Here is a 115,343-nt window from a genome sequence, read left to right on the forward strand (position 1 = left end):
TGGATAAAAGGCGCATCCATAGAAACATGACGGCCGGAATTGTTCAAAGAATCTGCAATCCGGTCTTCGGTAGTTTCCAAATCAACTGCCAATTCGGCCGGTGTTGGTTCACGTTCAAATTCCTGCTCCAAACGGGAGTATGCTTTGCGGATTTTACTTAAAGAACCAACCTGGTTTAGCGGCAAACGCACAATACGGGATTGCTCTGCAACAGCAGATAATATAGATTGACGTATCCACCAAACGGCATAAGAAATAAATTTAAAGCCTTTGGTTTCATCGAAGCGTTTGGCAGCTTTGATCAAACCTAAATTACCTTCATTGATTAAATCACCTAACGTAAGTCCTTGATTTTGATATTGTTTCGCCACGGAAACCACAAAACGTAAATTTGCTTTGGTTAAACGTTCTAAAGCGGCCTGGTCTCCTTCCCTGATTTTTTGTGTTAAAATAACTTCTTCCTGTGCGGTAATCAAATCGACTTTACCGATCTCGGTTAAATATTTGTCCAGCGATTGTGATTCGCGGTTGGTAATGGATTGTGATATTTTGAGTTGTCTCATAATTTATAATAAATGCTTAACAAAATGTTAGCTTTGAAAATAGTTGCCAGGGTTAAAATTTTAAATATACAACAATTTCCTCAACGCTGCTATTCTGCTTTTGTTTTAAAAGGTAAACAAACTGTATGAAATTGATACAATAATTTGTATTAATTTCAGTACAACTTATTAACGTTTGTTTAAACCATAATAGTTTAATTATCACGGTTAAAATAGTCAGTATTACGTCATTATAACCAAAAAAGTTATTTTCTGAATAAGCAAGCAACTTCTTTAAAAAAGATTTAGGATTTTCTTTTGAAGAAGAATATTAAACCTCTTTAAATCGCTACAGATCAAACTTTTCAAGTAGTTTTAGCAAGGTGTCAAAATCTTTAGGGTAAGGCGCATGTACGGTAATTTCCTCGTCTGGGTTTATCTTGAAAGTAACTTCATAAGCATGTAAGGCGAAACGTTTCATTATCGGCAGCTCTTCCTGCTCTTTGCCCAATCGGTAATTTCTTTTTAAAGCTGATAAAAAAACCGGTTTGCCTTTATAGGTTTCATCCCCTGCAATAGAAGCACGCTGTGTAGCCAGGTGAATACGGATTTGATGCATCCTTCCGGTAACAGGTTTGCACTCTGCCAACGTATAATGTTTAAAATATTTGATGGAATTAAACCAGGTTTCGGCGCGTTTGCCTTCCTGCCTGCTGATGGTAACGGTTCCTTTACCGATGTTCAAAATCGGCAGATCGATAAACAGGTTTTCAAAAACATGCGTACCATCGATAACGGCATGATATACTTTTTTTACCTGCCTTTTTTCAAACTGTATAGAAACCGAACGGTAAGCTTCCGGGTTTTTAGCGATGATCAGCGCACCCGATGTTTCCTTGTCCAAACGATGGCAAATCTGGGCATCTTCCCAATATTGTCTGGCTAAACGCAGCAGGTTGATTTCGCCGCCTTCGCGCTCGTCTAAAGAACTTAAAAAAGGTGGTTTGTTTACAACGATCAGGTCTTGGTTTTCAAATAAGATCAAGTCCTGGAATTTTGGAAATTTCATCTGCCGCAAATATCGCAGATTTATGGCGTTTTACAGCAACTCAAATTTGTAACCCACACCTTTTACGGTAGCAACATAATTTTCGCCCAGCTTTTCGCGCAGTTTGCGGATATGTACATCAATGGTACGGTTGGTTACCACAACAGAATCTTCCCAGATATTTTTTAAAATTGCTTCACGCGTATAAACTTTACCGGGCTTGGAAGCCAGTAAATACAATAATTCGAATTCTTTTTTGGCGAGTACAACCTTTTCTCCGGACTGAAAAACCAGGAATGCTTCTCTGTCGATCACCAAATCGCCAATTTCCAATTTGTTGTCGGCACTTTCTTCAGAAGGCTGGTTACGGCGCAAAATCGCATTGATCCGGCTCACCAAAGCCCGCGGCTTGATCGGTTTGGCAATGTAATCGTCGGCACCAACGTTAAAACCGGCAATTTCGGAATACTCCTCACTCCTGGCCGTCAAAAAAACCATGAATGTATTTTTAAATTCCGGCATGGTACGCATCAAACGGCAGGCTTCAATCCCGTCCATTTTCGGCATCATTACGTCCAAAATAATCAAATCGGGCAAAACTTTTTTCGCTTCGGCCACAGCTTCCTGTCCGTTATGCGCCAAAAAAACCTGATAACCTTCCTTGTTCAGGTTGTATTCAATCAGTTCCAGGATATCCGGCTCATCGTCAACAATCAGGATTTTTTGTTTAGGGTTACTCATTTTCTTAATTTTCTGTAAATGTAGCGGCAAAAAAAGAAGGCTATTGTTAAGTTTTGATTAAAAAATTGTAAATGTAACGTGTTTTAATTTTACCCGGAAAAATATCTGTGCTTCTTTTATGCGTATAAATTTTGTTTTTGTATTTTATACTGATAAAAGAAGCATTGATATTTCCTGTTTTTTAGATGATAAAATAAGCATCTAAATAAATCGGATAAAATTTAAACAGGCCCTAAATGTAACGTGTGTTAACCTATTTAACTGAAGTAAACGTTTTAGCAAAAAATGCAGCCAAATCGCTTCCGGTAATGTTTTTAGCAATGATTTTTCCATCCGGATCGATAATAAAATTTGACGGGATGGCCTGTACGCCATATTTTTCTACGGTTGGCCCGTTAAAATTTTGCAGTTCGCTGCCATGCGCCCAAACTAATTTGTCATCAGTGATCGCTTTTTGCCAGGCATCTTTTTTCTCATCCAAGGAAATGCCCACAATATTTAACCCTTTTGGGTGATATTGCTGGTATAGTTTCACTACGTTCGGGTTTTCTTTACGGCAAGGCACGCACCAGGAAGCCCAAAAATCCAGCATTACGTATTTACCTTTATAATCTGAAAGTTTGATTGTTTTTCCATCGAGGCCTGGAATTGAAAAATCCGGAGCTGCGTGGCCAACAGAAACCGGTTTTATCGTTTCCATGTGTTTGATAAACTGGGAAACTGCCGGGTTGCCCTTAAATTTACCTTGAATATCATCTGCATAAGCAACCAGTTGCTGTTCGTATTTCATCTGATCCAAAGCCATTGCCGCATAAAAACCAGCCAAAGAGCTTTTGTTTTGATTCACAAATTTCAAAATCTCGTTGGACAAACCGGCCATGTTCTGCTCAAAAGAAGGCAGAAATTTTTTCAAGACCGAATCCTGATTCACGCCTTTTGCAGCTGCAGCTTCCTGATATTCATTGGCCAATTTAGTGTTTTTAGCCGTGTAAATATTGCTAATGCGGTTATACTCACGGATTTTTTCCGAATCTTCCGAACCGCTTGTGGTATAATTATGTTCCGGATCGGCAAGGTCTGTTTTGAAATCGATCGTATTTCCGTTTTCTGCAATCAGATCAAACTCCTGATCGCCGTTTTTAATTTTGTACAGATTGGCAAACGGTGCCGCTTTTTTAAATACAAACGTGTTTTGTTCAGTCAGTTGGGCAGAATCAACCACGCGCAAATTGGTAGAATCTGCTTCCAGCAAATATACTTTTTGCTGCGCCGGATGCTCGATCTTACCTTCAATTTTAAATAAATTTTTGTCTTTGCAGGAGGCCAGTGCGGCCAGCAGCACAACCGGAACGATCAACTTTTTCATTTTATTTCTCTAATTTTTCGGCTAAAACCCGGTTAGCTGTTTTCGGGTCTATTTTTCCTTTAGACAGCTTCATCACTTCGCCCATAAACATACCAATAATCCCTTTTTTACCTTTTTTATATTCAGAAACTTTTTGCGGGTGCAGCTGCAAAACCTGATCGATCAGCAAATCCAGTTTTTCTACGCTTTGATCTATAAACAGGTTTAATGCCGATGCTGTTTTTACCGCTGTTTTTTCAGGATGATTGATCAACTCCGGAAAAAGCTGCTGCGTGGCGGCGGTATGGCTGATTTTTCCGTCGTCAATCATTGCAATAATTTCGGCAACCGTTTTCGGCTTCACCCAAAAATCACCGATAAAAACAGCATGGTTGTTTAAGTAGGATTTGATGCTGCCCATCAGCCAGTGCGCGGCAGCTTTATAGTTGGCCGTTTCATTGATCAGTTCTTCAAAATACAAAACCAAATCCTGATCTGCGGTAATCACGCTGGCTTCATAATCGCTTAAACCCAAATTTGTAGTGTATTTTTCGTACAATTCTTCGGGCAAAGCGGGCAATGATTTTTTTATCTCTGCAATATAAGCGTCGCTCAAAACCAGTGGCGGCAAATCCGGCTCCGGGAAATAACGGTAATCATTGGCCATTTCTTTACTGCGGAGGACGGACGTTTCGCCGCTGTCGGCATCAAAATTTAAAGTATTTTGTTCGATTTTTTTTCCCTGCTCCAGCAATCCGATCTGTCTTTCGGCTTCAAACTCAATCGCTTTTTGTACGTTTTTGATCGAGTTGAGGTTTTTTACCTCGCAGCGCGTGCCGTACTCGGTTTCACCTTTTTTACGTACCGAAATATTAGCATCACAACGCAAACTTCCTTCTTCCATGTTGCCATCGCAAATCCCCAGAAAGCGGACTAATTTTCGTATTTCCGACAGAAAAACATGTGCTTCTTCACCGCTGCGCAAATCCGGTTCGGATACAATTTCCAGCAGAGGCACACCGGCGCGGTTCAGGTCGATCAGCGTGTTTTCATCGTCCAGGTTATGGATGCTTTTGCCTGCATCTTCTTCCATGTGGATGCGGTTCAGGCGGATATTTTTTTGGCCAGATGCTGTTTTTATCCGTATAAATCCGTCGTAACAAATAGCGGCCGCATCCTGCGTAATCTGGTAACCTTTGGGCAAATCAGCATAAAAATAATTTTTCCGGTCGAAAAAATTGTGTTTTCTGATCTGGCAATTGGTGGCCAAGCCCAGTTTTACCGCAAATTCAACATGTTTTTTATTGATGAACGGCAGCGTGCCCGGATGGCCCAGCGAAACCGGACTGACATGGCGGTTTGGGTTTGCCCCGAACGCGGCCGAATCAGAACAAAAAGCTTTACTTGCCGTAGCCATTTGTGCGTGTACTTCCAGGCCGATAACTACTTCATAATCCAAGGCCTGCGCGGTTTGTATCGTCATTTAAGAATGTAAGCACTGATGGTAAAGCTGCAAAACTATTAATTATTTTGAATTACGCCACGCTATAAACCAACATGGAATTTGCCTTTAAACACCAATATTTGCCTTTCCGTAGTAAGCCAAAGTCAAAATAACCCCGGATTTTCGGACGGGTTATAATTGTTAATGGCCAAAATTTACCCTGTAAAAGTAGCATTGGCTGCTTCGGTAATGCTTTTTTTATGCCTGTTTTTTCAGAGTTGTGCCGGGATGAAAGTTTTGGCTTTCTCGATAGCCGCTTTTAAACCAGCTGCATTTTTACCACCAGCTGTTGCGTAAAAAGGCTGACCGCCGCCGCCGCCTTGTATTTCTTTAGCCAGTTCTTTAATGAAAACCCGCGCATCCAAACCTTTTTCTTTAATCAGGTTTTCGGAAATCATCACCGTTAAATTTGGTTTTCCATCGATGATCGCACCTAAAATCAAAACCAAATTTGCAACAATATCTTTGGTTTGATAAGCCAGACTTTTCAAAGCTTCTGCATTTGGCAGTTCCACTTCTTCGGAAATAAAATTTATGCCGTTAAAAGAAGTATGCTTTGCAGCCAGTTCTTTTTTCATGCCGGAAACCTTATCCAGAACTGCTTTTTCTGCTTCTTTTTTGAGAGAAGCATTTTCTTCCAGCAATTGCTCCAGGCTTTTGGTTAAATCTTTCGGATTTTTCAGCAGTTCTTTTAAAGCTTTAATTTCTTCGTTTTGCTGATGAATAAATTCTTCTGATTTAATTCCCGTTATCGCTTCAATCCGACGAACGCCAGCAGCAACTGCACTTTCGGAAACGATTTTAAAGAAACCAATTTGTCCGGTTGCCTGCACATGTGTTCCGCCGCAAAGCTCGATGGAAAACTTTTCGTCCATCGTTACTACACGAACCACATCGCCATATTTCTCTCCAAATAAAGCCATTGCGCCGGTTTGTGACGCTTCTGCAAAAGACATAGATTGAATGGTTACACCAACATTTTCCCGAATTTTTCGGTTGACTACTGTTTCTATCCTACTAATTTCTTCGTCGCTTACTTTAGCGAAATGCGAAAAATCAAAACGTAAAGCATCGGCACTAACCAATGAACCTTTCTGGTTGACGTGTGATCCTAAAACTTCTTTCAAAGCGGCATGAAGCAAATGTGTTGCGGAGTGGTTGTTTTCGATATTCAATCTTCTTTCGGGATCAACATAAGCCGTTAAAACATCAGAAGGATCTTCCGGCATTTGATCTACAAAATGCACAATCAAACCGTTTTCTTTTTTGGTATCCGTAACCGCAATAATTTCGCCGTCTGGGAAAATCAGATCGCCGGTATCGCCAACTTGTCCGCCGCTTTCTGCATAAAAAGGCGTTTTGTCCAGCACTAATTGAAACTGCTCTTTTCCTTTAGCTTTAACTTTTCGGTATTTAATGATGTGCGCAATGGTTTCTGTTTCGGTATAACCGGTAAATTCTACGGTATCATCTTCTTTTAAAATGATCCAATCTCCGGTATCAATTGCGGTTGCCGTGCGGGAACGGTTTTTTTGTTCTTGGAGACGTTTATTGAAATATTCCATATTAACAGAAAATCCTCTTTCTTTAGCCATCAATTCTGTTAAATCTACAGGAAAACCAAAGGTATCATACTGCAAAAATGCAAAAGCACCTGAAACTTTACCACTGAGAACATTTTCAACCCCGTCTCCGTAATCGAAATCATGCCGTTCTTCATCATCTTTATCCAACCCAATAAAATAGCTTTCGAAGTACTGAATTCCTCTCTCCAACGTTCTCAAAAACGAAATCTCCTCCTCCAAAACCACTTTCTGCACAAACTCTCTCTGCTTATACAAATTCGGAAACACATCTTTAAATTGTTCCGATAAAAGAAGCACTAAATGATTCAAAAAAGGTTCTTTTAAATTGAGATATTGATAAGCGTAACGAACTGCTCTTCTTAAAATCCGGCGGATAACATAACCAGCTTTGTTATTAGAAGGCAACTGCCCATCAGCAATAGCAAATGCAATAGCACGGATATGATCTGCCATTACGCGCATTGCCACAGCATCATTCCAGCCTTCTCCGTTTGGAACTGCATTGCTAACGTAAGTTTTCCCGCTTTTCTCTGCAATAAACTGGATCAGCGGCTGGAAAACATCCGTATCGTAATTAGAACTTTTACCTTGTAAAACACGCACCAAACGCTCGAAACCCATGCCAGTATCTACATGTTTGTTGGGCAGTGGCTGCAGCGAACCGTCTTTTAATCGGTTAAACTGCATAAACACAATGTTCCAGATTTCAATTACCTGCGGATCATCGGCGTTAACCAGTTCCGCTCCGCTCCTCGCGCTCCTTTCTTCCTCGCTCCTGTTATCATAATGAATTTCCGAGCAAGGTCCGCAAGGGCCGGTTTCGCCCATCTCCCAAAAGTTATCTTTTTTATTTCCGGGAAGGATATTACTTTCAGGAAAATACTGTTTCCACAGATCGTAAGCTTCCTGGTCTTTTTCCAAACCTTCTTTTTCATCGCCCTGAAAATAAGTTACATATAAGCGGTTTGGATCGATTTTATAAACATCAACCAGCAATTCCCAGCTCCATTCAATCGCTTCTTTTTTAAAATAATCGCCAAAACTCCAGTTGCCCAGCATCTCAAACATCGTATGGTGATACGTATCGATGCCAACTTCCTCCAGATCATTGTGCTTGCCAGATACGCGCAAACAACGCTGTGTATCTGCCACGCGCGGGAATTTCGGGTTTTCTTCACCCAAAAAAATGCTTTTAAACTGGTTCATGCCGGCGTTGGTAAACATCAAGGTCGGGTCATTCTTCACCACAATCGGCGCGGATGGAACGATCTGATGTTGTTTCGAGGCAAAAAAATCTAAAAATTGCTGGCGTATTTGGGAGGCGGTTAACATGCTTTGATGCTGTTTTTATCGGTATAAATTATGCGGCAAAGATAGGGTTTTGAGGAAATTTTTGAAAAGGCACTGTACAGTCATTTCGGCTGAAAAGAGAAATCTTCTTTAAAGTTTTTTTTTGCACGAACACAGTTTTTTTCTGCAGCATAGTATCCGATCGGAACTTCGTTCCTCTTCTATTTCTTTTTCCTTGATCAAAAAGAAACAAAAAATCAAGGCAAACCCGATCGCCTCCGGGCGTTTTGCCGGGCAGCCGCACCTGGGTGGTTACCTGTCCTGCGCCTTTGCTAACTTCATAATTGCAAAAGGTAAAAAAATAGGTGATAAAAGAAGCATTCAACAAAAGGGAGTAACCGCTATAAATAACCATCGTTAAGAGCCTTTTGCAAGATAGCCATCCAGGAGCGTGGGGCTGAATGCCGCCCGGAGGCGATCCGGCATTCTTGAATTTTTGGTTCTTTTTGTTCAAGCAAAAAGAACGTAAGAAAAAAATGGGTTAACAAACTCAACATAACAAAACTCAGATTAACTGGCAACACCAATTTTTACCCGATAAAAACAGTATCACTTCCAAATCAACCCAAACTATTAACTTTACCCCATGCCTTATAAAGAAAGAGACATCAACAAAATGTATTATACCATGGGCGAAGTTTCGGCCATGTTTGAGGTGAACCAATCGATGATCCGGTTTTATGAGAAGGAGTTCGACATCCTTCAGCCTAAAAAAAACAAAAAAGGAAACCGGCTTTTTACACCCGAAGACGTGGAAAACCTCAAAATTATTTTCAACCTGATCAACGAACGCGGCTTTACCTTGCAGGGCGCGCGCGATTACCTGAAACAAAACGGCAGTGAAGCCAAAGAAAGCAGGCAGGTGATCACTGCTTTGGAAAACCTGAAAAGTTTTTTGATTGAGGTACGGGAACAATTATGATAAAGGCCGCTTTCAAATCTGTTCTGGTGATTTATAATGCGCGTTCCGGTCCGCAACAGGACAAGCAATTCTATCAGGTTTTAGAACAGAAAAGCAGTCAGTATCAGTTTGATTTTCAGGTTTTTGAATTGGACAGGCCAGATTGTGAAGGCTTGATCCGGACAAAAATCGAAACCTGCCGCCCGGATTTGTTGATGGCGGCCGGCGGCGATGGCACCCTGAATATTGTGGCTAAAATAGCACCGGATTTTGAGTTGCCGGTGATGATTTTGCCCTACGGATCGGCCAATGGCATGGCGCGCGAACTGGCTATTCCGGGTGATGTTGCCATGGCCTACGATGTGCTTGGCAGTTACAAAATCAAAGCCATCGATCTGCTGAAAATCAATGATCATATCTGTGTACATTTATCGGATGTTGGCCTGAACGCGCGCATTGTGAAGCGTTTTGAGCAGGACGGTCAGCGCGGCCTGATCACTTATGCCAAGCATTTGTTCAATGAGGTTTTTTTGATCCGCAGCAAACGTTTTGAGATCATTTATGACGGGAAACCGATCCGCCGGAAAGCCGTTTCCATCACTTTTGCCAATGCTTCAAAATACGGGACCGGTGCCGTGATCAACCCGGCCGGAAAAATCGACGACGGAAAGTTTGAGTTGTGTATTGTACGGCCTTTTCCGCGTTTGAAAATATTTTCGCTGGCCTGGAAAATGTTCCGCGGCACGTTGCAAACCAGTGAATATTTTGAAGTGATTTCCTGCACCGAAGCACAGATCAAACAAAAAAAAGGCGTTGTTTTACAGGTTGACGGCGAAGTGCTCGGCAAAGTAAAACAAATCGACATCAGTATCCGGCCAAATATCCTGAAACTTCTTTTACCGGCGGTTTCTTAAAGGTTGTTTTAGTTTAAAAGGTTTTACGTGCTTCTTTTATCACCTAAAATCTGGTGGTTTTTTACGGTTTTTCATCTGCCGGTGAAAAACCAAATTTACCTGCATAAAAGAAGCATGGTCATCTTATCAACAAAAATTTAAACCGGTTTTTAGTCTAATTCGGTTTGATAAACTAATTTTCCGTTCGCGTTTTCTTCATCAACAATCCAGCTTTCGGCAATTGTTTTTTGGGTTGAAGAGAACTTCAGTTTAAAAAAACCTTTGGCCGCCAAAGCAAATTTGCCATACTTGCCACTGCGCACATAGGTGGATTTGGAAGCCGCCCCGCTTACAATATAATTAACTTTATTTTTATAAATATGCTGCAGGTTATGCTCGTGCCCGGCCGCATAAACCAGGTTTGGATGATTGCCAAAAAGCACTTTTAACCGGTTTTTGAGTTCCCGGAAGCGCTGGTTGGAAAGATCTTCCGGTGCGCCAACATATTTGCGGTACAAAGGCAGCAGCGAGCCAAACAACGGCATCGGCACGAAAGCCTTTTTTTTATAAATCGTGAGTGGAAATAAATGATGTTTCAGCTTAAACTTCCCGCCGTGCAGCGAATAACTGTAAATTGGATAATGCCCGATCACGAGCACTTTTTTGTTTTTGTTCCGTTCGAGGATTTCTTCCAGCAGCACAAAAAAATCTTCTTCTGAATTGGCGGCACAACCATCTTTTGTGCCGATTGGCCGGAAACCTCGCTGGATCCACCATTGCGTATTGATGGCCACAATCGTAAAATTATCGTTTATGGAAACTTCTTTGGGCCCGGGGCAACCGTTGGACGGCAGGTAAATATTAGTACCGCCGAACAATTTTTCCAGGTATTTTTCCTGCCGGACCACATAATCAAAACCGTCATCCTTGCCCTTGTTCCAATCATGGTTTCCGGAGATGAAAATCACTTTTCCGGTATAATCCTGCACCGCTTCATGATGTTTTTTCAGCACCAGTTCGGCATCTTCCCGCAGGCGGTCTCCTTTTTCCGGCAAACCGTGCGGATAAACGTTATCACCCAAAAAAATAACTGCCGATGGATTTGGCGTTTGCAAATGTGCAGTCAGCAAACTCAAAACCGGATCAGGTTTGTAGCGCGCAATGTTCCCGGAATCACCAATCAATATAACTTCAAAAACGGAACTGTCCATTTGATACTGTTTTTACAAGGTAAATTTTAACTTAATTATTAACTATTAATTAATTTTAATATTATTGGGTTAAATTTAACTCAATTCAATGTGTAATATTTAATATATGCAGATCAAAATTCTGCTGTTGATGCTGTTTTTACTGCTCTCAAAAAATACATTTTCGCAAACCGCCCAGGAACGGGAAATCGAAATTATCGTTGAAGCCGCTGCCGAAAACCTGCCTGACGATTATGATTATTCTGACCTGATCAGTCAGTTACAAAACTACCGTCAGCATCCGCTCAACCTCAATAACGCTACAACAGCGCAACTGCAAGACTTGTTGTTTTTATCGTACCTGCAAATTACCGCTTTGCAAACGCATATCCGCAACAACGGAAAACTGATTGATTTGCTTGAACTGCAAAGCATTGATCTTTTTGATCTGCAAACGATCAGAAAATTACTGCCGTTTGTAACGATCAGCAACACGCTGGATTTCAATAAACTCAACCTGAAAAACTTATTCAGGTACGGCAAAAATGATTTTATTTTTTGGTTTGGCGAAGTTTTGCAGGATCAGAAAGGCTTCCTGATCCCGAAAGATTCCAAGCTTTCACACTATTCCGGCAATCCGCAGAAACTATTGGGCCGCTATCGTTTTGATTTTCAAAACCGGATACAACTGGCTTTTAACATGGAAAAAGATGCAGGAGAACCATTTTTTGCCGGTAAAAACAGCATGGGTTTTGATTTTTATACGGCAAGCCTGGCTTTCAAAAACTTTGGCATAGTCAATAAATTAGTTGTTGGCGATTATTCGCTGCAATTTGGACAGGGTTTGGGTTTATACACCGGTTTCAGTTTTGGCAAAAATGCCGATGCCACACTGCTACCGAAAGTCAGCCGCGGTTTAACGCCTTATTCTTCCACCAACGAAATCAGTTATTTCAGAGGTGTTGCGGCAACTTTACAGTGGAAATCCGTTTTTTTTACGCCTTTTATTTCCGATCAGCCAGTGGATGCCACCGTTCAAACTAAAGCAAATCCGGAGTATATTTCTTCATTGGGCACCACTGGCTATCATCGCACCGCAACAGAGCTGACCAATAAAAATTCGGCCGGGCAATTAACTTACGGTTTCGATTTAAACTATGCCAAACGCAGTTTTAAAACAGGTATTACGGCTTATGGCACGCAATTTCAGTTTCCGGTTTTACGCAAAAAAAACGCTTACAATCAATACATTTTTGCGGGAAAAGAACTGGATAATTTCTCGTTTTATTATGATTACAGCTTCCGCAATTTTTATTTCTTCGGCGAAACGGCCAAAAGCCTGGGCGGCGGTTTGGCCACGGTAAATGGTTTGCTTAGTTCGCTTTCTTCCAATATTTCGGTGGTTTTAATGTACCGGAACTACAGTCGCGATTATCATTCTTTATTCAATGAGGCCATTGCAGAAAACACCGAAGCCGTCAACGAAAAAGGGATTTACAGCGGCATCAACTTCAAAATTTCCAAACAGTTTACGTTTTCTGCTTATGCTGATTTTTTTAAGTTTCCGTGGTTAAAATATCAGGTTTATCAGCCAAACAGCAGCGGCCGCGAGTTTTTGGGGCGATTGACTTTCCAGCCCAGTCAGCGTTTTGTGGCTTACCTCAATTATCGCCAGAAGCAAAAACAGCAGAACAACGACAACGCCAAGATCACCGCTTTGGATCAGGTTGATTATCAGGATTTTCGTTTTGATGTTTCCTACCCTTTCAGCCCTAAACTTTCGTTCAGAAACCGGGCAGAAATTGTAAAATATCAAAAAGGCGCGTCTGCTGCCGAATATGGTTTGATGGTTTACCACGATGTGATTTTCAAACCAAAAACCGGTAAGTTTTCTGCAAATGGCAGGTTGGCCTGGTTCCGTACCGCCAGTTATGATTCGCGGATTTACTCCTTTGAGAACGATGTGTTGTACAGTTATACCATTTTGCCGTTGCAGCATACTGGTTTCCGCACGTATTTTAATGCGCAATACAATTTCCGGAAAGGTTTGGATGCCTGGTTTCGTTACAGCGCATACCTGTATCGGGGCGAAAAAACGGTTGGCTCAGGTTTGGATTTGATTGAAGGCAACAAAAAAGCAGAAGTTAAACTGCAAATGCGCTATCGTTTTTAAGGATGAAAAACAGCTATTTTTTACCCGAAAACCCGTTTTTAGTTTTGCTGATGCCTCTTTTGGCAGGTATTTTTTTAGGTGTGGTCTTTCCTTTTGATGGTTTGCTGATTGCGCTCAAAATTATTATTTACGCAAACGTTCTGGTTTTTTTCCTGCTGAACCTAACTTACCAAAAATGGAAAATCTACCGTAAACCCTGGCTGGGCAGCGTGATCATTCATGTGTTTTTGTTTTGTTGCGGAATTTTATTTGCGGAACAAAACAAGGAAATCAACCAAAACAATCATTTTTCAAAGCAAAAAGCAGATGCACTGCTGCTCATCATCAAGCAGGAACCAAGGCAAAACGGTGATTTATTGCGCTTTAACGCCAGGGTTGCGCATACTGTTTTTAGGGGTAAAATTTCAGCGGCTTCCGGTAGTTTGCTGGTCACATTAAAACTTAATCCAAATCAAAAAACACAATTAAGTTATGGCGATGAACTGCTCGTTTCAAACCAATACAAACCGGTGGATGCGCCCTTTAATCCGGCAGAATTTAACTACAAAATGTGGCTGCAACACCAGAATATTTATTTTCAAACTTATCTCAACCCAAACCAGTACCAATTTATCGCAGCTGATAAAGGCAATCCGGTTATTGCCAATTCCTTGAAGATCAGGAAATTGATGGTTGACAAATTTCAGCATTACCTCCATAATCAAAATGCCATTGCTGTTGCCTCTACGTTGATTTTAGGTTACCGGGCAGATCTGAGTCAAGATGTTTTACAGGCATATTCCAAAACCGGCACCATGCACGTTTTGTCGGTTTCCGGAATGCATGTGGCCTTGGTTTACCTAATTATTGAGTTGTTGCTGCGATTTTTGACCCATAAAAGAAGCACGGTTTTGCTCAAAGCTTTCATCTCGATTGCACTGATCTGGTTTTATGCGCTTTTGTCCGGTTTCTCGCCCGCCGTTTGCCGTGCCGCCGTCATGATTTCGTTTGTGATTTGCGGAAAAACCTACAATCGGCACATCAGTATGCTCAATATTTTGCTGGTTTCGGCTTTTATGCTGCTGCTTTATAACCCTAATTTTATTACAGATGTCGGGTTTCAGTTATCCTATCTGGCCGTTTTTGGCTTGATCTTGTTGCAGCCGGTTATTAAAAATAGCCTCAATATAAAGCAAAAATACCTGCGGAAACTATGGTCGCTTTTGTCGGTTTCGCTAACGGCGCAAATCATTACGTTTCCGCTGAGCGTGTTTTATTTCCATCAGTTTCCGGTTTATTTTTTGCTGAGCAACCTTTTTATCGTGCTTCCTTCGATGCTGATTATGTATATCGGTATTACTTTTCTGGCGTTTTCACATGTCCCGATCATTGCCAAACCGCTTGCTTTTCTGCTCGAAAAAACCATCATCGGCATGAACAGCGGTTTGTTTTGGATAGAAAACATACGGTTTGGCAGTTGGGATAAATTATGGATCAGTACGGCAGAATATCTGTTGCTTTATGCCATCATCGCTTGTGTTTTTTGCTGGACCGTTTACCGGAAAAACCTGCTGCTTAAACTGAATGCTGTTTTTATCATACTTTTTTTGGCGGGTTTTTCTTACAAACGTTTTCGTTCGGCCAATCAGCAGGAAATCGTTATTTTAAATTTGCGGAAAAATTTCGGCCTGATCTGTAAAAACGGAAACGAGGCTTTTGTGATAACGGATTTGCAAACTTCCGACAAAAGTTTTCGATATTCTGTTCAGCCGTTTCTGGATAGTTGCCGTGCCGAAAATATCCATCTGCTTAAACCTGGCCAGGATTTCAGTAATGCTGTTTTTAGCAGGCAAAAATCATTACTTCAGTTTAAAAACAAACTTATTTTTATAGTCGATCGGCAGTTTGAACAGCAGCATTTTCTACAAAAAATAAAAGCTGATGTGGTTTTGATCACCGGAAACCCGAAAATCAGCCTGAACCAGATCACCCGAAACCTGATTTTTGATTTGCTGGTGGTGGATGCAACCAATCCGGACTATCGCGTTAAAAAACTAACTGAAGAAGCTTTTTTGGATGGCCGAAAAATATTTATTTTAAAACGTAACAATTGCCTGCGCATCAACTCTAACTAAAAATAATTAATGTTTTGATTTTCGGATTAAGCTTGCATCTTTACATATCTAAATAAACTTTAAAAATAAAACCATGAACAATTTTAAAAAAGCTGCTTTAAGTTTGGCTTTTATTGCGGCAGGATTTGCTGCCCAGGCGCAAAAAAGTTTTACTGAAGGCGTTGCAAACTATACAGTTAACGTAAGCGGACAAGTACAAGAAGCAAAAGTGTATTTCAAAGGTGATTCTTCTTCTTATCAGTTTCAAGCTGGCCCGGCCGATATAAAACTGATTTCTGATGACAAAGCCGGATTTATGGTTGTTTTGGTTGATGTTCCGGTTGCGTCAATTAAAAAAGCAGCTGTTTATACTCCTGCCGATATTGAACAAATGAAGGATAAAGAACCATCTTTTACGGCAATTACTCCAACTGCAGAAAAACAAACGATTTCTGGTTATCAATGTACAAAATACACAGCAAAAGATAGCAAAACCGGTACAACGGTAGATATATGGGCAACAACCGATATAACCGCCCCAAGTAATAACCTGAATAAATATTTTGCCGGCGTTAAGGGTTTCCCGATTAAATTTTCAACTTTGGTTAGAGGGCAAAAAGCAGATGTTTTGTTAAAATCTATCGTAGCAGAAAAAGTAAAAGAAGGAACTTTTGCTATCCCAAAAGATTTTGACAGAATAAGCGTAGAAGATTTGATGGCAATGGGCGGCGGTAGATAATATTATTTTTTAGCCATAAAAAAAGCCTGGTTGCAATTAGCAGTCAGGCTTTTTTTGTGGTTGATTTTTTTATGGTTACAAAATCAAGATCAAAACTAAAATGATGATGATAATCGCACCAACAGAAAGATAAATACCGCCGCCCAACGCACGTGCCTGGGTTTTCATGGTTTTCAATTCTGCTTTCAGTTCTTGTTTCTGTCCTTTACTTAACTGCGATTTGTCCATCGCTTTAATTTCTTCTACACGCTCTTTAATGGCTTGCAGTTTTACTTCTTTTTGCGCGTCGGTCATCGTAATTTCTTTTGCGGCCGGCTCCGGGATTATGGATGCCGCTTTTAAATTACTTGCAGAAAAAGTAAGCATTAAAGCAGTTGAAAGTAGATAGATTTTCTTTTTCATAAATAAACGTTTTGTATAAAAGTGAATGGAATAAATTAAAAATAGCAAATATTTGTTTTTACTACAGATCAAAAATTAAAGTTACAATCAAATTCTGTAAAATAGGGAACAAAGTTTCTTATTTGGCAAGTTATCAAACTTTAAATATATCTTCCTGTTTTCAACCAAAAGCAAAAATAAATTATGGAAAATCAGGAAATAAAAACCACAACCGGCAAAAGCTACTTTGAAGTTGCGCCCGGTATTTGGGGGATGAAAATTGTATTTGTCAACATTTATATGATTGCTTCCGGCGATGCAGACAGTAAAAAATGGGTTTTGGTAGATGCAGGTTTGCCACATTCCGCACACAAAATCAAAGCTATGGCCGAAGATATTTTTGGGGAAGGAACAAAACCGGAGAACATTATTTTAACACACGGACATTTTGACCACACCGGCAGTTTACAGGATTTGCTGAAAATCTGGGACGTGCCGGTTTATGCACATCATCTGGAGTTGCCCTATCTCACCGGAAAATCTGCTTATCCGCCTGCCGATCCTTTTGTTGGTGGCGGTTTGATGAGTTTGACCTCCTGGATGTTCCCGAATAAACCGCTTGATTTGGGCAATAAAATACATGAATTTCCGGCTGAAGGGACACCTGGCTTACCGGGCTGGCGCATCATCCCAACTCCCGGGCACGCGCCCGGACATGTTTCCTTGTTTCGGGAAAGTGATCATGTGCTGATTGCCGGTGATGCTTTTGTAACAACTGTTCAGGAATCTGCCTTGTCCGTAATCCTGCAGCAAAAAGTAATCAGCGGACCACCAAAATATTTCACCTGTGACTGGAAAGCAGCAGGGACTTCAGTAAGAAAACTAATTGGTTTACACCCGCAGATTGTGGCAACCGGGCACGGCAAACCAATGGCAGGCAAAGAATTTAAAAAAGCATTGCAAAATTTGGGCAGAAACTTTGCCTCAGAAGCCGTTCCAACTCATGGCCGGTACGTAAAAGAAGCTGCGCAAACCGATATGGAGGGTGTGAAATATGTGCCTCCTGCAAAAAATAACCCGGCTTTGATGGCAACTTTAATTGGTACGGCAGCTGTGGTTGCTTTCGCGGTCGTGATCAATTACCGCAAAAAATAAATTGAAATTTAGGTCGATAAAAGAAGCATCTGCAATAATGAATACTTCTTTTATCGACCTATTTTTGGTTTAAGCAGATAAAGAAATGATAAAATCAGCTTCAAAAACGTGGCCGTGCCCTAAGGATTTTATGCCTTCCTTATCTTTAAATTCCATAGTTGTTCCTGCAAAATCCGAATGACCCAGCCAGGGTTCGATGCAAACAAATGCTGCGCCCGGTTTTGCCCAAATGCCTAAATCTTTAAAGTCCTGAAAACTTACCGATAAGCTTTGCTGGTGGTTTTTGCTGCGGACAACAACATTTTTTGAAGTGATGTTTTTGAAAATCAACGCGTCCCGGTCAAACAGGTTTTTAGTCAGCCAAAGTTTTTGGCCATCCATCGGCACCATTTCTGTTTCGCCGCTTAACAAACCGTTGTTTAATAAATGTGTTAGCAATGGTTCAGAAGTTTCAAATTCGAGGTAATAATCTTCATAATTTTCACCCGGAAAAAACGGAACATTAAAAGCCGGATGCGCGCCCACTGAAAAATAAACTGTTTCCTCATCCTGGTTGATTACCTTGTAAGTAACGCGCAAATCCCGATCTTTCAGATCATACAAAACCTGGAATTCAAATTTATAGGGATAAACGGCTAAAGTTGATTCGCTGAAAGGCAATGAAAATTTAGCGTGCGTTTCGCTTGAATCCAGCAAAGAAAACATGGATTCCCTGCCAAAACCATGACGGTTTAAGTGATATTTTTGTCCTTTGACCTGCAATTCGTTATTGTTCAACGCACCCACAATCGGGAACAGATTTGGCGCGTGCCAAGGCCAGATTGCCGGATCGCCCTGCCATAAATGCTCGGTTTGCGTTTGTTTGTTGAAGATGGAAACCATTTCTGCACCTTGCGGCCGGATGGTAACTTTTAAAAATTCGTTTTCTATGCTGGTCATAATGGATAAAGTTTTGTGTTTCCTAAACCTGAAAATTAGTTGCTTTGTTTCCGGTTGAGGATTTTAGGTAGATAAAAGAAGCATCAGTTCGGGTCCACATCAACCCGAAGCAAACTCCCTTTACTTAGTTTTTCCATTTGAAATTGCAGGATTGTTTCCTTCAATATATTTTTCACCCGGACTATTGAAGTGCCTTCTTTTTCAATTTTGATGGTGATGGTTTTGATATAATAATTGCGGATACGGTTGATGAGCGGATATTCCGGGCCTAAAACCCGGTCGCCAAACTGTTTTTTAAGCGCGTTTCCCAAAAACTCGGCCTGATGAAACAAGGCTTCTGCATCCTTGTGCTTCACATCCAACCGGATCATACGGTAAAAGGGCGGATATTTAAACTGCAGGCGTTCATTCATTTCCATTTGGTACATTTCGGCATAATCATTCCGGATCACCTGGCTGATAACTCGGTGATGCGGATCGTAAGTTTGGATGACAACTTTGCCTTTTTTACCGCGCCGGCCTGCCCTGCCGCTCACCTGGGCCAGCATTTGGAAGCTTCGTTCATTTGCCCGGAAATCCGGAAATTTCAACAAAGAATCTGCATTAACAATTCCAATCACGGTCACGTCCGAAAAATCCAGCCCTTTGGCCACCATTTGTGTACCTACCAGAATATCGGTTTTTTTATCCTCCAGATCACTCAATATACTTTGAAAAGCCATTTTAGAGCGCGTAGTGTCCAAATCCATGCGGGCAATACGGGCATCGGGCAAAAGTATAGACAGCTCATCTTCAATCTTTTCTGTACCATAACCTTTCTGCTCCAAATGAGCGGAACCACAGGCCGGACAAACATTATACACATCTTCGCGGTAGCCGCAATAATGGCAGTGCAGCTTGCCCGTACTTTTGTGCATGGTGAGGCTGACATCACAGTTGATACATTTCGGACTAAAACCACAAACTTTACAAATCAGCAGCGGTACATAACCACGGCGGTTCTGAAATAAGATCGCCTGCTCTTTTTTCTCCAGCGCAGCTTGAATATTTTCCATCAGTGTTTTGGAAAAATGAGATTGCATGGTTTTATTTTTCGTTTCCTCGGGAATGCTGATCACCTCGATTTCCGGCAAAACGGCTTCCCCAAAACGCAAACTTAATTTTACCAAACCATATTTTTGCTGTTGCGCGTTGTAGTATGATTCTAAAGATGGCGTAGCAGAACCAAGCAAAACTTTGGCCTTGTATAAAGTGCTCAAATAAATGGCAGCATCGCGTGCGTGGTATCGCGGTGCCGGATCAAACTGTTTATAAGAGCTTTCATGTTCCTCATCAACCACAACTAAACCCAGGTTTTTAAAAGGCAAAAACACGGAAGAGCGCGCACCCAGCACTACTTTATAGTCCCCGCTTAAAACTTTGTTCCAAACTTCTACGCGCTCGTTATCATTAAAGCGAGAATGATAAACACCAATCTGGTTGCCAAAATATTGGCGCAAACGCTCGATGATATGTGTTGTCAGCGCAATTTCAGGCAGTAAAAACAGCACCTGCTTGCCGCTGGCTATTATTTCTTCGATCAACCGGACATAAATTTGGGTTTTGCCGGATGAAGTTACGCCGTGCAGCAAAACCACGTCTTTTTGCTCAAACAGTTGCTTGATTTGCTCAAATGCTTTTGCCTGATGTTCGTTCAATTCAAATGTACTTTCAGCCGCTTCTCCCTCATCATTAAAACGACTGATCACTCTTTCTTCCAGCAGAAAAACCTCTTTTTCCACCAAAGCTTTCAACGCAGAAGCACTAACCTGTCCGGCAGCTTCCAGTTCTGCTTTGGTAACCTGCTCTTTTTGTTTGATCAATTTCAGCAAAGTCAGTACGGCATCCAGTTGTTTTGGCGCACGTTTTTCCAGCAGTACAAACAACTCTTTTAACTGTTCCGGCTGCCGGTAAACAGGGTTTAAGCTGTAAAAAGAACGTTTTCGCGGTTTGTATTTTTCCTGGATTTCCTCGGCAATGTAAATGATGTTTTTGTTGAAAAGAGCCTTTAAAACCGGCATTACCGTTTTCTGATCCAGCAATTTACTGACTTCACTTACAGTCAGTTCGCCTTGTATTTCCAGTGCATCAATAATCAAAAATTCTTTATCGTTCAGTTCACTTTTATCAAAAGTAAAATCAGTGTTCAGGGTGATTTTTGTTTCACTGGCCAATTTTAAAGCCGCAGGCAAAGCAGCGTTCATCACATCGCCGGGGTTGCACAAGTAATAACCCGCAATCCAATCCCAAAAAGCCAGTTGCTGCGGAATAATCAGCGGTTCATCATCCAGCACATCCATTAGGTATTTGGCTTCGTATTTTTCGGGGGCTTTTTCGCTGATCGCTAAAATTACGCCAGTATAAATTTTACTCCGGCCAAACTGCACCACCACCCTTTTGCCGATCGCCACATCTTTTGCACGGTCAAACGGCACCCGGTACGTATAATTTCTGGCAATAGGGATTGGCAAAACAACTTCAGCAAAAAGTGTTTTTCGTTCTACATAAACAGAATCCGACAGATCCAGCATCATGGTTTTTTCAATACCCCCAACCCGAGCGTAACCCATCCTGCAATAAAAAACAAACCGCCCAAAGGTGTAATCGGACCCAAAAACCGAAGCCATGGCCAGCCCAAAACCTGCCGTGCAGAAAGCAGATAAAGCGAGCCCGAGAACAGCACTATACCAAAACTAAAAAGATAATAACTCCAGGCTAACAAGTTGTTGTTCAGCGGGTTTAAGGTTGATAAAAACAGCAAAGCCAGCACATGGTAAAACTGGTACTGCACGGCTGTATGCCACACTTCCAATTGGGCCGGTTCGAGTTTATTTTTTAAAGCGTGCGCACCAAATGCGCCGGTAATTACGGCCAATGCGCCGTAAATCGCAGCAGTTAAAATAATTTGTCTGTTCATAATCATTGTAAATCTAATATAAAAAACCTCCTGGTTATAACCCGAAATCAGCCCTAATATTCCGGTTTTGTTACAAATAAATGAGATGTTGAAATCCTCGTTCAAAACGTTTTGACCCGATGCTTCTTTTATCGTATAAAAATCAAGAACTGTAATTCGTCAGTTCATTCTTTCAATCCTGATTTTGTGCTGTAACTATTTCTTTCTTTTGCAGAATGAAGTTTTTGTTTTCCCTGGTACTGCTTCTTGTTTTTACAATGGCCAACGCGCAGCAATTTGCCCAGTACAACACCGGAACGCTGTTTGACAGTTTTGAAAACCCGGCCCAGCGCGCATTTACGCCCGATTCGAGCAGGCAATTCGCGTTCAACTTCTTTGTCCCAACCATTTCTGCCAGTTCGGAATTCAAAGGCAACGGCAGGCAATCGCTGTTATCGCTCCTGAACAACGGGACTTACAACAGCAGTACGTTAACTAACCGATTCGGAGCGCTGAATTCCATCCAAATCAACAGCAATAATTATTGGTTTATGCTGAAAGTTTATACCCGTTTGGATGGTGATCAGGAACTGGGCATTTCGGCGCAAACCCAGGCAAGCGGAAGCGGAAATTTTACCGATGAAACGCTGCTGCTGCTGGATTCTTATAAAAATTTTGACAACGGTTTGCCCAATACCAATCTGTTCAACGGCAATTTGCAGGCACAGGCTTATCATCAGTTCAGCTTAACTTACCGGCAGAAAATTTCTCCGTCTGTTGCTTTTGGGGCGAAACTGAGTGCGCTGCTCGGCGTTTATTACACGCAGTTCAACATCAATAATTCCGGTTTTTATGTGGATAAAAACAGCACCGCGGCCAGCATCATGTTGCAGGGAAATTATACCACTACCAACAATCATGAGTATGCCAAACGGGATTTACTGGGATTGAAGAACCCCGGTGCGGCCGTCAGTTTCGGGCTACAGGCACAGCTGGACAACGGAATTTTAGTTCAGGGCAACGTTAAAGATTTAGGCGTGATCCGCTGGCATAAAACTTCGGTTATTGATTTTAACGGAACGGAAACCATCGACCGCATTTCCAAGACCCGCAATAATTCCGACCGGATTTTAACAGAAGTAGATTCGCTGGTAGCGCAAAACGGCAGTTTAAAAGCGGTTTACAAACCTACCAACAGCCGTGCAGATATATCGATAAGTAAAAAATTTGCGCCCGGGCTGCCGGATGTTTACATTATGCCAAATTTAGTCATTTCAAAAAACCTGTTTTACAAGGGTTACAATGCTGCTTTTATCAATCATTTTAATTATAAAAGCTTGTGGTTTACCGCTTTGGCCGCTTATAGTAATCTGGATATCTGGAACGCAGGTGCACAACTGATGATCAAATCGCCAAATGCCGAGTTTTTTATTGGTACAGAACAACTATTCAGATCAGCCCGGTTTTTTGATCAGAATTATACCGCCGAACGTTCGGGCATCAGTGCATTTATTGGGTTTTCGGCAAAATTTGGTCGGTTTATCGAACATCCGGCCAACGCAAGTTATATACCGATGGGCAACGAAAGAGGGTTTTTCAACCGGATGTGGCTGAAGATTTTTAAGCGCGGAAATTATTGAAGGATACTTTAAAAAACAGGTTATCCAATTTTGCTGCCGATAAAATCCTTCAAATAAAACGGTTCAAAATAAGCCACATCTTCAAATTGTTTTTGGCTGAATTTTGCTTCGGCAAGCAAAGTCATGTCTGTTGCTTCGTTCAAAAAAGTATCGATAAAAACAGCATTGGCATGGTTTCCTAAAACCGCTTTGCACTTTGCCGCACCATCACCAAAAAAAATTATTTTATGCTGATTCAGGTTTTCCCCGAAGCTTTCTTCCGTAATTATTGCTGCGGAAGTTTCCTGTATCCTGTTCAAATCCTGGTCAAACAAAGCCGTAAAAACTTCCATCCGGCGCGCATCGATCATCGGACACAACAAAAATTTTTCTTTGGTCTGATTTGGAAAACGCGATAAAAAACCGGCAGCCATCGAAAGCAAAGTTTCTACGGCAATCAAAGGTTTATCCAACGAAAAACACAAACCTTTTGCGGTAGAAACGCCAATGCGCAAACCCGTGTATGAACCTGGACCGCAGCTTACGGCAACGGCATCCAACTCGTTGATCCTTAGATTTTTTTCCGCAAAAATTTCATCGATAAAAACAGTAATCACTTCTGCATGGATATTACGCTGGTTGATGCTTTTATGCGATAAAACTTTTGCGTTTTGCGCCAAGGCAACCGAGCAGGAAGTGGTAGAAGTTTCAATTTGCAGGATCAAACTCATGGTTTAAGGAACAGGGTCATGGCCGTGTTTGCCCCAGGGATGGCAGCGGCCAATGCGTTTTAAAGTAAGCCAGCCGCCTTTAAACGGACCATATTTTTGGATGGCTTCCATTCCGTATTGCGAACAGGTGGGCGTGAAACGACAGGAAGCGCCTAAAATCGGTGAAAGCAAAAACTGGTATAAACGGATGATCAGGATAAAAAGATAGCCAATTAATTTGCGTATAAAGTTGAAGATCAACTGCATTGTTAAACCAATTTTTCGGCCAATTGCTGCAAAACTTTTTGCATTTTTTTCATCATCAAACCAGCCTCGCTAATTTCTTTTCCGATGTAAGTTACCGAAAAATTAATTGATTTTGCCGGTTTTTCTGCCTGTAAAAACAGTATTTCCTGTTTTTGCAGCCGGTAGCTTTCGCGCATTTGCCGCTTGATTAGGTTGCGGTCAACCGCTTTTTTAAAGCGTTTTTTTGAAACCGAAAACAGCACTTTTGCCTGCGGCTTTTCGGCATTTGACAAAAATTGCCAGTTTATTTTATACGGATAACGCAAAAAGGAAGAACTATTTTGGTATAAATCCGAAATCGGTTTTATACCGCACAACCGTTCTTCTTTTGGCAAAGTGTGCATGAAATATCAAAACCCGGTTTATGACGAAAAAAACCGGCGGGCCCGATTATGCTTTGTGGCGTGGTTCTGAAGATACAGACAGCTTGTGGCGGCCTTTTGCTCTTCTGGCAGCTAAAACCCTTCTGCCGTTTGCGGTTGACATCCGCTCGCGGAAGCCATGCTTATTTCTTCTCTTACGCTGGGAAGGTTGGAACGTTCTTTTCATATCTTTATCGGTATTGTACGCTTTTTAAAACAAGAGCGCAAATATAGAGTTGTTTTTTCAAAAACCCAACGTTAATTTGGTTTTATTCTGAACCATAACCGCGACCAATCTATGATAATTTTACCTTATAAAAGAAGCATTTACACCTTGCTCCTGCTGCTGATGGTTTCGTTTGCTGATGCTCAAAACGTCAACTCTTATAAAATTTACGATTCTGCTTCACACAAAATTATTTCTGTAGATGAACTGGTGAAAGACCTGGAAAATACCGATGCTGTTTTTTATGGTGAAGAACATAACGATTCAATCGGACATTTGCTGGAAGCCACAATTTTGCAAAAACTTTATGAAAAACATCCGCTAAAAACAGCATTGTCCATGGAGATGTTTGAAAGCGATTGCCAGCAGGTTTTGAACGAATATCTATCGGGCTTGATCCGCGAAAAAAACTTTATTACTGATGCCCGTTGCTGGCCGAACTATGCAGATTACAGGCCAATGATCGAGTTTTCAAAAGCAAATAAAATACCGGTTGTGGCCGCCAATGCGCCCGGCCGATACACCAATATGGTTAGCCGCGGAGGTTTAAATGCATTAAATCAACTGGATAAAACCGGAAAATCCTACCTTCCGCCGTTGCCCATTGATACTGCAACCGGTGCATACCTGCAAAAATTTGAAGCAATCATGGGCGGACACAGTGCCATGGGCGGAATGCAGATTTATCAGGCGCAAAATTTATGGGACGCAACGATGGGCTGGTCGGTCGCTTCATTTTTAAAAACGCATCCCGGTTTTACGGTTTTTCAGATCAACGGTGGTTTTCACAGCGAAGAAAAACTTGGCGCGGTTGCACAGTTTAAAAAATATCTGCCTAATGCTTCGGTCAAAAATGTTGCTGCTTTTGCCAAAGAGGATTTTGCCAAACCGGATTGGGAAAAACTGGTTAAACTGGCGGATTTTGTGGTGATAACGGCTGCAGTTACCAAGCAGGAATGATGCTTCTTTTACAGGGTAAATTTAGGCGAAAAAAGTTTGCTATTTAAAATTCATGAAAAAACCAGCTCAAACCGTTTGATCCAAGCCTGATTTGTATCAATATCAAATAAAAACACTGTTTTTACAAGCTGTTTTTTTGTGCCAGCAAATCCCGGATTTCGCCCAATAATACCTCTTCTTTCGAGGCAACAATCACAACCGGTGCAGCCACAACAGGTTCTTTTCTTTGCATCTTGTTGATCGCCTGGATCACTAAAAACAAAGCGATCGCAATAATTAAAAAAGCGATTACGGCCGATAAAAAGTTGCCGTATTTAATGGCAGTGCCCGGAACAACAAGCTGGCTAAGGTTTTCTAACCGTGCTGCTTTTAGGGCAGGAGTTAAAATTGCCGGAGTGATAATATCTTCAACCAAAGAAGTAACAATCTTGCTGAAAGCAGCACCAATTACGATACCAACGGCCAGGTCAATCACATTCCCTTTTAATGCAAATGCTTTAAATTCGCCTATAAATCCCATATTTTCTTAAAATTAAGTTCCGATAAAGATAATATTTTAGTCAGAAAACAAAAATTTGCGTATAAAACCTGCTGAACGGATTGTAAAAATACAATCCTGATGAAGCGATCTTGTATTTTAATGTATTTTTGAGACTTTATATGTTAAGACAAAATCTACAACAAAAATTACTTCAAAAGCTATCACCGCAGCAAATCCAATTTATCAAATTGCTGCAGGTGCCAACTGTTTCGCTTGATGCCCGCATTAAGGAAGAACTGGAGGACAACCCGGCTTTGGAGGATTTGAGTTTGACCAACATGAACGATCCCGTGGAGGAATATCCCGACCATGACCCGGACGAAGATAACTTCAACAAAGAAGAAACCGGCAGCGAAGAGTTTGACGAGTTTAACATCGATGAATATCTGCAGGACGACAATCTGAACGATTACGGCAGCCGTTATGAACAGAACGGAGACGACGAGGAAGAACGCAAAGAAATGCCGATTGCGGTACAAAGTTCGTTTTTTGAGAACCTGCAAAACCAGCTGGATTTACTGCCTTTATCAGACAAAGATTTCAGGATTTGCCAGCAGATTATAGGCAGTCTGGACGATGACGGTTATCTGCGGAGGCCGATCATGTCGATCACTGATGATCTGGCTTTCTCTCAAAATCTGATGGCGGAAGATGAGGAAGTGGAAGAAATGCTGAAAGTGATCCAGCATTTTGACCCGGCCGGTGTTGGCGCGCGCGATCTGCAGGAATGTTTGCTGATCCAGCTCCGGCGTAAAGACACGCAAATCCCGGTGATCAAAAAAGCCATCCAGGTGGTAGAACATTACCTGGATGAATTTACACGGAAGCATTACGATAAACTCGAAAAATCCCTGAACCTGCACGATGACGAGCTGAAGGAAATCGTAGCCGAAATATTGAAACTAAACCCAAAGCCCGGTGATTCTAACGAGTTGAACACCAAACAGATGCAGGTGATCCCGGATTTTCATATCCGCAATAATGATGGCACATTGATTTTAACTTTGAACGCCAAAAATGCGCCTGAACTGCGGGTGAGCCGCTCTTATCAGGATATGTTTCAGCATTATGATAAAACGTCCCAGCGCGATAAAAAAATGAAAGAGGCCGTGCAGTTTGTAAAGCAAAAACTGGATTCGGCCAAATGGTTTATCGATGCTATCAAACAACGTCAGCAAACGCTGCTCAAAACGATGAATTCGATTATGCATTATCAATATGATTTCTTTTTAACGGGAAACGACAAAAATCTGCGCCCGATGATTTTGAAAGATATTGCAGATAAAATCGGGATGGATATTTCTACTGTTTCGCGCGTGGCCAATTCCAAATATGTGCAAACCGAGCATGGTACTTTTCTGCTGAAATCTTTCTTTTCCGAAGCCATCCAAACCGAAAGCGGCGAAGAGGTTTCTAACAAAGAAGTGAAAAAGATTTTGGAGGAAAATATTGCCGGTGAAGACAAATTGCATCCTCTGGCAGATGAAAAACTGACCGAAATTTTGAAAGATGCCGGATACAACATTGCCCGCAGAACCGTTGCCAAATACCGTGAACAACTAAATATTCCGGTAGCCAGGTTGCGGAAAGAACTTTAATCATCTGCCGGTTTTTTTCTGATCGATACTTCTTTTATCGGTATAAATTCAGGCAGACACCAGACTAAAAAATAGGTGGTAAAAGAAGCATCTGACAAATGTTAATAACCGTCCTAAAGGCCGTTTGCAAGATCAGCACCTTTAAGGTAGCCACCCAGGCGCGCTGGCCTGAATGCCGCCCGGAGGCGATCCGGCATTCTTGAATTTTTGGTTCTTTTGTTTCAAGACAAAAGAACGAAAGCTCAAGCAACCGTAGGTTTGCTTTTGTAAAACATGCTTCTTTTACCATACGGTTTTTGATCAGGAACTGCGTTCCCTTTTCTCTTTCTTTTTGCTTGATCAAAAAGAAACAAAAAATCAAGGCAAACCCGATCGCCTCCGGGCGCTTTGCCAGCCCAGCGCACCTGGGTGGTTACCTGTCCTGCGGCTTTGCAAATTTCAAAACTTTAAAAAGTAAAAAAATGGGTTATAAAAGAAGCATCTGACAAATGTTGATAACCGTCCTAAAAACCGCTTGCAAGATCGGCACCTTTAAGATAGCCACCCAGGCGTGCCGGGCCGAATGCCGCCAGGAGGTGATCCGGCATTCTTGAATTTTTGGTTCTTTTTGTTCAAGCAAAAAGAACGTAAAGCCAAGCAACCGCAGGTTTGCTTAATCAACCATGCTTCTTTTATCAACTAATTTTTTGTATTTGATCAGGAACTGCGTTCCCTCTTCTCTTTCTTTTTCCTTGATGAAAAAGAAACAAAAAACCAAGGCAAACCCAATCGCCTCCGGGCGTTTTGCCGGGCAGCCGCACCTGGGTGGTTACCTGTCCTGCGGCCCTGCAAACTTCAAAACTGCAAAAGCTAAAAAATGTGCGATAAAAGAAGCATCCGGTTTAAAATGCGAATAAACGAAAAATTATGTTTAGCATTTCTGTTACCAAAATCTCCGCGGACAAATTACCTTATAAGCATTGTTCAGCATAATGCCTAAAATAATTTCGTGCGTTCCGTTGCTTACCGTATTCAGGTTGGAAGTGGTGAAATCATACGCATAACCCAGGTTTAAAAAACTGCCCACATTAATCCCGGCCATTGCTGCAATCGCATCATTGCGGCGATAAGAACCGCCAATCCAGAATTTATCCTGGAAAGCCATTTTAAGGTTCAGATCAAAAGTAGAAGGCACTGGTTTTACGTATTTAAGCATCACCGAAGGCAGCAAAGTAACATCTTCGGCCAAAAACAATTTTACACCGGCTGTAAAAAAATAGTGCGGTACGGTTTTGCTTTGGTTGTATGTAGAGTTTGAAGAAAAATACAACGTTTGCGGCAACACCTGCTGGGCAGAAACGCCCACAAAATAAGTTGCAGAATATGCCCAGATGCCTAAGCCCAGGTCCGGCTTAAACTGATTGGTTGTACCGTTGGCAATTGCCGGGTCCAAAGCGTTTTCTAAAGTAATTTGACTGGTGTTTAAATTAATGTTTGCCAAGCCGGCCGCCACGCCAACAGACAAGTTTAAATTGCTGCTGAGGCCAAGATGGTAAGCGTAGGTAATATCATAATTGCTTTGTGTAATTGGCCCGGCTTTATCCGAAACCACTGTAAAACCGATGCCATGGTGTGCCGGTGCCGCCTGATAATCCTGCACGTAAGAACGGCTCATCGGATCTTCACCGTTTGCGGGCTGGCTCATTGGGTCTCCCTGTATAAATTTATTACCGATTGGCGTGTGCGCGGTAAAATACATCGTTACCGGTGCGCCGTCCAAACCTGTCCACTGGTTGCGGTAACCGGCTTTAATATCAGTATAATTTTCTATCCCGGTAATGGCAGGGTTTATTAAATAATTGTTAAAAATGTACTGCGTATATTGTGGTTTTTGCTGTGCCCAACTACTTGTTGCAACCAAAAAAAATAAAATCCCTGAGTATAATTTTTTCATATTCTATCTGATAATCGTAACCGGCCCCGCTGTTTTACTTCTGCCATTGCCCGGCGTAATGATGTAATAATAAGTGCCTACCGGCAATTCTGCACCTTTATACCTGCCGTCCCATGGCGCACTATAACCCACAGAGTAGTAAACTCTTTCCCCATAACGGTTAAACACTTCCACTATTACGTTAGGATAGCTGTCTATATATTTTATGTTCCAAATATCGTTTATACCGTCGTTATTTGGGGTAAAAGTATTTGGGATAACCGGTGTTTTTAAAACTGTAATTGTAATTTCATCGGCATTGCTGCAACTGTCCGCAGAAGTTACCGTAAGTTTATAAGTTGTATTTACATGCGGCGCAGCAACCGGATTGAGGATATTGTCTGCACTCAAACCTAATGCCGGGGTCCATTTATAAGTCAGGTTTTTGCCCGAAACCGTCGGACTAAGCGTTACACTGCTGCCCTCCAGCAGATTAATTGCTTTGCCGGCCATAACTTTTGGGCTTGGGTTGACGGTAACTTGCTTGCTAACAGTATCGGAACAACCATTTTGGGCCGTGTAAATATACGTGATGGTTTGTGTGCCGATACCTGCGGATGCCGGGTCAAACAACCCAGAAGAACTAACGCCTTTGCCTGAAAAAATCCCTGATATTGGGTAATTGTTCAGTTCTTTTGCCTGGATTTGAAAGGCCGGGATTTCGGCACAAACCTGGGTTGCCAACGTAATTGCTACCTGCGGATCAGCTTTTAAGGTGATGACCTGCATTTTTTCATCCACACAGCTTTCTCCGGAATAAGTACGCATTAAAACAGTATAATTAGTTGTGGCCGGAGCATGGAAAACCGGAAACTGATGGCTGTACAATTTATCAGGCGTTGGGTTGTCATCTGTTTCAAACTGATCCGGGTGATTGGTATAATCGTAAAACATAACCACTTTAGTCAGATTTCCAAAATCCAGCGTAGAAGTATTGCGGATCAAAACCGGATTTTTACTGCACAGATCTGCCGGGTTTAAAACCGTAAAATCAGCTTTCGGCACGGCACCGTTCACCGTAAAGCTGAACGTCGTATCGGCAGCACAACCGTTTTTTGAGGTTACCGTTAATTTTACCTGATAAGTAGCCGCATTGGTGTATTGATGCCGAGGGTTTTTTTGGGTTGAAGTATTTGGGTTTGCAGGATTTGAAGCGGCATCCCCGAAATCCCAGGCGTAGGTAAATCCGCTTTCAGTATGATCATTGATACTGCTTTTATCGGTAAAAATTGCAAAAGCATCCGAAATGCAAACTTTTGGCAGCGTAAAATCAGGCATTGGCAACGGATGGACAATCAATGGCATCGTAAGCGTATCACTACGGCATCCTAAATCTGTTGTAGTTACCAACTTCAAATTATAATTCCCGGCTAATTTGTAAATGTGTTGAAATGGAGCGTTGTTTGTTGCTGTTTGTGTTGACCCGTCTCCAAAAAACCAGTTCCATTGAACAATTTTTCCTTCGGAAGAAACAGACTGATCAGTAATGGTAACTGCTTTGGTGGCACAATCCGGATCAGAAATTATAAATTTTGCAACCGGTTTGGCATAGATATGTATTTTCTGAGAATCCAATGCCGATGTACATCCGTTGGAATTGGTAACCAGCAGCGTGGCAATAAAATCTCCGGATTTTGCATAATTATGTGTAGGGTTTTGTACCGAAGAAGTTGTTCCGTCGCCAAAATCCCAAGCCCAGGTTTTGATTATTGCACCACTGCTTTTATCGGTAAAAAGTAAAGTATCAGATTGGCAGGTTAAATTTTTAACGGTAAAAGAAGCATTGGGGTTATCATAAACGGTAAGCGCAATGTCCAAATCCTCGTACGATCCGCAGGCATCTGCAATTGCGTTAAAAACCTTCAACTTAACGCCATAATTGCCGACAGTTTTATAAATTAGGTTTTTGGGGTAAGCATAAGTATATAGAGGTTTGTTTTCCTTGACCGTTTGGCTGATCAAGGTTGGCTGGTTGTCTGTATAAGTTGAATCACCGTTTTGCGGCGACCAGATAATCCGGGTTGTTTTATACGGAATGGTTACCTGCAGTTTCAAATCCTGGCCAATGCAGGCACTGGCAACAGAATCGCCGGCTGTGTTTTTGATCTGTACAAATTCATTCAGGTTTTTTAGGTTTGTCCCGGCTGAGTAGCCATAAGATTCTGCGTTGCCAAAGCCATAAGCAATGGCGTTAAAACCATCAGAAGCATTGATGTTGTGCGTGCCGGAAGCAACCGGAAACTGGCCGTACATATAGGCCGTATTGCCCGGGACTGATTTAAAACCCTTTGTCGGTACTGCCCCGTCAATGGTAAAACTTGAGGCTGCGGCTGCAGAAATTATAACGTTAATGTAACTCTGTAAAATTTTATAAGCTGTTGGCGAGTAGAGTGTTACATTATTAATAATCTGCTCGATCGGGTTAAGGTAGATCATCTCCGGGTCGCCCAAATCTTTGCCACCGTTGAGCGAAAGCTGCGTGATGGCATATTGCGCTACCTGAATGGGTTTATCAGACGTAATTACGTTGGGCACAGTGCTGTTAAATTCGTAATAAAAATTATTGATTAAAGTTGCAGTGCTCAAAACCGCACCGTTCATCGTTACTTTGGTTGCCGGGTCGCTCACTATGATCCGGAAAGTATCGTAAGGCCGGTTGCTTAGCGGTGCAGTGATGTAGTTTTTCCCCCATGATGCGGTTGGATAGCATTGTTGAAACAAATTGTCTGCAGAATTATTTGGCCCGTTACCAATGTAAATTTTACTGCTTCCGCTAAAAACAGCAATTTTTTTACACACATTTAAACCGGAACTTACCGACCGGATGCGGGTTCCTGTTAAATCCGTTGCTGATAATCCCTGGTAAACTTCTCCTTTTTGCATCGTGATGGTAAAAGGCGTATTTGCGGCATGTCCGCTGTTTAAAGTTGCCGAAGGTGTAATTTCAACGGTAGTGGTATCTTCTGTGGCCACAACCGCAAAAGATGAATAACAACTGCCTTCATTTGATCGCTGCGTGTAATTGATTGAATAATAATCTTTTGCCAAAGTTGCAACGGGCAAAAGCAGCGTTGCACCAGAAACAGCCGAAGCATAAATATGGGCGTAAACTACAATTGGTAAAGCAGAAGTAATATGTATCCCTTTTAAAAACTGTCCTTCTGAACCTAAAAAAGCACTTTGCGGCATCGTAACCGTGGTAACCTGATTAGCCGTGACCGTAAAACCTTGCGAAAAACTGCCATCTGCAACCGTTATTGATCCGGAAGTGCTTACATCCGAAGTAATGTATAAACTCATTTGGCAGGAGTTTGAAGTAAATACTCCCCGGATGTTGGCCATATAAGCGGTGTAAAATTCGGTGCCTTTATTGGTTTGCGCAAGTGCCGGACGGGCGAAAGCAATGATCAGCAACAGCAAAAAAATACGACAGGTAAAACTTTTTGTCATGCGGTGCAAATTGGTTTCCTGGTGCTGTTGGCCATAATTTTTTTGAAACACATACTTCTTTTAGACGTATAAAATCCAAAATTTAAAAATACCCGTAATTTTTACAGGTTGCAAAAAACCATGCGCGCAAATCCTTAAAAAAGCGTTCTAATGTACTAACTTCTAATGGTTTTTGCTTAAAATTTTTCCACTAATAAATTATAAATCAAAGTCATTTTTCTATTAAAAAGCTTTCTTTTCAGTATTAAGATTTAAACATTTGGTTAATTGAAACCCTGAATTATTTTTGAGTTCAGATCCACCCAAACCTTAAGCTCCTGATTATTTATCTAGGGGTTTTCCATTGTTTTTCTATCGGTAGTAATTGCAAAAGCAAAAATGACCGGCATAAAAGAAGCATTGCAAATTTATCTGCAAAATCTGAACTTCCCAGATTTCCACTTGCATCAAATCTGATTTTAACAAATAATATAAATCACCAAAATTTAGGCGATAAAAGAAGCATTGCGATCCTGCCCGAATTAGCTATAAACAGCTTTTCATTTAATACCGATATTTTAAACAATTTATGCTTGCAATAATTAACTTTACAAACCATTTTTTAAACAAAAACATTTTATTAAACAGCTTTTTGTTGTGATTTACTCGATCAAACATCAAATAGTTTTACAATAACACACCGATTAAACTGGTTTTATAAACCTACAAATGAAAAAGATTAACCTATCCTGGCTGGTCGCTGCCCTGCTTTTTTCCCTGATGCCTTACCAGATTTTTGCGCAAACTTCGGGCGGCTGGCACACGCTTTTTAACGGTAAAAATTTGGCCGGATGGGAACCGCTGGCCGGCAAAGCGGATTACAAAGCCGAAAACGGACAAATTGTTGGCACTACGGTTATCAATTCGGGCAATAGTTTTTTAGCGACAAAAGAAGTATATCGTGATTTTGTGCTGGAACTGGACGTCAAAATAGAAAGCACCGAAAGTAATTCGGGCATCCAGATTAGAAGCCATTTTAATACCGATGGACATACCGGAAAAGTTTACGGACGCCAGGTAGAAATTGACCCTTCAGCAAGAAGCTGGTCGGGCGGTATTTATGATGAAGACCGCCGCCAATGGCTTTATCCGCTGGATTTGAACCCAAAGGCGAAAATGGCATTCAAAGTTGGCCAGTATAATCATATCAAAATCGAATGTATCGGCAATGAAACAAAAACCTTGATCAATCAAATTCCGGTTGCTTATGTGGTAGATACCCTGGATCGGGAAGGTTTTATTGCTTTACAGGTGCACGCCGTTACCACAAAAGAGCAGGCCGGCAAAAAGGTGTATTTTAAAAACATCCGCATCCAAACTTCCAACCTTAAACCCAGTGCTTTTCCTGCCGGTATTTATGTGGTAAACAACGTGCCCAACTTTTTAACCGCTTACGAAAAACAGCATGGCTGGAACCTGCTGTTTGACGGAAAAACGGTAAACGGCTGGATCAGTGCAAAAGGCAGCACCTTCCCCACCAAAGGCTGGCAGGTAGAAAACGGCAACATAACGGTTTCATCTTCCGAAGGAAAAGAAGCTGCAAACGGCGGCGATATCGTTACTAAAAAATTGTTCAGTGCTTTTGATGTCTCTTTCGATTTTAAACTTACGCCCGGTGCCAACAGCGGTTTAAAGTATTTTGTAACGCTGGATGAAAAATCACAAGGTTCGGCTATTGGTCTGGAGTATCAGGTTTTGGATGATGAACGCCACCCCGACGCCAAACTTGGCCGTGATGGCGACCGTACGCTGGCTTCTTTATATGATCTGATCCCGGCAAAAAAACAAGCGCGGTTCATCCATCCGATCGGCAGCTGGAACAATGGCCGCGTAGTTGTTTATCCGAACAATCATGTTGAACATTATTTAAACGGTGTAAAAGTGCTTGAATATGATCGTGGTTCAAAAGAATTTGAACATTTGGTCAGCCTAAGCAAATATAAAATCTGGCCAAATTTTGGTTTGGCAAAAGCCGGGCATCTGCTGTTGCAGGATCATGGCAACCGGGTTTCTTTCCGGAGTATTAAAATCAAGGAACTGAAATAAACCGAAAGCAGGTTTTGATTTCTCTTTACAGAACAAAAAAAGTCCGGCTCTTAATTTAATAAGAGCCGGACTTAAAAAGGCTTTTTATTGTGCGCTTAAAATGCTTTTGGCAATCTGCGTATGTTTTTCGTCAGCTTTTTTTGCTTCATCCAAACAGGCTTTCATTTCCTGTTCGGCCTGATTTAAGCCAGCCGCCGCTGCATAACTTGCCTGAGTGCCAAATGCGGCAATCCAGTAATGTATAGCTAATTGTCCGCTGGCAATGATGCCTAAATCACGGGTATCATCATCTTTTGCCTGCTGCCTGATTTTTTGGCTGACGCTATAGTTTGCTTTCAGGATTTCGTTGTCCTGGTCTGCATTGCCGCCTGCTTCCTGCAAACCACGGTCAATACGCTGTACCCAAACTTTTGATTGTTCATTGCCTTCTTTCAAAGCACTTTTAAGCTCCGGGTTTTTCGCATCGTTTTGAATCTCATCTGTTGCCTCTGCGGCTACTTTGCTTCCCGCCTTCATCGCTGCAAAGCCTTGCTTAATCAGCTCTTTTAATGCCTGGTTTTCCATACTGTTTTTAACTGTAAATTTTTTTTGTAATTGAATTATTGGTAAGTTGCCTTACCAAGGGTTTGTGCAGTAATAACAGTGTATTTGCAGTTAAGTTTTTTTCAAAAAAATATAAAATAAAAACTGTAAATCAATACAGCCATAAATAAAATGCCGTGCAATTTGCAGGAAAGAAGCAATGTATTTGTTCAGATTTACAGGCGCGCAAAGTTTGTAAGTAGATTGACGTGCTTCTTTTATCACCCAAAAATTGCTTAATATTTAAAATGCTAAACCGGCATCAACACAAAAACAAAATTTACCCTCATAAAAGAAGCATGTAATTTTTGAGGCAGGAATTTAGGATAATCGCCAAATTTATTTTAGAAAGAAAACCAATCAGGCATACTGTTTTTATCGGTATAAATTTGGTTTTTAAATAATTTGCTTAATAATTGCAGTTGTTTCAAACCCAGCTGACAAGCTATTTCGCTAACAGAAAGGCGGCTTTGCTTTTTTTGGAAGCAACAACTTAATGAGATTTTGCTTCACCATTTTGGTAAACAGCGGCAAAATCTTTTGCAAAATCCTCCAGTTTCGTTTTGCCTAAAGCTGTCGGTTTATGTGTTTCGTAATCTTCCCAAAATTTGCCGCTGCGCGCACTGGCATACATTTGTACCAAACCGGCGGCAATACTTGGCTGCATACCGGCAACCTCTAAACCGGCTTGTACCTGCTCATCTGCAACAACTGTCCACTGCAGTTCCGGTTTCCCGATGGCGGCACCTAAAACGGCCGCAGTTTCCGGTCCGGTACGCTCATCACTTGCCACATACCGGACATTTTTGCCGGAAGGTGTTTTTTCCAGTTCTTCTGCAATGGCAGCGGCAATATCTTTTGGCGATACCCAGATGATTTTCTCTTCGCCATAATTTGCGGTAATCACATTTTTGTTTTTGATGCCTGGCAGATAACCCAGCAAATTGTAATAAAAAGAAGTTGGGCGCATAAAAGTAACAGACACGTTTTCTAACCGGCCGATAATCGCTTCAACTTCATGATATACCGAGATGATGCCATTGCCTTCTGCCAGATGTGCACCAATACTACTTAAAAAAACCACCCGTTGCACACCGGAAGTTTGTATAGCTTGTGCATAATTTTGGGCAATTTTTCTGGTATAGCCGGGCAGGTCAAGGTTGTGATCAAAATAATTGGCCGGGGGGATCATGCAATAAACGGCATCGGCATCTTTAAACGTAGTAGTCAAAAAGTCAACATCCTCTACAGAACCTATTGCTGCCCTTGCATTTAAAGCCTCAATTGTCTGTTGTTTGTCTGCACTGCTGCTGATTACACTTACGGTATGTCCTTTTTTCACCAATTCTTCTGTCAGCGGTTTGCTGATGTTCCCTAAAGAACCTGTTACAATAATTTTCATGTTTTTTGCTTTATGTTGATAACAAAGATGAGGAAAAACAAACTGCTGATTGTAGCTTAATCTGGTATTATAGTAACCTTTTCTCAGGTTTCGTGATCTTTTACCGGCACCTCGTTTCAGCTTCACCTGCTTGACAAATACTTCATGCTTCTTTTATGCCGGTAAATTTTGCTTTTATGTTTGTTGCAGATCAATATTCAACCCAAACCCACCAAATTTCAGGTGATAAAAGAAGCATTTAAAGAAATGTTAAATATAAAACAAGCGTTGGCAACACTGTTTTTTAAGCAGATAAAAACAGCATCAGAAACTAAACATGTCCGTCATAGAAAATTTTTTTCAAGCAAAACTGCTTCGTGTTACTATAACCAACCGAAGATCAAAATAAGTTTTGCAGCAGATCGGAAGTTTTACAATTTTAAGCCCTAATTTACCGGCATAAAAGAAGCATTCCCCAAAATTGTATGACAGAAACCGAAACCACCGTTTTTAAGCCCTCTTTACGTTTGATCGATGCCACGATGCTGGTGGCCGGCAGCATGATCGGCTCCGGGATTTTTATTGTAAGTGCCGATATATCCCGCAATGTGGGCAGTGCAGGCTGGCTGATTGTTGTTTGGCTGATCACCGGTTTTATGACGCTGACCGCCGCTTTAAGTTATGGCGAACTGAGCGCAATGTTCCCGAAAGCGGGCGGCCAATATGTGTACCTAAAAGAAGCATACAACCCGCTGGTGGGTTTTTTGTACGGATGGAGTTTTTTTACGGTGATCCAAACGGCAACAATTGCGGCCGTGGGCGTGGCTTTTGCCAAGTTTACGGCTTACTTAGTTCCGCAAATCAGTGAAGATTTAGTGGCCGTGAACCTGGGTTTCCTAAAAATCTCACCGGCGCAGCTGCTTTCCATTGTACTGATCGTGTTTCTTACTTTCATCAACAACCGCGGTATAAACAGCGGTAAAATCATCCAAACCGTTTTTACCCTGGCAAAATTGCTGAGTTTGTTCGGACTGATTGTTTTTGGTTTTTATGCTTTTAATGTTAAAATCTGGCAGTCAAACTGGCACACATCAGGCGTTTGGGATTTGCACCACATTAATAAAGATGGCACGGCAAGCAGTTTAACCACCGTTGCTGCTTTTGGGGCCATTGCCGCGGCCATGGTCGGTTCAATTTTCAGCAGTGATGCCTGGAACAATGTTACTTTTATCGCCGGGGAAATCAAAAACCCGAAACGCAACATTGGTTTGGCTTTAGCTTTAGGGACGCTGATCGTGACCGCCATTTATATTGCCACTAACGTAATGTACACCAGCATTTTATCAATACATGAAATTGCTTTTTCAGAAAAAGACCGTGTGGCCGTAACCGCTTCGGCACAGATATTTGGCAGCGCGGGCACAATTATTATTGCGCTGCTGATTATGCTTTCCACTTTCGGTTGCAATAACGGGCTGATTATGGCCGGCGCGCGCGTTTATTATTCTATGGCGAAAGACGGTTTGTTTTTAAAAAAAGCGGCCACTTTAAATAAAAATGCCGTGCCCGGTTTCGCCTTGTGGATACAATGCCTGATTGCCAGTTTATGGTGCCTGAGCGGTAAATACGGCGATCTGCTGGACATGATTTCGTTTGTGGTGGTGGCATTTTACATACTTACCATCATCGGCATTTTCATCCTCCGAAAAAAAATGCCCAACATAGAACGGCCATACAAAGCCGTTGGTTACCCGGTTTTACCTGTTTTGTACATTATTATGGGGCTGGCTTTTTGCATTTTGCTGATCAAGTTTAAACCCGGATACACCTGGCCCGGCCTGATTATCACGCTCACTGGCATCCCGGCTTATTACTTACTCCCCCGAAACAAAACCGAAAACAGTTAAAAATTTATTTGTGCTGTTGCATTGATTTAGAGCCTGTTGAAATTTCAACAGAAATTTTTGATGCTTCTTTTATCGACTAAAATTTTATGTGATTTTATAAGTGTTCAATCAGCAGCAAATACAAAAGCAAAATTTATAGGTATAAAAGAAGCATTTTAAATTGATCAGCAGGAATTTAAACAAGATATGAATTGCCGGTTTTTTTCAAAACCCGGAATGTTATCGCAAGTAAATTGAGACTTATTCATTTCAAATGTAGGTCTGGGTAGGAAGAGAATTTGAAAGTATCAAGGCCCGAAAAGATAAATCAAAAGAATGAACAATAACCAACTTGGCACAAAACCGCATTATCAAATATTAGACGGACTTCGGGGCGTAGCAGCTATTATTGTGGTGTTTTTCCACCTCGCCGAGCCGCTTTCCGGCAGCCACCTTGACAATGTTGTAAACCATGGTTATCTGGCAGTTGATTTTTTCTTCCTGTTGTCCGGCTTTGTAATCGGTTATGCGTACGACGACAGATGGGACAAATTGACCATCCGGGGCTTTCTTCGGCGCCGGTTCGAGCGGCTGCAACCGCTTGTGGTGTTGGGCATGACGCTTGGTGCCATCAGTTTTTACTTTACAGATTCAACTATATGGCCGCTTATTCATACCGTTCCTTTCTGGAAGCTGATCGTTGTTTGGCTGATCGGTTGTACGCTGATACCCGTCCCGCTTGCTATGGATATACGCGGCTGGCAGGAAATGCATCCGCTCAATAGTGTTGGCTGGTCGTTGTTTTTTGAGTATATAGCAAATATTCTTTATGCGCTGGGGATCAGGAAATTATCCAACAAAGCACTGGCTTGTTTTGTAATACTGGCAGGTGCAGTGCTTTTGCATTTTGCTGTTACCAACCCAAACGGAGACGTTGCCGGTGGCTGGACACTAAACACCGAACATATGCAAATTGGGATAACACGTACCCTATTTCCGTTTTTTGCCGGTTTGCTTTTATCGCGGGTCGCGCGGCCTGCTTATATCAAAAATGCTTTTTTATGGTGCAGCCTGCTGGTTGCGGCTGTTTTGTTTATGCCCAGAATTGGCGGCGCAGCACATCTTTGGATGAATGGTTTGTACGAAGCTTTTTGCATCATCATCGTTTTTCCGGTGATTGTGTACACCGGTGCCAGTGGTGTGGTGCATAATCAAACCGAAATGAGAGTTTGTAAGTTCCTCGGCGATCTTTCTTACCCATTATACATGACGCATTATGTGCTTGTCTATTTTTACGTGGCCTGGGTAAGCAACCACAGCGGCATTAAATTAGGGCAGGCGTGGCCGTATGCATTGCTCACATTTTCAGGAGCTATCGTATTGGCTTATGCAAGTTTAAAGTTGTACGATGAACCGGTAAGGGCCTGGCTGCGGAAAAAGCTGAAATAGCGAAAACGGAATTATCCTGTTTTTACCTGATAAAAACAGTATGTCCGGATTAAAACTTTATGCTGAAATTTTAGCTTTTATACTGATAAAAACAGTATTCAACACCAAAATTTAGCCTGTAAAAGAAGCATTGGTTTTTGATTGTTCATTTAATTTTAGTTGCTGTTTTACGGGTTTCGACTTTCGGTTTTCATCAGGTTTTTTGTTGGATGGATGCAGGATACTGTTTTTATCGGGTAAAAATCAGGCTATTTAATAAACTTTACACGGCCTTCTGCAAACTCCAAAGCAGCATCAAACGGGTTGCCTTCTTTCGATTTAAAACCTTTTAACATACCAGTTTTCCCCTTTGTGATCAGCAGTTTGATCTGGTTATCGGTGAGTTTTTTCTCTGCCATTGTCCGCCATATCACAAATTTACAGCCGCTTCGGTACTCGCTGCAACCGGCTGCTTTATCATTAAAACGGACAATCCCTTTGCCACAAGCCGGACAAAGCAACTCGCCTTCTTTTGGTATCGGCGGCGCAGAAACCAACGAAATGGTTTTGCCGCCCGCCAGCAATTCGTTGGTGATAGTGCGCGTATAAGCTTTGATTTCGGCCTTAAAATCCTGCACCGAAGCACCGTTCCTGATTTCTTCCAGGCGTTTTTCCCACAAACCGGTCAGTTCTGCCTGTGCAATCCGTTTGTCTTTTACCACATCATAAACGGCCAGCCCTTTCTCCGTAGGCAACAGGTTTTTCTTTTCGCGGACCACATATTCACGTTTCAGCAGCGTTTCGATAATCCCGGCCCGGGTTGCAGGCGTGCCCAAACCGGTTTCTTTCATGGCCTGGCGTAGTTCATCGTCTTCAATTTCCTTCCCGGCCGTTTCCATGTTCCGCAGCAAACTGGCTTCGTTATACAGCGGTTTTGGCTTGGTTTGCTTCTCCAAAACATTTTTTTCTATAATGGGCAACTCCTCGCCTGTTGTAACTTTTGGCAGCAAACTGTCGGTTTCTTCATCGGCTTTTTCTTCTTTGTCGTTAAAAACAGCGCGCCATCCGGCAGATATGATCACCGTTCCGCTGGCAATAAACTTTGCGCCGGAAACGACGGTGATTTTGGTCAGTTCTTTTAAACACTCTTTGTGGAACGCCTCGAGCATACGGCCGGCAATCAGATCATAAACAGCGCGCTGGTCGGCATTGATGCCCGAAGCGTTGTTTGGGGTGATGAGCAAAGCGTGATGATCGGTCACTTTTTTGGCGTTGACGCTTCTTTTATTGAGTGTTTTTTCGTCCAGGTCTTTTGCGGCACGGCCAAACACCAGATGATGGGTCAGCACTTTTATCAAACCCGGAACGGAGGCAAAAACATCATCGCCAATGTATCGGCTGCCGGTTCGGGGATAGGTAATCAGCTTGGCTTCGTACAGCGTTTGGGCAATGTTCAGCGTTTGTTCGGCCGTAAAACCTTTGCGTTTGTTGGCTTCCTGCTGCAAACTGCTCAAATCATGCAGCAAAGGCGGCTGTTCTTTTTTGGGTTTGATTTCTACACCTGCAATTTCCCCGCCCAGTGCAAAACCGCCCGAAACATCTTTTACTTCATCTGCAACTTGCTGCGCCTGCTCCCTGGTTTTATAGTTTTCTGCGGATAAGGCTTTAAAAACCTGCCCTCCTTTTTGCAACGCAACCGCTACCTGAAAATACGTTTCCGGTTTAAAATTTTTATTCTCCAAAAACCTTGAACTGATCATGCCCAGCGTGGGCGTTTGCACCCTGCCCAGGGATAAAACAGACCGGTTGCCGGCCGCAATGCTCAGTGCCTGTGTAGCATTAAGGCCTACCATCCAATCGGCTTCCGAGCGGCATTGAGCCGAGTAAAACAGGGTATCGTAATCAGTTCCCGGCTTCAGGTTCCGGAAACCATCTTTAATCGCTTCATCCGTTTGCGAAGAAATCCAAAGCCGTTTAAAAGGTTTTTTGCATTTAAGGTGATAATAAATATACCTGAAAATCAGTTCGCCTTCCCGCCCGGCATCTGTGGCCACGATGATTTCCGTAGCTTCGTCAAACAGCGTTTTGATGGTTCTCAGCTGCTTTACCACACCCGGGTCATCTACAAATTTATCTTTTTCTTTCACCTGCCGGATGGCCAGTTTAAAACGTTCGGGCAGCATAGGCAAATTGTCGCGGTTCCAGCCGTTATAGCCATAAGCCTGCGGGCCGGCCAGTTGCACCAAATGCCCGAAAGCCCAGGTAAACGAATACCCTTTGCCTTCAATATAGCCGTCTTTGCGTGTGGTGGCACCAAAAACCCTGGCCAGTTCACGTGCAACACTTGGCTTTTCTGCCAAAATCAATTTCATAATCCGGCAAAGCTATACATTTAGTTTTGTGTGCTGATGGACGAACAAAATTTGCAGGTGTAAACAAATATTTCAGATTACCACCTAAAAAGTACCGATAAAAACAGCATTACAGCATCGTTTTCAAAACCGTCCACACATTGTGCGCCACTATTTTGGCCCCTTTTGCGGTAGGATGAATGCCGTCTTTTTGATTCAGATCACGGATACCGGCCACGTTTTCCAACAAAAAAGGAACCAGTTGCATATCGTTTTTTTGGGCCAGCCGCGGAAAAATCTTTTTAAAATCAGCAGAATATTGCTGGCCCATGTTTGGTGGCACCTGCATTCCGGTCAAGATCATTTTTACCTTCGGATATTTTGCCTTTACCTGATCAATGATGGACTGCAGGTTCACTTCCGTTTCGGCCACCGGAATGCCGCGCAAACCATCGTTCGCCCCAAGTTCCAGCACAAAAACATCAACCGGTTGGCGCAATTGCCAGCTGATCCGGTTCTTGCCGTCGGAAGTTGTTTCTCCGCTCAAACCACCATTAATGGCTTTATATGGCAGTTTCAACGAATCCAGATCGTGCTGGATAACCGAAGGAAAAGATTCTGTGCCCGGATCATCCAAACCGTAACCGGCCGTTAAACTGTTGCCGAAAAACAAAATATTTTTTTGGGTAGAAATCTCGGCCGATGCTTCTTTTACCGTATCTTTTTCGGTGTTGGTTTTGGGTTGAGAGTTATTTCCGCATCCGCAGAAAAAAACCAGAAATATAAGTGCTGAAAAGGGAAATATTTTTTGCATAAAGGCGTAACAAAATTGCTGAAACAGATTCTTAAACATAAGGCTGACATTTAAGTTTAGCTTTAAACGTATCTTTCTACACAATTTAGCTACAATCATCTTGAATAATATCCTTAAAATAGAAAACCTGACCAAAACTTACAAAAGTGCCGGCAATACGCTCACGGTTTTAAACAACATCAATTTTTCGGTGGAGGAAGGTTCCACATTTTCGATCGTTGGCCCATCCGGAAGCGGAAAAACCACGCTGCTTGGCCTTTGCGCCGGTTTGGACCGCTCCACTTCCGGTTTGGTTGAACTGAACAATATTCCCTTAGATAATTTGGGCGAAGATGAGCGCGCGCAAGTCCGCAACCAATATGTCGGTTTTATTTTCCAGAATTTTCAGTTGCTGCCAACTTTAACGGCTTTAGAAAACGTTATGGTCCCGCTGGAGTTGCGCGGCGAAAAAAATACGCGTGCGCGCGCCATGGATTTGCTGGAAAAAGTTGGCCTGGCCAATCGTGGCCACCACTATCCTACCCAGCTTTCCGGCGGCGAGCAGCAGCGCATTTCGCTGGCGCGCGCCTTTTCAAATCAGCCTAAAATATTATTTGCCGATGAACCAACCGGAAACCTGGATGCCGAAACCAGCGAAAAAATGGTGAAACTTTTGTTTGATCTGAACCGTGAAAGCGGCACCACGCTGGTTTTGGTAACGCACGATATGGAGCTGGCTTCCAAAACGCAGCGCATTATCCGCATCAAAGGCGGCAATTTAATTTCTGACGAATTGACTGCCACGGTTTAATTTGATGATGCTTCTTTTATCGGATAAAAAACAAGGTCATCCCCCTAACCCCCTTCAAAAGGGGGAACTCTAAAACGCAAACCTATATGATCGATAATTTAAAAAACTTAAAGGTATGCGGCGTACTTCCCCCTTTTGAAGGGGGTTAGGGGGATGACTTACTAATCAACACCAATAAATACCCGATAAAAACAGCATCCAACAAACAGCTACTTTACCCACAATAACGCAAGATATTTTCTAAATGAACCAAACTCCAAATATTCAAAAACGGCCTATCAACTTTGGCTGGCTGCTGCAAATGGCCTGGCGGGACAGCCGCAAAAACCGCTCGCGCCTGTTCCTTTTTATCTCTTCCATCGTTTTGGGGATTGCCTCGCTGGTGGCTATTTACTCATTTGGTTTTAACCTGAAGCAGGACATCGATCGCCAGGCCGCCGAACTGGTGGGTGCCGATATGGTGATTTCGGGCAACAAACCCGTTTCTCCGCAGATACAAAAACTGATCGATTCGCTGGGCGACCGCAAATCTTCGCAGCGCAGTTTTGTATCGATGGTTGCCTTCACCAAAAACCAGGGCACGCGTTTGGTAGAAGTGCGCGCGCTGGAAGGTGCTTTCCCGTATTATGGCTCGATAGAAACCACGCCCATTTCCGCAGCAACCACCTTCCGCAAAAACAAACAAGTGCTGGCCGACCGCAACCTGATGCTGCAATTTAACGCGCATCCCGGCGATTCGCTTAAAATTGGCAAAGTAACTTTTGCCATCGCTGGAACGCTGGACAAAGCGCCCGGGCAAACCAGTTTGGCCGCTTCTGTGGCACCGGTGGTTTACATGCCGATGGCCTATTTGCAGCAAACAGGTTTGATGGCGCGCGGCAGCCGGATCAATTACAGCTATTACATCAAATATGACAGGAATGAAAATATTGAAAAACTGACACCAAAAATTGAACCGCGACTGGAAAAAGAAGATTTAAACCTCCAAACCGTAGCTTCCCAGAAAGAGCAAACCACGCGTTCTTTTGAAGATTTGACCAAGTTTCTGGCACTGGTTGGTTTTATTGCTTTGCTGCTGGGTTGCATCGGCGTGGCCAGTTCCATCCATATTTATGTGCGCGAAAAGCTCAAAGCCATCGCCATTATGCGTTGTTTAGGGGTGAAATCTTCGGAAGCATTTTTGATTTACCTGATCCAGATTGTGGTGATCGGTTTTATCGGTTCCGTAATTGGTGCAGCTTTAGGAACGGTTATTCAGCAATTGCTGCCCGTTGCTTTTAAAGATTTTCTGCCGATCGATATTACCGTTGAAATTTCCTGGGCTTCTATATTTACCGGGATTATTTTGGGCGTAATTATTTCCCTGCTTTTTGCTCTGTTGCCGCTGGTTTCCGTACGGAATATTTCGCCGTTGAATACTTTGCGCGTTTCAGATGATGCAGTCAATTCCAAACGCGATCCGTTGAAATGGTTGGTTTACGCCTTGATTTTAGCCTTTGTGGTCATATTTACCAAATTGCAATTGGATAGCTGGAAACAAGCCATCGCGTTTACAAGCTTTGTGCTGATTGCATTTCTGGTCCTGACCGGCGTGGCCACTTTAATCATGTGGTTGCTTCGGAAGTTTCTGCCGATGTCCTGGAGTTATCTGCTGCGGCAGGGTTTTGCCAATTTGTACCGGCCAAATAATCAAACCATTATTTTGCTGGTTTCCATTGGCTTAGGTACTGCTTTTATAAGCACTTTATTTTTTATCCAATCGATTTTATTAAGCCGGATCAACCTTTCTTCGGGCGGCAATCAGCCTAATTTAATTTTGTTCGATATCCAAACCAACCAGCAGCAACAGGTAGTTGATTTAACCAAAAGCCAGCATTTGCCCGTTTTTGGCCTGGTGCCGATCGTAACCATCCGTTTGCAGGAACTAAACGGCAAAACAGCCGAAGTTTACAAAAAAGACACGTCGTTAAAAATACCAAAACAGGTTTTCAGTCGCGAATACCGCGTAACTTACCGGGATTCGCTGGTTTCTTCGGAAACGATTGCCGCCGGAAACTGGATCGGAAAATCGGATGCCAATGCAGCCGATATCCCAATTTCGGTAGAAAACAAATTTGCCGAGCACAACCACCTTAAAATAGGCGATAAAATGCTGTTTAACGTGCAGGGCGTTTTTATGACCACCAAAATTGCAAGCCTGCGCAAAGTAAACTGGAACCGCGTTCAAACCAACTTTTTGGTATTGTTTCCGAAAGGTGTTTTAGAGCAGGCGCCACAATACGATGTTTTTACCACACACGTTCCGGATGCAGCGGCCTCTGCCAAATACCAGCAGGCCGTTGTAAAACAGTTTCCAAACGTTTCTATCATTGACCTGGCTTTGATCCTGAAAGCATTGGACGAAATTCTGGACAAAATCAGTTTTGTAATCCGGTTTATGGCCGGGTTCAGTATTTTAACCGGGTTGATTGTGCTGGTTTCATCTGTATTGATCAGCAAATACCAGCGCATTCAGGAAAGCGTTTTGCTGCGGACGTTGGGCGCAAGCAAACGACAAATTTTGATCATTACCGGGCTGGAATATTTTTTTCTGGGGGGAATTGCTGCTTTAACCGGCATATTATTGTCCGTTCCCGGAAGCTGGGCTTTGGCCAAATACAGTTTTGATACCACTTTTTCGCCACCGCTGCTTCCGGTGATTGTCCTGTTTTTTGTAGTGGCACTGATTACTGTTTTGATCGGCCTTTTTAACAGCCGCGGTATTTTAAATAAACCACCGCTGGAAGTTTTACGATCAGATACTTAAAAAACCTCGATAAAAACAGCATGAAATATATTTTCTATAAAAATTAAAAATTGTTGTAACTCTGCTTTTTCCTTACCGTAGAAGTAAGTGGTTTTAGAATTAATTGGTTAATGTTCTGTTTTAGTTAAATCCTCATCTGAAAAGGTGGGGATTTTTTTTGTTTTAAGGGAAATTATTTGTTCAGATTGAACTTGACGAGAATTGAATTATATTTGAAAATAAATTATCATAACCTTTTATTCTTTACATAAAATAAAAGTGTGTATAAATCTATTAATCATCTTTACAATGAATATAAGTAAGTTAAATATTGATTCATACAAACATCTTCAAAACATAAATTTTGATTTTACTTATCCGGAAGGTCATAAAAAAGAAGGACAGTCATTAAATAAAATTTGTATTATAGGTCAAAGTGCAACTGGTAAAACAAGCATTTTAGAATTAATAAAAACTAGTATTTCTTATTTGAATGAAGTAGAAATTATAAACAATAACTTTTTTTTCAATCATTTTAATTCGGATTTTAATGGAGAGATAGAGTTTTTTTCAAAAGATTTAAAAATACAATTAACAAAAAGATCTATAACATATAATGGGCGAAAGATTAATTATGATACAGGAATTGGAGGTTCAGTTACAAAACTAATTAATGATGTAACTAAATTACTATACTTGAGTTCAGACTTAATTTCTACCGAAGCTATTAATATTTTCAACCAAAATCCTCTGAGTATATTAAACGAATTAAGTTTTGAAAAAAATGCTGAGTTAAAGAAAAAATTTGCTGATACAAGTTACATCTATCAATTTGGACAAGAAGTTAATTCAGAAATTTGGTTTTCATTATTATACAAAATTTTAGATTATAGAAAACGATTTACCCAAATGGCTTCCGAATTGATTAATAAAGGAGCAATTGGCGATTTAACTAAATTGAACAAAGAATATAATAAATGGTCGGAAAACAATGAGAATCCGCTCGTATCTTTTGCTAACTATTTTAATCCAATTTTAAAGAAACTAAATTTAGAAGTTGATTTGATTAATACTGAATATACTATTCCAATTAAATCAGGTTATAACGATGAAACAATCCCAATTTCCAATTTAAGTACAGGTACAAAAGGATTGTTGTTGTCGATGTTTCCATTATATGAATTAGACACAACTGATAGTATAATTTTGGTTGATGAACCGGAAAGGTCGTTGTTTCCGGATATGCAAATTGATCTAATATCGCATTATCAAAACTTAGCACCAAATGCTCAATTGATAGTTGCAACTCATTCTCCTTTTATTGCAGCAGCTTTTGAACCGGAAGAACGATTTATATTGTACTTTAACGAGAATGGAAAAGTAGCTGTTCGCAAAGGTGAATCTCCAATTGGTGATGATCCAAACGACATTTTAAGAAATGATTTCAATGTTGAATATTACAACGACTTTGGAAAAAAAGCATACAATAAATATCTTGATTTAAAGAGGAAAGTAACTCTTGAAACCGAACCATATAGAAAAAAGAAGCTTGTTATTGAATTATCAGAATTAGGAGATAAATATAATTTTTAATGAGAAAAGTTATTAAAGATTCTAATTCAAGAATTGTAACTGAGAATTTAAAGTACAAGTCAGGAAATTCAACAAGTAAAGTAATTTCTGAAATTTTATTAACAGAACAAAAAAGCTTTTGTGCTTACACAGATGAATACATCAGCAGAACCGATGCAAGAGATATTGAACATTTTAATCCAACAGTAAAAAACACGCCTCAAGATAATTATTACAATTGGTTTTTAGTAAAGCACCAATGGAATAAGGAAAAAAGTTACAAGTGGGACGATTATCAACCAATATTACATCCAACTGCAGAAGATTTTGAAGAAAGAGTTATTTACATTGATGGCGACTATTTTGCTAATTCAGATTTAGATGTCGAAGCAAAAAATTTAATAAAATTATTAAAATTAGATGATGTAGAATTAGCAAATAAAAGGAAAAGATATATCTCAAGAAAACGTGAAGAAGCAAAAATTTTCGGACAAGACGCATTAACTTTTTTCTCTATTTTATTAGAAGACGATACTTGTCAGGTATCTTATTTAAGAGCTATAAAAGAAGAGTTTGGAATTGATATTTGGAAAATTTTAAATTAATAATATTACCCGATTCATTAGTCCTAATTTATACTCCGTCCTTTTATACTACTGATTTCTAATCTGATTTCAAAACCAACCCACCAACTTTTACCCGATAAAAGAAGCATCAAAGCTTAATATTAATTTAAATTTGAAATTTATAAAATAAGGGACATTGCGTATATTCATATTGTGAAAAACAAAAATGTCAGCTTTTATTGGTCCGGATTTACAGCCGGTCTTTTTAAAACTTTTTGCTTTCTAATCCAACTTATAAAAATTCAAGCGCTATTTTAACCTACACCAATTTTTACCCGATAAAAGAAGCATTCCAAACCACAAACTTTCTTCAATTTGGCTACACCATTCTTCAATCAGGCTACACTTAAAAAATGCGAATAACCAACCTTTGTACTTCAATTTAAAAACAAAAAAATGAAGACAATTTTCATCACCGGAGCCTCAACGGGCATAGGAAAAGCAACGGCAAAATTATTTGCCGAAAATGGCTGGAAAGTTATCGCAACGATGCGCAAACCTGAAAACGAAACAGAATCAAACCAAATCAGCGATATCACTTTGCTGCCGTTGGATGTTACAAACTTGGATCAAATAAAGGAAACCGCACAACAAGCAATTGCGTTGGGGCCTGTTGACGTGGTGTTTAACAATGCAGGTTACGGTTTGGCCGGGCCGATGGAAGGCATGAGCGACGAACAGATTACAAGACAACTCGAAACCAATTTGCTCGGCGTAATCCGGGTTACACAAGCTTTTATACCGCATTTCAGGGAAAAACAAAGCGGACTTTTTATCTCCACAACGTCCATCGGCGGATTGGTTACTTTTCCGTTCTTTTCTATTTATCATGCAAGCAAATGGGCTTTGGAAGGTTGGAGTGAAAGTATGTCTTTCGAATTGAGTAAATTTGGGATTGGCATTAAAACAGTTTCGCCCGGCAGCACAAAAACTGATTTTATCAGCCGTTCATTGGATTTGGCCAAACATCCTGCTTATGATGAGATAATGGACAAAACTTTTTCTGTTTTTGCCAACAACTCCAACATGTCAACCTTGTCATCTTCGGAACATATTGCATCAATTGTTTATGAAGCTGCCACAGATGGCAAAGACCAGATAAGATATGTGGCTGGCGATGATGCAAAATACTTGTACAACGAACGTTTGAAGTTGGGCAATGAGCAATTTAGAAAAAACATTGACCATATGTTTTTTGACAAGTAAAAGCTATTAAATAGGTAAATTCGGCAGGTAAAATCTAAATTGAATTTGCCTGCCTTAAAACTTTAAATATGAAGACTGAAAAAAAAGAAGCACCGGTTATTTTCAATTCAATTTCAGAAGTACATTCTTTTTTAGGTTTGCCGAAACCTTTACATCCTTTGGTCAGTTTGGTTGATTTTGGTGCGGTTGAAACATCTCTGAGAAAACTTCCGCCTGCTTATATCTTCAACTTTTACAAAATATCCTACACCCGAAAGTTTCAGGGGAAAATGAAATACGGCCAGAACTATTATGATTTTGACGAAGGCGGAATGATCTTTATTTCGCCCAACCAATTGCTTGCATGTATCGAAGCTAATTCCAATTTTAAGGGATATACTTTACTCCTCCATCCTGATTTTATCAGAAATTATCCGTTGGGGAAAAAGATCCAGGAGTACGGGTTCTTTTTATATTCGGTAAACGAAGCCTTGCACCTTTCGGAAACTGAACTGCAAACTATTGTTTCTGTTTTTGAAAACATTGAAAAGGAACTCACTACAACAATAGATGATGTTAGTCAGGATGTTATGGTTTCTTACATTGAAGTATTGTTGAATTACAGCAACCGTTTTTACAAGCGGCAATTCATCACCCGAAAGGCAGCAAGTGATGATTTATTGGAACAAATGGAAATGCTTCTATCTAACTATTTCAACAGCAAAACATCACTGATACAAGGATTGCCAACCGTTCAACATCTTGCAGAACAATTGCATGTTTCGCCAAGTTATTTAAGCGATATGCTTCGGTCTTTGACAGGGCAAAACACACAGCAACACATTCACAACAAACTTATTGAAAAGGCAAAAGAAATATTATCGACAAGCAATGTAACCGTTGCAGAAGTAGCTTATCAATTGGGGTTTGAGCATCCGCAATCTTTTAACAAAATATTTAAAAACAAGACAAACGTATCACCTTTGGAGTTCAGGGCTTCGTTCAATTAACTTGTGGGAATAAATTCTTAGTAATTGAGGTTTACAATTCAACCTCTAAACATAGATTTCTAATCCAATTCTTTAAAATTAAAATACTTTGATCCGATGCTTCTTTTACCCTATAAAAATTGGTGTTTGCATTTTATAAATTAAAAAACAAATGACTAAGATTTTTGGCTGATAAAAGAAGCATCAGCATAAAAAAACCCAGTCAGAAAAACCCAAATAATTTCAACTAAAAAAATAATTTCGACACAGTAAAAAATAATTTCAAAAAAGCGTAACCCCTTTAACCAAGTCGTCGTATAAGTAATTGGTTTTAGAATAAATTGGTTAATGTTCTGTTTTAGTTAAATCCCCGCCGGCACAGCGGGGATTTTTTTGTTGCTGTATTTCCATCATTGCAACAATTAAGTGATGCTGTTTTTATCGGTATAAAATTTAAAACATTGAAAATTATGTTGTAAAAGAAGCATCACTTTTCCGTCTCCGTGTCGGCAACATCACCGGGTTTTCTAAACTGGTTTCGCCGCCAGGAAACCCGTGATTTTCGTTCCCGCACGTTGCTGATCAATGATTTATAATGAACGAGGTAGGTGATCAGCAACGCAATCAAACAACCCAAAATCACACCGGCGGCACGTTCTAAAGCAACCTGGTAAAAATATTTCCCGCTTTCGTGGATGCAGATGATGATCACGGAAGCCAAAGCCGACCGTGTGGCAACCTGCAATTTTAGTAATTCACAGATAATCAGCACTATAACTACACCCAGACAAATCATCACCAAAGCCGGAGGATGCAAAAAAAACAGTAATAAACCCGTGCCCGCGCCTACTAAATTAGCTTTGATCCGCACTTCCGCCAGGTTAATGGCATCTTTCCCTTCAGGAGAAATAACAAGTAAAATCGAAACTAAGCTCCAAGCCCCTCCTTCGGGATAAGCCCGGTAAATAACAAACCCAATCACTGTCCCGATCAGGCACTTGGCAACGTACAATAAAAAGTCAATTTGTTTTTGATCCATGCAAATCATTCAGCTTCAAAAGCAACACAAAACCGCAGGCTTGGTTTATGGGCTTGGTTTTATGCTGATTTTTAGGTGGTAAAAGAAGCATTCATTTCAACCCGGACAAACTGTTTGCTTCCCGTAATATTCCTGTATCCATCCGGCGGCAAATACGTAAATTATAACGGAAAAAACGTACTTTTGCGGCAATGATTGCAATTAATGATTTAACTTACGAAATCGGCTCGCGGGCCTTATATGACGAAGCCAACTGGCACATCAAACCAGGCGAAAAAATTGGTTTGATCGGTGCCAACGGAACCGGAAAAACTACTCTGCTGAAGCTGATTGTAGGCGATATAAAAGCAACTTCGGGCACCATTTCCAAATCTAAAGACCTCACTATCGGGTACTTAAACCAGGATTTGCTTTCTTATGCTTCCGATAAAAGCATATTGCATGTGGCGATGGAGGCTTTTGCGCGCCAAAACCAGTTGCATGATGAAATCGAAGAACTGCTGAAAAAACTGGAGACCGATTATTCGGAAGAAATCCTGCATAAATTAAGCGATAAACAAAGCGAATTTGAAGCTTTGGACGGCTACAACATCGAATATAAAGCACACGAAATTTTGGCCGGTTTGGGTTTTAGCGATGCAGATACCGAACGCAAGCTCAGCACTTTTTCTGGTGGCTGGCGGATGCGCGTGATGCTGGCCAAGATCCTGCTGCAAAACCCTGAAATTTTATTGCTGGACGAGCCCACAAACCACCTGGATTTGCCTTCTATCCAATGGCTGGAAGATTACCTGCGCAGTTTTGAAGGCGCGGTTGTTATCGTTTCGCACGATCGCTGGTTTTTGGATAAAGTGATCAACAAAACGGTAGAATCCCGCAAAGGAAAACTTACTTCTTATTCCGGCAACTACTCTTTTTATGTAGAAGAAAAAGACCTGCGCGGCGAAATCCAGAAGAACGAATTTAAAAACCAGCAGGCCAAAATTAAGCAGGAAGAGCGTTTGATCGAGCGTTTCCGGGCCAAAGCATCCAAAGCAAAAATGGCGCAATCCCGCATTAAAGCTTTGGATAAACTGGAGCGCGTGGAAGATGTGGACGACGATAACCCGGCCGTGAATTTCAGTTTTAAGTTCTCCAGGCAATCCGGCCGTCATGTCATCAACATTGAAAACCTTACCAAAAAATATCCTGCCATTGATATTGTGGAAGCTGCCAATGCAGTGATCGAAAAAGGCGATAAAATTGCTTTAATCGGGGCAAATGGCCGCGGAAAATCAACCGTTTTACGCATTATTGCCGGTGCAGACAATCAGTTTGAAGGCAAAAGTGAAACCGGTTATAACGTTACGCAAACGTTTTTTGCTCAGCATCAACTGGAAGCTTTGCATTTGGACAGCGAGATTTTGCAGGAGCTGCAACGCTTCGCCCCAAAACATAATGAAACCGAACTGCGCTCTATTTTAGGTTCGTTTTTATTTACCGGTGATGATGTTTTCAAAAAAATAAAAGTGCTTTCCGGCGGAGAAAAATCCCGCGTGGCGTTGGCAAAAGCATTAACGGCAGATGCAAATTTCCTGATTCTGGATGAGCCGACCAATCACCTGGATATTGCTTCGGTAAACATTTTGATCCAGGCTTTACAGCAGTTTGAAGGAACGTTTATCGCTGTTTCCCACGATCGGTATTTTCTGGACAATGTGGCCAATAAAATCTGGTTTATCGAAGATCAGCAGATCAAAGAATATCCCGGAACGTATGCCGAATACGAAATTTGGCAGGCCAAACGTAAACTTGAAGCCAAAGCTGCACCTGCTCCTCAGCTTAAAAAAGAAGTAAAAAAAGAAACTGCAGCAGTTAAACAGCCTGCAGAGGATAAATCCAAATCTTTGAAAAAACTGAACCAGGACCTATCCGGCATGGAACAGAAAATTGCAGATTTGGAAAAATCCGTCAGGCAGTTGGAAGCAGAACTATCAGACGATAAAATTTATAAGCAGCAAAACCGCTTGCAGGAAGTGAACAGAAATTTGAAGCAAAAACAGCAGGAACTGAAACAGCAACAAGATAATTGGGAAGTTTTGGCTGATCAAATCCTGGAAATGGAAGAAAGATAAATGCTGTTTTTACCGGTATAAATTTGGAAAACAATCCTGCGAAAACATTTGCAGGATTTGTAGTTTTATACCGGCACTATTCAATAGTTGTTTCAGGAATAATGCTAACAATAGAATTTGATGAAATACCTTTTTCTGCTGATACTTCTTTTATCCACCCAAATTATTGCTGCACAAAACAGTTATCAAAATGTTGTTTATCAACCTAATATAAAAACTGTACAATTATATAACGCACAGCAGGAAAGTTCCTTCCCGATTATTGGTTTGCACACCAACGATGTTTTGTTGCTCGGTTTTGATGACTTGAACGCTGGCACCAAAAACTATTATTATACCATCATTCATTGCGATGCGGACTGGAAACCTTCCTCACTTTCGCCTTCAGAATACCTGCAAAGTTTTACGGAAGACAGGATTATGGATTACCGATATTCCTTCAACACCAAACAAAAATACACGCATTATCAGCTCACACTGCCCAATTACAACATCGTCCCAAAGCTTTCGGGCAATTATTTATTAAAGGTTTATCCAGAGGGAAAACCTGCCGAACCAATTTTCACGCAGCAGTTTTATGTGGTTGATCAGCGGGCAGGTTTGGTGGCCGGCATTGTTCCGTCAAACCAGGTGATTGACCGCACTACTAATCAAAAAATTAATTTCAGTGTGGATGTTTCTGCTTTGCCGGTGCAAAATCCGTATGCTGAAATCCGGACGCTGATTATGCAAAACGGCCGTCCGGACGTAAGTTCGATGAACACCAACCCGCAGTTTGTGCAGGGCGGACTGCTGCAATTTAATGATTTTCAGACCAATGATTTTGCGGGCGGAAACGAGTTCAGAAGGTTTGACCTGCGCACCTTATTGTCTGGCGGAGAACATATTGCAAAGATTTACCGCGATACAGTGAATACAGTTATGTTAATGAACGACAGGGTTTTAAATCAGCCTAATTATACTTTTCAGTACGATAACAACGGCAAATTCTTTATCCTGAACTACGATGGCCGTAACCCGCAAACGGACGCCGATTACGCACATGTTTACTTCAACTTAAACTATACGCCGCAAAACCCAAACGATGCTGTTTTTATCACCGGAAAATTCACCAATTACCTTTTGAACGAAAGCGGCAAGATGAATTACGATGCCGCAAGAGGCAATTTTTATAAAGATTTATACCTGAAACAAGGCGTTTATGATTATCATTACGTGTTGAAAACTAAGAACGGAACCGACCAGATAGCAATTGACGGCAGCCATTTTGAAACCGAAAACGATTATCAGTTTCTGGTTTATTTTAAACGGACAGGCAGTAGGTATGAAGAACTGGTTGGTTATCATTTGTTAAATTCGACCAAAAGTTTACGTTGATTTATCCCGAAAAAACATCGATAAAAGAAGTATATGCTGGAGCAGTTTGATTTACAAAACCTGTTGATTATTGATATTGAAACCGTGCCGCAATACCGCAATTTTGCGGAAGTGCCAAAATCTTTTCAGGATTTGTGGGATCAAAAAACCGTCCATCAGCGTAAAGAAGTTTCGGCAGCGGATTTTTATGAACGTGCCGGGATCTGGGCAGAGTTTGGCAAGATCGTTTGTGTTTCTGCCGGGATTTTTACTTCTGGCGAAAGTGTTTCGCTCCGCATCAAATCTTATTGCTGTTTGGAGGAAGCTGATTTGCTGGAAGATTTTGCAGCGATGCTGGGCAAGCGGCCGTCTAACCAAATCCTTTGCGCGCACAATGGCAAGGAGTTTGATTTTCCGTATCTGTGCAGAAGGATGCTGATCAATGGCGTCAATATACCGCCTCAACTGCAAACTTTCGGCAAAAAACCCTGGGAAGTTAACCATTTGGATACGATGGAGTTATGGAAGTTTGGCGATCATAAAAACTATACTTCGCTGAGTTTGCTGGCGGCGATTTTTAATATCCCCACGCCCAAAAACGATATTGATGGCAGCCAGGTGCGTTACGTTTATTGGGAAGAAAACGATCCGGAGCGCATCAAAGTATATTGCCAGAAAGATGTGATCACCACGGCCCAGCTGATCCGAAAATACAGGAACGAGGATTTGATTTCCGAAGAAAATATTACTTATATTGATTGACAGATGAGCCTGACAGTCAGTAATTTAAAAATAACATTTATAGCCGGTGAGACTAATTTTGAGGCGGTAAAAGAAGTATCGTTTAAACTGCTGCCCGGTAAGGTATTGGGGATTGTGGGCGAATCCGGCTCCGGAAAATCAGTAACTTCTTTGGCTTTAATGCGGCTTTTGAATGAAGAAAACACGCAAATCAGCGGCGAGGTTTTTTTGAATAATATTGATCTGCTTAAACTTCCGGAAGCTGAAATGCGCAGTTATCGCGGCAACAAAATCGGGATGATCTTCCAGGAACCGATGACTTCGTTAAACCCGGTTTTAACCTGCGGTCATCAGGTTGCAGAAGCGATACAACTGCACCTGAAAGTTAGTAAAAAGGAGGCCAAAATCCGTACCATTCAGCTTTTTGAAGAAGTACAATTGCCACGGCCGGAAGCGATTTTTGGCAGTTATCCGCACCAAATTTCTGGCGGACAAAAGCAGCGCGTGATGATTGCGATGGCTCTGAGCTGCAACCCGGAAATTTTGATTGCCGATGAACCGACAACCGCGCTGGACGTAACGGTGCAAAAATCTATTTTAGAGCTTCTTTTACGCATCAAAAACGAGCGAAATAGCAGTCTGATTTTTATTTCTCATGATTTGGGGGTGATTAAAGAAATTGCCGATGACGTATTGGTGATGTACAAAGGCCGGATTGTGGAACAGGGAAAAGCCGATCAATTGTTTGCCCATCCGCAGCATCCATATACCAAAGGTTTGCTGGCCTGCCGCCCATCGCCTGATTTCCAGCTAAAAAAGCTGCCCGTTATCAGTGATTTTGTAAAGGTTGATCAGCAGGGCAAAATACAATCTTCCACGTTGAGCATACAGGAAATCCGGGAAAGATATGCTTTGACGGATGATTCAAAAAAAGACCGGCAAAAGAAGTATCAGCAGGAGCCGCTTCTGGAAATTAAAAACCTGAACACCTGGTTCCCGATAAAAAGCGGTTTTTTTCAGCCCGAAAAACAAGTGGTAAAAGCAGTAAACAACGTTAGTTTTAAAATTTTTCCGGGAGAAACGCTCGGTTTGGTTGGCGAATCGGGTTGTGGAAAAACAACTTTAGGCAGAAGCATTATCCGTTTGATCGAACCGACTTCCGGCAGAATCATCTTTAACAATCAAAATATTTTAAACTTTTCTGCAGACGAAATGCGCCGACAGCGTAAAAAAATGCAGCTTGTTTTCCAAGACCCGTATTCCTCCCTCAACCCAAAACTAACTGCTGGTCAGGCAATTACAGAACCGATGGAAGTGCACCGTTTGTATGCCGGTCCGCAGCAACGAAAAAAGAAAGTCTTGGAATTGCTGGACCGCGTGAACTTGCTGCCCGAACATTTTGACCGTTATCCGCACGAGTTTTCCGGCGGACAGCGGCAACGCATTGTAATTGCCCGCGCGCTGGCGTTGCGGCCCGAATTTTTAATTTGTGATGAATCTGTTTCTGCTTTGGATGTATCGGTACAAGCACAGGTATTGAACTTGTTAAAAGAATTGCAGCAGGAATTCAACCTGACTTATTTGTTTATTTCCCATGATTTGGCTGTGGTAAAACATATTGCCGACCGCATTATGGTGATGAACAAAGGCGAAATCATAGAAACCGGCGACCCGGAAGCCATTTATCACCGGCCAAAAGAAGAATACACGCAGAAATTGATTGCCTCAATCCCGAAGCAGTAACAATCCTGTGCTTGCAAACACCTTTTTCTGCCTAAATCCTTGTATCTTTACCAATATTTATGGCATCAAAAAACAAAACCAGCCATTCTGTAAAACAGGTACTTACCCAAATGGTACTTCAGGTTTTTGAAGAAAATGGCAACCAAACTTATAATTACAAACAGGTTTCGGCCAAACTGAATGTAAGCGATTCGGATTCCCGCGAAACAATTTTAGAAATTTTGCTGGAAGAAACCAAAAAAGGTGTGCTAAAAGAAGCATCACGCGGAAACTTTCAACTAATTGAATTAAAGACGTTTGTAGAAGGAAAAGTTGATTTAACGGCAGATGGTTCTGCGTTTATCATTACCGATGATGAAACGGAACAGGATATTTATGTGGCACCGCGCAAGCTGCGGAACGCGCTGCATGGCGACCGGGTGAAGATTTATGTTTACGGCAAATCCAAGGGCAAGCGCAAAGAAGGCGAAGTGATCGAAATTATCCAGCGGGCAAAAATGGAGTTTTCGGGAATTGTGAAACTAAGTGAGCGTTTTGCGTTTTTCATCCCGGACGACCGCAAAATGCTGCGTGATATTTTCATCCCGATTTCCGAATTAAATGGTGCTAAAAACGGCATCAAAGCCATTGCCGAGATTGTGGACTGGCCGCCGGAAGCGAAAAACCCAATCGGCCGCATCAAACAAATTTTGGGCAAACAGGGCGAAAACAATACGGAAATGAACGCGATTTTGGCGGAATACGGTTTCCCATTATCGTTTCCTGCGGATGTGGAACAGGAAGCCGAAGAAATCAGCGATCAGATTTCGGAACAAGAAATTAAAAAACGCCGCGATTTTCGCCCGGTAACTACTTTTACGATCGATCCGGCCGATGCCAAAGATTTTGATGATGCGATTTCTTTTAAATTTTTGGAAAACGGAAATTACGAAATAGGTGTGCACATTGCCGATGTTTCCCATTACGTTACACCCGGAACGCCGCTGGACAAAGAAGCTTATGAGCGCGGAACTTCGGTTTATCTGGTTGACCGCGTGATCCCGATGCTGCCGGAAAGGTTATCCAACGGACTTTGCTCGCTTCGCCCGAATGAAGATAAATTGTGTTTTTCGGCTGTTTTTGAAATGAATGCCGATGCACAGATTATTACGGAATGGTTCGGTAAAACAATTATTCATTCTAACAAGCGGTTTGCTTACGAAGATGTGCAGGAAATTATTGAAGCCAAAACAGGTGATTTTGTAAAAGAAATTTTGTTGCTGAACGAATTGGCCTACAAACTCCGCGACCGCAAATTTAAAAACGGGGCCATCAGTTTTGAAACCACAGAAGTAAAGTTTAAGCTGGACGAAGACGGAAAACCTTTGGGAGTTTATACCAAAGAACGCAAAGACGCGCACAAACTGATTGAAGATTTTATGCTGCTGGCCAATCGCCGTGTGGCAGAATTTATCGGGAAAAAAGGTAAAGGAAAAAATAAACTGACCTTTGTTTACCGTTCGCACGATTCGCCCAAAGAAGACAATTTGCTGTCATTTGCGCAGTTTGCTTCCCGTTTCGGTTATAAAATCAATACCAACTCTGATAAAGAAATCGCCAAATCCTTAAACCATTTAATGGCCGATGTAGAAGGCAAAAAAGAGCAGAACGTGTTGACACAATTGGCAATCCGCTCAATGGCCAAAGCAGTTTATACCACCAAAAAAACAAGTCATTACGGTTTGGCCTTTGATTTTTATACGCATTTTACTTCGCCTATCCGCCGTTATCCGGATGTGATGGTGCACCGTTTGCTGGAGCATTATCTGGAAGGCGGAAAATCTGTCAGTGCAGAAGATTATGAAAAGTTAAGCGTGCATTCATCTCAAATGGAGAAAAAAGCAGCTGATGCAGAGCGTGCTTCTGTTAAGTATAAACAGGCAGAATATTTGCAAAACCAGATCGGTACTGTTTTTACCGGTATAATTTCGGGCGTTACCGAATGGGGCATGTATGTTGAAATTGAAGAAAATAAATGCGAAGGTATGATCCGGCTGCGCGACATTTCAGACGATTTTTATACTTTGGATGAGAAAAACTACGCGATTATTGGTCAGCGGAAAAAGAAAATTTACCAGTTAGGCGATGAAGTGCAGATTAAAGTGAAAAGTGTTGACCTGACCAAAAAACAGATCGACTTTTCATTAGTTCAGTCATAACCGCGATCAAAATTTATGTATTCTATACAGCAACTGCAAAATATTATTGTCGAGGCCATTGACGGCAAAAAGTACCCGGCAGAACCGGCAGAACTTTACCAGCCTATGCAATATATGATGAACCTGGGCGGAAAACGGCTGCGTCCTGCCTTGTTGTTAATGGGTTGTGATGCTTTTGGCGGAGATATTTATCAGGCCATCAATCCTGCCATTGCCATTGAAGTGTTCCATAATTTCACGTTGATGCACGATGACATTATGGACAATGCACCGTTGCGCCGAGGTAAAACCACGGTTCACGAAAAGTGGAATTCCAGTGTTGGTATTCTTTCCGGCGATGCAATGCTGGTGGAAGGCTACAAGCTGATGATGCAGGTGGATGAAAAAGTTTTGCGGCCTGTTCTGGAAATTTTTAACGATACCGCCATTGCCGTTTGCGAAGGCCAGCAATTGGACATGAATTTTGAGCAGTTAAAAGAAGTACGCATTGAATCGTACCTCAACATGATCCGCTTAAAAACGGCCGTGGTTTTGGGCGGTGCTTTAAAAATCGGTGCTTTGATTGCCGGTGCCGAAAAACAGGATGCCGATCTGATTTATGCTTTCGGGGAAGATTTGGGGATTGCTTTCCAGTTGCAAGACGATATTTTGGATGTTTACGGCGATCCGGAAAAATTTGGCAAACAAGTTGGCGGCGACATTTTATCCAACAAAAAAACTTATTTGCTGATCAAAGCTTTGGAAACCGCAAATGAAAACCAGTTACAGGAATTGAATTCCTGGTTGCAGGCCACCAATTTTAACCCGGTAAAAAAAGTATCGGCTGTAAGAAACCTGTTTGATCAGATGGAAATCCGCGAAAAAGCAGAGCAGGAAATGAACCGGTATGCCCAACGGGCTTTGCAAAGCTTAAAAGATTTGCCTTTGGCGGAGATGCAGAAATCGCAGTTGTTTGAGTTTGCGGATATGTTGTTGGTTAGGGAAAATTGATGACTCCTTCTATTTCTTAAGATTAGGCAAACCTGTTTTACTTAAAACTTCATTAGCTTTTTTAAGTTTTTTAGGAAATAGAACTTTCCCTCTGAGCTGTTCTAGTTTTTTATCGAAAACAATAATTGGAACTTTTGATTGATTTAATTCTTCAATTTTCATAACGTAAAATTATTATCTTTTTTTGTTAATAAAAAGGCTTCATAATCCTCACCAACAACAAACTCCTCCCAATTTTCTTTTTTATTGTAACCATAAATTGTAAAGTCTTCTGAAATTTCAGCCAGATTATTTGTTATACCCATTCTATATAATCTTGTTCTTACAGATGTACTTCCTGTTGCTAAAATCCAGGCTTTTGGATACTTTTCTGTAAAAAGCATATACTGTAGAAGCTACTGTTGCTAAAACTTTTAAACTGTCCCCATTATTGGTTACCGTAAGATCGTTAATACTTTTTGTTGTTTCGTCATAATCGCCAAATCCAAGGTTGTAAACATTTTCTGTACTTGTTTCAGTGTATTCTACAACTTTTTTAAATAGTCCCTTTGATCCTTCACTTGTAGATTCATAAAATAAAAATTGCTCTTCTGAACGATACAAATATTTAGGATGCTTCATTAACAAATTATCCTGAATTTAAAATAATATTTCCAAAACTTTTATTACCTGCTCCTGCTGCACACCTTCAAAATCATCTAAAAAACAATCAATTAATTCTCCTGATTCCAAGTAATCAAAGAGGTTTTTAATAGGAACACGAGTTCCGAAAAAAACTGGTGTTCAACCTAATATTTCTGGATGGATATTGATAATGTGGTTTTCCATGGCTTAAATTTTATCTTCTGATTTTTACATTACTAAAAATTAAAAAAGTAGTAGGAAAGTTTATATATGTTCACATTTTATTCATTTAATAAATCTGACAAAGTTTTCCCATTATCAAGAACCCAATCAGAACGAGTACCAAAACCCCAGTCAAATTTTACATTTAAAGACAATTCTTGTGAAATAATTTTTCTTAGATTACTAAAGGAATAAGCCTCATTATCAATCGTTCTTTTTAAACATGTGGTATCAGTATTTATAATTTCTGCAAAAATTTGTGAATCAGTTTTAAGAAATCCTTTATCTAAAGCAGGTTTAAAATACACTTTATCACCAACTTTTAATTTTGACTGGTCAAATAATTCTTTTATAATTGACTTTGCTTTTTTACTTTTTTTGTTTTTGCTCTCTTTTACAATATTTTCTTCAGGCAAAATAAATGCTTGGGCAAAAAACTCTTTACCAGTAGAATCTTTAAAATAATTAAAATTTACTGCATTAATATCTACTGAATATTCATTAGAAAGATAATTAATAATCCTATTAGTTGAATCATCAATTTCAGAACCCACTATCAACATTTTTGGGTTTAATTTGATTTTTAATTCTTCAGCACTTTTATTAAATGTTACAGAAAAAAACTCTTTAATATCTTTTATTTCTGTTTTACTAAAATCACTAAAAATGTTGTTAAGGCCCTCGTAATCTAATTCTTTTACCCAAGTAGCATAATCCAAAACCTGAGCAATAATTTCTCGATATGTCTTGTCTCTTTTCAATTCAATTATAATAACCTCTCCTACAGAATTTATTGCAAGAATATCTATTATTTTTCTATAAGGAGTAACCACCTGCCGACCAATTATTGCCAAATCAGATGATAAAATTGAAATGTCATTAATTAGCCAATCTTCCAACCTTTTTTCGAAGTCCAAAGGTTGTTTATTAACTTGTTTGACTGTGTTTGCTTGAATTTCCCAAAGTTTTATCTGTTCCACCGTAATTTGAATTTCTTAAAAAAGATATACACTTAAATTATTATAACCCAAAAAGCCCTGACTCAATCTCTCAAGTCAGGGCTTTTTTAGGTGGTAAAAGAAGTATTATGCGGAAACCGCTTCTCCTTCGCCTTCCGTTTCTGTGGAGGCAATTACTTCATCAACCAAATTACCTTCCGGTGTTACAACTGTTGGGTTAACCTCAACCGTTTCGTTTAATTCAATTGGTTGTGTTGCTGCAGGCTGTGCAACATCAGCAGTTTCAAAAGGGATTACAGAAACGTAAGAACGGTTATCTGCTTTCTTTTTGAACATTACTTGGCCATCAACCATTGCAAATAATGTGTGATCTCTGCCAATACCTACATTTTTATCAGGGTTGTGTGGCGTACCGCGCTGGCGAACGATGATGTTACCGGCAATTGCCATCTGGCCACCAAATATTTTAATTCCTAAACGTTTGCTATGCGATTCGCGGCCGTTTCTGGAACTGCCCGCGCCTTTTTTATGTGCCATTTTTTTTAGTTTTTAGGGAACTGAAGCCAGTTCAAAGTTTTTAAATCAATTATAAAGTGATTCCGGTGATCTCGATTTTGGTGAATTGCTGGCGGTGGCCGTTTTTCTTTTTGTAGCCTTTACGACGTTTCTTTTTGAAAACGATAACTTTATCACCTTTTAAATGAGACACAATTTTAGCAGAAACACGAGCATTTTCCAAACCGCTGCCGATCGAGAAATTTCCTTCATTTTCTGCCAACAATACCTGGTCAAATTCAATACTAGCGCCTTCTTCTCCCTGCAAACGGTGCACAAAAAGCTTCTGGTCTTTGGCAACTTTAAATTGCTGTCCGGCTATACTTACTATTGCGTACATTGTTAAATAATTTTTTAAATGAGGCGCAAATATAGATAAAAATTTATGTTATAAAAACAGTATCGCCAGCTTATTTTGACCGGTCTTCTGCGTCGGCCAAACGTTGTTCAATTTCTTTGGCCAGCTGCATGGCCGCATCTTTTAAACGGATATCGCCATTATAAGCTTCATCGAATAAAACCTGCTTGGTTTTACGCTGATAATGAAAAGCAAAATAATAATGTGGCGATTTGTGCACGGTATCTTCCGTAGTGTTGGTTATTTCCTTCGGGAAATCCCAAAAGCCCAATCGTGCTGCTTTGCGGTGAAGGTATAGCAAATCATCTTTGTTAAGCAGTACTGTTTTTACCACTATAGAATCATGATCGTTCACGTATTGATATCGGCCCGTCCTGGAATCGTAAGTATTGTTCAGGTTCTGTCCTTCACCATATTTAAATTCCATGTATTGAAATTCTGAAAACTTGAACGGCGCATCACTGATCATCATCCCGTAGTAATAAACGCAGTAGATCATAAACGGAACAATAATGCTGAAAGCAAGGAATATTTTTTTATAACGATCGGTCATTTTTGCAGGATAATATTTCTGTTCAAAATTCGGCTTAAAAACTTGTTATGCAAAATTTTGATCGCTTTGATGCTGTTTTTATCAGGTAAAATCTTGAATTGTTTTTCTGAAAGTATTGTTTAAAGCAGATTTGAATTTCCTTTGGCGCAACATTATATCTATCAGGACCTAAGACAGCCTAAAGTGAAAAGCGGTGTGCGTGGCCAGACTTTTTACACAAAACAAGTTTTTTTTGGATAAAAGAAGCCTTTGATTTTTTTAACGATGCTTCTTTTACCTATCCAAAATCAAGCTTCCAACTCCCCTTCCCATTTGCTTACCACCGCCGTTGCCATGGCGTTTCCCAATACGTTGGTGGCAGAGCGGCCCATATCCAGCAGGGGGTCAATACCAATCAATAAAGCCAAACCTGCCTCGGGGATATTGAAACTGGCTATCGTTCCGGCAATTACAACTAAGGACGCACGCGGCACACCGGCAATGCCTTTACTGGTTAGCATCAGCACCAAAAGCATTGATAATTGCTGCTGAAAAGAAAGGTGAATATTGTAGGATTGCGCCAGAAAGAGCGAGGCAAAAGTCATGTACATCATTGAGCCGTCCAGGTTAAAAGAATAACCCAGCGGCAGCACAAAACTTACAATTTTATCTTTACAGCCAAATCTTTCCAGCTCAATCAAGGTGCGCGGATAAGCGGCCTCGCTGGTAGAAGTGCTAAAGGCAATCAGCATGGCATCTTTCAAATTGTTTACCAGTGTAAAAACGCGCTGTTTTAAAACGGTAAAGCCGGCCAGTACCAGCACCAGCCATAAAACCAGCAGCGCAAAATAAAATTCGCCGATAAAAACAGCATAAGTTGCAATTACGCTTAAACCCTGCTTGGCCACGATTGCGGTCATCGCCCCAAAAACGGCCAGCGGTGCCACATACATCACATAAGTGGTTATTTTGAGGATGACGTGCGCAATTGCATCCATCGCTTTGATAACTATTGCGCCCTTTTCGCCAATGGCGGCCGTTGCCACGCCGAAAAAAAGCGAAAACACCACAATCTGCAAAATCTCGTTATAGGCCATCGCTTCCACAAAACTTTTTGGGAAAACATGCGACAAAAAATCTTTTAAAGACAAAGCCGTTTTTTGGATGCCCGATTGCAAATGTTCGTCTGGTAAAATCAGGTGCATGGATTTTCCGGGCTGAAAAAAGTTGACCAAAATCATCCCCAGCAACAGCGAAACCAGCGTAGCACTGATAAACCAAAGCATTGTTTTGCCGCCAATGCGCCCAACGGCTTTAATATCGCCCACTTTGGCCACGCCAACCACTAAAGTTGTAAATACCAGCGGTGCCACGATCATCTTGATCAGCCTTAAAAAAATATCGCTCAAAACGGTAAAATATTCCAGCTTGCTTTCGCGGATAGCATCGTTTTCTTTGCGGATGGCGTTTTGTGCTGTTTTTTGGGTTTTCAAGTTCTGATAAGTGGCAGAACCGGTATCTTTTACGTCCAGCATTTGCACCTGGATGTTTATAAGCTGCTTTTCGGCCTGGTAAATACGGTTGTTGTAAGAACTGATGCTGGTAACGTTGTAAAAATAACCGGCCAAAACGCCGAAAATCAGTGCTAAAAAAATAAATAAAGTAAGTTTGCTTTTTGCCATTCAAAAAAAATTGTAAAAATCTAAAACTACAATTATTTAATGTTTTGCTGAAATATATTTGTGCCCATGAGCATTGCCTATCCAACAGCTGATTTAAAAAAAGAACTGCAGCATTTAAACGCTGCCGAAATTGCTGCGCTATGTTTGCGGATGGCGCGTTTTAAAAAAGAAAATAAAGAATTGCTAACCTATTTGCTGTTTAAGGCCGATGACCCGGAAGCGTTTGTGCAGCAATACAAGGAAGAAATGGACAAGCAGTTTAAACAACTTCCGGGCAAAAGTTTTCATGCCGTAAAAACACTTCGCAAAATTGCTTTGCTGATGAACAACCAAATTAAATATTCAGGTTTGGAAACGGTAAAGGTAGAACTGCTGCTTCATTTTTGCCATAATTATATTGAGCAGGTTTACTATCATTCTTCTTACAAACCCCTACACAACGTTTTTTACCGTTTTGCCGAAAAAACCAAAGCCGCCATCCAGAAAATGCAGGAAGATTTACAGTACGATTACGGCAATTTATACAACGAAATGCTGCAATATGCCGAAGAAGAAATCCATTGGTTTGAAAAGAAATCATTGCTGCTGTAACAAACCGATACTGTTTTTATCCTACTAAAAACAAGCTGCCACGACCGGTGAAAACTAAAGACAGTGCTTTTAAGGAAATTTACGAAGCGAACTCGAAACGCATCTATCGTTTGTGTTTTACTTACACGGCAGATGAAGCGGCGGCAAACGATTTGTTGCAGGAAACTTTTTTAAAAGTCTGGCAAAACCTGGATAAATTCCGCAACCAGTCCATGATTTCTACCTGGATTTACCGCATCGCCGTGAACACTTGTTTAACTTATTTAAAATCGGAAAAAAGGCAGGCCAAAGATGAGCTTACGCCATTTATTGAAGAGAACGAAAAGGAAGAAATTTCGGGCAAAAAAGAAGAAGTGGATTTGCTTTATAAATGTATTTCTAAACTGGAAGAATCTGAAAGACTGCTGATTACGATGGTTTTGGACGAGTTGCCTTATCCTGAAATTGCAGAAGTTTCGGGTATTTCTGAAGGGAATTTAAGAGTGAAAATCCATCGCATTAAACAAAAACTAACCGAGTTGTACAACCGTTATGAAAAACTTTGAGGAATTAAGCTCGCTGTGGATTGAACAACCCAAAGCCGGGCAAATACCTGTAGATACTTTGTTGAAACAGGTAAAAAAAGGCACAGCAGCCTTGAATCGCAAACTGCTGTGGAGCGTTGTGCTGATGGCCGCCACATTTATGTTTATGATCGTGCTGTTTTTGTTTTTCCTGTTCAATTCCTGGCTTACTTATGCCGGGATATTTATCACGATGAGCACGATTTTAATTTATGCGATCATGATGTTTCGGGATTACCGGCTGATTGCCTCGCATGACCCAACTACGGAAGTGAATGTTTATCTTGAAAACCTGAAAATCTACAAAACCAGCCGCGTAAGGGTTTACGGCAACATGTATTACATCTATACTTTTTTGATGAGTTTGGGCTTGAGCCTGTTTTTGATAGAAATATTAAAACCGGCAAAATTATGGTTTGAAATGTTGGCTTATGCCCTATTTTTCGGATGGATCATTTTCGTTACGTTTTATTGGAGAAAGCGCATCATCAAAACCGAACAGCAAAAAATCAGTGAAATTATTGAGCGATTGGAACGGCTGAAAATGCAGTTCAGGGATTGAACGTTCAAACACGGAAAGTGTATAAAACTTGCCCATGCTTCTTTTACCGGTACTTTTTTGTGATGCAATAATTCATTTTAAAATCAGTAACTGACCAAATTTATACCGGTAAAAACAGCATCAGCCTATCCGAAATTCCAGCGTTTTAAAGTATGTTTTATGTACAGTTGCGTTTCCTGGTAACCTAAAACGTAAATATCCCGAAAGTTGAAATCCAGGTATTTTTTAAGATACCAATATCCAACCAAGGCACCGGTAAGCACCGGAAACAAAGTTGCAACCGCTACGCCATACACGTTTTTAAAAATATAAATCCCGATAAAATCCGTAACGATATTGATGGCCAGCATCACCAAAACCTTTATAAAATTGATTTGCGGCTGATGGATCACATCTAAAGTTAAAGCCAGAAAACGATCTGCCGGATACAGCAAAGCAAACGTGATAAAGATGCGGAAAACGTTGGCCGCTTCGGTTCCGGCATATTGCTTGCCACCAATTATCAGGATGGCAAAATCTGCCAGAAAGTAAGCTGCAATAGCGCAGGGGACAAGCATTAAAGTAAGCGTGCCGGTGTATTTTTTCATCAGATAAATCACTTCACCTTTTTTGTTTTGATTGAACGCGACTGACATCACCGGCATCCCGATAGCGGCATAACTGCGCAACGGGATTTCTACCAGTTCCATCAGCTTTTGTCCCAGATTATAAATGGCCAGAGCAGCTGGCCCAAGCATAAAATTGATAATGAACGTATCAGAACTGCGGAACAAATTAGCACTTAAATTGGTGCCAACGCTGTATTTCCCGAAATGAAAAAGCTCTGAAATACAGCTTTTTGTCCGGTTTTTAAAGCTGCGGATGTTTGTCCAGCCTTTCGCAAAACAAACAAAACTGGCCGCAAGCTGCGTTGCCATATAAACGTAAATAATGGTATTTAAGTTATCGGATTTTAGAACGATGAGCAAAATCACCATCACAATAAACAAACCCTGATTTATCAAACGTAGAAAAAGCAATGCCCCAAAGTTTTGCCTTGCCTGCAATATGCAGTTGGCAATAAACACAGGCAAGGTGAAAATGAAATACAAGCTAAACCATTTGATAGATAGTTTTAATCCGATGTTATCAATATAATCCGTTAAAAACCAAAATGGTATATTGATTATCACAACAATAATTGTAAGTACCAAAGCGATGTACCAAACAGAACCGCAAACCTCCTGGGCACGAGCTGCAGTTGTGCCCGAAAAAAACTTGATAAAAGCAGTAACAATAAATCCGGATCGGATAGTGTCCAGCAAACCAATAACCGCCATAAAAAACACCCACAAACCCAGGCTTTCAAGCGTGAGTGATCGTGATAAAACTGCGTAGGTAACCATCCCCAGAACAGAAACAATGGCACTGCTGGCCAGTGATAAAAAGTAAATATTACTGAGTTTATTTATGATTGCCTGAACACGCATATTGTCTGAATGATTTTAGAATAGCAACTTACTGCTGCTTTTGCACGTATTAATCGGGATAAGTGCGTAATGCTTAAACGAGGCTTAATTTTTATAGTTGCAAACCAAACCGGGATCAAATCAAGTAAACAGCCATCAAAATAATTTAACATGCAGCTATTTAAGCTTCCGGGATGGATTGGCCCTCATCTGTATAAGGCCAAAAAATTTGCCGATCTTTCTGAAATTGAGCTTTCGGATTTGAAATCAAGAATCGCTGTTTTTTCTTCGGAAACGCCTGATGTATCGATAGTTATACCTGCATGGAACGAAGAAAACAACATTTTCAGGGCTGTATCTTCCATTGCGGCAAACCATACTTCTTTTAGGGTAGAAATTTTGGTGATCAACAACAATTCTACCGATGGTACACAAAAAGTTTTGGAAGAATTAGGTATCCGAAATTATTTTCAACCCGAACAGGGAATACCTTTTGCCCGGCAAATGGGACTGGACAAAGCCCGTGGCCAGTATCATCTTTGCGCAGATTGCGATACTTTTTATCCGCAAAACTGGATCAATCTTATGGTGAACCCGATGCAGCAGGATAAAAATATAAAAGGTGTTTATGGCCGTTATCGTTTTATTCCGCCAGAAGGAAAAAGCCGGTTTGGTTTGATGGTTTACGAACTAATAACCGGTATTTTGATCAGGATCAGGAAAAAAAACCAGGAATATCTGAACGTTTTAGGTTTTAATATGGGTTTTGTAACCGAAGCGGGCCGTAATCCAAACGGATTTATAGTGAACAATAGCCGAAAGTTTGACAATGCTGCCGGAAGCGATTATTTTGTGGAAGAAGCAGAAGACGGCCGCATGGCACTGCATTTAAAAAAACAAGGACGTTTAAAACTGATCACCAACGCCAAAGCAAGGGTTTATACATCACCCAGAAGGCTTTTGTATGATGGCGGGATTTTTAAAGCTTTCAAAAACCGCTTTAAATTGCACACCAAATCAATATCAGAATATTTAACCGGAAAAAACAAAACCTCTGCTTTACAAAATTAATTGCTGTACGCACGATGTATAATTTCAGTCAGGTTGCCTTATTGATCACACATTATAACCGAAGCCAGTCTTTAAAAAACTTACTTCAAACATTTAACAATCAAAAAGTTATGTTTGGAGAAATTGTTGTTTCAGACGATGGAAGCGAGCCCGGGCATTATCTTGAACTTGAAAAACTTCAAACTGAATTTAACTTCAGGCTGATTAAATCTTTTCAAAACAAAGGTTTGGGCAATAATATCAATAAAGGTCAGGATGCGGTTACCAAACCTTATACACTTTACATACAGGAAGATTTTGTGCCGAAACCTCCTTTTGCCAGCCATTTGCAAGAGGCTTTACAACTGATGGACAGCAATAATGAACTGGATTTGACCCGGTTTTATGCCTACTTTGCTTATCCTAAACTGCAACCTTACAAAAATGGTTTTTCTGAAATGATCTTCAGCCGGGCAACAGTCAATCACTTAAAATTTTATGTTTACAGTGATCATCCGCATTTGCGGAGAAGTTCGTTTTTTGAAAAATTTGGCCGTTACCCGGAAGGGATCAAAGGTGATTTAACAGAATACCAGATGGCAATCTCGTTTATTAAAAACAATGGTAAAGGCTTGTTTTACAATCAGTTTGATTCGCTTTTTGATCAATGCAATTCCTCCGCAGAACCCAGTACCATGAAACGCAGCCAATGGCGGCAAAGCAAAAATTTTATGGTCCAAACAGTTAGGGCAGTATATCTATATTTTAAATTGTTTAAAGGGCATTTTGATTTGATGTCGGCCAAACGAAATACTTCTTTTACCCGTATAAATTACAGCAATGGCGCAACATTTTCCTCAGGTAACGCTGCTCATAACGCATTATAACCGTAGTCGTTCGTTAATAAACCTGCTGACTGTTTTTCAGCAGCAATCTACTTTCGGCCATATCATTGTTTCTGACGACGGGAGTTTATCAAGCCATATCAAAGCTTTAAATGATTTCAAAAAAGATGTTGATTTTGAGTTGATTACTACCGAAAAAAACAGCGGTTTGGGCAACAATATCAACAAAGGACAGGATGCTGTAAAAACACCTTATACTTTATACGTACAGGAAGATTTTGAGCCGGATGCTTCTTTTAGCACCCATTTTTTGAACGCGCTGCAATTTATGGAGAAGGAGTGCGAGCTGGATATGGTCCGGTTTTACGCTTATCTGAAATATCCTTATTTAAAGCCTTATCAAAAAGGTTTTTCGCGTATGTTGATCAAGCCCTGGTACACTAACTACCGCAAAATTTATTATTACAGTGATCATCCGCATCTGCGCAGAAGTTCGTTTTTTAAAAAATTCGGACGTTATCAAGAAGGTTTAAAAGGCGACCGTACGGAATATAAAATGTGCGTATCTTTCATCAAAAACAACGGAAAAGCCCTATTTTACGATGATTATAAAGCTCTGTTTACACAGGTAAATTCTGCTGATGAACCCAGTACCATGACGCGTAACAGCTTAACCAACAGCAACAATCCGGTTATTGCAGTTACGCGCTACTTTTACCGGCAATTAAAATACAACTTTGATTTATTGTTTTAAACTGATGAAAAAGGTATCAAACAGAAAAAGGCTTTTTAAGAAGCCTTTTTCTGTTTGATAAAACTATGGTTTTGAAGTGCCATTGGTTGTACCGGCCCCAGTTGGCGTGGTGGATCCTGTACCCGTCATGCCCGGGCCGTTGCCGCTGGTGCCCGTGCCATTTGTGCCGGTAGTGCCAGTTGCGGTGCCATTGTTGCCGGTGTTGGACGTGCCATTTCCGGTCCCGGCCCCGTTTGCTACTCCCGTTCCGGTTGTGGCACCTCCAGTGTTGGTTCCGCTGCCACCTGTGCTGGTGCCTGTTCCGCTGGCAGAACCTGTACCTGTTGTAGTGTTGCCCATACCGGTAGAAGTTGTATCGGTGGACATTTGACCAGAAGTTTTTCCGGCAGAATCCTGGTCGCTGCCGGCTTGCTTGTTGGAGTTGCAGGCTGCTACTGAAAATGACACAGTTGCCGCCAGCATAATTAAATTAGTTTTTTTCATCACAATTAAAATTAGTTGATAGCTAAACACCCTGATGTTTTTAAAGTTTAAAAAATATCCGATAAAACAGTATTGCAAAAAAAAGCCTGCACTTTTCAGCGCAAGCCTTTTCATCAAACTAAACCAACTAAAAACTTATCTTTATTAAGCTACAGCAATTGCTCTCGACTGTAGTTTTGCTTCTTCTTTTTTAGCAATAGTAAGTTTTAATATACCATCAAAATAAGCAGCATCAATTTTTTGGTGATCTATGCTCTCCGGCAGGTTAAAAGACCGGGTAAAAGAAGCATAACCAAATTCGCGTTTGCTGAATTTTTTACCTTCTTCGGTTTTCTCGTCTTTGTTTTCTGCGGAAATGATCAGTACGTTTTTCTCTAAGTTGATCTTAAAATCTTCTTTTTTCAAACCCGGTGCGGCAAGTTCAATCTGGAAATCTGCATCGGTTTCGGCAATGTTTACGGCCGGAACATGGCTTGGCATACGGTCTGTTAAATGTTCGTCGTTATAAACTGATTCAAACACATTATTAAACCAGGGGTTTACAAAAGATGGTTTTTGGGCTGGATTAAATTTTACAAGTGTCATATCGTTTTTGCTTTTATTTTTATTTATTTTATGGTTGATTACATTTATACAATCCTTATACCATCAGCATAAAAACTATTTTTTACCGACAAACTGTCACCAATTATATTTTTAATAAGACATATTGACTTAAAATGAACGAAATTCCATCAAATTACAAATTTAAAACGCCGATTTACATCCGTTTTTCGGATCTGGACGGCTTTGGACATGTGAACAATGCCGTTTATCTTACTTATTTTGAAATTGCCCGTACCAACTATTGGAAACAGATTATTGAATGGGATTGGAAAGAAACCAATATTATTTTAGGCCGATCAGAAATAAATTACCTGAAACCTTTAAAACTTTATGATCAGATTTTTTGCTACGTCCGCACCTCGCGCATTGGCAACAGCAGTTTTGATATTGATTACATCATCACCAAAATAGAAGAAAACGGACATGAAGTAATCTGTACCACCGGCCAAACGGTTTGTATCCATTATGATTACAAAGCGTATAAATCAATCCCGATCCCGGAAGTAGAACAAAAAAAGATGATGGGTTTTGAAGGGTTTAAACCCCGCGGCTAAATCATCTTCTGCTACATTTGTACGGGAATGATAATTCTTTCTGTACGAACTTATGATGACATACTGTTTTTATGCCCATAAAAAAGGTAAAGCCTATCGCTGTGTTTTATGGCTGATCGGCTTTACTTTTTTTGTTTCGGGATTTGCCTCGGCACAAAACAAAAAGAAGGTTACTGCCGAAAATGATTCGCTGAAAATGGCCTTGAATTATCAGGATTCCTTGCTGCACCGGGCAAAAAAATCTGATACTTCCATCAACAGTCTTTTAGATAAGATTGAATATTATACCGCTTCCTATAATCAAATCAATGGTGTTTTGTCAAAAGGGATTGACACCAACACCATTAGCGATGGCTTGCCGAGGATGGAACGCGGCATCAGGATTGTGCGCGAAACGGTAAACAACAACGATAAATCAAGCACGCTGCGCTACCTGTATGCAGTTCGCGATATTTTAACCCGTATTGAAGACCGTTTGGAAGATTGGCAGGACAAACTTTCGCAGCGCAATGCCAGATTGGTAAAAACGCAGGCTCGGATTTCAGAATTTAAGCGGGACCCGACGCTTAATTTTATCCCCTCGGAAAGTATCCTGCAAAAACAGTATCTGCAACAGCTAAGTAATTTAAACAGCAAATTTGCAAAGCTCGAATCCATCAACCGGACTAAATTGCTAAACCTGGGTTTGCTGCAAAACCGGGTTGTGCAAAATTATATTCGTGTTAATGATTACAAAAACCAGATCAACGATATCCTGAACAAGTTTGCAGAACGTTCCATCAGCAAAGAATATCCTTACATCTGGCAGGCAAAACCTGCAGATTATCCAAATTCATTTGCCGTTGCCTGGGCTGCAACGGTAGCGATGAACCATCGTTTGCTTAGCTATTTTATCATCAGCAACTGGACTATTCATCTTTCCGGCATACTGTTTTTAGCGGCATTTTTTTATTGGGTTTACAGAAGTCTGAAAAAAATCAGGGAGAGTAATACAGAATCCGGGATAATATTAAAAAAAGCTGATTTTGTCCCGGCTCATCCTTTTATATCTTCCTTACTGGTGGCAAGCATCATTACGCTGTTTTTTTATGATCATCCGCCTGCTATTTTTGTAGAGATCATCATGTTTGTGATGCTGGTTTGTACGGGCATCTTAATTAAAACCTTCTGGCCGAAAAACCTATACCAATACTGGCTGCCGGTTATTGTGTTGACTTCGGTTTACGATGTAAGCAATTTGTTTATCAAAGTAAGTTATGCAGACAGGATCACGGTTTCTATATTAAGTGTTTCGTGCCTGATAATCGGTTTTTCTTTCATGAAATCCCTTAAAAAAAGCGGACTGGTTCTTCCTGGCGCATACTTTTTGTTGCTGCGCGTTTTTATGGCCATGCAATTGATTTCTTTATTGCTGAATTTTGCGGGCAGGTTTAGCATTGCCAAAATGCTGGGTTACACGGCTTTGTCCGGTTTGTGGGAAACCGTTAGTTTATACGTTTTTGTGCGGATTGTGATGGAAGCTATCTTTTTACAGTTAGAAAGCGGGAAAACTTCTGACGAAACGCCATCTTACTTTGATTATGCAACTTTAAAAACACGGATGCAAAACGTGTTGAACGTAGTTGCCGTTATTTTCTGGCTGATCTGGGTTGCGCAAAACTTTAACATCATTGATTTCCTGGTTGATTTATCTACCGGTTTGTTAAGCCAGGAACATACCATCGGCGATACAAAATTCACTTTTGGCAATGTACTTTTGTTCATCATTATTATCTGGATTGCCTCGGCATTGTCCAAAACCATCACTTACTTTTTTGAATTTGCCGATCAACATGCTGTTTCTGCCACCCGAAAAAACAAGCTCAGTTCTTCTATTTTGCTGGTAAAACTCAGCATTTTTGGTTCTGGTTTTTTGCTGGCCATTATAGCTTCCAGCGTTCCGATAGAAAAAATAAATATTATCATCGGCGCACTGAGTGTCGGCATCGGTTTTGGCTTGCAAACCATCGTCAACAATTTGGTTTCCGGGGTGATATTGGCCTTTGAAAAACCGGTTCAGATTGGTGATATTATTGAAGTTGGCGGCCATTCAGGGGCGATCAGGGAAATGGGCATCCGCGCCAGCAAAATCGCCACCGCGGATGGTTCCGAGATCATCATCCCGAACGGCGATCTGCTTTCTCAGCACTTAATCAACTGGACTTTAAGCAACAATAACCGCCGTGTAGAACTAATTGTGGGCGTAGCTTACGGTTCTGAACTGGATAAAGTGCGCAAACTGCTTTATCATTTAGTGATGGACCGCGAATACATAATGAAAACACCGGCACCGATGGTGCTAATCCATAATTTTAGCGACAATTCAGTGGATTTCAGGATTTTGTTTTGGGTAGAAGATCTGACCAAATGGCTGGAACTAAAAAGCCGTTTGATGAGTGATATCTATGAAACTTTTTACCTTGAAAAAATTGAAATCCCATTTCCGCAGCGCGATGTACACTTGTATTATCCCGAAGGAAAACCCGAAAAATAGGTGGTAAAAGAAGCATTGTTATAAAATTTTTATTTATGGCGATGCTTCTTTTTACCGGATAAAATTAGTCGGCCTCCGACTCAACTTTCATTTCTTTGGTGTTAAAACGCCTGATGATTAACCTGTTGGCCCCATTATAAGTTATATAACTTGATGCCCAGCTTAAAAATATGATCAAACGGTTTGTAAATCCAACCAGCGACATCAGGTGCACAAATATCCAGATTACCCAGGCAATAAAACCTTTTAAATGGATTTTGCCCAAATCTGCCACAGCCTTGTTTCTGCCGATGGTTGCCAGCGTGCCTTTATCTTTGTAAACAAAGGGTTTGGCAGCTTCGTTTTTTGTTAACCTCATTAAGTTTTTTGCCAGATGCTGCCCCTGCTGTATGGCAACGGGTGCAACGCCGGGATGCCCCTGCGGATACTCCAGCGAAATCATGGCGGCAGCATCACCAATAACGTAAACATTCCGGTGGTCATGCACTTTATTGGTGTGATCTACCTGCACACGGTTGCTTTTTGTAAGTGCCCCGGCCGAAAAGCCCGCAGGCACTTTCCCCATAACACCGGCGGCCCAAATTACGTTTTTGGTGTGGATATTGGTGCCGTTGTCAATCATCAACAGTTCGCCATCGTAACTTTTTACATGCACATCGTTGTAAATTTCCACGCCCATGTCCAGCAGATTCTGTTTGGCATTAACAGAAGCTTCGGTTGACATGGCCGCCAACAACTCCTTTTTTCCTTCTACAAGATACACTTTCATGTTGGCATCTTTCTGCTCCGGATAATCTTTGTGCAGTACGTGGTTCTTAAATTCGGCAATCGCACCGGAAAGTTCTACACCTGTCGGGCCGCCGCCCACGATCACAAAATTTAACAAGGCTTGCTTTTTTTCCAGGTCTTTTTCTAAAAAGGCAACTTCCAGGTTTTGCAAAATCATGCTGCGGATGTTCAGTGCTTCGGTTACGTTTTTCATCGGCATGGCATAATGCTCAATTTCTTTATTGCCGAAAAAATTAGTGTCGGAACCGGTTGCCAGCACTAAATAATCATAACTGATGTCGCCATCCGTAGTGCTGATGGTATTGCTTGCCGAATTAATTTCGGTAACATTGGTATAAACAAAAGTTACATTAGCCTGATTATGAAAGATTTTACGCAGCGGAAAAACAATTGATTCTGCCTGCAAGCTACCGGTTGCAACCTGATAAAGCAGCGGCTGAAAAATATGATAATTGTGCCTGTCGATCAGCAGCACTTCGCCATCAAACTTTTTTAATGCTTTGGCCAGTTTTAATCCGCCAAAGCCACCGCCCACAATTACTATTCTCGGATGTTTTGTAATTTCGTTTAAACGCATAAGTATTATATTTTGCAGCTTTATATTTGTTGTTGCCGCAATGCTTCTTTTACAACCTGTTTTTATTGCTGTAATTCTGTTTGTAAACTTATAGATAAGCCAGATGTTTGTAATATATTAATTTGAAATGCTTAACCCGTAATTTATTCAATACAAAGAAATTAAAATTTAGGTTCAAACATAATAATCTCAAATAGGTTAAAGCCTAATCATCGTTTTTATGTACTCAGTTTAAATTTAAAATAATGAGCATACCAAAATTCACCCTTTTTGAACATCGTTTGGAAGAAAAATACAAAAAAGTCATTTTCCAGCTTCCGGATATGATCAAAGCTTTAAAACTTTCCAATAGTCTGGATGACGGCAAACTGACCAAAATCAAAAAAGATATTTTCGACGATCTTTATAAAGGTTTTGATTTGGGCGATTTTGACATTAAATCTTCCGACATCAGCGTACAGAATCAGGAATTTAATTTTGATAAAACCGTTGCCGGCGAAGTTTTGAACCGTGATTTGCACAGCACGCACGGCAGCGATTACATCACTTTATATTATGCCATTTATACCGTGCCGTATTCCGGCAAAATCGATGCTTTAAAATACACCACAATCTATCCCAAAGAAGAAATATATCTGACAGACCACAGCGATTACTTCTCGCTGACTGTTTATTCCATCACACCTGTTGATCAATCTGCGGATGTGATCAAAGCCGAGAAAAACAGGATTTTGGATATGATCGAAAAAAACCAGGAAGCGAACGAGAACTTTATCGAATCTAAAAAAGAGGCTTTAAAAGATGCCATTGACAAGGAAGTTGATTTTCATTTTAAATCCGGCCGCGGCGAAATCAGTGACAACAGTTTGTTGTTATAACCAAACTAAAAATTAAGATCATGAAAAATTTTGAAACACTATTGGATGCCTTAAATGATTTAATATCAAGAGGTTATACAGAAGACTTTAACGTGGACGAGGATATGATGCAAGACCGCGAAAAAAATATCAAAATGACGGTCGATGAGTTTGAAATCGATGAATTTTATCGTTTTGAAGGCGAAAGTAACCCGGCAGATATGTCGATTTTATATGGTATTTCTTCAGAAAAGTATAATTTAAAAGGAACGCTGGTGAGTGCTTATGGTACTTATTCCAGCAACCAAAACGCGGCCATCGATGCCAAACTTAACCACAATCAGGTCAATAAAAACCTATAAACCAACTATATTTACAAAAACCCGGGTGCGGCGCAAATACAGGCGAAGTACCCGGGTTTTTTTATAACAGGGTATTTTCCCATTTTTATCCCCATAAAAACAGCATGAACATTAAAGCCTGCCTATTTGACCTCGACGGCGTAATTGTAGATACAGCCGTATATCACTTTAAATCCTGGAAACGTTTGGCCGATGAGCTGGGCATCAACTTTACCGAGCACGATAATGAACGGCTAAAAGGCGTGAGCCGGATGCGCTCGCTGGATATCATCCTGGAAATTGGCAACGTAACCAAAACTGCTGCGGAAAAAGAAGCACTTGCCGCACGCAAAAACGATTGGTACACCGAAATGATCAATAAAATGAAACCGGAAGAAGTGCTGCCCGGTGCGCGCGAATTTTTAGATTTGGTAAGAAAAGCAGGCATAAAAACAGCATTAGGTTCGGCCAGTAAAAATTCAGGGATTATTTTAGAAAAAACTGGTTTAACGCATTACTTTGATGCTATTATTGATGGCAACCACGTATCAAAAGCCAAGCCCGATCCGGAAGTATTTTTAAAAGGTGCCGAAGCCGTAAATACACAACCTGCTGATTGTGTGGTTTTTGAAGATGCCATTGCCGGTGTGGAAGCTGCTTTGGCCGGCGGCATGAAAGTAGTCGGGATCGGTTCTCCGGCGATATTGACCAAGGCCAACCTGGTGGTTTCCGGTTTGGATAAAATGAACCTCGACAAATTAAATACCTTATAAAAACAGCATGAAAAAATATTTGCAGGTAGATGAATGGAAAATTGTGGAAGAAGGTTTTGATGCTGAAAACCATGAAATTTCCGAAAGTATTTTCAGTCTGGGAAATGGCCGTATGGGTCAGCGTGCCAATTTTGAGGAAACTTATTCGGGCAAATCCCTTTTGGGAAATTATGTGGCCGGCGTTTATTATCCGGATAAAACCCGCGTGGGCTGGTGGAAAAACGGTTATCCGGAATATTTTGCCAAAGTTTTAAACGCAGCAGAATGGGCCGGGATCGAAATTAAAATCGATGATGAAATTTTAGACCTGGCCAAGTGCGAAGTTTCTGATTTCCGCAGGGAACTGAACATGCAAAAAGGTTATCTGCAACGAACATTTCAAGCTAAAACAGCTTCCGGCAAAAAAGTAAAAGTAGAAGCAACGCGCTTTTGCAGTATGGCCGATGATGAATGCGGGGCCGTAAAATACAGTTTAACACCGCTTGATTTTTCTGCGGAGATCAGCCTGATGCCCTTTATCAACGGTGATGTAAAAAACCAGGATGCTAACTACGATGAAAAATTTTGGGACGAAACCGGAAAAGGTTTTTACACAAACGGCAGCTTTGTGGAGATGAAAACCAAGAAAACGGATTTTGTGGTTTGTACCGGGATGGAGTTTTCCGTTTCTGTTGATGATAAACCAATCAGCTTAAACCCAAGCCAAACCGAGCGTGAAAAGTTTACCGGCCTCACCCAAAAAACACTGGTAAAAGAAGCACAAACCATTACGCTTTATAAATATGCGGCCAATCTTTCTTCGCTCAATTATCCGAAGGAAGAACTGCAAAACAAAACCAAAGAAACCCTGGATCGTGTCAGCCGGAAAGGTTTTGTGCAAATGCTGAAAGAGCAAGCTGAGGCCTGGGCAGAAAAATGGCAGATGAACGACATCAGGATTGAAGGTGATGCGGAAGCGCAGCAGGCCATTCGTTTCAATATTTTCCAATTAGAACAAACTTATACCGGTGCCGATAAACGTTTGAATATCGGCCCGAAAGGTTTTACCGGTGAAAAATATGGTGGCTCAACGTATTGGGACACAGAGGCTTATTGTATTCCGTTTTATTTGGCTACGGCTGGGCAGGATGTTGCCCGGAACCTGCTGATTTACCGCTACGATCAGTTGCAGAAAGCGATTGAAAACGCCGAAAAGCTGGGTTTTAAAAACGGTGCGGCTTTGTACCCGATGGTGACAATGAACGGTGAGGAATGCCACAACGAATGGGAAATTACGTTTGAGGAAATCCATCGGAACGGTGCCATTGCGTATGCTGTTTCTAACTATATAGATTACACCGGCGATGAAAGTTATCTGGCCACGCACGGTTTGGAGGTTTTGATCGGCATCGCGCGTTTCTGGGCGCAGCGCGTCAACTGGTCTGAAGCGCGGCAAAAGTTTGTGATGCTGGGCGTAACCGGCCCTAACGAGTACGAAAACAACATCAACAACAACTGGTACACCAACACGATTGCGGCCTGGTGTTTGAAATATGCATTGGAAGCGGTGGAGATTGTCCGCAAAAACGATCCGCAGCAATTGGAAAAAATCCTGCAAAAAGTAAAATTTGATTCGGTAAAAGAAGCATCGAATTTCAATAAAATTGCGGATGAAATGTATTTTCCTTATGATGAAACGCACCAGGTTTTTATGCAGCAGGACAATTACCTTGACAAAGAACAGATTTTGGTGAAAGATTTGCCGGCTACCGATCGGCCGATCAACCAGAAATGGAGTTGGGACCGCATCCTCCGCTCCTGCTTCATCAAGCAGGCCGATGTGCTGCAGGGCATTTATTTTTTTCAGGAACGGTATGACCTCGAAACCATCCGCCGTAATTTTGATTTTTACGAAGCGCGGACGGTGCACGAATCATCACTTTCGCCTTGTGTACACGCAATTTTGGCCGCAAAACTGGGCGATCAGCAACGCGCTTATGAGTTTTATTTGCGGACAGCACGCCTGGATTTGGATAATTACAACAATGATACGGAAGACGGCTGCCACATCACTTCCATGGCCGGGACGTGGATGGCTGTAGTTGAGGGTTTTGGCGGGATGCGGGTAAAAAATAATTTGCTCAGCTTTACCCCTTTTTTACCTGAAAAATGGACAAGCTTTTCGTTCCATATTAATTTCAGGAATATTTTGCTGGAAGTGAAAGTGAGTTCTGATCAGGTACAGATCAGGAATAAATCTAATCAGGGATTGCAGGTTTCCGTTTACGATCAGGAACATGAAGTGCCCGGAAAACAAGAAATCACGGTTAGCAAATCTTAAAATTTTAAAAACTGATACTGTTTTTAGGGTGATAAAAACAGCGTCATTAAATCGCATTTATCATGAACACGGCATCACATCAAAATCAAAGCAACAGCAAAATTATTATTTATCAGTTACTTGTCCGTTTGTTCGGCAACCAAAATCCAACCAATAAATATTATGGTTCGATCGAGGAAAACGGCTGCGGCAAGTTCAATGATATTAATGATGCTGCATTGCAGGAAATCAGGAAAATGAATTTTTCGCATGTGTGGTTTACAGGCGTGATTCAACATGCCACCATGACGGATTATGCATATTACAACATTAAAACCGATGACCCGGATGTAGTAAAAGGCCGCGCCGGTTCGCCGTATGCCATCAAAGATTATTATGATGTTGACCCGGACCTGGCCATTGATGTACAAAACCGGATGCCGGAGTTTGAGGATTTGATCCGAAGGACACATGAAAACGGATTGAAAGCAATCATTGATTTTGTGCCAAATCATGTGGCCAGAACTTATCAGTCCGACGCAAAACCAGCCGGTGTGAAAGATATTGGCGAAGATGACGATGACAGCAAAGCATTTTCTCCGCAAAACGATTTTTATTATCTGCCGGGAAAAGATTTTTTGGTTCCTGGTGATGTAAACCCTGGCGGCGATGAGTTTCAAAGTCCGCTTAAAGATGGCATGTTCAATGAATCTCCGGCCAAAGCAACCGGCAATGATGTGTTTTCGGAAGCACCTTCCATCAACGATTGGTACGAAACCATTAAGCTGAATTATGGCGTAGATTATCAGAACGGACATCAAACTCATTTCGACCCAATCCCGCCGCTTTGGCTGAAACTACGCGATATTTTATTGTTTTGGGCCGGAAAAGGTGCGGATGGTTTCCGTTGCGATATGGTGGAAATGGTGCCGGTTGAATTTTGGGGCTGGATAATTAAGCAGGTAAAAGAAGCATTTCCAAAAATAATTTTTATTGCAGAAGCTTATAACCCGGATGTTTACCGCCAGTATATTTTTGATGGCGGTTTTGATTATTTATACGATAAAGTGGGTTTGTACGATACGTTGAAAAAGCTGACCTGCAACGAATACGAAGCCAGCGTTTACGAAATACGCGACCAATGGCAGCACCAGCAAAACGGGATTACGCAACACCTGCTGCGGTTTATGGAAAACCATGACGAAGTGCGGATTGCTTCCAACAGCTTTGCAGGTGATGCCTGGCTGGCTGTTCCGGCCATGATTTTGACGGCTACTTTATCTTCCGGACCAGTTATGATCTACAGCGGACAGGAAGTTGGCGAACCGGCAGAAGGCACTACCGGTTTTTCATCCAGCGATGGCCGCACTTCTATCTTTGATTATTGCGCCATGCCCGAGTTTCAAAAATGGCTGAACGGCGGAAAAATGGACGGTGCAAAACTTTCTGAAAGTCAGCAGGATTTGCGCGGTTTTTATACTAAACTATTAGAAATCAGTGCCAATCATGCAGCTATACAAACCGGTGCTTTTTATGATTTGCTTTACCTGAACGAAAATGACCGGGGATTTAACAGTAAAGTTTATCCATTTTTAAGATATACCGATCAGGATAGATTATTGATTATCAGCAACTTTAACAGGTTTGAGGTTAATTTACAAGTGAAGTTCCCGGATGATTTGCTGAAACAGTTTGGCTTGTTAAATACGGATCATCATACGTTTACCGGCTTGCTGAGCGGTCATAAATTTTCTTCCAACAACGTGCAGCAAGGCTTAATCGTAAATTTACCGGCCGGCAGTGGTGTGATATTGAGTTTTTAAAAACTGCTTAAATCCTTATATTTAACGATGCTTCTTTTACCGGTATAATTTCATCAACACAAAAAACTTATGAAAAGAAATGTAACCTTAATTGCACTAATTTTGATTTTGGTAGCGGCAGGCTTGCTGTATTACCGCTATTTTTTTGTTTTTGGCGAAGGTGTAAAAGCCGGAGAACTGAATTACATTGTTAAAAAAGGCTATGTTTTCAAAACCAACGAAGGCCGGATGATTCAAACCGGAATCCGCTCTGGTGCAGCAGGTTCTATCTCTTCCAACGAGTTTATGTTTTCGGTTACGGATCCTCATGTTTTTAATCAGCTTGAAACAAACAGCGGTAAAACCGTACAGCTGCATTACAAAGAATACATTGGCACGTTGCCCTGGCGCGGAGTAAGTAATTTTGTGGTGGATAGCGTTTTATCGGTTACAAATAGTGATCCGGCCCTGCAAGGACTAATCAGGTAAAACAAGTTTATTTAGGCGAATCTTTTTCAGGTTTGATCAAATCCAGATAATCCTGTTCGGTATCGATGTCAACTGCCGCATTTTCAAACGGAACTGAAATTAAATTTTCCCGATATTTTTTAAACAGAAAACCTGCACCGCCTTTCCCGGAAAGCTGTTCTAAAACCGGGAACAAACTTCTGTCAAAAACGGCAGGCACACCTTGCGTTCCGGCATAAGTGGTAGCTGAGATCATACTGTTTTTATCGGCATAAAATTGGTCAGTCAATCGGTTTAAATGTTCTGCGGTAATCAACGGCTGATCGGACAATAAAAACAAAACAGCATCAAACCGGTCAGCGTTTTTGGATTGCTGCACAGCCTTGATCCCGGTTTTGATGGAAGTTCCCATTCCTGCTGCCCAGTTTGGATTATGTACAAAATTTACCGGGAAACCACTCAATTCTTCAACCAGTTCCTGATGCAGAAAACCGGTCACCACAAATATATTTTCCGAAGCAATTTGTAATGCTGTTTTTACCACCCTTTTTATGAGCGATTCATGCTGATAGTGAAGCAGTTGCTTGGGTTTTCCTAAACGGGAAGATGAACCCGCGGCCAGGATAATTGTGGCAGTGTTTTGGGCTGAGTTTAGGTTGATCAAAGTTCGGTCGAAGCAATAAAATTACGGTTATGGATCGGGCCGTTCAGTTCGCGCAAAAAACCGGCTTTGGTTTGATGCCGCACGGCCAGCAGTTCAGCCATAATAGCCACGGCAATTTCTTCGGCAGTTTCGGCACCAATGTTTAAGCCAACCGGTCCGTGCAAACGTTCGCTTTCTGTTTCAGTCAGCATGAAACCTGTTTTTTGCAAATCGTTCAGCAATCGGTCGGTTTTCTTTTTCGGACCTAAAATACCGATATAATTTACCTTTTCCAAGGTGATCAATTGCTGCAAAACCGCGAAATCATAATGATAATTATGGCTCATTAAAACCGCATAACCATGGTAAAACTGTTGCTTTTGCAGATCATCTAACTTAACAACCTGTACCGTTTCTGCCTCAGGAAAACGCTGAGATGTTGCCTGTGGAATACGGCCGTCAACCACATGCACCCGCCAGCCCAAACTTATCGCCAAACGCAACAAAGGCTGCGCATCGTTTCCGGCACCGTAAATTGTGAGTTGCGGCGCAGGCAAAATAACTTCCAGAAAAATCCTGGCGTTTTCTTCACCGATCTGATAATTTTGGGTGATGGACTGATTGTTTGCCAAAGCCCGCAAAGCATCCTTTAAAATCAAAGCATCCACAGAAACATGATTGGTAAAATTGATTTCCTGCTGATTGCTGTTGACAATCAAAACTTTTTTCCCCGCTAAATGACCGATGCTGTTTTTAGCACCTAAAATTGTGATCAGCACAACAGGATTATCCTGCCGGAAAGTTTTCCGCAGCAGTTCAACCGGATTATTTTGATCGGTATAATCAACTTTTTCCAGCAGAATATGGATCGTGCCTTCGCAGCCTAACTGCGCGCCGTGCTGTAAATCTTCTTCAATGTCCGTGCTATCGTAAACAATGGTCTCGCTCTGGCCGGTCAGCATCACCTTTCTGGCCCGGCGCAAGGCATCGCCCTCCAAACAGCCACCACTGATGCTGCCTGTTAAAAGCCCGTCATCCGTAACCAGCATACGTGCGCCCGGCCGCCGGTAGGACGATCCTTTTACCTCGGTAACTGTGGCCAAAGCACAGGCGTTACCTGTGTTTCGCTGCCAGTCGTAAGCGGATAACAAGCGTTGCAGTTCGGACATGATGTAACTAAAAACAGGTGATAAAAAAAGCATTCTCCTGATTACCGGAGAATGCATGAGGATAAATCTAAATTAGCTTGTCTGGCGTAATAGGCAATTGCCGGACACGTTTGCCGGTTGCATGATAAATGGCATTGGCAACGGCAGCCGTAATACCGGTAATACCGATTTCCCCAATCCCGCGAGCACCAATCGGCGAAATAATTGTATCCGGTTTGTTTATAAACGCTATTTCAAACTCCGGCATATCTGCATTTACAGGAACGAGATAGTTAGATAAATCCCGAGTAACCGGCCGGCCAAGTTTCGGATCATATTGCGTTTCTTCCATCAAAGCCATACCGATACCAAAAACCATACCGCCCATAATCTGGTTTTTTGCGGTTTTCAAGTTCATTACTGTACCAATATCCATCACGCCTACGGCCTTTTCTACATGCACAGTTCCGAGATCAGGATCAACCAAAACCTTGACAAAATGCGCCCCGAAAGAATGGAAAACATAAGGTTTACGGTCTGTTTTTTCATCTGCCTGAACAGCTTCATTTGTTTTACTTTCGTTCTCGATCTCTGCTTCCGCACTACCTGCTGCAGCCGGGTTTGATTCTGTAGATTGGCGTGTTGAAACTTTTGTGATTGCCGAAGCACGCACATCCTGCATACCCTGACGTTTTAAAATATCCGTATAAAGCTCGCCAACACTTGGTTTTACTTTAGAATAGATACCGCCGTTTTGAGCAATCACCTCTTCTTCTTTTAAACCATGTAAAGGGGATTTAACATCAGCAATAACCATTTTTACCACTTTATTTACAGTGCCCAGAGATGCTGCACGAATAGCCGGACCAACACTTGCCGTAACTTGCGAACCGCCCGAATTTGCACCTTTCGGATATTCACTGTCGCCCAGTTTCATCTTGATCTTATCTACCGGCAAACCAAATGCATCTGCTGCGGCCTGCGTCATGATGGTATAAGTTCCGGTGCCAATATCCTGTGTGGCACACATTACCTCCACATGGCCATCGGCAAACAAAACCGCTTTGGCAGAAGATGCACTTCTGTTTGCCGGATAAGTTGCCGTTGCCATACCAAAACCGACCAGCATTTTACCTTCCTTCATGGAGCCTGGCTTGGGGTTACGGTTACTCCAGCCAATCATCTCCGCACCTTTCCGGTAGCATTCTTTCAGGTTTTTAGAAGAAAATTCCTTGTGCTTCTGTTCGTCCTGATCCGCATAATTTATTAAACGAAGCTGGATTGGATCAATGCCGGATTGATAAGCCAGTTCGTCCATCGCTACTTCTAAAGCATAAGTTCCGGGTGCTTCGCCAGGTGCACGCATGGGGCAAGGTGTACCTTTGTTCAGTCGGACTAAGCTATGGCTCACATCTACGTTCGGGCTGCTGTAAATCATGGGAGTTGCCACGCCGGCCGTTTCCACAAATTCATCTACAAAAGAAGTTTCTGCTGTTGTTTCATGCTTGATCGCAGATAGTTTTCCGCTTTGATCTGACCCCAAACCAATTTTTTGGATAGTCTGCGAACGCCGACCTGCTGTGGTAAACAGCTGTTGTCTGCTTAAAACTAACTTTACCGGCCGGTTGACCAGCTTGGCACACATCGCCGATACAACGGTATTTGGCCAGGAAAACCCTTTTGAACCAAAACCGCCGCCAATGTAATACGAAATTACCCGGACTTTATCTTTAGGCACACCCAGCATGGCCGACATTAAAGTTTTTGTACCGGCTACAGATTGTGTGGCATCATAAAACAGCACCGTATCGCCCTGCCAAAGCGCAATTGTAGCGTGCGGTTCCATCGCATTGTGATGATAAACCGGCGTAGTATAGCTTTGCTCAATTTTTAAAGATGCTGATTTTAAGGCATCTTCTGCATTGCCTCGGCTTACCTGCGTTTCAGCACCAGTTGGGGCTTTGTCCGGTTTGTAAGCTTTGCCGATGTTTTTCTCCAGATTAATAACCGGTTCTTCAGGCATATATTCCACTTTTACCAGGTGGGAAGCATGTTCTGCCTGTTCCAAAGTTTCGGCCATTACCACGGCAATCATTTGTCCGTTATAATAAACCCGGTCGTTTTGCAGCGGCAGCAAATCTTTTTCTGCATATCGGCCGCCACCCGGGTCAGAACTTGAAGGCGAATGCAGCTGCATACTGTTTTTATAGGTTAAAATTCCGATAACGCCCGGAACTTTTTCCGCAGTTGCCGTATTAAAATTTTTGATTCTTCCTTTACTCACAGTGCTTAAAACAGCCACACCATGAACCATATTTTTAACATTAAACTCTGCTGAATAAGTAGCGCCACCGGTTACTTTCAGCTTGCCGTCAACACGGTTTATCGGTTTCCCTACAATCTCGTTCATACCATTCCTCCTACGGTTTCCAAAGCGCGCACAATCGTACGTTTGGCCAACTCTACTTTAAAAGCATTATATTGATGTGTTTTTGCGCCTGCCAATGCCGCTTCTGCAGCTGCTCGGTAAGTTTGTGCATTTGCGGATGCACCGTTCAGCACTTGTTCTGCTGCTGCAGACCGCCAGGGTTTGGTCCCAACTCCGCCTAAAGCCACACGAGAATGATTGATTTTTCCGTTGGAGATATCCAGTGCCACGGCTGCAGAAGTTAAGGCAAACTCATACGAAGCACGGTCTCTGACTTTTAAATAATGAGATTTTGCAGCAAAAGGCAGGTTTGGTAAAATTACGGCCGTAATCAGTTCGCCCTGTTTTAAATTGGTATCGATTTGTGGCGTTTCTCCGGGCAAACGATGAAAATCCGCAAACGGGATTGTGCGCGAACCCTTTGCCCCTTCCACCTGGATCATCGCACCCAGGGCAGCCATCGGCACACACATATCCGAAGGGCTTGTAGCGATACACTGGTCACTCGTTCCCAAAATAGCGTGCATCCGGTTGTAGCCGGAAATGGCCGGACAGCCAGAGCCGGGCTCCCTTTTATTGCACGGAAAAGCCGTATCGTAAAAGTAATAACAACGCGTGCGCTGCAACAGGTTTCCGCCAACCGAAGCCATGTTGCGCAACTGTGCCGAAGCACCCGAAAGCAAAGCTTCAGACAAGAACGGATATTTTTGTTTGATGACCGGATGATAGGCCAGATCGCTGTTTTTTACCAGCGCGCCTATTTTAACGCTGCCATCTTTTTGGGTTTCTATTTGATTAAGGCTGAGGGAATTAATATCAACCAATTGCTTCGGATTTTCAACATACAGTTTCATCAGATCGATGATGTTGGTTCCGCCGGCAATAAATTTGGTTTCCTTCGGGGAAGCCGCGGCAATGGCCGAAGCATTATTTTGCGCCCGGACTAATTTGAATGGTTCCATATATATAGTCGGTTAAGCGTTAAGTTGTTGTACTTCTTTTATCGCACTTAAAATGTTCTGGTAAGCACCGCAGCGGCAAATGTTCCCGCTCATGCTTTCCCTGATTTCGGCATCCGTTTTGGCATGGCCTTCTTTTACCAAACCCACCGCCGAACATATTTGCCCCGGCGTGCAGTATCCGCATTGAAAGGCATCGTGTTTGATAAAAGCTTCCTGCATCGGGTGCAGCGTATCGCCTTTGGCCAAACCTTCCACCGTTATAATTTCTGCATTTTCGCATAATGCCGCTAAGGTTAAGCAAGAGTTTACCCGCCGCCCGTTTAGCAAAACCGTGCAGGCACCGCACTGTCCGTGGTCGCAACCTTTTTTTGTGCCGGTCAGCATCAGTTTTTCGCGCAACGCATCCAGTAAAGTAACCCGCGAATCCAGGTTTAACATGCGTTTCTGGCCATTGACCATCAACGTAACGCTGTTAACTTCAACAGGTGCTACTACACTATTTTCAGATTCTGGCCCGGCGGCAGAACTAAGCAATGGTGCCAGCGATAAACCTGCACCGGCAACGGCAATTTTGGATATAAAACTGCGTCGGCTTGCCCCGCCTGATGATAACGAAGCTTTTTCATCATCCCGGAAGTTTATGTTTTCGTTTTCTCTCTCGCTCATCTTTTTGATCAAATTTTACTGTTGGAACATTAATTCTAATTAAATTAAAATCCGGTTAAAATGTTCCTTAAAAACCTTATTTAGAATGCTTCTTTTATCGATACTTTTTTGGGGTCCAACGTGCTGGTCAATCTATATCCATCAAGGTTAAACGTTGTTGATATAATCAAACAATCCGGTTTTGTTCAATCGTAAATGCTTCTTTTATCACCCTAAATTAACCCACAAAAAAGGGCAGTCTAAAACTACCCTAATTATTGCAGAAAAACAGAAACAGGCTATTTGTTCATTACAAATTTGTAGGAAGTAACCGAATTAAAGGTTTCTCCCGGTTTTAAAGTGGTTGTTGGAAACTGCGGCTGGTTCGGCGAATCCGGAAAGTGCTGCGTTTCTAAACATAAAGCGGTGCGTTTTTCGTACGGACTGCCGCTTTTGCCTTTATCGCCGCCTTCCATAAAATTGCCGCCATAAAACTGTATCCCGGGCTGATCGGTGTACACCTGCATTTCGATGCCGCTTTTATCGCCCCAAACCGTAGCGGCCAGGTGTTCGCCTTTAACTTTGGTATCGAGCACAAAATTATGGTCGTAACCTTTGCCATACATCAGTTGCTGGTTTTTGGCATCAATGCGCGAACCAATTATTTCCGGTTTGGTAAAATCAAACGGCGTACCGGCAACCGGTTCCAGTTTTCCCGTCGGGATCAGGGTTGAATCCACCGGCGTAAACCTGCTGGCGTTCAGTTGCAGTTTGTGGTTGTTCACCGTTCCGCCGTCACCGTTCAGGTTAAAATAAGAATGATTGGTCAGATTCAAAACCGTAGCCTTATCGGTTGTGGCTTTATAAGCAATCTGCAAGGCATGATCGTTTGTCAAGGTGTAAGTTACGTTAACGTTCAGGTTTCCGGGATAACCTTCCTCCCCATCTTTTGACAGGTAATGCAGCTCAATACTGTTTGGAGAAGTTTTTACCACGTCCCAAACCTGCGTGCTAAAACCTTTCGGGCCGCCGTGCAGCGAGTTGGGCGCATTGTTGATCGGCAGCGAATACGTTTTGCCGTCAAGTGTAAACTTTCCTTTGGCAATGCGGTTGCCGTAGCGGCCAATCAGCGCACCAAAATAAGAACCGTTTTTGGTGTACGTTTCATAATCTTTCAGGTGGTTGTAGCCCAAAACCACGTCAACCATTTTGCCGCTGCTGTCCGGTACAAATAAACTCACCAAGCGGCCGCCGCTGTTGGTAATGGCCGCTTTCATTTGTCCGTTGCTAATGGTGTAAAGCTGTACCTGCTTGCCGTTTACGGTTGCTTTAAAGTTGTCCGAGTTCGGCATTTGTGCTGTTTCCATAGGTTTATTTTGTCCGTTTTTGGTTGATGATTGCTGGCAACTGCATAACAGCAGCAATGCCGCCGCGGGCAGGATACATTTTTTGAAGGTGAACATTGGTTAAATTTTGGTTAAGATAGGGATATAATTGTTTCTTTTTAAACTGAAAAATTTATTGTTGGTTTTTGGGTGATGCTTCTTTTATCATAGGGTTTTTAGATCAGGTTTTCAGCACTTTTTCTTCGTTCTTTTTCCTTGATGAAAAAGAACGTAAAGCCAGCGACTGCAGGTTTGATTAATCAAGCATACTTCTTGTATTTGATCGGGTCTGCAACCCTCTTCTCTTTCTTTTTCCTTGATGAAAAAGAAACAAAAAATCAAGGCAAACCCGATCGCCTCCGGGCGTTTTGCCGGGCAGCCGCACCTGGGTGGCTATCTGTCCTGCGGCCTTGCAAATTTCAAAACTGTAAAATCCAAAAAAATGGGTGATAAAAGAAGCATTTAGCAAATGTTAATAACCGTCCTAAAAGCCGTTTGCAAGATCAGCACTTTTAAGGTAGCCACCCAGGCGCGCGGGGAAGAATGCCGCCCGGAGGCGATCCGGCATTCTTGAATTTTTGGTTCTTTTGTTTCAAGACAAAAGAACGTAAAGCCAGCAACCGCAGGTTTGCTTTTGTAAAACATGCTTCTTTTACGATACATTTTTTGATCGGGTCTTCAACCCTCTTCTCTTTCTTTTTCCTTGATGAAAAAGAAACAAAAAATCAAGGCAAACCCGATCGCCTCCGGGCGTTTTGCCGGGCAGCCGCACCGGGGTGGCTATCTGTCCTTCGGCCTTGCAAACTTTATAACTGCAAAATCAAAAAATAGGTGGTAAAAGAAGCATCTGATAAAAAACAAACAGCCGTCATAAAAATCAGCTGTGAAAGGCCGTTTGCAAGATCGGCACTTTTAAAGTAGCCACCCAGGAGCGTCGGCCTGAATGCCGCCCGGAGGCGATCCGGCATTCTTGAATTTTTGGTTCTTTTTGTTTCAAGACAAAAGAACGAAAGCTCAAGCAACCGCAGGTTTGCTTTTGTAAAACATGCTTCTTTTACCATACGGTTTTTGATCAGGAACTGCGTTCCCTTTTCTCTTTCTTTTTCCTTGATGAAAAAGAAACAAAAAATCAAGGCAAACCCGATCGCCTCCGGGCGTTTTGCCGGGCAGCCGCACCTGGGTGGTTACTTGTCCTGCGGCTTTGCAAACTTCATAACTGCAAAAGCTAAAAAATGGGTGGTAAAAGAAGTATCTGACAAAAGGATTGACCGCTATAAATAACCGTTACAAAGAGCCGTTTGCAAGACCGCCGGACAGGTAACCACCCAGGAGCGCTGGCCTGAATGCCGCCCGGAGGCGATCCGAATTGCTTGACCTTTTGGTTCTTTTGTTTCAAGACAAAAGAACGGAGCACCGGCAACCGAAGGTTTGCTTTTGTAAAACATGCTTCTTTTACGGTACTTTTTTTGATCGGCATTCACCCTTTTTTTGCCAGTATCCCTTTCGCTACACTTTCATTAATCAGGTTTTCCGAATATTTCCAGATCGAAGCTGATCCGTTTTTGATCACTTTCTTCTTTTCGTAAACTTTTTGATAATCCACGTTAAATTCTTTCCAAGTCCCGCCGTTGTTGGACGTGTTCTGCAGCAACGGTTCAAACCTGTCCATCGAGCGTGCAAATTTTGCTTCATTGGAAACACCTGCCTCAAATTCTTCCCAGATGGAAATCAATTCTGCTGCCTGTCCTTCCGGCAAAAGCCCGAAAATACGTTTTGCGGCAGCCAGTTCTTCATTGGTGTTGGTATGGTTTTTTACGGTGTCGTAAATAAAAGTATCGCCTGCATCAATCTCTACAATATCATGTATCAAAACCATTTTCAGCACTTTCAGTACATCTATCGGCGTGTCCGAATGTTCTGCCAAAACAAGTGTCATCATTGCTAAATGCCAGCTATGTTCCGCGTCGTTCTCGTGCCTGTCGCTGTTGAACAGTTTTGTTTTGCGCCGGATATATTTAACCTTATCGATCTCTTTGATAAAATTTACTTGTTTTATTAAATCGTTTTCCTGCATATTATGAACTCTTATTTGAATTGTTTGTGCCAGGTTGTTGTATGTGAAATACAACAAACGGAAATAGCATCCTCAAGAACCCGCATTTTTAAATCTTATCCACAAAATTCAAAATTGATCTTGATGCTTCTTTTACCAGCTAAATTTCTGTCCCTTCAGCCGTTTTTTTGCCAAATCAATGTTATATGCCGCCCTTCTATTTGATTGAAGTATCAACTTTATTCATCATCATTTTCTTTTTCATATCCTTCATAATAGTAGGATTGTTCGATACCCTTAAAAATAATTTCCCGATTGTTTATGTCTTCTGTTAAGTTAGCACCAAGCAACATCCGTAATTCCAGGTCGTTAATGGGGCTCCGTTCCATTGCCTGTAAATAAAGTGTTTTATCTACAAATTGCCAGTTTACTAACCTTTTTATTCTCATTTTCAGAAGCATGTCCAGCCAAATCCGCATTGTCCTGCCGTTGCCTTCCATAAAAGGGTGAGCTATGTTCATTTCCACATACTTTTCAATAATTTCTTCGAAAGTATTCTCTGGCATTTGTTCCACTTTTTGCAAAATTTCCTTTAAATACAATGCTGTTGCAAATCTGAAACCGCCTTTTGAGATATTTTGGGTACGGACCTTTCCGGCAAAATCATAAAGTCCGTCAAATAAATATTTGTGTATCTGCTGTAATCCTTTGCTTGTCCCTATATCTATTTTCTCTATATCACCAGTATCAAACAAACTATAAGCTTTCTCTAAGCTTTTCTTATCAATATTTTTCATTTAAAGTTTGAATGTCTGTCGTTGTAGAATGGCGCACAACGGCGAGGTATTACCGAAGGCGATAAATCTTAGTACTACTGTTTAATAGAATTAGAAATGTTCAATTACTTCCGTCAGCCTAATAAATATTGTCAAGCCCCACTTTTGGCAATACCATGTTGGGCGCAGACTTTTCTTTGTCAGCAAGTAGTTTGTCCAAATATGCACGTTCCTCTGCAAAGGTCATTTCCTTAATTTCGTTGCTGATTTGGTCACGTATTTTCCTTAGATCTTTAACCACGTCTTTTTGTGTGTTATGGGTTTGTATTTTCATAATTGATAATTTCTTTTGGTGTTCTAATTTCTATCATATTGTGCCCTAATTGATAATTGATACCGTTGTAACCTCTTATTTTGTCGAGGTTTACAATATGCTTAAAGTTCCAACTAACAAGTACATCGGCTTTAACAATTGTTGCCATTGCAAAATAGTAAAACAAAAGTTGCTATTTGATCCGCCTCCGGTTTTGGCCAAATTAGTGTTTGCTGCAGGTGTTCCGGCCTGTTATTAGGTTTTGGTTTTTATAGTTTCCGTTTTCCGAAATTAATCTATTGCTTCCCACAACTCAACTTTGTTTCCTTCTGCATCGAGGATATGTATAAACTTTCCGTAATCGTATGTTTCCATTTTGTCAACAATAATTACCCCTTCCTCTTTTAATTCTTCAACAAGTGCTTCCAGGTTTTCAACCCGGTAATTTATCATAAAGTCTTTTGTCGAAGGTTCAAAGTATTTTGTTGTTTCCGGGAAGGGCGTCCATTGTGTTTGTCCTTTTTTTGTCCTGTCAAAACCTTCATACCATTCAAAAGTTGCCCCATAAGGGTTAGTTTCTAACCCAAGGTGTTTTTGATACCATTCAGTCATTTTTTTTGGGTCTTTGCATTTGAAAAAGACACCGCCAATCCCTGTAACTTTTTTCATTTTATAATTTTTATTGGTTGAGGTTGTTATTGTTTTAAAAGCGAAACCAAGAAAAAAGGTTGTCGCAAGTGTCAAAGCTATCAAGATTGGTTTTTTCATTTGTTGTTCCATCTTTGTCAGTTCAATTTTATTTGCGGATCGGCAGTTTGCGCTTACCTCCAGCATTTCAAGGCAAGGCAAAGAACTGGGATTGGAAACCCTTCAGCCAACAACCAAAGTTAAATTAACAATCAAATGCGATGCTTCTTTTATCGGCTAAATATTGTTCCGTCTACCGGGAATGAAGCAAGATAACAAAACAAAAGTTGATGTTTATTTCGTCGGCCAGTTTTTTGCCAAACCAATGTTAGCCGCCGTTGTTCTCGTCAAGAAGTGTAAGGCGGTCTATCTTATCAATGTGTTTGCGATTTAATTGTCTAATGTAAGTCCGTTTGCAACTGCTGTTGCCGCAATAAACAGGTCAGCTTTTTCGATCGACTTGCTTAATCTCTTTAAGTCTCTTTGTATGTCAACAGCAATATGTGCAGCCCTGCTATCAAATGGAAGGACAAGAAACTCAGAAAGCAATTCATTCCAAAAGTCTGACTGAGTTGCAATTGCACCGCTATAAACTTCAAATTCTGTTACAGTCGAAATTGCCAATCGGTCAAACTGTTCCGAAAGCTGTACAAGTCTTGATTTAGATTTATCTGTTTTTCGGAAATAATCAATCAACAACGTTGTGTCAATTACAAGGGTTTTGTCCGCCATTGGTTAATTGATTTGCGTGTTTCCTCAATAATTTCAATCTGCTCATCTGTGAAAACAGGTCCGTTAAGCAACAATTCGGTTAATCGTGATTTTTTTGCAACAGGTTCAGTTCCGTGGATCAGTTCTTTTTGAAGTTCTACTTTTTGTGTAGATGAGAGTTGTCTGACTATAGCCACCAGTTCATTAAATGGTATTTGCACCTTTACTTCCATATTCAAATTTATGATTTTTGTCAGGTTAGCAAAATTGATTTGCTAATGGCTGCTAACGGATCAGGGCTCGGCGAAGGACTGGTATATGAAAACCGTCAGCCAAAACCAAAGTTAAATTAATGTTCAATTGCTGATGCTTCTTTTACCAGCTAAATTTTGTCCCTTCTGCCGGAACCGAAGTAAAACAGCAAAACAAAAGTTGAGGTTTATTTCGTCGGCCAGTTTTTTGCCAAACCAATGTTGGCGGTTCGTGCTTTATCGAAGGGTTTGTGTCTGCTTAGTTGTTGTCAAAGTTGCTCTAAGTTTACGTTTAGCATTTTTGCTTTTAATGTCTTGCATTATTTTTCTAAAGTCGGTAAGTTCCTGTTCTGACCACGGTTCGGATTTGGTCGACAAGTCAACATCTTTTGGTTCTTTTATCAGTCCCATATCTTTAGCTTTTAAAATATTGTGAAATTAGTTTTAGAGCTGCCCCAGTTTCAATAAACATCCTTTTTCCGCGGAAATGTGTTGCAAAAAGAGATTGTTCATAGTGTTTAATCATGGCTGTTTTAGCGTCAAAAGCAAGGAAGCCTTCGTAACCTTTGTCAACGGATACTTTACAAGCATAAGCAACTAAATTTCCGGGAACGCCAAGATAAACTTTTTCTTTTCCTTTATTAAATTTTGAACTTTCAATCAAGTGCATAAAAATATGATCTGATTTATCTTCAATACTTAAAAGCCCCTGGATGATTGTAGGGTTATTTGTAGTCGTAAGTTTATAAACTTCTTTTGTTTCATCTTTAAGTTCCTTATGCCAATTAAACTGCCAGTCAACTTTTCTGATCTGTCTGCTGTCTTTATTTGTAAGCCTGACAATTTCTGTATCAAAGACTTCACTGGTTAAAGCGTTTTCAATTGAATTTGTCAGCTTATCAAGTTCAAAATCAAGTCCGATCGCTTTTTGCTGTTTCACTCTACCAATTTACAAATTTTGGGTCAACCCTGTAAATCATACGTCAATTTAGGTCGTCTTGCAGCTTACCACCAACTATTTTATTGCCGCAATAGCCGCCGCATAATCCGGTTCCTGGCCAATTTCCGGTACTTGCTGTTCGTAAACAATCTTGCCTGATGGGTCAACCACAACTACGGCACGGCTCAACAAACCCTTCATCGGGCCGTCGGCAATTTTTACGCCATACACGCTGCCAAAGTCACTGCGGAAATCAGACAGCATTACCACATTGTTGATCCCTTCGGCACCGCAAAACTGTTTTTGTGCAAAAGGCAAATCTTTAGAAATGCAAAGCACCGTTGTGTTTTTTAAACCGGCCGCATCTTCATTAAACTTCCGTACCGACCGCGAACAAACGCCTGTATTTACACTTGGGAAGATGTTCATAATCACATACTTTCCTTTATAGTCAGAAAAACTTTTGTCGGCCAGGTCAACACCCGTCAGCGTAAAGTTTTTAACAGGCGTGCCCACAGCAGGCAGTTTCCCGATGGTGTGGATGGGCTTGCCGCCCATTGTAATGGCTGTGCCCGTTGTGTTTTGTGCAAAAGAAGTGCTTACGGCAAGCAGACCAACTATACCTGTAAAAAGCATTTTACGGCACCATGTGCCTTTGTTTTTGTTTGTCATTTGGATCGGGGTTGATTTTTAAGATAGCCAAATGTAAGGATTAAGGCAGAGATGGTTCAAGTGATTTACTTTAATGTTGTTTCAACGGGTCTTGCCCTGTTTTTACGTTCTTTGCCCTGATAGAACAGAACCAACGAAATCAAGCATTTCGGATCGCCTCCGGGCGGCGTTCAGCCCTGCGCTCCTGGTCGGCTATCTTGCAAGCTTCCCTTTCTATCGGCCAAACGTTTCCCTTGATGCTTCTTTTATCGCTTGTTTTTCCTCCTTCTGTCCTTTCGACTACAGGGAGAAATCTTCCAGACTTTTCCAATCATCACCAGAATGGCAGCCGCTATACTTCCCCCTTTCTGTAAGGGGGTTAGGGGGATGTTCCTTTAATCAACAGGGAAGACAATGCTGTTTGTAATCCTAACCGTTGCGCTAAGGATTTTTAAACTTTTAACCATCACCAATTAAACATTTTAACTACCTGCTATCCCAACTTTATACAAGTTGAGAAAACACAAAATTTCATCGGTAAAAGAAGCATGGTTGTTTGTAAAATAGGATCACAGTAAAGATCGGGATTACACATTCCGACCAACGGAAAACTTTACAATGAGTTAAGTTCTTTCAAAGTAGTATCGATTAAAAATGGAATATCACCACTCAACAGTTCTTTATATTGTATTTTTTGAACATTAATTGTATCTACAACAACGCAGTAATCCAATGCTATTTGATAATTATCGGAATAATTTTTAATCAGAAATTTATACAACGTTTCACAGAACATTCCTAATTCAATCTTCTTATATCCTTCAATTTTTGGTATTAACAATAAAGCTCCAAGTTCGTTTTTACCGTTTCTTTCAAAAGAATATAAAATACTTGGATTAATATACAAAGGAAAATTATTAACTACAACAGTTTTAAAGAGTTTTGGAACTTGTAAATATTTTAGTTTTCCAGATGGTTTTAATTCATCAAATTTAAAATCTTTAAAGGTATTAAGAATGTCTATGTTGCGCTGGTACATAGTTTTAATACGTTTAATTTGATTGTCTTTTAATTTTGAATAAAGTTCATTTATTTTAGAATCATACTGCTGTTCATCATTATTCTTAAAAACATTACTAATACAACTTGTACTTGTAATCCAGTAATTTCCACCACCTGAATCATCATCTTTAGGTTTTTCTTTTGACTTCCTATTTTTGATTTTGAAAGCAAGTAGTTTTTTGGATTTGTCTGATTTCCTCCTAAAATCTATCAATTCATTTATAGTTATTTTTTCCACTTAATTTAGTTATTGTAAAGTTGTATTTTTATTAGAATTTTTTATTTGAAACTTAGATACAATGTATAAGACAGTTATATTAGTTTCATTTGAAATGAACCATCTTCAGGGTCAATCCTTTTCAAAACCTCAGTTATTTCGTAAACGTTTTTAAGTACAGAACCATCTGGCCTATTAATATAAATGACTTTTAATTTAACTTTTAATGAATCTTCTGGAAGTAAAGGAAATTCTCTTGAATGATACTTATCTAACCATACTCTGTCAATTATTTTGGCATCAATTGTTTTTGTTCCAAGTTTAAAAGTCCAAGTAGAGTTATTACTTAGCAAATCTATTTTTTTAATTTTCAAAATTTCAGTTGTTTCGTGTTCGGCATTTGTATCTCCTAGTTCCCATAATATTTTAGCTTTATTTATATTAATTCTTCTATTTAAAATTGCCGAACCATCAATACTTTTAAATTCAATTCGTTCTTTTTCTTTCAAATTTCCCAATACGGCAACCATTTTTTCTAACGTATTAATAAGCGTATATAAGTTGACCTCATTTAAAAGATATTTATCATTATTAATAATTTTAGTTTTCTCGACTTCTATTTCTTTGGCTAGTCTTTCAATTGAATCTTTAGAATCAATTTCTGAATTGCTTTCTAAATATTTTAATACAAGGTACTTCAATTTTAAAAGAAAATGGCCTACTAACTTTTTCCAATCAAATTCTTTTATCGCTTCATCTGGAACCTCTCTAATTCTTTGTGCTATCCATGTTTTAATTGAACTATATTCTATAGATTGGATAGAATAATCACAATGAATACCATTGGCAATACTTGCAATATAAACTTCATCTAAAGCTGATAGGGCTTGAAAAACGTCTTTGAGTTCATCAAATGCTTCTGATGGGTTTTTCTCGCCTTCAAACAATAGATTTAGCTGAAAATTTTCATTATTTAGTTCAATTTGTGCCATATAGTATTAAATGTTTTAAAAGTTTATCATCTATATCTCTATCATATCAATCTCCCGCATCAACCGCTCAGTTTCCGTCAAAGCCACAATCATTTGCTGATAGTGTAAAATATCTTCAAAGCTTAGTTCCCAGTTTTTGCGGTTTTTCAGCTATTTTTACAGGTTGGAAATCGCCAATATAGAAATTACAAATGGGTGTGAACCAAGATTATATATCTTAAGTTTAAAAAACGAAATTAATAAATTCCAACCAATGGACCTGTTAAACAGATTTCTTTATAAATTTAATCGCTACTTCTTCATCTTCCTCAATTGCCATTTCAACTGCTTTTTTGGCAACTTCTAAAAGTCTTTCACTTTCTGCTTTTAAACGAAAGCTTTCTTCAATTAATTCAGCTATTTCTTCCTGCTTTTTATAATCAATAATTGGAACAACTACTTGCTCAATTTCTTCTTTTCGCCAATGCAAAATAATTGAACCGCCAGCATCTCGTTCTGCTTGCATTTGTACCAATTTAGAGTTTAATGCAAGAACTAAATATTCCGGAATGATTTTTTTTTCATCTCTAATTTGCAAATGCAGTATAGCACCAGAAGTAATACCATTTAAATTTTCTCGTAATAAATAAGCTGCTCCTACACTTCCATCTTTAGAAAACAAGATTGTTCCTTTTTTAGGTTTTAAATTTTCGATTTGCTCTTTATTGTCTTGTACAAATGTTTGTGTTAACTTTTTATCAGGTTCACTTAATCCAAATTTGTTATAATCAGAAACGCGATAGAAAGGTAATCCTTCGTCTTCTGTATAATATGCAGAACCAGGTTCTATTGATTTGGAAATTGTAACTAAATTAATTAACGTGTCATGCTTTTGAGTTGTAATATGACTTACTATTTCTTCATACTTTTTTTGATAGTATTCTGCATCTAAACGTCCTGATACTAAAAATGAATCTTTAAAATTTTTTACGTTGATAAGTTCTTTATTTAAAATTAAATCTTCTAACCCTGCATCTTCTAAAAGTAAGGCTTCAGCTAAATTGTATACGACTTTGTATTCACTTAATTTGACAAATGAAGAAGATATTAATTTATCAAGTTTTATCTGCAAATTTTTACTGAGAAGGGGTAATTTCAATCTCTCAATACATTCAGTACCCAAATTTCTTTGTCTTATTCCCTTAGCATATCTTTCAAGTTGTTCCCTACAATATTTATTAGAAAGAACAATAAATAATACCTTGTGACTATAAAACAGATTTTGATTGTCTTTTAAATAAATTCTTGCAACCCTCTGATTCCAAGTAGATTTAATTGAACCGTCTATAAACATATTGACTTTTCCTACATCTGGTGGATCTCCAGTTAAAGTCATTAATATACTATCATCTACTAAACAATTTCCGCGTTTGTTGTTAAACTCACTTTGTGAAACAAAAACCCAGCTTTCATTCGTCCGTTTTTGAGTAACATCTCCAATCTTTGAAACTCTAATTCCATTTTCAATAGGTATATCTGAAAATTGAGCAGAATCATACGCTCGTCCATTTTCATAATCTGCAACTTCAAAAAAAGTTATATACTTTTTAATATTGAAAATGGTATCTACTTTTAAAAATTTTTTATCAAAATACTCTGCCTCAATTCTATAGTCTATTATTGAATTTAAGGATTTATAATTTTGAATTGTAATTTCCAGCCCTTTCAACAAAGCATTATACTTTGCTTCATTAAAAGGGCTTAGCGAAAAAAACTTAACTTCTCTTTTTTACCAAATTCTACAAAAGCTTCTGCAATACCATCTTTGGTTAATCCATCATGGTTAAACAAATCGTGCTTTACAATTAAATGCCCATGCGTATCTAATAAGTATTGTTCCAGGTTTTGTGGTTCAGCTTCGTAATGGTCAACGGGTTCAGCAATCATTTCTACATCTGCTTCTTTCTTTGCTGATTTGGGAAAGTCTTTTTTGCGTACAAATATTTTTTCTCCGCTTGTATCTTTGCTTGGTTCCTGCATGGTTGCAAAAAAGATCGGGTAATCATCAACTTTTGGACAAAGTATTTCATCCCATTTTTGCACTAATAAAACAGAAGTTTTGGTTCCGGTATGTGGTTTAAAAACATTACCGTGTAAACCAACAACGGCTAAAATGCGGCAACGCTCTGCAATAAATTCCCTGATTTGTTTATCGCTGCTATTGTTAAACCTACCTTGCGGCAATACCACTGCCATCCGGCCGCCGGGTTTTAAAAAATCTAAGTTTCGTTCAATAAATAAAATGTCTCTTCCTACTGCAGTTTGGTATTTGCCATTATCTTTTTTCCCTAAATCATATCTGGCTAAAATCCGGCTTTCTTTTATATCTCCTGCAAACGGCGGATTGGCCATCAAAATATCAAACTTAAAATCTCTGTTACTATTTTTGTCTGCCCTAAGTTTTTTTAGTTTCTTCCAACCTTCATTGTAAGTATCAATCCAATCTTCATCGTCTGTCTTTTCATCCCAACGCTCATAATCCAAAGTATTTAGATGTAACACGTTCGTTTCTCCATCTCCTGCAATCAAATTTAAAGTTCTGCCTACTCTAACTGCTTTCTCGTCAAAATCAATGGCAAAAACTTTATCTCTCACATAATCCATTACTCGCGAGTGTGGTGGTTTGGTAGTCATCATGCTATCATCAGCAATTCCTTCTTCCTTATTAATTTTGTTTTTTATATAAAAGAAAGTATGAACCGGGAAACCGCAACTACCCGCAGCTGTATCGATAATAGTTTCTTCTTCTTTAGGGTTTAACATTCTAACGCACATATCAATTACATAACGTGGTGTAAAATATTGCCCTTTTTCTCCTTTGCTGCTTTTGTTGATCAGATATTCAAAAGCTTCATCAACAACATCTAAATTAGAGTTAAACAATTTAACATCTTGTAAGGACGAAACACAAACAGAAAGGTGAGAAGGTGTTAACATCAACTTCGCATCATCGGTAAATACGCCAGTCCACTTCTGTTTAGCTTTGTCAAAAAGGTTTTGTATTTTGGTTTTTAACTCTGTTTCTGTATCGCCATAATTTCTGAATTCTAAATGACGGCTGCGGTTTCTACCGCTTTCCATCTCATCAAAAAGTTTAGTAAATATTAATTTAAAAAGTTCTTCAAATACATCAACACCTGCATTTGCCAAAACCTCATCTTCCATTTCCAAAATCAAATCTTTTAATGATTTTCTTTCGGTTACTAATTTATCTTTAGCAATCAGGTCGTCAATGGTCCAGCGTTCTTCTAAAATATCTGATAACTTCTGATCTCCTCTGGGTATGCCTGGAATATCTTCAAAATAATTAGGGTCTTTCCGATGATAGTAGGAAATTGAATCACCATTGCTCCAAATGCCAATTGGTGCGCCAGTGGCATTGCAATAAGATTTTAATTGTTCTTTACCATCTTTTAGTTTAGGCTTTTTCAACTCCACCATTATGTAAGGAGAAGTTGTTTGTTGTTTATCAAATATAATAATGTCGGCGCGTTTCTTTTCTCTACCAAATGAAACTGCATATTCTAATTCCATACGATCAGTAGAATAGCCAAAATTGTCTCGAAGAACCAAAATGTACAATTGCCTAATGGCTTCTTCGGGTGTCAGTTTAATTTCTTTTTTACGTACAAGACATGTTATATAGGCAACATCTTTTCCTCTGCTGTCTTTTATAGTAATGCTTTCTTCCAGTTGTTTAATTTGTTCTGAGTTAAATTGGGTTAGCTTGTAATTAGAATCTTTTAGTATATCTGATAAAATCATAATTAGAATTGAGGTATTTTAAAAACTGCTATTTATATAAACGATTAATCTTACAATCATTTTCACAATGTACAAAGATTATAAAGTTTATTAGTCCGCTTTCTGCCGATTTTTAGTATCGATAAAAATTAATATTTCTCTTGTCTGATATTTAGTTGAAGTAAGTAGTGCTTTACATCCGCAAACTTCCAAGTATTTGTCTATCTCATCACGGACAATTTGTTCGGGCATTTAGTTCATTATAAGAAAAGAAATCGCGTTTAGCTGTGCGACAATATAAGTATCAATTATGATATATTTATTTCAGGATGAAGTTTAAATACAATAGTTTTTTATAATTAACCATGCTTCTATTTTTTTATATTATACAGTAACAGCAACCGGTAAAAATGTATTATTTTTTTAACTCGCTATTGATCAGGAACTATTTTAAAAATACTACGTACAAACGCCCACCATTATAAACCTAAATTATTCATCTTTTTATCACTTAAACCCTTCAAGCTATGGAAAGCCCTGTTGTTAAACCTTTGCCGCTGTTTGTTACCTGGCAGCATGTGCACAAGCTAACCAAGCAATGCGAAACCAACTGCCGCCAGGAGCTGAACCGCTTTTGTACCAAGTACGGGGTTGACCGCCTGAATATTTACCAGCTTTGCGAAGAGTACCGCTTAACCCGCGAACAACTGCAATTCCATTTGAGCCAGTAAAAAATTTAATTTTTGCTTATACACGGATGCGCTTCTTGCTTAGGAAGGGCATTTTTTGTTTTAAAACTTATTTAAACTTTTATTCAATTTTTCAGGGTAGAGGCTTGTTTAAATTTGAAGGAAGGAAAGACACACCCCTAACCCCTCTCAAGAGGGGAAACCGCTTGCAGACCTTTCTACATTATATATAGCGTTTAAAAAGGTAGCGAATTTTGCTTCCCCTCTTGAGAGGGGTTAGGGGTGTGTGCTGTTTTAAACTTTTGATATTCAAATTTTTAATGTAAAAAATTTTAAACAACATCTTATAAAGTTTTCAGATCGGATTGCTTGCCGGTTCTCTGCGGAATAGGTATTCTCTTGCAGGAGGGATCCTGAAACAAGTTCAGGATGACAAGCTGTGATAAAACTTTCTGCTTGTTTTACCTTGCCGGATCAGCCTGAAACCTTTGTGGAAAGACCAGATACTCCACTGGAAAAGCCTCATTCGTCTCAGGAAACAGGGGATTATCCCTTAAAAAAGCCTGTTTCTCCACAGGAAAAGCCTCATTCGTCTCAGGAAAGAGGCTTCTCTCCCTCAGAAAAGCCTCTTTCTCCGCAGGAAAGCCCAGATTCTTCCTTAGAAAAGCGTGTTTCTACGCAAGAAACAGGAGATTCGCCGCAGGAAAAGCCTGTTTCTCCGCAGGAAAAAGCCTTTTTTGGTTAAAAAAACGGTAAAAAATGGTAGCTGTTACCGGCAAGGTGCAAATGCTGACAGTAAAGGTCAAAAACCTTGTAAGCTGTTAAAGTAATGTAGATTTTAGTAAAGGGAAGTAAGGTACAGCTTCAACCGGTAATGCGGCTCAATCTGGTTTTTTAGTGGATAAAAGGAGTATTAGTTTCGTCAGATCACCCGGAAATGGTTTCGGGTATTAAAAAAATAAAGTCATGAAATATGTTACTTTGATTAAAGATTACTCCAAACTGAGTGAATCAAACCTGGACTTGAAAGGCGGAAAAATTATTGCCGCTTTAACCGGAAACACCGATTTCCCGGCCACTTTGCCTTCCCTGGCCGATTTTACTTCGGTAAAAAACACGTATTCGACCAATTTGATAGCGGCATCCAACGGCGACCGTGCAGCGATTGCCCTCAAAAACCAGGATAAAGATTCGCTGCTGGGTGCGATGCGTTTGCTGGCTATTAATTTGGAAGGCTTGGCCTTGGGCAATCAGGCAAAATTGGTTTCTACCGGGTTTGACCTGGCTGGTAATGGCGAAAGCGTACCGGCGATGCTGGCACCAACCGGTTTTAAACTGACGGACGGCCTGAACCCCGGCGAAATAAAATCTACCGTAAAAGGCGTTGCGCAGGCCATTATGTACAGTCACGAATATTGCCTGACCGCACCGGATGAGAACGCGGTTTGGGTTACCTGGGTAACTTCTACGGTTACCACGGTGTTTACAGATTTGCCGGGCGGAACACGCGTTTACGTCCGTGTAGGTGCCATTGGCCGCAAAGATCAGCTGGCATACTCGCCTGTATTATCGCGGATTGTGCAGTGATTGGTTTGTTTTTTATGGGGATAAAAGAAGCATTGGGAGTGGTTTGTCCTGATGCTTTTTTAATTATTTTGTATTCGATCGGGCTTTTAGTCCTCTTCTCTTTCTTTTTCCTTGATGAAAAAGAAACAAAAAATCAAGGCAAACCCGATCGCCTCCGGGCGTTTTGCCGGGCAGCCGCACCTGGGTGGTTACTTGTCCTGTGGCCCTGTAAACTTCATAACTGCAAAAGCTAAAAAACAGGTGGTAAAAGAAGCATTCAATAAATGTTAATAACCGACTTGAAGGCCGTTTGCAAGATCGCCACCTTTAAGGTAACCACCCAGGTGCGTTGGCCTGAATGCCGCCCGGAGGCGATCCGGCATTCTTGAATTTTTGGTTCTTTTTGTTCAAGCAAAAAGAACGTAAAGCCAAGCAACCGAAGGTTTGCTTTTGGAAAACATGCTTCTTTTACCATACGGTTTTTGATCAGGAACTGCGTTCCCTCTTCTTTTTCTTTTTGCTTGATCAAAAAGAAACAAAAAATCAAGGCAAACCCGATCGCCTCCGGGCGTTTTGCCGGGCAGCCGCACCTGGGTGGCTACCTGTATGGCGGCTTTGCAAACTTCATAACTGTAAAATCAAAAAAATAGGTGATAAAAGAAGCATCTGACAAAAAACAAAAAGCCGTCATAAAGATCAGCTGTGAAAGGCCGTTTGCAAGGTAGCCACCCAGGTGCGTTGGCCTGAATGCCGCCCGGAGGCGATCCGGCATTCTTGAACTTTTGGTTCTTTTGTTTCAAGACAAAAGAACGAAGCTCAAGCAACCGCAGGTTTGCTTTTGTAAAACATGCTTCTTTTACGATACATTTTTTGATCGGGTCTGCAACCCTCTTCTATTTCTTTTTCCTTGATGAAAAAGAAACAAAAAATCAAGGCAAACCCGATCGCCTCCGGGCGTTTTGCCGGGCAGCCGCACCTGGGTGGTTACCTGTCCTGTGGCCCTGCAAACTCTATACTTTAAAAGTTAAAAAATGGGTGGTAAAAGAAGTATCTGACAAAAAACAAACAGCCATCATAAAGATCAGCTGTGAAAGGCCGTTTGCAAGATCGGCACCTCTAAGGTAACCACCCAGGCGCGCTGGGCCGAATGCCGCCCGGAGGCGATCCGGCATTCTTGAATTTTTGGTTCTTTTTGTTCAAGCAAAAAGAACGAAACAGCAAGCAACCGCGGTTTGCTTAATCAACCATACTTCTTTTACCATACATTTTTTGATCAGATTTTTAATCCTTTTCTTTTTCTTTTTCCTTGATGAAAAAGAAAAAAAACTAAAAATGGACGGATGCCAAAACAGATTTATGCTCGCCCAAAACCCAGCCTTTTCCCGGTTTTATCCGTCCGGATCTTTCCGTCGGCCCAAACCAGATTACCGGAAACTATGGTGTGCGTTATTTTAGATTGAAAGACCTGCCCATCAAACGGGCTCCAGCCGCATTTATACAGGATGTTTTCTTTGGAGACTTGCCAGGGAGCGTTTAAATCGACCAAAACCAAATCTGCCCAAAAGCCTTCCCGCACAAAGCCACGTTTTTCTACCTGAAAACAAATGGCCGGGTTGTGCGCCATTTTTTCGGCAATCTGTTCTAAGGTAAGCTTTTTTTGATGCACTAATTCCAGCATGGCCGGCAACGCGTGCTGCACCAGCGGGCCGCCCGAAGGTGCTTCCGGATAAGGTTTTTCTTTTTCTTCGGAAGTGTGCGGCGCATGGTCGGTGGCGATCACATCAATCGTTCCATCTAAAACGGCTTGTAAAACGGCATCGCGGTCGGCCGTGGTTTTGATGGCCGGGTTCCATTTGATCAGGTTTCCTTTGGTTTGATAATCCTCGTCCGAAAACCACAAATGATGTACACAAGCTTCGGCCGTGATTTTTTTATCTGCTAAAAGAAGCATCGATTTAAACAGATGGATTTCGCGTGCGGTAGAAATATGCAGCACATGCAAACGCGTTTGGTGTTTTTTGGCCAAAGCTACAGCCATTGACGATGAAATATAACAAGCCTCGGCACTGCGTATTTTGGGGTGAAGCCGAACCGGTAGGTTATTGCCGACTAATTGTTTGTAATGACGGAGGTTTCCTTTGATCGTGGCTTCATCTTCACAATGCGCGGCAATCAGCATGGGCGATTGGGCAAATAAATGTTCAAGCGTTCTTGGGTTGTCCACCAGCATGTTCCCGGTTGATGATCCCATAAAAACCTTGACACCGCAAACGTTTTCAGGATCGGTTTTTAAAACTTCGTGCAGGTTATCGTTAGAAACACCCATGTAAAAAGAGTAATTGGCCAATGATTTTTGCGCGCCCAACTGATATTTGGCTTCCAGTAATCCCTGCGTTAAAGTGTTCGGCACGGTGTTCGGCATTTCCATAAAAGAGGTGATGCCGCCAGCCACCGCCGCCCTTGAGCCGAAAGCGATATCCTCTTTATAAGTTAAACCCGGCTCGCGGAAATGCACCTGATCGTCAATACAACCGGGCAGCAAGTGCAAACCTTCGGCATTGATTTCCTGATCGGCCTGCCGGTTGACAGAAGGCGCAATCTGTTCGATAAACCCGTTTTCAACAAACAGATCGGACACAAAAGTTTTGCCTTCGTTTACAATTGTTGCAGCTTTGATTAAGATGGATGACATGTTCAAAGATAAAGTTAGGATGCGTTATTTAACAGAAAATCCGTTAAGTTATTGCAGTTTTACTGATTGCAGAAACAGGCTAAAAAGAAAAACTGATCTGTTTAAACCATCCCGGCCCCTTCCGGCTCCAACAAAAACTAATTTTAACTTTGTCCACCAAATTTTACCCCATAAAAGAAGCATGAAAAAATATACGTTGTACCTCCTTTTACCTTTGGTTTTTTTGTTGAGCCGCTGCGGCGTGAACAAACAGCTTGAGCAAGCCAAAGCCCTGGGCAAATGCCGTTTTGAACTGGTTTCTGCAGATAGCGTTTACCTGGCCGGCATGAACATAAACCAGTTGGAAGGTCAGGACAACATCAACCTGGGCAGTTTGCCGCGTTTGGCCATGGGTTTTATCACCAGAAGTATCCCGCTGGATGCCCGGCTGGTTTTAAAGATCACCAACCCAACGGCAGAAACGGCGGCCATCAACCAGTTTGAATATAAAATTTTGCTGAAAGGCAGCGAAGTGTTTACCGGTTATGTCAACCATCGGGTAGAAGTTGCGCCGGTTGGCGGCACTACGCGCGTACCGATTGTGATCAGCACCAACGCTTATCATTTGATAACCGACCCGCAAACCCGCGATGCTTTTGCAGATTTGGTCCAGAATTTTTCGGGTGCCAAAAACGCGCGCAAAACCGTGGTTACCATCAAAATAAAACCTACTTTGGATTTGGGCAACAAAGCAATTGGTTTTCCGGGTTATATCACTTTTGAGAAGGAAATTGGGCGGTAGTTTTTACAGGTAGTTTCTCTTATAAATAAAATCTTAAAAAAGCAGACCGGGTTCTCCTTAGCTCAAACCACTTTATTCAAATTGGCAGATGAATTGTTCTGCCTGATTATCTCCCTTTCGGCAAATATTTCGCTATTGATTTTTTATAAATATATGCTTGTAAAAGAAGCATTTATATTTATGAAAAATAAACTATATTTATTCGGTTGGATTTGATGCTGGTTTCTATCTTGTCATCTGGTTGAATTGTATCGTCAGATCAATCAGGCTTCAATTTGTTTCTGGCTTCTTCCTTAACGAAATCAAATAACACAGCATGAAAAAACCTATACTCTTTTTCCTTTTGATTTTTATTGTGCACAACGGCTACTGTCAGCACACAGATTCATTAAAAATTGATGTCGGCACAATCGGTACTGTTGCCAAGAATGATTATCAGCCTTTGTGGCTGGTTTCCAATCGCTGGGGCGCGATTACTGATCAGCAATATGATGCTTCTACTTTTTTTGGGTTTAGCAACAATCATTATTTTGGTAAAAAGTATATCAGTAAATCCAATCCAACGGGCATTTTACGACCTGAGTTTTATTTAAATTACGGTGCTACGGTTATTATTAATAATCATTTTAAAGATGTTACGCTTCAGGAAGGTTATGTTAAAGCCGGTTATAAATACCTGGAAATCCGTGCCAGCCGTTTTAAATACATTCCTGGCGAAGTAGATCAGGATTTGTCCAGCGGCTCGTTGGGGGTGAGCAGTAATGCACTGCCCATTCCGCAAGTCACTATCGGATTAACAGATTATGTAAATGTGCCTTTTACCAATGGCTGGCTGCAAATTAAAGGACAGATAAGCCATGGCTGGCTGGGCAATAATCGTTTTTTAAATTCTTACTATCACGAAAAAAACCTGTACCTGCGGGCAGGCAAAAAAAGGTTCAAATTTTTTGCGGGCCTGCAACATTATGCAGAATGGGGCGGCAGAAGAGATGGCATTGAGTTAGACCGCTCGTTTAAAGGTTTTTTAAACGTATTTCTCGCTAAACCTAATGCTGATGACGGTTCTGGTATCGATCCGACGCAGGCGCAATATGCGGTTTATTATGCCGGAGATCAGCGCGGCATTTTTGAAGTAGGATTTGATTTGGAAACAAACAACCACTTACTGCATTTTTATCATCAAACCCCGTTTGACGGAAGCTGGGGAGTGGATATCAGAAACATTGATAATTTGTCTGGGATCAGCATCGTCCCGAAAAAGGAAAAAGCGGTTGTAAAAAAAGTATTGGCAGAACTTATTTACACCAAACAAGCCGAAAATTACGCTCCTGTTGATAACCGCCAAGCTTATTATAACAACGGCTATTACAAAACCGGCTGGGAATATAATAATATGATAATTGGTACACCATTATTTATTAACCGCTACAGGGCGCAGGATTATGTTTATTTTCAGCAGAGAAGTATCAAGCCTTTTGACTGGAACAGCCCTAATATTCCGGGAAATTCAAATATCATCTACAATCAAATTGTTGGCGCAAACCTTGGTTTACTGCTTCAATTTAGCAATAAGTTTTCCGGCAAAACCAAAATTACTTATACCAACGGACAGTACCAAAATAGCGGCCCCAACCTCAGTCAGTTTTATACTTTACAGGAATTGTATTACCGGCTTTCCAACAGTTTAAACCTTTCTGCTGGTTTTGCTTTGGATGCCGGAGATTTTACCAACAATGTAGGCGGTTTGGTAGGTGTGCACTGGCAATTTAAAAAGGCTTTGAAAATGTGAGAAACAGTAACTTATTTTTTTCAAAAACTTTAACTTTATTTTCTGCCAGGTGAAATTTTTGGTGATAAAAGAAGCACTACATATATTATCTGCTTCGCTTCTCAAAACACTACTTCCTCCTCCAATTTCCCCAAAAAACAAAACCTTATCTTTGCCGGATGCCTGTAACTTTTGAGGACTTTAATTTTAACCGGCAAATATTGAACGCCGTTGCCGATGCAGGTTATACCGAACCAACGCCTATTCAGCAAAAAGCAATTCCGCCCATCCTGAACGGTCAGGACGTGATGGGCATCGCCCAAACCGGAACCGGAAAAACGGCCGCATACGTGTTGCCTTTGCTGATGAAACTGAAATTTGCACAAGGTGATGCGCCGCGTGCTTTGATTATTTCGCCTACGCGCGAACTGGCGATGCAAATTGCCGAAAACATCAGGGCTTATGCCGTAAATACAGATTTGCGGACGGTTGTTTTATACGGAGGCTTGGGGCCGAAAACGCAGATCGGGCAACTTGAAAAAGGCGTGGACATTATTGTTGCCTCGCCGGGCCGTTTTCTGGATTTGTACCTGGCCGGGCATATCGTTACTAAAACTTTACAGGTTTTGGTTTTGGACGAGGCCGACAAAATGATGGACATGGGCTTTATGCCGCAGATCAACCGTATTTTGGAAGTCGTTCCGCGTAAACGCCAAAACTTGTTGTTCTCGGCCACCATGAGCGAAAAAGTGCATCTTTTGGCAGGTAATTTTCTGGAGTTCCCAACCGTGATCGAGGTTACGCCGCAAGCCACACCAGCCCAAACCGTAATACAGAAATTGTTTTTTGTGCCGAACATGAAAACCAAGATCAACCTGCTGAAAAAGTTGCTGGAAGATCCTGAAAGTATTACCAAACTGATCATTTTCTGCAAAACCCGGCAATCCGCAGAAGACGTTTTCAAGTTTCTGGAACGCAAACTGGGGCAAGACCAGGTTAAAGTTTTACATGCCAATAAAGGACAGAACACGCGCATCAACTCCATCAATTCCTTTAAAAACGACGAAGTAAAAATATTGGTTGCTACCGATGTGGCTTCGCGCGGCATTGATGTGAGTGCTGTGAGCCACGTGATCAACTTTGATGTTCCGGTGGTGATTGAAGATTATGTGCATCGGATTGGAAGAACCGGCCGTGCTTTGCAATCCGGCGAAGCGATTACTTTTTGCGTTCCTTCAGAAGAATATTACCTGAAGAAAATAGAAAAACTGATCCGGCAGAAAATAGAAATTTTGCCGATCCCCGAAGGAGTTTTTGTAGAAGAAACCGGCTATGATGAACGCCAGGAACAGAACAAGGAAATTGACTTGCAGCTGCGCAAAGATAACCCGGATTTTAAAGGTGCTTTCCACGAAAAAAAACTCTCGAACCAAAAAAGCACCCTGCCAAAGAAAAAAGATGACCGTAAATTTAAAGCCACAAAGAGATCTCCGGGGAAAAAATTTAAAAATTAATACTTCTTTTGCAGCATGAAATTCAGGCTAACCCCGCTCAACCTGGCAACGGCCGGCTTTATTGTGCTGGCTGCGGATATCTGGATCAACGGTGCAAAACTGGCCGGTGGCCAATATCAGCATTTTGGCAGTGCCATCAGCTGGATGTTTTTGCTGTTTGCCTTTGCTGTGGCTTTCCTGGACATCACGTTTAGAAATTTATTCCCCGAAACCAAAAAACTATGGATTGTAGAATTGAGTTTAATGGCCCTTACCACCGTAATGTATTTGTTAGTTAGCTGATAATTAATGGTTTATAGTTGATAGCTTTTGGCAATCAGCCCCGCACCTCAAACCCCACACCTCCTCATGAAAAAAGCAGAAATAAAACTCACCATAGAACTGGACGATCAGAACGTACCGGAAAAAATCACCTGGGAATCTACCGATTCGGCCTCAAAAGAAGCTTTGCCGGTTGCCGCATTTAATTTAGCTTTGTGGGACCATCAATATAAAAACACGCTAAAAATCGATTTGTGGACGAAGGAAATGCCGGTAGATGAAATGAAACGTTTTTTTTACGAAACACTGCAAACCATGGGCGACAGCTTTTTGCGTGCCACCGGCGAGAAACTGATTGTAGAAGATTTGCGCGATTACTGCGCACATTTTGCCGATAAAATGGAAATAAAACAAGGATAAAAACAGTATTATGGCACCACGCAATTTCATTTCTTTAGCAGGTTTTATTTTGTTGATTGCCGGGCTGTTCAGTCCGCTGATCAGTCCGCTGGGTTTGGTAAAATGGGATCTTTTCAACCTGAACAAAACTTTTGCCGTTATCGTTTTATTGGTTGCCATTGCGGGTTTGGCTGCAGCAATTATCCGCAACAATCAACTTTTAAAACTTTCCGGCTGGATCAGTTTGGCTCTGGTTGTTTTGGTTTTTATCGCTGCCGTGATGAAAGTGCAGACCGCTTTCAGTTTTATCCCTTTCCCCAAACTGGCCAATACAATGTCGGGTTTTATCCATTACCGCTGGGGCTGGTTTTTGCTTTTTGCAGGTGCAATTATGGGTTTGCTGGGCAGCTTTGGTTTAAAGAAGAGTTTGCATACAACCGTTAAATAAATTTTACCGATGCTGTTTTTAGCACCTAAATTTCGGCAACTTTAAACGGTTTTATTTCGATTCGGTCCCAAACCTTTTCGGTTATATACGGATCGTTCTGCAGCCATTCCTGCAGGTTTTCGGGCGTTTCAAACTGCACGATCATCGTCGAGCCGATCATTTTTCCTTCCTCGTTCAACATCGCGCCGCCAATAACATAATGATCCTTACTTTTCAGCTTTTTTACAGTTTGCAAATGCGCCGGGCGCGCGGCCATTCTTCGTTCAAAAGCATTTTCGTCCGTAAAATCCTGCGCGCTGATCAAATATTGTTTCATACTGTTTTTATCGATATAATTTCAGGCTAAAATAAAGTGGTTTGTGCTTTTCCGCAAATGACGGATTCGTGCTGCAGCAGCCATTTTTTTCGCCATAATCCACCGGCGTAACCTGTCAGTTCGCCGTTTGTGCCGATGATGCGATGACAAGGCACCACAATCCACAATTTGTTTTTACCGTTGGCAGATGCAATGGCACGAATGGCCAGCGGATTGCCAAACCGTGCTGCCATTTGCGCATAACTTTGGGTTTTGCCGAAATCAACTTTGGTCAACCCCTGCCAAACCTGCTGCTGGAAAGCTGTTCCGGACTGGGCAACCGGAAAATCGAAAATGCTTCTTTTACCGGCAAAATATTCTTGTAATTGTTGTACGGCAGTTTTCAGCAATTCAGTTTCAGGCTGGATGAGTTGCACTTCTTCTTCCAAAAAAACAACAGAACTGATCTGATTTTCAGTTTCATCAATTTTCATGATCCCGATGGGCGAAAGGTAATGCGCGTACATATCTCAAATTAACAT

112 protein-coding genes and 1 pseudogene (1 of these 113 running past the window's edge) are annotated in these 115,343 nt (G+C 40.9%); 51 read left to right on the top strand and 62 right to left on the bottom strand.

Features of this window, described 5'->3' with window-relative positions; genetic code table 11:
- The 7 genes from ACOFKR_RS10130 to ACOFKR_RS10160 all read right to left on the bottom strand — a co-directional run.
- Nucleotides 1-563, bottom strand: the 5' portion of a protein-coding gene (locus ACOFKR_RS10130; protein WP_419800682.1) for a sigma-70 family RNA polymerase sigma factor. The gene continues 295 nt to the left of window position 1, outside the view; the window shows 563 of its 858 coding nt (coding positions 1-563); its start codon is at nt 561-563; the stop codon falls past the left edge of the window.
- 328 nt (nt 564-891) lie between these two features.
- Nucleotides 892-1,611, bottom strand: a complete 720-nt coding sequence (locus ACOFKR_RS10135; protein ID WP_419800683.1) for an RluA family pseudouridine synthase — start codon at nt 1,609-1,611, stop codon at nt 892-894.
- A 30-nt stretch (nt 1,612-1,641) separates the two neighbouring features.
- The gene (locus ACOFKR_RS10140; RefSeq protein ID WP_419800684.1) at nt 1,642-2,331 is read right to left on the bottom strand and encodes a response regulator transcription factor; all 690 of its coding nucleotides are present in this window, start codon (nt 2,329-2,331) and stop codon (nt 1,642-1,644) included.
- A 253-nt stretch (nt 2,332-2,584) separates the two neighbouring features.
- The gene (locus ACOFKR_RS10145; protein ID WP_419800685.1) at nt 2,585-3,697 is read right to left on the bottom strand and encodes a redoxin domain-containing protein; all 1,113 of its coding nucleotides are present in this window, start codon (nt 3,695-3,697) and stop codon (nt 2,585-2,587) included.
- Nucleotide 3,698: 1 nt separating this feature from the next.
- Nucleotides 3,699-5,159, bottom strand: coding sequence for an Asp-tRNA(Asn)/Glu-tRNA(Gln) amidotransferase subunit GatB (gene gatB, locus ACOFKR_RS10150; protein ID WP_419800686.1), 1,461 nt, complete (start codon nt 5,157-5,159; stop codon nt 3,699-3,701).
- Between the two features lie 233 nt (nt 5,160-5,392).
- Nucleotides 5,393-8,098 (bottom strand): alanine--tRNA ligase, encoded by a 2,706-nt coding sequence (alaS, locus tag ACOFKR_RS10155; protein ID WP_419800687.1) that lies wholly within the window; start codon nt 8,096-8,098, stop codon nt 5,393-5,395.
- A gap of 28 nt (nt 8,099-8,126) precedes the next feature.
- Nucleotides 8,127-8,570 carry a hypothetical protein gene (locus ACOFKR_RS10160; RefSeq protein WP_419800688.1) on the bottom strand — a complete coding sequence of 148 codons (444 nt, stop codon included), beginning with the start codon at nt 8,568-8,570 and terminating at the stop codon, nt 8,127-8,129.
- A gap of 132 nt (nt 8,571-8,702) precedes the next feature.
- Here ACOFKR_RS10160 and ACOFKR_RS10165 point away from each other — a divergent pair, with 132 nt between their 5' ends.
- Nucleotides 8,703-9,038: a MerR family transcriptional regulator gene (locus tag ACOFKR_RS10165; RefSeq protein WP_419800689.1), complete on the top strand. Its 336-nt coding sequence runs from the start codon at nt 8,703-8,705 to the stop codon at nt 9,036-9,038.
- Nucleotides 9,035-9,931, top strand: a complete 897-nt coding sequence (locus ACOFKR_RS10170) for a diacylglycerol/lipid kinase family protein (RefSeq protein ID WP_419800690.1) — start codon at nt 9,035-9,037, stop codon at nt 9,929-9,931. The genes ACOFKR_RS10165 and ACOFKR_RS10170 overlap by 4 nt, the downstream gene beginning before the upstream one ends.
- A 149-nt stretch (nt 9,932-10,080) precedes the next feature.
- Here ACOFKR_RS10170 and ACOFKR_RS10175 read toward each other — a convergent pair whose 3' ends face one another.
- The gene (locus tag ACOFKR_RS10175) at nt 10,081-11,121 is read right to left on the bottom strand and encodes a metallophosphoesterase (RefSeq protein WP_419800691.1); all 1,041 of its coding nucleotides are present in this window, start codon (nt 11,119-11,121) and stop codon (nt 10,081-10,083) included.
- Nucleotides 11,122-11,227: 106 nt separating this feature from the next.
- Between ACOFKR_RS10175 and ACOFKR_RS10180 the strand changes: the two genes are divergently transcribed.
- From ACOFKR_RS10180 to ACOFKR_RS10190, 3 genes are all read left to right on the top strand, one after another.
- Nucleotides 11,228-13,273, top strand: a complete 2,046-nt coding sequence (locus tag ACOFKR_RS10180; protein WP_419800692.1) for a hypothetical protein — start codon at nt 11,228-11,230, stop codon at nt 13,271-13,273.
- A gap of 2 nt (nt 13,274-13,275) precedes the next feature.
- Nucleotides 13,276-15,387 (top strand): ComEC/Rec2 family competence protein, encoded by a 2,112-nt coding sequence (locus ACOFKR_RS10185; RefSeq protein ID WP_419800693.1) that lies wholly within the window; start codon nt 13,276-13,278, stop codon nt 15,385-15,387.
- 73 nt (nt 15,388-15,460) lie between these two features.
- Nucleotides 15,461-16,105: a DUF4412 domain-containing protein gene (locus ACOFKR_RS10190; RefSeq protein WP_419800694.1), complete on the top strand. Its 645-nt coding sequence runs from the start codon at nt 15,461-15,463 to the stop codon at nt 16,103-16,105.
- Nucleotides 16,106-16,180: 75 nt separating this feature from the next.
- On the opposite strand, the gene ACOFKR_RS10195 is transcribed toward ACOFKR_RS10190, so the two are convergent.
- Nucleotides 16,181-16,507 carry a hypothetical protein gene (locus tag ACOFKR_RS10195; RefSeq protein ID WP_419800695.1) on the bottom strand — a complete coding sequence of 109 codons (327 nt, stop codon included), beginning with the start codon at nt 16,505-16,507 and terminating at the stop codon, nt 16,181-16,183.
- A gap of 183 nt (nt 16,508-16,690) precedes the next feature.
- Between ACOFKR_RS10195 and ACOFKR_RS10200 the strand changes: the two genes are divergently transcribed.
- Nucleotides 16,691-17,641, top strand: a complete 951-nt coding sequence (locus tag ACOFKR_RS10200; RefSeq protein ID WP_419800696.1) for an MBL fold metallo-hydrolase — start codon at nt 16,691-16,693, stop codon at nt 17,639-17,641.
- 69 nt (nt 17,642-17,710) lie between these two features.
- On the opposite strand, the gene ACOFKR_RS10205 is transcribed toward ACOFKR_RS10200, so the two are convergent.
- The 3 genes from ACOFKR_RS10205 to ACOFKR_RS10215 all read right to left on the bottom strand — a co-directional run bounded on the left by ACOFKR_RS10205 (nt 17,711) and on the right by ACOFKR_RS10215 (nt 21,536).
- Nucleotides 17,711-18,580, bottom strand: a complete 870-nt coding sequence (locus ACOFKR_RS10205; RefSeq protein WP_419800697.1) for an aldose 1-epimerase family protein — start codon at nt 18,578-18,580, stop codon at nt 17,711-17,713.
- Between the two features lie 83 nt (nt 18,581-18,663).
- On the bottom strand, nt 18,664-21,189 hold the full coding sequence (priA, locus tag ACOFKR_RS10210; RefSeq protein ID WP_419800698.1) for a replication restart helicase PriA: 2,526 nt from the start codon (nt 21,187-21,189) through the stop codon (nt 18,664-18,666).
- Entirely contained in the window at nt 21,150-21,536 is a 387-nt protein-coding gene (locus tag ACOFKR_RS10215) for a DUF423 domain-containing protein (protein ID WP_419800699.1), read from the bottom strand. The genes priA and ACOFKR_RS10215 overlap by 40 nt, the downstream gene beginning before the upstream one ends.
- Before the next feature lie 215 nt (nt 21,537-21,751).
- Here ACOFKR_RS10215 and ACOFKR_RS10220 point away from each other — a divergent pair, with 215 nt between their 5' ends.
- Nucleotides 21,752-23,155 carry a DUF5723 family protein gene (locus ACOFKR_RS10220; RefSeq protein WP_419800700.1) on the top strand — a complete coding sequence of 468 codons (1,404 nt, stop codon included), beginning with the start codon at nt 21,752-21,754 and terminating at the stop codon, nt 23,153-23,155.
- A 20-nt stretch (nt 23,156-23,175) separates the two neighbouring features.
- On the opposite strand, the gene tsaB is transcribed toward ACOFKR_RS10220, so the two are convergent.
- Genes tsaB through rpmH form a run of 4 tightly spaced genes read right to left on the bottom strand, consistent with a single transcriptional unit; the run spans nt 23,176 to nt 24,699 of the window.
- On the bottom strand, nt 23,176-23,865 hold the full coding sequence (gene tsaB / locus ACOFKR_RS10225) for a tRNA (adenosine(37)-N6)-threonylcarbamoyltransferase complex dimerization subunit type 1 TsaB (RefSeq protein ID WP_419800701.1): 690 nt from the start codon (nt 23,863-23,865) through the stop codon (nt 23,176-23,178).
- Nucleotides 23,866-23,868: 3 nt separating this feature from the next.
- A complete protein-coding gene (gene yidD / locus ACOFKR_RS10230; RefSeq protein ID WP_419800702.1) occupies nt 23,869-24,111 on the bottom strand; it encodes a membrane protein insertion efficiency factor YidD in 243 nt (80 codons plus the stop codon).
- Nucleotides 24,112-24,113: 2 nt separating this feature from the next.
- A complete protein-coding gene (rnpA, locus tag ACOFKR_RS10235) occupies nt 24,114-24,494 on the bottom strand; it encodes a ribonuclease P protein component (RefSeq protein WP_419800703.1) in 381 nt (126 codons plus the stop codon).
- A gap of 46 nt (nt 24,495-24,540) precedes the next feature.
- Entirely contained in the window at nt 24,541-24,699 is a 159-nt protein-coding gene (gene rpmH / locus ACOFKR_RS10240; RefSeq protein ID WP_419800704.1) for a 50S ribosomal protein L34, read from the bottom strand.
- A gap of 111 nt (nt 24,700-24,810) precedes the next feature.
- Between rpmH and ACOFKR_RS10245 the strand changes: the two genes are divergently transcribed.
- A complete protein-coding gene (locus tag ACOFKR_RS10245; protein WP_419800705.1) occupies nt 24,811-25,698 on the top strand; it encodes a ChaN family lipoprotein in 888 nt (295 codons plus the stop codon).
- Between the two features lie 121 nt (nt 25,699-25,819).
- On the opposite strand, the gene mscL is transcribed toward ACOFKR_RS10245, so the two are convergent.
- Nucleotides 25,820-26,218 carry a large conductance mechanosensitive channel protein MscL gene (gene mscL, locus ACOFKR_RS10250; protein ID WP_419800706.1) on the bottom strand — a complete coding sequence of 133 codons (399 nt, stop codon included), beginning with the start codon at nt 26,216-26,218 and terminating at the stop codon, nt 25,820-25,822.
- 140 nt (nt 26,219-26,358) lie between these two features.
- On the opposite strand from mscL, the gene rpoN reads away from it, so the two are divergent.
- On the top strand, nt 26,359-27,837 hold the full coding sequence (gene rpoN, locus ACOFKR_RS10255; protein WP_419800707.1) for an RNA polymerase factor sigma-54: 1,479 nt from the start codon (nt 26,359-26,361) through the stop codon (nt 27,835-27,837).
- A 64-nt stretch (nt 27,838-27,901) separates the two neighbouring features.
- Here the strand turns inward: rpoN and ACOFKR_RS10260 are convergent, their stop codons facing one another.
- Nucleotides 27,902-28,126, bottom strand: coding sequence for a hypothetical protein (locus ACOFKR_RS10260; RefSeq protein WP_419800708.1), 225 nt, complete (start codon nt 28,124-28,126; stop codon nt 27,902-27,904).
- Nucleotides 28,127-28,571: 445 nt separating this feature from the next.
- Here ACOFKR_RS10260 and ACOFKR_RS10265 point away from each other — a divergent pair, with 445 nt between their 5' ends.
- Nucleotides 28,572-28,733: a hypothetical protein gene (locus ACOFKR_RS10265; RefSeq protein WP_419800709.1), complete on the top strand. Its 162-nt coding sequence runs from the start codon at nt 28,572-28,574 to the stop codon at nt 28,731-28,733.
- Nucleotides 28,734-28,759: 26 nt separating this feature from the next.
- Here the strand turns inward: ACOFKR_RS10265 and ACOFKR_RS10270 are convergent, their stop codons facing one another.
- Both ACOFKR_RS10270 and ACOFKR_RS10275 read right to left on the bottom strand, forming a co-directional pair.
- The gene (locus ACOFKR_RS10270) at nt 28,760-29,770 is read right to left on the bottom strand and encodes a type IX secretion system membrane protein PorP/SprF (RefSeq protein ID WP_419800710.1); all 1,011 of its coding nucleotides are present in this window, start codon (nt 29,768-29,770) and stop codon (nt 28,760-28,762) included.
- A gap of 3 nt (nt 29,771-29,773) precedes the next feature.
- Nucleotides 29,774-33,259 (bottom strand): PKD domain-containing protein, encoded by a 3,486-nt coding sequence (locus ACOFKR_RS10275; protein ID WP_419800711.1) that lies wholly within the window; start codon nt 33,257-33,259, stop codon nt 29,774-29,776.
- Between the two features lie 708 nt (nt 33,260-33,967).
- Between ACOFKR_RS10275 and ACOFKR_RS10280 the strand changes: the two genes are divergently transcribed.
- Nucleotides 33,968-35,344, top strand: a complete 1,377-nt coding sequence (locus ACOFKR_RS10280; RefSeq protein WP_419800712.1) for a 3-keto-disaccharide hydrolase — start codon at nt 33,968-33,970, stop codon at nt 35,342-35,344.
- An 84-nt stretch (nt 35,345-35,428) separates the two neighbouring features.
- Here ACOFKR_RS10280 and ACOFKR_RS10285 read toward each other — a convergent pair whose 3' ends face one another.
- Together ACOFKR_RS10285 and ACOFKR_RS10290 are read right to left on the bottom strand one after the other, a co-directional pair.
- Nucleotides 35,429-35,908, bottom strand: a complete 480-nt coding sequence (locus tag ACOFKR_RS10285; RefSeq protein WP_419800713.1) for a DUF892 family protein — start codon at nt 35,906-35,908, stop codon at nt 35,429-35,431.
- 511 nt (nt 35,909-36,419) lie between these two features.
- Nucleotides 36,420-37,328, bottom strand: coding sequence for an NAD(P)H-binding protein (locus ACOFKR_RS10290; RefSeq protein WP_419800714.1), 909 nt, complete (start codon nt 37,326-37,328; stop codon nt 36,420-36,422).
- A 464-nt stretch (nt 37,329-37,792) separates the two neighbouring features.
- Between ACOFKR_RS10290 and ACOFKR_RS10295 the strand changes: the two genes are divergently transcribed.
- Together ACOFKR_RS10295 and ACOFKR_RS10300 are read left to right on the top strand one after the other, a co-directional pair.
- Nucleotides 37,793-39,214 (top strand): APC family permease, encoded by a 1,422-nt coding sequence (locus tag ACOFKR_RS10295; protein WP_419800715.1) that lies wholly within the window; start codon nt 37,793-37,795, stop codon nt 39,212-39,214.
- 315 nt (nt 39,215-39,529) lie between these two features.
- Complete coding sequence (locus ACOFKR_RS10300) at nt 39,530-40,642, top strand: acyltransferase family protein (protein WP_419800716.1); 1,113 nt, start codon at nt 39,530-39,532, stop codon at nt 40,640-40,642.
- Between the two features lie 248 nt (nt 40,643-40,890).
- On the opposite strand, the gene ACOFKR_RS10305 is transcribed toward ACOFKR_RS10300, so the two are convergent.
- Nucleotides 40,891-42,993, bottom strand: coding sequence for a DNA topoisomerase 3 (locus ACOFKR_RS10305; RefSeq protein WP_419800717.1), 2,103 nt, complete (start codon nt 42,991-42,993; stop codon nt 40,891-40,893).
- A 109-nt stretch (nt 42,994-43,102) separates the two neighbouring features.
- Nucleotides 43,103-43,786, bottom strand: coding sequence for an arylesterase (locus tag ACOFKR_RS10310; protein ID WP_419800718.1), 684 nt, complete (start codon nt 43,784-43,786; stop codon nt 43,103-43,105).
- A 100-nt stretch (nt 43,787-43,886) separates the two neighbouring features.
- Between ACOFKR_RS10310 and ACOFKR_RS10315 the strand changes: the two genes are divergently transcribed.
- The 6 genes from ACOFKR_RS10315 (at nt 43,887) to ACOFKR_RS10340 (ending at nt 51,754) form a co-directional block, all read left to right on the top strand.
- The gene (locus tag ACOFKR_RS10315) at nt 43,887-44,576 is read left to right on the top strand and encodes an ABC transporter ATP-binding protein (protein WP_419800719.1); all 690 of its coding nucleotides are present in this window, start codon (nt 43,887-43,889) and stop codon (nt 44,574-44,576) included.
- A gap of 244 nt (nt 44,577-44,820) precedes the next feature.
- Nucleotides 44,821-47,382, top strand: a complete 2,562-nt coding sequence (locus ACOFKR_RS10320; protein WP_419800720.1) for an ABC transporter permease — start codon at nt 44,821-44,823, stop codon at nt 47,380-47,382.
- A gap of 288 nt (nt 47,383-47,670) precedes the next feature.
- A complete protein-coding gene (locus ACOFKR_RS10325; RefSeq protein ID WP_419800721.1) occupies nt 47,671-48,954 on the top strand; it encodes an ATP-binding protein in 1,284 nt (427 codons plus the stop codon).
- Nucleotides 48,954-49,538 carry a hypothetical protein gene (locus tag ACOFKR_RS10330; protein ID WP_419800722.1) on the top strand — a complete coding sequence of 195 codons (585 nt, stop codon included), beginning with the start codon at nt 48,954-48,956 and terminating at the stop codon, nt 49,536-49,538. The genes ACOFKR_RS10325 and ACOFKR_RS10330 overlap by 1 nt, the downstream gene beginning before the upstream one ends.
- A gap of 417 nt (nt 49,539-49,955) precedes the next feature.
- Complete coding sequence (locus tag ACOFKR_RS10335) at nt 49,956-50,765, top strand: SDR family oxidoreductase (protein WP_419800723.1); 810 nt, start codon at nt 49,956-49,958, stop codon at nt 50,763-50,765.
- 68 nt (nt 50,766-50,833) lie between these two features.
- Nucleotides 50,834-51,754: a helix-turn-helix domain-containing protein gene (locus tag ACOFKR_RS10340; RefSeq protein ID WP_419800724.1), complete on the top strand. Its 921-nt coding sequence runs from the start codon at nt 50,834-50,836 to the stop codon at nt 51,752-51,754.
- Nucleotides 51,755-52,220: 466 nt separating this feature from the next.
- On the opposite strand, the gene ACOFKR_RS10345 is transcribed toward ACOFKR_RS10340, so the two are convergent.
- Complete coding sequence (locus tag ACOFKR_RS10345) at nt 52,221-52,772, bottom strand: FUSC family protein (protein ID WP_419800725.1); 552 nt, start codon at nt 52,770-52,772, stop codon at nt 52,221-52,223.
- Between the two features lie 191 nt (nt 52,773-52,963).
- On the opposite strand from ACOFKR_RS10345, the gene ACOFKR_RS10350 reads away from it, so the two are divergent.
- From ACOFKR_RS10350 to ACOFKR_RS10375, 6 genes are all read left to right on the top strand, one after another.
- The gene (locus ACOFKR_RS10350; protein WP_419800726.1) at nt 52,964-54,886 is read left to right on the top strand and encodes an ABC-F family ATP-binding cassette domain-containing protein; all 1,923 of its coding nucleotides are present in this window, start codon (nt 52,964-52,966) and stop codon (nt 54,884-54,886) included.
- 120 nt (nt 54,887-55,006) lie between these two features.
- Nucleotides 55,007-56,263 (top strand): DUF5103 domain-containing protein, encoded by a 1,257-nt coding sequence (locus ACOFKR_RS10355; RefSeq protein ID WP_419800727.1) that lies wholly within the window; start codon nt 55,007-55,009, stop codon nt 56,261-56,263.
- A 33-nt stretch (nt 56,264-56,296) separates the two neighbouring features.
- Nucleotides 56,297-57,004 (top strand): 3'-5' exonuclease, encoded by a 708-nt coding sequence (locus ACOFKR_RS10360; protein ID WP_419800728.1) that lies wholly within the window; start codon nt 56,297-56,299, stop codon nt 57,002-57,004.
- A gap of 3 nt (nt 57,005-57,007) precedes the next feature.
- Nucleotides 57,008-58,726 carry an ABC transporter ATP-binding protein gene (locus ACOFKR_RS10365; protein ID WP_419800729.1) on the top strand — a complete coding sequence of 573 codons (1,719 nt, stop codon included), beginning with the start codon at nt 57,008-57,010 and terminating at the stop codon, nt 58,724-58,726.
- A 59-nt stretch (nt 58,727-58,785) separates the two neighbouring features.
- Nucleotides 58,786-60,924, top strand: a complete 2,139-nt coding sequence (gene rnr, locus ACOFKR_RS10370; RefSeq protein ID WP_419800730.1) for a ribonuclease R — start codon at nt 58,786-58,788, stop codon at nt 60,922-60,924.
- A gap of 15 nt (nt 60,925-60,939) precedes the next feature.
- Nucleotides 60,940-61,914 carry a polyprenyl synthetase family protein gene (locus ACOFKR_RS10375; RefSeq protein WP_419800731.1) on the top strand — a complete coding sequence of 325 codons (975 nt, stop codon included), beginning with the start codon at nt 60,940-60,942 and terminating at the stop codon, nt 61,912-61,914.
- A 9-nt stretch (nt 61,915-61,923) separates the two neighbouring features.
- Here the strand turns inward: ACOFKR_RS10375 and ACOFKR_RS10380 are convergent, their stop codons facing one another.
- From ACOFKR_RS10380 to ACOFKR_RS10420, 9 genes and pseudogenes are all read right to left on the bottom strand, one after another.
- Nucleotides 61,924-62,076 carry a hypothetical protein gene (locus ACOFKR_RS10380; RefSeq protein ID WP_419800732.1) on the bottom strand — a complete coding sequence of 51 codons (153 nt, stop codon included), beginning with the start codon at nt 62,074-62,076 and terminating at the stop codon, nt 61,924-61,926.
- Nucleotides 62,073-62,297 (bottom strand): DUF6934 family protein, encoded by a 225-nt coding sequence (locus tag ACOFKR_RS10385; protein ID WP_419800733.1) that lies wholly within the window; start codon nt 62,295-62,297, stop codon nt 62,073-62,075. The genes ACOFKR_RS10380 and ACOFKR_RS10385 overlap by 4 nt, the downstream gene beginning before the upstream one ends.
- Complete coding sequence (locus ACOFKR_RS10390) at nt 62,221-62,535, bottom strand: DUF6934 family protein (RefSeq protein WP_419800734.1); 315 nt, start codon at nt 62,533-62,535, stop codon at nt 62,221-62,223. The genes ACOFKR_RS10385 and ACOFKR_RS10390 overlap by 77 nt, the downstream gene beginning before the upstream one ends.
- 18 nt (nt 62,536-62,553) lie before the next feature.
- Nucleotides 62,554-62,685: pseudogene (locus tag ACOFKR_RS10395) on the bottom strand (DUF433 domain-containing protein); the annotation flags it as partial.
- Between the two features lie 134 nt (nt 62,686-62,819).
- Nucleotides 62,820-63,740, bottom strand: a complete 921-nt coding sequence (locus tag ACOFKR_RS10400) for a hypothetical protein (RefSeq protein WP_419800735.1) — start codon at nt 63,738-63,740, stop codon at nt 62,820-62,822.
- A 105-nt stretch (nt 63,741-63,845) separates the two neighbouring features.
- Nucleotides 63,846-64,256, bottom strand: a complete 411-nt coding sequence (rpmA, locus tag ACOFKR_RS10405) for a 50S ribosomal protein L27 (protein ID WP_419800736.1) — start codon at nt 64,254-64,256, stop codon at nt 63,846-63,848.
- 49 nt (nt 64,257-64,305) lie between these two features.
- The gene (rplU, locus tag ACOFKR_RS10410; RefSeq protein WP_174288451.1) at nt 64,306-64,614 is read right to left on the bottom strand and encodes a 50S ribosomal protein L21; all 309 of its coding nucleotides are present in this window, start codon (nt 64,612-64,614) and stop codon (nt 64,306-64,308) included.
- A 70-nt stretch (nt 64,615-64,684) separates the two neighbouring features.
- Complete coding sequence (locus ACOFKR_RS10415; RefSeq protein ID WP_419800737.1) at nt 64,685-65,185, bottom strand: hypothetical protein; 501 nt, start codon at nt 65,183-65,185, stop codon at nt 64,685-64,687.
- A 287-nt stretch (nt 65,186-65,472) separates the two neighbouring features.
- Entirely contained in the window at nt 65,473-66,846 is a 1,374-nt protein-coding gene (locus tag ACOFKR_RS10420; RefSeq protein WP_419800738.1) for a dicarboxylate/amino acid:cation symporter, read from the bottom strand.
- 66 nt (nt 66,847-66,912) lie between these two features.
- Between ACOFKR_RS10420 and ACOFKR_RS10425 the strand changes: the two genes are divergently transcribed.
- From ACOFKR_RS10425 to ACOFKR_RS10435, 3 genes are read left to right on the top strand one after another with little or no spacing between them, the layout of a single operon-like run.
- Entirely contained in the window at nt 66,913-67,437 is a 525-nt protein-coding gene (locus ACOFKR_RS10425; RefSeq protein WP_419800739.1) for a hypothetical protein, read from the top strand.
- Nucleotides 67,438-67,484: 47 nt separating this feature from the next.
- Nucleotides 67,485-67,982, top strand: coding sequence for an RNA polymerase sigma factor (locus ACOFKR_RS10430; RefSeq protein ID WP_419800740.1), 498 nt, complete (start codon nt 67,485-67,487; stop codon nt 67,980-67,982).
- A complete protein-coding gene (locus ACOFKR_RS10435; RefSeq protein WP_419800741.1) occupies nt 67,969-68,562 on the top strand; it encodes a hypothetical protein in 594 nt (197 codons plus the stop codon). Before ACOFKR_RS10430 ends, ACOFKR_RS10435 begins: the two co-directional genes overlap by 14 nt.
- Nucleotides 68,563-68,687: 125 nt before the next feature.
- Here ACOFKR_RS10435 and ACOFKR_RS10440 read toward each other — a convergent pair whose 3' ends face one another.
- Nucleotides 68,688-70,031, bottom strand: a complete 1,344-nt coding sequence (locus ACOFKR_RS10440) for an oligosaccharide flippase family protein (protein WP_419800742.1) — start codon at nt 70,029-70,031, stop codon at nt 68,688-68,690.
- A 150-nt stretch (nt 70,032-70,181) separates the two neighbouring features.
- Here ACOFKR_RS10440 and ACOFKR_RS10445 point away from each other — a divergent pair, with 150 nt between their 5' ends.
- From ACOFKR_RS10445 to ACOFKR_RS10455, 3 genes are read left to right on the top strand one after another with little or no spacing between them, the layout of a single operon-like run.
- Nucleotides 70,182-71,081 (top strand): glycosyltransferase family 2 protein, encoded by a 900-nt coding sequence (locus ACOFKR_RS10445; RefSeq protein ID WP_419800743.1) that lies wholly within the window; start codon nt 70,182-70,184, stop codon nt 71,079-71,081.
- 14 nt (nt 71,082-71,095) lie between these two features.
- On the top strand, nt 71,096-71,947 hold the full coding sequence (locus ACOFKR_RS10450) for a glycosyltransferase (protein WP_419800744.1): 852 nt from the start codon (nt 71,096-71,098) through the stop codon (nt 71,945-71,947).
- Complete coding sequence (locus ACOFKR_RS10455) at nt 71,901-72,659, top strand: glycosyltransferase (RefSeq protein ID WP_419800745.1); 759 nt, start codon at nt 71,901-71,903, stop codon at nt 72,657-72,659. Before ACOFKR_RS10450 ends, ACOFKR_RS10455 begins: the two co-directional genes overlap by 47 nt.
- 63 nt (nt 72,660-72,722) lie before the next feature.
- On the opposite strand, the gene ACOFKR_RS10460 is transcribed toward ACOFKR_RS10455, so the two are convergent.
- A complete protein-coding gene (locus ACOFKR_RS10460; protein ID WP_419800746.1) occupies nt 72,723-73,142 on the bottom strand; it encodes a hypothetical protein in 420 nt (139 codons plus the stop codon).
- A gap of 144 nt (nt 73,143-73,286) precedes the next feature.
- Nucleotides 73,287-73,727, bottom strand: coding sequence for an Hsp20/alpha crystallin family protein (locus ACOFKR_RS10465; protein WP_419800747.1), 441 nt, complete (start codon nt 73,725-73,727; stop codon nt 73,287-73,289).
- 134 nt (nt 73,728-73,861) lie between these two features.
- On the opposite strand from ACOFKR_RS10465, the gene ACOFKR_RS10470 reads away from it, so the two are divergent.
- Together ACOFKR_RS10470 and ACOFKR_RS10475 are read left to right on the top strand one after the other, a co-directional pair.
- Nucleotides 73,862-74,302, top strand: a complete 441-nt coding sequence (locus ACOFKR_RS10470; protein ID WP_419800748.1) for an acyl-CoA thioesterase — start codon at nt 73,862-73,864, stop codon at nt 74,300-74,302.
- A gap of 52 nt (nt 74,303-74,354) precedes the next feature.
- Entirely contained in the window at nt 74,355-76,835 is a 2,481-nt protein-coding gene (locus ACOFKR_RS10475; protein ID WP_419800749.1) for a mechanosensitive ion channel family protein, read from the top strand.
- 64 nt (nt 76,836-76,899) lie between these two features.
- Here the strand turns inward: ACOFKR_RS10475 and ACOFKR_RS10480 are convergent, their stop codons facing one another.
- Nucleotides 76,900-78,201: an NAD(P)/FAD-dependent oxidoreductase gene (locus ACOFKR_RS10480; RefSeq protein WP_419800750.1), complete on the bottom strand. Its 1,302-nt coding sequence runs from the start codon at nt 78,199-78,201 to the stop codon at nt 76,900-76,902.
- Between the two features lie 245 nt (nt 78,202-78,446).
- Between ACOFKR_RS10480 and ACOFKR_RS10485 the strand changes: the two genes are divergently transcribed.
- The 6 genes from ACOFKR_RS10485 to ACOFKR_RS10510 all read left to right on the top strand — a co-directional run bounded on the left by ACOFKR_RS10485 (nt 78,447) and on the right by ACOFKR_RS10510 (nt 84,762).
- Nucleotides 78,447-79,079 (top strand): hypothetical protein, encoded by a 633-nt coding sequence (locus ACOFKR_RS10485; protein ID WP_419800751.1) that lies wholly within the window; start codon nt 78,447-78,449, stop codon nt 79,077-79,079.
- 20 nt (nt 79,080-79,099) lie between these two features.
- Nucleotides 79,100-79,420: a phosphoribosylpyrophosphate synthetase gene (locus tag ACOFKR_RS10490; protein ID WP_419800752.1), complete on the top strand. Its 321-nt coding sequence runs from the start codon at nt 79,100-79,102 to the stop codon at nt 79,418-79,420.
- 104 nt (nt 79,421-79,524) lie between these two features.
- Nucleotides 79,525-80,172, top strand: a complete 648-nt coding sequence (gene pgmB, locus ACOFKR_RS10495) for a beta-phosphoglucomutase (protein ID WP_419800753.1) — start codon at nt 79,525-79,527, stop codon at nt 80,170-80,172.
- Between the two features lie 7 nt (nt 80,173-80,179).
- Entirely contained in the window at nt 80,180-82,492 is a 2,313-nt protein-coding gene (locus ACOFKR_RS10500; protein ID WP_419800754.1) for a glycoside hydrolase family 65 protein, read from the top strand.
- 62 nt (nt 82,493-82,554) lie between these two features.
- Nucleotides 82,555-84,294, top strand: a complete 1,740-nt coding sequence (locus tag ACOFKR_RS10505; protein WP_419800755.1) for an alpha-amylase family glycosyl hydrolase — start codon at nt 82,555-82,557, stop codon at nt 84,292-84,294.
- 69 nt (nt 84,295-84,363) lie between these two features.
- Nucleotides 84,364-84,762 carry a hypothetical protein gene (locus tag ACOFKR_RS10510; RefSeq protein WP_419800756.1) on the top strand — a complete coding sequence of 133 codons (399 nt, stop codon included), beginning with the start codon at nt 84,364-84,366 and terminating at the stop codon, nt 84,760-84,762.
- 7 nt (nt 84,763-84,769) lie between these two features.
- On the opposite strand, the gene ACOFKR_RS10515 is transcribed toward ACOFKR_RS10510, so the two are convergent.
- From ACOFKR_RS10515 to ACOFKR_RS10540, 6 genes are all read right to left on the bottom strand, one after another.
- Entirely contained in the window at nt 84,770-85,405 is a 636-nt protein-coding gene (locus tag ACOFKR_RS10515) for a nucleotidyltransferase family protein (protein ID WP_419800757.1), read from the bottom strand.
- Complete coding sequence (locus ACOFKR_RS10520; protein ID WP_419800758.1) at nt 85,402-86,553, bottom strand: XdhC family protein; 1,152 nt, start codon at nt 86,551-86,553, stop codon at nt 85,402-85,404. Before ACOFKR_RS10520 ends, ACOFKR_RS10515 begins: the two co-directional genes overlap by 4 nt.
- Before the next feature lie 67 nt (nt 86,554-86,620).
- On the bottom strand, nt 86,621-88,942 hold the full coding sequence (locus tag ACOFKR_RS10525) for a xanthine dehydrogenase family protein molybdopterin-binding subunit (protein WP_419800759.1): 2,322 nt from the start codon (nt 88,940-88,942) through the stop codon (nt 86,621-86,623).
- The gene (locus ACOFKR_RS10530) at nt 88,939-89,922 is read right to left on the bottom strand and encodes an FAD binding domain-containing protein (RefSeq protein WP_419800760.1); all 984 of its coding nucleotides are present in this window, start codon (nt 89,920-89,922) and stop codon (nt 88,939-88,941) included. Before ACOFKR_RS10530 ends, ACOFKR_RS10525 begins: the two co-directional genes overlap by 4 nt.
- Before the next feature lie 12 nt (nt 89,923-89,934).
- Nucleotides 89,935-90,588 (bottom strand): (2Fe-2S)-binding protein, encoded by a 654-nt coding sequence (locus ACOFKR_RS10535; RefSeq protein WP_419800761.1) that lies wholly within the window; start codon nt 90,586-90,588, stop codon nt 89,935-89,937.
- Nucleotides 90,589-90,866: 278 nt separating this feature from the next.
- On the bottom strand, nt 90,867-92,030 hold the full coding sequence (locus ACOFKR_RS10540) for an aldose epimerase family protein (RefSeq protein WP_419800762.1): 1,164 nt from the start codon (nt 92,028-92,030) through the stop codon (nt 90,867-90,869).
- A 241-nt stretch (nt 92,031-92,271) separates the two neighbouring features.
- Between ACOFKR_RS10540 and ACOFKR_RS10545 the strand changes: the two genes are divergently transcribed.
- Nucleotides 92,272-92,418: a hypothetical protein gene (locus ACOFKR_RS10545; RefSeq protein ID WP_419800763.1), complete on the top strand. Its 147-nt coding sequence runs from the start codon at nt 92,272-92,274 to the stop codon at nt 92,416-92,418.
- Nucleotides 92,419-92,758: 340 nt separating this feature from the next.
- On the opposite strand, the gene ACOFKR_RS10550 is transcribed toward ACOFKR_RS10545, so the two are convergent.
- Nucleotides 92,759-93,013: a hypothetical protein gene (locus tag ACOFKR_RS10550; RefSeq protein WP_419800764.1), complete on the bottom strand. Its 255-nt coding sequence runs from the start codon at nt 93,011-93,013 to the stop codon at nt 92,759-92,761.
- A 49-nt stretch (nt 93,014-93,062) separates the two neighbouring features.
- Between ACOFKR_RS10550 and ACOFKR_RS10555 the strand changes: the two genes are divergently transcribed.
- On the top strand, nt 93,063-93,233 hold the full coding sequence (locus ACOFKR_RS10555; protein ID WP_419800765.1) for a hypothetical protein: 171 nt from the start codon (nt 93,063-93,065) through the stop codon (nt 93,231-93,233).
- 196 nt (nt 93,234-93,429) lie between these two features.
- On the opposite strand, the gene ACOFKR_RS10560 is transcribed toward ACOFKR_RS10555, so the two are convergent.
- The 13 genes from ACOFKR_RS10560 to ACOFKR_RS10620 form a co-directional block, all read right to left on the bottom strand.
- Entirely contained in the window at nt 93,430-94,026 is a 597-nt protein-coding gene (locus ACOFKR_RS10560; protein WP_419800766.1) for an HD domain-containing protein, read from the bottom strand.
- 218 nt (nt 94,027-94,244) lie between these two features.
- Nucleotides 94,245-94,802, bottom strand: coding sequence for a protein adenylyltransferase Fic (gene fic / locus ACOFKR_RS10565; RefSeq protein WP_419800767.1), 558 nt, complete (start codon nt 94,800-94,802; stop codon nt 94,245-94,247).
- A gap of 118 nt (nt 94,803-94,920) precedes the next feature.
- Nucleotides 94,921-95,115, bottom strand: a complete 195-nt coding sequence (locus ACOFKR_RS10570) for a hypothetical protein (protein ID WP_419800768.1) — start codon at nt 95,113-95,115, stop codon at nt 94,921-94,923.
- Complete coding sequence (locus tag ACOFKR_RS10575) at nt 95,096-95,263, bottom strand: hypothetical protein (protein WP_419800769.1); 168 nt, start codon at nt 95,261-95,263, stop codon at nt 95,096-95,098. The genes ACOFKR_RS10570 and ACOFKR_RS10575 overlap by 20 nt, the downstream gene beginning before the upstream one ends.
- 122 nt (nt 95,264-95,385) lie before the next feature.
- Nucleotides 95,386-95,874, bottom strand: a complete 489-nt coding sequence (locus ACOFKR_RS10580) for a VOC family protein (protein WP_419800770.1) — start codon at nt 95,872-95,874, stop codon at nt 95,386-95,388.
- 297 nt (nt 95,875-96,171) lie between these two features.
- Complete coding sequence (locus ACOFKR_RS10585) at nt 96,172-96,513, bottom strand: type II toxin-antitoxin system VapC family toxin (RefSeq protein ID WP_419800771.1); 342 nt, start codon at nt 96,511-96,513, stop codon at nt 96,172-96,174.
- Entirely contained in the window at nt 96,492-96,725 is a 234-nt protein-coding gene (locus ACOFKR_RS10590) for a hypothetical protein (protein WP_419800772.1), read from the bottom strand. The genes ACOFKR_RS10585 and ACOFKR_RS10590 overlap by 22 nt, the downstream gene beginning before the upstream one ends.
- 433 nt (nt 96,726-97,158) lie before the next feature.
- Nucleotides 97,159-97,683, bottom strand: a complete 525-nt coding sequence (locus ACOFKR_RS10595) for a hypothetical protein (RefSeq protein WP_419800773.1) — start codon at nt 97,681-97,683, stop codon at nt 97,159-97,161.
- A gap of 75 nt (nt 97,684-97,758) precedes the next feature.
- Entirely contained in the window at nt 97,759-98,355 is a 597-nt protein-coding gene (gene tpx / locus ACOFKR_RS10600) for a thiol peroxidase (protein ID WP_419800774.1), read from the bottom strand.
- A gap of 592 nt (nt 98,356-98,947) precedes the next feature.
- Entirely contained in the window at nt 98,948-99,634 is a 687-nt protein-coding gene (locus tag ACOFKR_RS10605) for a hypothetical protein (RefSeq protein ID WP_419800775.1), read from the bottom strand.
- Nucleotides 99,635-99,708: 74 nt separating this feature from the next.
- The gene (locus ACOFKR_RS10610; RefSeq protein ID WP_419800776.1) at nt 99,709-100,605 is read right to left on the bottom strand and encodes a hypothetical protein; all 897 of its coding nucleotides are present in this window, start codon (nt 100,603-100,605) and stop codon (nt 99,709-99,711) included.
- 262 nt (nt 100,606-100,867) lie between these two features.
- Nucleotides 100,868-102,313 (bottom strand): restriction endonuclease subunit S, encoded by a 1,446-nt coding sequence (locus tag ACOFKR_RS10615; RefSeq protein WP_419800777.1) that lies wholly within the window; start codon nt 102,311-102,313, stop codon nt 100,868-100,870.
- 32 nt (nt 102,314-102,345) lie between these two features.
- On the bottom strand, nt 102,346-104,409 hold the full coding sequence (locus ACOFKR_RS10620) for an N-6 DNA methylase (protein WP_419800778.1): 2,064 nt from the start codon (nt 104,407-104,409) through the stop codon (nt 102,346-102,348).
- A gap of 506 nt (nt 104,410-104,915) precedes the next feature.
- Between ACOFKR_RS10620 and ACOFKR_RS10625 the strand changes: the two genes are divergently transcribed.
- From ACOFKR_RS10625 to ACOFKR_RS10640, 4 genes are all read left to right on the top strand, one after another.
- Entirely contained in the window at nt 104,916-105,119 is a 204-nt protein-coding gene (locus ACOFKR_RS10625; RefSeq protein ID WP_419800779.1) for a hypothetical protein, read from the top strand.
- Nucleotides 105,120-105,516: 397 nt separating this feature from the next.
- On the top strand, nt 105,517-105,822 hold the full coding sequence (locus tag ACOFKR_RS10630) for a hypothetical protein (RefSeq protein WP_419800780.1): 306 nt from the start codon (nt 105,517-105,519) through the stop codon (nt 105,820-105,822).
- A 221-nt stretch (nt 105,823-106,043) separates the two neighbouring features.
- Nucleotides 106,044-106,664 (top strand): hypothetical protein, encoded by a 621-nt coding sequence (locus ACOFKR_RS10635; protein ID WP_419800781.1) that lies wholly within the window; start codon nt 106,044-106,046, stop codon nt 106,662-106,664.
- A gap of 114 nt (nt 106,665-106,778) precedes the next feature.
- Nucleotides 106,779-106,934 (top strand): hypothetical protein, encoded by a 156-nt coding sequence (locus ACOFKR_RS10640; protein ID WP_419800782.1) that lies wholly within the window; start codon nt 106,779-106,781, stop codon nt 106,932-106,934.
- Here ACOFKR_RS10640 and ACOFKR_RS10645 read toward each other — a convergent pair.
- On the bottom strand, nt 106,921-107,172 hold the full coding sequence (locus tag ACOFKR_RS10645; RefSeq protein WP_419800783.1) for a hypothetical protein: 252 nt from the start codon (nt 107,170-107,172) through the stop codon (nt 106,921-106,923). The genes ACOFKR_RS10640 and ACOFKR_RS10645 overlap by 14 nt on opposite strands.
- 825 nt (nt 107,173-107,997) lie before the next feature.
- On the bottom strand, nt 107,998-109,335 hold the full coding sequence (locus ACOFKR_RS10650) for a dihydroorotase (RefSeq protein ID WP_419800784.1): 1,338 nt from the start codon (nt 109,333-109,335) through the stop codon (nt 107,998-108,000).
- Between the two features lie 181 nt (nt 109,336-109,516).
- Between ACOFKR_RS10650 and ACOFKR_RS10655 the strand changes: the two genes are divergently transcribed.
- The 6 genes from ACOFKR_RS10655 (at nt 109,517) to ACOFKR_RS10680 (ending at nt 114,506) form a co-directional block, all read left to right on the top strand.
- A complete protein-coding gene (locus tag ACOFKR_RS10655) occupies nt 109,517-110,116 on the top strand; it encodes a hypothetical protein (RefSeq protein WP_419800785.1) in 600 nt (199 codons plus the stop codon).
- Nucleotides 110,117-110,432: 316 nt separating this feature from the next.
- Complete coding sequence (locus tag ACOFKR_RS10660; protein ID WP_419800786.1) at nt 110,433-111,905, top strand: capsule assembly Wzi family protein; 1,473 nt, start codon at nt 110,433-110,435, stop codon at nt 111,903-111,905.
- Between the two features lie 158 nt (nt 111,906-112,063).
- Nucleotides 112,064-113,398: a DEAD/DEAH box helicase gene (locus ACOFKR_RS10665; protein ID WP_419800787.1), complete on the top strand. Its 1,335-nt coding sequence runs from the start codon at nt 112,064-112,066 to the stop codon at nt 113,396-113,398.
- Between the two features lie 15 nt (nt 113,399-113,413).
- Nucleotides 113,414-113,680, top strand: a complete 267-nt coding sequence (locus ACOFKR_RS10670) for a hypothetical protein (RefSeq protein ID WP_419800788.1) — start codon at nt 113,414-113,416, stop codon at nt 113,678-113,680.
- A 66-nt stretch (nt 113,681-113,746) separates the two neighbouring features.
- Nucleotides 113,747-114,079 carry a gliding motility protein GldC gene (gldC, locus tag ACOFKR_RS10675; protein WP_419800789.1) on the top strand — a complete coding sequence of 111 codons (333 nt, stop codon included), beginning with the start codon at nt 113,747-113,749 and terminating at the stop codon, nt 114,077-114,079.
- A 10-nt stretch (nt 114,080-114,089) separates the two neighbouring features.
- The gene (locus tag ACOFKR_RS10680; protein WP_419800790.1) at nt 114,090-114,506 is read left to right on the top strand and encodes a hypothetical protein; all 417 of its coding nucleotides are present in this window, start codon (nt 114,090-114,092) and stop codon (nt 114,504-114,506) included.
- A gap of 25 nt (nt 114,507-114,531) precedes the next feature.
- Here the strand turns inward: ACOFKR_RS10680 and ACOFKR_RS10685 are convergent, their stop codons facing one another.
- The gene (locus ACOFKR_RS10685) at nt 114,532-114,822 is read right to left on the bottom strand and encodes a YciI family protein (protein WP_419800791.1); all 291 of its coding nucleotides are present in this window, start codon (nt 114,820-114,822) and stop codon (nt 114,532-114,534) included.
- Nucleotides 114,823-114,848: 26 nt separating this feature from the next.
- Nucleotides 114,849-115,328: a methylated-DNA--[protein]-cysteine S-methyltransferase gene (locus tag ACOFKR_RS10690; protein ID WP_419800792.1), complete on the bottom strand. Its 480-nt coding sequence runs from the start codon at nt 115,326-115,328 to the stop codon at nt 114,849-114,851.
- Between the last annotated feature and the right edge of the window lie 15 nt (nt 115,329-115,343).

Origin of the sequence: Mucilaginibacter sp. (assembly GCF_965201005.1) — a bacterium.
Lineage (GTDB): Bacteria > Bacteroidota > Bacteroidia > Sphingobacteriales > Sphingobacteriaceae > Mucilaginibacter_A.

Coding starts and splice junctions, on each gene's coding strand:
- ACOFKR_RS10135 (WP_419800683.1), bottom strand. CDS start 1,611: ATGAAATTTCCAAAATTCCAGGACTTGATCTTATTTGAAAACCAAGAC.
- ACOFKR_RS10140 (WP_419800684.1), bottom strand. CDS start 2,331: ATGAGTAACCCTAAACAAAAAATCCTGATTGTTGACGATGAGCCGGAT.
- ACOFKR_RS10145 (WP_419800685.1), bottom strand. CDS start 3,697: ATGAAAAAGTTGATCGTTCCGGTTGTGCTGCTGGCCGCACTGGCCTCC.
- gatB (WP_419800686.1), bottom strand. CDS start 5,159: ATGACGATACAAACCGCGCAGGCCTTGGATTATGAAGTAGTTATCGGC.
- alaS (WP_419800687.1), bottom strand. CDS start 8,098: ATGTTAACCGCCTCCCAAATACGCCAGCAATTTTTAGATTTTTTTGCC.
- ACOFKR_RS10165 (WP_419800689.1), top strand. CDS start 8,703: ATGCCTTATAAAGAAAGAGACATCAACAAAATGTATTATACCATGGGC.
- ACOFKR_RS10170 (WP_419800690.1), top strand. CDS start 9,035: ATGATAAAGGCCGCTTTCAAATCTGTTCTGGTGATTTATAATGCGCGT.
- ACOFKR_RS10175 (WP_419800691.1), bottom strand. CDS start 11,121: ATGGACAGTTCCGTTTTTGAAGTTATATTGATTGGTGATTCCGGGAAC.
- ACOFKR_RS10180 (WP_419800692.1), top strand. CDS start 11,228: ATGCAGATCAAAATTCTGCTGTTGATGCTGTTTTTACTGCTCTCAAAA.
- ACOFKR_RS10185 (WP_419800693.1), top strand. CDS start 13,276: ATGAAAAACAGCTATTTTTTACCCGAAAACCCGTTTTTAGTTTTGCTG.
- ACOFKR_RS10190 (WP_419800694.1), top strand. CDS start 15,461: ATGAACAATTTTAAAAAAGCTGCTTTAAGTTTGGCTTTTATTGCGGCA.
- ACOFKR_RS10195 (WP_419800695.1), bottom strand. CDS start 16,507: ATGAAAAAGAAAATCTATCTACTTTCAACTGCTTTAATGCTTACTTTT.
- ACOFKR_RS10200 (WP_419800696.1), top strand. CDS start 16,691: ATGGAAAATCAGGAAATAAAAACCACAACCGGCAAAAGCTACTTTGAA.
- ACOFKR_RS10205 (WP_419800697.1), bottom strand. CDS start 18,580: ATGACCAGCATAGAAAACGAATTTTTAAAAGTTACCATCCGGCCGCAA.
- priA (WP_419800698.1), bottom strand. CDS start 21,189: ATGGGTTACGCTCGGGTTGGGGGTATTGAAAAAACCATGATGCTGGAT.
- ACOFKR_RS10215 (WP_419800699.1), bottom strand. CDS start 21,536: ATGAACAGACAAATTATTTTAACTGCTGCGATTTACGGCGCATTGGCC.
- ACOFKR_RS10220 (WP_419800700.1), top strand. CDS start 21,752: ATGAAGTTTTTGTTTTCCCTGGTACTGCTTCTTGTTTTTACAATGGCC.
- tsaB (WP_419800701.1), bottom strand. CDS start 23,865: ATGAGTTTGATCCTGCAAATTGAAACTTCTACCACTTCCTGCTCGGTT.
- yidD (WP_419800702.1), bottom strand. CDS start 24,111: ATGCAGTTGATCTTCAACTTTATACGCAAATTAATTGGCTATCTTTTT.
- rnpA (WP_419800703.1), bottom strand. CDS start 24,494: ATGCACACTTTGCCAAAAGAAGAACGGTTGTGCGGTATAAAACCGATT.
- rpmH (WP_419800704.1), bottom strand. CDS start 24,699: ATGAAAAGAACGTTCCAACCTTCCCAGCGTAAGAGAAGAAATAAGCAT.
- ACOFKR_RS10245 (WP_419800705.1), top strand. CDS start 24,811: ATGATAATTTTACCTTATAAAAGAAGCATTTACACCTTGCTCCTGCTG.
- mscL (WP_419800706.1), bottom strand. CDS start 26,218: ATGGGATTTATAGGCGAATTTAAAGCATTTGCATTAAAAGGGAATGTG.
- rpoN (WP_419800707.1), top strand. CDS start 26,359: ATGTTAAGACAAAATCTACAACAAAAATTACTTCAAAAGCTATCACCG.
- ACOFKR_RS10260 (WP_419800708.1), bottom strand. CDS start 28,126: ATGGTAAAAGAAGCATGTTTTACAAAAGCAAACCTACGGTTGCTTGAG.
- ACOFKR_RS10265 (WP_419800709.1), top strand. CDS start 28,572: ATGAAAAAGAAACAAAAAACCAAGGCAAACCCAATCGCCTCCGGGCGT.
- ACOFKR_RS10270 (WP_419800710.1), bottom strand. CDS start 29,770: ATGAAAAAATTATACTCAGGGATTTTATTTTTTTTGGTTGCAACAAGT.
- ACOFKR_RS10275 (WP_419800711.1), bottom strand. CDS start 33,259: ATGACAAAAAGTTTTACCTGTCGTATTTTTTTGCTGTTGCTGATCATT.
- ACOFKR_RS10280 (WP_419800712.1), top strand. CDS start 33,968: ATGAAAAAGATTAACCTATCCTGGCTGGTCGCTGCCCTGCTTTTTTCC.
- ACOFKR_RS10285 (WP_419800713.1), bottom strand. CDS start 35,908: ATGGAAAACCAGGCATTAAAAGAGCTGATTAAGCAAGGCTTTGCAGCG.
- ACOFKR_RS10290 (WP_419800714.1), bottom strand. CDS start 37,328: ATGAAAATTATTGTAACAGGTTCTTTAGGGAACATCAGCAAACCGCTG.
- ACOFKR_RS10295 (WP_419800715.1), top strand. CDS start 37,793: ATGACAGAAACCGAAACCACCGTTTTTAAGCCCTCTTTACGTTTGATC.
- ACOFKR_RS10300 (WP_419800716.1), top strand. CDS start 39,530: ATGAACAATAACCAACTTGGCACAAAACCGCATTATCAAATATTAGAC.
- ACOFKR_RS10305 (WP_419800717.1), bottom strand. CDS start 42,993: ATGAAATTGATTTTGGCAGAAAAGCCAAGTGTTGCACGTGAACTGGCC.
- ACOFKR_RS10310 (WP_419800718.1), bottom strand. CDS start 43,786: ATGCAAAAAATATTTCCCTTTTCAGCACTTATATTTCTGGTTTTTTTC.
- ACOFKR_RS10320 (WP_419800720.1), top strand. CDS start 44,821: ATGAACCAAACTCCAAATATTCAAAAACGGCCTATCAACTTTGGCTGG.
- ACOFKR_RS10325 (WP_419800721.1), top strand. CDS start 47,671: ATGAATATAAGTAAGTTAAATATTGATTCATACAAACATCTTCAAAAC.
- ACOFKR_RS10330 (WP_419800722.1), top strand. CDS start 48,954: ATGAGAAAAGTTATTAAAGATTCTAATTCAAGAATTGTAACTGAGAAT.
- ACOFKR_RS10335 (WP_419800723.1), top strand. CDS start 49,956: ATGAAGACAATTTTCATCACCGGAGCCTCAACGGGCATAGGAAAAGCA.
- ACOFKR_RS10340 (WP_419800724.1), top strand. CDS start 50,834: ATGAAGACTGAAAAAAAAGAAGCACCGGTTATTTTCAATTCAATTTCA.
- ACOFKR_RS10345 (WP_419800725.1), bottom strand. CDS start 52,772: ATGGATCAAAAACAAATTGACTTTTTATTGTACGTTGCCAAGTGCCTG.
- ACOFKR_RS10350 (WP_419800726.1), top strand. CDS start 52,964: ATGATTGCAATTAATGATTTAACTTACGAAATCGGCTCGCGGGCCTTA.
- ACOFKR_RS10355 (WP_419800727.1), top strand. CDS start 55,007: ATGAAATACCTTTTTCTGCTGATACTTCTTTTATCCACCCAAATTATT.
- ACOFKR_RS10360 (WP_419800728.1), top strand. CDS start 56,297: ATGCTGGAGCAGTTTGATTTACAAAACCTGTTGATTATTGATATTGAA.
- ACOFKR_RS10365 (WP_419800729.1), top strand. CDS start 57,008: ATGAGCCTGACAGTCAGTAATTTAAAAATAACATTTATAGCCGGTGAG.
- rnr (WP_419800730.1), top strand. CDS start 58,786: ATGGCATCAAAAAACAAAACCAGCCATTCTGTAAAACAGGTACTTACC.
- ACOFKR_RS10375 (WP_419800731.1), top strand. CDS start 60,940: ATGTATTCTATACAGCAACTGCAAAATATTATTGTCGAGGCCATTGAC.
- ACOFKR_RS10380 (WP_419800732.1), bottom strand. CDS start 62,076: ATGAAAATTGAAGAATTAAATCAATCAAAAGTTCCAATTATTGTTTTC.
- ACOFKR_RS10385 (WP_419800733.1), bottom strand. CDS start 62,297: ATGCTTTTTACAGAAAAGTATCCAAAAGCCTGGATTTTAGCAACAGGA.
- ACOFKR_RS10390 (WP_419800734.1), bottom strand. CDS start 62,535: ATGAAGCATCCTAAATATTTGTATCGTTCAGAAGAGCAATTTTTATTT.
- rpmA (WP_419800736.1), bottom strand. CDS start 64,256: ATGGCACATAAAAAAGGCGCGGGCAGTTCCAGAAACGGCCGCGAATCG.
- rplU (WP_174288451.1), bottom strand. CDS start 64,614: ATGTACGCAATAGTAAGTATAGCCGGACAGCAATTTAAAGTTGCCAAA.
- ACOFKR_RS10415 (WP_419800737.1), bottom strand. CDS start 65,185: ATGACCGATCGTTATAAAAAAATATTCCTTGCTTTCAGCATTATTGTT.
- ACOFKR_RS10420 (WP_419800738.1), bottom strand. CDS start 66,846: ATGGCAAAAAGCAAACTTACTTTATTTATTTTTTTAGCACTGATTTTC.
- ACOFKR_RS10425 (WP_419800739.1), top strand. CDS start 66,913: ATGAGCATTGCCTATCCAACAGCTGATTTAAAAAAAGAACTGCAGCAT.
- ACOFKR_RS10435 (WP_419800741.1), top strand. CDS start 67,969: ATGAAAAACTTTGAGGAATTAAGCTCGCTGTGGATTGAACAACCCAAA.
- ACOFKR_RS10440 (WP_419800742.1), bottom strand. CDS start 70,031: ATGCGTGTTCAGGCAATCATAAATAAACTCAGTAATATTTACTTTTTA.
- ACOFKR_RS10445 (WP_419800743.1), top strand. CDS start 70,182: ATGCAGCTATTTAAGCTTCCGGGATGGATTGGCCCTCATCTGTATAAG.
- ACOFKR_RS10450 (WP_419800744.1), top strand. CDS start 71,096: ATGTATAATTTCAGTCAGGTTGCCTTATTGATCACACATTATAACCGA.
- ACOFKR_RS10455 (WP_419800745.1), top strand. CDS start 71,901: ATGGCGCAACATTTTCCTCAGGTAACGCTGCTCATAACGCATTATAAC.
- ACOFKR_RS10460 (WP_419800746.1), bottom strand. CDS start 73,142: ATGAAAAAAACTAATTTAATTATGCTGGCGGCAACTGTGTCATTTTCA.
- ACOFKR_RS10465 (WP_419800747.1), bottom strand. CDS start 73,727: ATGACACTTGTAAAATTTAATCCAGCCCAAAAACCATCTTTTGTAAAC.
- ACOFKR_RS10470 (WP_419800748.1), top strand. CDS start 73,862: ATGAACGAAATTCCATCAAATTACAAATTTAAAACGCCGATTTACATC.
- ACOFKR_RS10475 (WP_419800749.1), top strand. CDS start 74,355: ATGATGACATACTGTTTTTATGCCCATAAAAAAGGTAAAGCCTATCGC.
- ACOFKR_RS10480 (WP_419800750.1), bottom strand. CDS start 78,201: ATGCGTTTAAACGAAATTACAAAACATCCGAGAATAGTAATTGTGGGC.
- ACOFKR_RS10485 (WP_419800751.1), top strand. CDS start 78,447: ATGAGCATACCAAAATTCACCCTTTTTGAACATCGTTTGGAAGAAAAA.
- ACOFKR_RS10490 (WP_419800752.1), top strand. CDS start 79,100: ATGAAAAATTTTGAAACACTATTGGATGCCTTAAATGATTTAATATCA.
- pgmB (WP_419800753.1), top strand. CDS start 79,525: ATGAACATTAAAGCCTGCCTATTTGACCTCGACGGCGTAATTGTAGAT.
- ACOFKR_RS10500 (WP_419800754.1), top strand. CDS start 80,180: ATGAAAAAATATTTGCAGGTAGATGAATGGAAAATTGTGGAAGAAGGT.
- ACOFKR_RS10505 (WP_419800755.1), top strand. CDS start 82,555: ATGAACACGGCATCACATCAAAATCAAAGCAACAGCAAAATTATTATT.
- ACOFKR_RS10510 (WP_419800756.1), top strand. CDS start 84,364: ATGAAAAGAAATGTAACCTTAATTGCACTAATTTTGATTTTGGTAGCG.
- ACOFKR_RS10520 (WP_419800758.1), bottom strand. CDS start 86,553: ATGTCCGAACTGCAACGCTTGTTATCCGCTTACGACTGGCAGCGAAAC.
- ACOFKR_RS10525 (WP_419800759.1), bottom strand. CDS start 88,942: ATGAACGAGATTGTAGGGAAACCGATAAACCGTGTTGACGGCAAGCTG.
- ACOFKR_RS10530 (WP_419800760.1), bottom strand. CDS start 89,922: ATGGAACCATTCAAATTAGTCCGGGCGCAAAATAATGCTTCGGCCATT.
- ACOFKR_RS10535 (WP_419800761.1), bottom strand. CDS start 90,588: ATGAGCGAGAGAGAAAACGAAAACATAAACTTCCGGGATGATGAAAAA.
- ACOFKR_RS10540 (WP_419800762.1), bottom strand. CDS start 92,030: ATGTTCACCTTCAAAAAATGTATCCTGCCCGCGGCGGCATTGCTGCTG.
- ACOFKR_RS10545 (WP_419800763.1), top strand. CDS start 92,272: ATGAAAAAGAAACAAAAAATCAAGGCAAACCCGATCGCCTCCGGGCGT.
- ACOFKR_RS10550 (WP_419800764.1), bottom strand. CDS start 93,013: ATGGTAAAAGAAGCATGTTTTACAAAAGCAAACCTGCGGTTGCTTGAG.
- ACOFKR_RS10555 (WP_419800765.1), top strand. CDS start 93,063: ATGAAAAAGAAACAAAAAATCAAGGCAAACCCGATCGCCTCCGGGCGT.
- ACOFKR_RS10560 (WP_419800766.1), bottom strand. CDS start 94,026: ATGCAGGAAAACGATTTAATAAAACAAGTAAATTTTATCAAAGAGATC.
- fic (WP_419800767.1), bottom strand. CDS start 94,802: ATGAAAAATATTGATAAGAAAAGCTTAGAGAAAGCTTATAGTTTGTTT.
- ACOFKR_RS10570 (WP_419800768.1), bottom strand. CDS start 95,115: ATGAAAATACAAACCCATAACACACAAAAAGACGTGGTTAAAGATCTA.
- ACOFKR_RS10575 (WP_419800769.1), bottom strand. CDS start 95,263: ATGGCAACAATTGTTAAAGCCGATGTACTTGTTAGTTGGAACTTTAAG.
- ACOFKR_RS10580 (WP_419800770.1), bottom strand. CDS start 95,874: ATGGAACAACAAATGAAAAAACCAATCTTGATAGCTTTGACACTTGCG.
- ACOFKR_RS10585 (WP_419800771.1), bottom strand. CDS start 96,513: ATGGCGGACAAAACCCTTGTAATTGACACAACGTTGTTGATTGATTAT.
- ACOFKR_RS10590 (WP_419800772.1), bottom strand. CDS start 96,725: ATGGAAGTAAAGGTGCAAATACCATTTAATGAACTGGTGGCTATAGTC.
- tpx (WP_419800774.1), bottom strand. CDS start 98,355: ATGACAAACAAAAACAAAGGCACATGGTGCCGTAAAATGCTTTTTACA.
- ACOFKR_RS10610 (WP_419800776.1), bottom strand. CDS start 100,605: ATGGCACAAATTGAACTAAATAATGAAAATTTTCAGCTAAATCTATTG.
- ACOFKR_RS10620 (WP_419800778.1), bottom strand. CDS start 104,409: ATGATTTTATCAGATATACTAAAAGATTCTAATTACAAGCTAACCCAA.
- ACOFKR_RS10625 (WP_419800779.1), top strand. CDS start 104,916: ATGGAAAGCCCTGTTGTTAAACCTTTGCCGCTGTTTGTTACCTGGCAG.
- ACOFKR_RS10635 (WP_419800781.1), top strand. CDS start 106,044: ATGAAATATGTTACTTTGATTAAAGATTACTCCAAACTGAGTGAATCA.
- ACOFKR_RS10640 (WP_419800782.1), top strand. CDS start 106,779: ATGAAAAAGAAACAAAAAATCAAGGCAAACCCGATCGCCTCCGGGCGT.
- ACOFKR_RS10650 (WP_419800784.1), bottom strand. CDS start 109,335: ATGTCATCCATCTTAATCAAAGCTGCAACAATTGTAAACGAAGGCAAA.
- ACOFKR_RS10655 (WP_419800785.1), top strand. CDS start 109,517: ATGAAAAAATATACGTTGTACCTCCTTTTACCTTTGGTTTTTTTGTTG.
- ACOFKR_RS10660 (WP_419800786.1), top strand. CDS start 110,433: ATGAAAAAACCTATACTCTTTTTCCTTTTGATTTTTATTGTGCACAAC.
- ACOFKR_RS10665 (WP_419800787.1), top strand. CDS start 112,064: ATGCCTGTAACTTTTGAGGACTTTAATTTTAACCGGCAAATATTGAAC.
- ACOFKR_RS10670 (WP_419800788.1), top strand. CDS start 113,414: ATGAAATTCAGGCTAACCCCGCTCAACCTGGCAACGGCCGGCTTTATT.
- gldC (WP_419800789.1), top strand. CDS start 113,747: ATGAAAAAAGCAGAAATAAAACTCACCATAGAACTGGACGATCAGAAC.
- ACOFKR_RS10680 (WP_419800790.1), top strand. CDS start 114,090: ATGGCACCACGCAATTTCATTTCTTTAGCAGGTTTTATTTTGTTGATT.
- ACOFKR_RS10685 (WP_419800791.1), bottom strand. CDS start 114,822: ATGAAACAATATTTGATCAGCGCGCAGGATTTTACGGACGAAAATGCT.
- ACOFKR_RS10690 (WP_419800792.1), bottom strand. CDS start 115,328: ATGTACGCGCATTACCTTTCGCCCATCGGGATCATGAAAATTGATGAA.